Consider the following 83,520-nt stretch of genomic DNA (forward strand, 5'->3'; position numbering starts at 1 on the left):
CTCTCAAACTGCGGTATAAATCTCGCAGGTGTAACCACCTGTCCATCTCTCACCCAGCGGACAAGTGCCTCCGCACCATATATACTTTTATCCGCAATCCTCACCTTTGGCTGATAATATACTACAAATTCGCCCGCAGCAAGTGCCTGGGGAAAAGCAGCCAGAATCTCCTGATCATCCATAAGTTGCTTCTGAATCTCTTTTGTATATACCACTATAGAGCCCGCTCCGGTTTTTCTTGCTGCCTGATACGCAATGCTGGTTCTGGCCATAACTTCCCTCGGTTTATCAACGCCTTCCAGGCAGGCTATACCCGCTGTAACTCCCAGCTGTAATTCTCTTTTGACAGATCTGAACTCATGACTCATATGAACATCTTTAATCTTGCTTATAAAATCAGACGCATTCTCATTACGACAGATTACAACAAAATTATCTCCTCCAAGCCTTGCTATCTCCTCATCGCTGTCAAGATATGACTTCACCATATGCGCATAATTTCTAAGTATCACATCTCCCTGTGAATAATCAAAAACCTTATTCACATACTTGAAATTGTGGATATTAAAAAATATGCCTGTATAATCACCAATTCGTCCGTTTTTTATCAGATTCACCGCATAATACATCAGGGAATTCTGATTGGCAACACCCGTGTTGATATCTGTATTCATGATCTTTTCAAGCATGCACTGAGCCAATGTCCGGTTGTACTGAATAAATATCTCCCTAAATATAAACCTGTGTGTCTGTATCTCCTCTTCTGAATAACCCGGACCATATGGATAATCCTTGATAAACACAGTACCACCGGTTCTGATCTTCATCTCTATATCAACGGGGGTACCCAATTCAGCCCCTTCTTCCTCGTATAATACCGCGCTGCTTCTTTCTCCAAGCGGCATAAACCTGTTTTTCGGAATATCAACAGTAATCTCCGCCTTTCCCAGCCTGAGCCTGTCAGCAATAGCAGCAAGACCATTCCTTATACACTGGATTCTCTGTTGCTGTGTATCCGCGTCCCCGCTTATGCACTCGAAGAATTCTTTCATCTGACTGTCCATTTGTATGCTTTTATCAATTGTATTATCCATTCTCTCTCCTCCAGCCTTCGCCACATAGCCCGTATCGTCCGGTCTTAAATATCAAAATCGGCCCAAGCGCATCAAAAATTAATAAATATAAACTCTTCCTATATTATAGCAGTGGAAAAAAGAATGCACAATGTATTATCCTACCCCTGACGTCTTTTGCCCCAGAAAAACAAGGCAACTGTGCCAGGTCCTGTATGACTTCCTATGGTAGTTCCTATATAATCGATCTCCACCTTGCCGTCAAGTTTTGGAAATCTCTCCTCAACAAGCCTTGCCACAGCCTCGGCATCATCCATACATGCAGACTGCGATATATAGCACTTACCGGAATAATCAAGCCCATCCTGTGCATTCTCCTCCATGCGCTTTACTATCTCCTGAATAACCTTCTTTTTACCTCTTATCTTTGATCTCGGTATCAGCCTGCCCTCGTCATCCATGTTGAGAAGTGGACATATTCCAAGTATTGTGCCAACCGTTCCAGCAGTCTTGGATATTCTTCCGCCTCTGATATAAAACGTGAGATCCGTTGAGAAGAACCAGTGGTTCAGATCCAGCTTATGCTGTTCTATCCAGTCATGCAGCTCGTCTATGGACTTGCCTTCATCTCTCATTCCTGCCAGCGTGTCCATGATCAGCCCATAGCCCGAGGACGCCCCCAGGGAATCAACCACATAGAGTTTCCTGTCAGGGAATTCTTCCTCCAGATCCTCCCTGGCAATATTTGCAGAGTTTATAGACCCGCTTATTCCCGATGACAATGTCAAGTGAAGTATGTCATACCCCTGTTCAAGATAAGGTTTCCAGAAATCATAATATTCATCTGAATTCACCTGCGAGGTCTTCGTAGCCGCACCATCTGTCATCTTTCTGTAAAATTCCTCAAATGGCATGGTCTGTCCCAGGTCATCAGGATGCTCCACACCATCAAGCTCGTAGTGAAAGCATATATATTTTACGTCTATTTTGTCAAAATGCTCCTTTGAAAGATCTGCTGTTGAGCAGCAGCTCAAGATATACTTTGCCATGTTTGTCCACCTCTCCAATATATTTGTACGGTTCTGTCTTCACCTGTACGTTTTAATTTTGCATTTCATTTACTTTTTCAGCCTTTTCCTACTATATAATTGTTATATTATCTACTATTGTATCATCATTGGCTTTTTATTCATAGTCATAAATACGATAAAAAACAGACAAAAACATCCACAACACGTTGTTTTAAAAACCATGTCGTAGATGTTAATATATACGATCAATTGTCATTTAAAATACAGTGGTTATCGCAAGTCGTTCCTCAATCAGTTTTTTCGCAGTGTTGAATCGGTCAAGATAATCTCCCGATATCGTCTCACAGTGTACCCCATACTTGTCAAACCACGCCTTGAGCAAATCGCTGTAATGCCTTCTCTCCCGCATTATTTTCTCATTCCGGGTCCCATCCTGGACAAAATCCGTTCCATCAGGATCAAGGAACAACACAAGATCCCACTTATTTGTTGCATTTATCGCGCCCGCCATATCTGTAAGCCTGCGTTTTTGTTCATCATCATCCATGAGCAGATCACAATAAAATCCCGTAGTCAGTGCATCGGTATCCACAAACAACAGTCTGTTGCTATGCCTGGCTGCCCTGCGTACCTCGTCCTTCTGTCTGATGAAGTTCTCCACCAGATCATCTTCAACCATGAAATTCTCGCCACCCGCGTACTCACAGGTGTCACGTCCTATCTCCCGTACAAAATTTGTGTTATATGCCAGCGCAAGATTCTCAACCAGTGTGGATTTTCCTGTGGATTCACCGCCGACAACCAGAATCTTTCTGACGTAGTGATCCCTGCACACCTCTGGAATATACTCCCAATGCGCCGTCGCCCACTCACGGATCTCTGTCGAGGATACCGGAACCTCCGCCCTGTCAAAGTACACGACCTCACTCTCCGGACAGTACAGGCTCTCAAACCTGCCGGTTCCAAGATAATCCGAACCACAGAACACTGCATCTATAGGCTTTCCTATCGTGTCCTTGATATCCTGTGCTCCCTTTTCCCAATAATAATCCGTATTATATTCTTCTTTTGAGACCGCCTTATCCTCTATCATGATTATCTTCACATTTGGCAGATGTCTTGTACTGTTAAGTATCCAGCGATATCTCAGTTCCTTTGAGGCAGACTCTCTGCCCTCACACCAGCTTATCATCACATACAGTTCCTCACACATCGCCGCAGCACGTATGATGTCGTGGATGTGTCCTATGTGAAGCGGATCAAACGAACCCCCATACATTCCTACCTTATATCTATACATAACTTGTCAGCCTCCCTTACTCTGTTGCCGTGCCGTCTTCGAAAACGTGTACTTCGTCCAGGCGATTTCTTCTGACCTCACGTTCCCATCTGACGCACATAATAACGGCATTTCCAAGGTACACTATCCACATGAGCAGCGTTGCTATGTTGTCATTGCCACTCACAAAGTTTTGTGCCCACATATATATTGTAAACACATCTACCGCAATCCATATCCACCACTGCTCCGCGAACATTCTTACAGATACAACCATCGCCACAACCGATGAAACCGTTGTAAACGCATCCACAAATGGCATGGCATCCCCGAGTCTCTTTAACAGCAACCCATACAGAAATGTGCCAAGTGCCACCGCCAGCACCATGAATATCCTTCCCACCGCCTTCATGTGTTTCTTTCTGACCTCATGCGTCTCATCATTCATATGTCTTGACCACACATAGAATCCAACAAACTGCATAGGCACATAATATAGCGCATTGAGCATCGTCTCTCCGTACAGTGCAGCCTTATACGATATAACCGCGTAAAGCACAGTATTCACAAGACCGAATATGTACGCTGACAACTTTCCTTTTCCCGTGCACACTACACAGACCACGCCTGTGGTGGACGATATGATTCCCATAACCGTATCATCCCAATATATGGACAGCCCAACGATGACTGCACATGCGATAAGCAGCCAGGTGACCTCCAGCTTCTTCCAGCCCTCTATCTCATTTTTTATAAATTTCTTAAATGTCATCTATTCATTCCTCCCTTTTAAACATCAATCCACTACACTATAGTCTCTACTTCCTTGCATCATTCCTTCGTGTGAACAGTTTGGCAGGTCTGTATCTCTCACCGGACTGATATGCATCAGTCTCCTCAACATATTCCACAATCTTTCTTCTGAAGTTAGGTGTGGTAAGTTCCATGTCCCATATCTGTTCATATACATTCTGAAGCTCAGTGAGTGTAAATCTATCCGGCAGCAGGTCAAATGCCAGCTTCATATCTCTCCTGACATCCTCCCGCAGTCCTAGCACCGCCTCTGTTATGATTCTTGCGTGGTCAAATGCCAGTCCTTCACATTCCTCTATGTCGTAGCTGTCCGAGCTTCGTCCGCATGAGCTCATATCTGTTTTTCGCAGCACTGCCGTAAGTTTTATATCAGAGTCTGCATTCTTGAGAACCAGCCTGTATCTTTTCCCGTTTTGGACTTTATATGAAGCTTCAACTTCATTTTTCGCAATTTCTTCGCCTGTGCCTGACACCTCTGTCAGTTCAACCGTAAACCATCTTGCATCCTGTGCATCATCTCCTGCCTTAAGGCTACAGGCTCCGGCGTTCATAAGTGCCATATAAGTTGATGATATGACCCAGCCTCTCGGGTCTCTGCCCGGCTCGCCATACACTCCGACAAGCTTTACATATGCATCTCCTATACCGGTCTCTTCGCAAAGCTCTCTTCTGGCCGAATCTATGACATCCTCACCTTTTCTGCAGAACCCACCGGGCATAGCCCAGCTTCCTTTATATGGGAATCCACCTCTTCTTATCAGTAGTATCTTGAGCTTCTTCTCCTGAAGTCTTCTTACATCCTCGCACTCGTCATCCTTCATAACTGAAAATACAACCACATCCGCGGCAACAGATGGCCTGTCATATTTTGTCAGGTCATATCCGGCAAGGAATTCCTTCTCTTCGTCACTCATCTCATATGTCTTCATACGTATGCTTCATCCTCCTTTATATTTCCGCCGTTATCTGATTATGTCCACCTGACACATCGCCATGGTGGCGAGCGCAGCCTCATGGCTCTCCGGCGTCACTCCTGCACAGCACCTCGCATCAACCTTTACATTTATCTCAGGGTACAGAGCCTTGATGATCAGAGCATTCGACACGACACATATATCCGTACAGAGACCTACCATCTCAACATCCTGAAGATCGAAGTCTCCCCATCCTGTATATCCAAAGCTGGTCTTGTTGATGTATATAGCGCCCGGGACTTCAAGACCTGCTGCGATCTCCCAGCCCTCAGTCTCCTCTATACAGTGCGGAACCGGGAGATGCTTTCCCTCGTTCGTCTCCATGTAATCCTCATAATGCGTATCCCTTGTGAAGATGATCTCATCCCCGCGGTCAGCATACTCCTTTATCTTCTTTTTCACATTCTCCACGATGGCTGCAGCCTCCTTTGTTCCGAGAGCCCCATCAATGAAATCATTCTGCATGTCAACCACTATAAGCGTCTTTTTCCTGTTATCGTCCATAATTCTTCTCCTCCTGCATCTGCATGCGTTCCAACTTATTATCTTTTTGATAATATCTCCCGGTTATTTGTATGATATTATCATTTTGATAATATGTCAACCCATTATTTGAAACTTACTAAAAAACGGCAGTCCTGACATGCCATGTTCCAAGCCGAACCCGCATGCCAGCACTGCCGCGCTATTATATTTCAATTACATTTAATTATATGCAAATACTCTGTCAGTTCACACTCTGTCTCAATTTTCTTAGAAGTACAAATGCAAAGAACAGCACCGATATAACCGCGAACACCGCACCTACAAAACCGATATATGATATCGCGCCCTTGTCGCACACAATTCCGCCGATCCAGCTTCCACCTCCGATACCGAGGTTGAAAAGTCCTGAATATATGGCAGTCGCCACTGCGGAGCTCTTCTCATCAACACTTCTGATGACCTCCGACTGCGTGGTCACATTGAACGCCATGGCTGTTATTCCCCAGAATGCACATAGGAGTACCATGGTCGCCAACGTCTTTGACGCCGGAAGCAGAAGCAGCAGCCACACAAGAAGAGTTGCCATGACTGTACCGATGAATGCAAATCTGTGCTTGTCATAAAGCTTTGAGAACAGATAGCTTCCGAGAAGTCCCATCGCTCCAAATATCAGGAGCACTACAGTGATGACATTGTTCTGGAGCTTTGCAACCTGCTGCATGAACGGCTCTATATAACTGTACACCGTGTAGTATCCAAGCACGAACAGTATCGTCTGAATATACAGGCAGATGAGCACCGGATTCTTCAGAAGAGCAGGGAGATCCTTCACATGGAACTGCTCTCCGCTTGCGATCTTAGGGAATACAAATGCCATGTACACCAGAACCGCAAATGCTATGATTCCAACGATGAGGAATGTAACTCTCCATCCCATATACTGTCCAACAAGTCTTCCAAGCGGAAGTCCGGCTATAGTAGCTATGGATGTTCCAGTCACGACCATGCTCAGTGCAAATGATCTGTGTTCTTCATTTACAAGTCTTATGGCAACCGGTGAAGCTATCGACCAGAATATCGCATGGGTACACGCAACGCCTATACGCGATGCCATGAGCACTCCGTATGTCGGCGCGATCACGGACATGATCTGGCATATTCCAAACAGTGCGATCGTTCCCATGAACAGCTTCCTGAAATCTATCTTCGACACAAGAAGTATGAGCGGCAGGGACAACAGCATGACTATCCACGAATACACTGTGATAAGCATTCCCGCCTTCGACTCCGATATGCTGAACGACTTTGCAATGTCTGTCAGCAAGCCAATTGGCATAAATTCCGATGTGTTGAATATGAACGCCGAGACGGTCATTCCCACAAGCGGAAGCATTTCTTTTCTCGTCAATCTACTCTTCATATTTATTCCTCTTCCTAATAATATGTGGTATATATGATTTTTTTTGTTCACCAGCCACATATTATAGGAAATGGAATTATGAGTCAATGCACTTTTGAATGGTTATACTGTCCAAATGTTAGATTGTACAAAAAAGAAGGCCGGAAACTCTCCGGCCTTCAGGGTTAAGGGAAAATTTTATGTGAAAAATTGTAGTACACTTACTTTACTGCGAGTCTCTCAAATGTCTCGCTCTCTTCAGGAATCGATCTGAGTCCTCCGCGCTTCTCGACACACAGGCTCGCAACCGCATTTCCGTATCTTGCACACTCTGCAAGCTCATCTATACTGAACTCCTCCAGTCTCTTATCCGCTCTGACAAGCTGTGATACAAATGCTCCCCAGAATGAATCTCCAGCCCCCGTCGTATCTACCACATGGCTGACGAATCCGGGAACCTTCCGGCTTCCATCCCTGCTGCATATCAGCACACCCTCACTTCCCAGGGTGACCGCAACAAGTCTTACGCCGCTTCCCAGAAGATACTCTGCTGCCTCTTCCGGATCGGAAAATGGTGTGAGTAGCGCTGTTTCCTCGTCCGAAAGCTTCATTATATCTACAAATGGAAGAATACTCTTCATCCTCTCCATCGCATTTTCTCTGCTGTCCCACAGCGGTGCTCTGTAGTTCGGATCATACGATATCACCGCGCCGTATTTCTTTGCCTCCTTCACCGCCTGAAACGTGGTGGTTCTGGCCGGTTCATCCGTAAGAGACAGCGAACCTATATGGAACACCTTTGTGTCTCTTAACAGGTCGGCATCCACTTCCTTGTAACAGAGCATTGTGTCCGCTCCCGGCTTTCTGGCAAATGAGAATTCACGCTCTCCGTTCTCATCCAGAGTGACAAATGCCAAAGTGGTAAATACCGTATTGTCAACCACTATACCTCTGGTATCTATCCCTGCCTGCTTTGCCGTCTCAACAAGGAAATTGCCGTGCATGTCATCTCCAACCTTACCAATGAAGGCAGTTTTAAGCCCGGCTTTACCGACTGCCGTGAGCATGTTTACTGGAGCCCCTCCGGGATTCTGCTCGAAGAGCTTCATCCCGGAATCAGTGCTTCCGGCAGGTGTAAAGTCTATCAGGAACTCACCAAGAGCCACAACATCATATTTCTTTTCCATGTTGGATCCTCCTTGTGAATTTTACTTTCCTGTGATCTCTATGTCATAGAATTCTACTCTTGCATCCTGTGCCAGAAGTCCCGTCTCAAACTCAGGCTTCGCATATATTCTGTATGTAAACGCCACCTGTTCTCCGACAAATACCTCCACCATATCATGGTCAACGATGATCTTCACATCTATCTCGCTGCCCTCTGTTATGTCAAATGTCTTCTCGCACACTCTGACTCCATCAGGGCCCGGCTCCGTTGCAGGAGGCACAGCCTGACAGGACTGAACCCAGAACGGGTCAACTCCCATAGGAAGATTTACCAGTGACACTCTCTGCATGGCCACATCGAACTCAAGGAGAAGGCATCCGCTTGCTTCCTTGTCTGACTTGAGCAGTATACCGAAATGGTCATACACCTCTCTAGGCATGATCTTGCACTTCAGCATGTAGCTCTCCTCGTTGTGTCCAAGGAATCCGTATGTACATGTGCTTACTGAATCCATCTCAACCAGTCTGTCTCCGTGAAGCTCTGCATTTCCAAGTACAGGGATGTAATCCCATGCCACAGGCTTCTCAAATACATGCTCATATTCCTTTGGAAGCTTTACGTCAAGTCCTCCATCCGCTGTGGCAACTACCTCATGCGGCACGCAGAAGGTTCCGCCCCAGTACCATTCACCTCTGTCGCTTCTGTCTGCTCTGTCGTGAGCCCAACCGAAGTAGAAGCGTCTGCCGTCATCATCCTGCATGGACTTGGCTGCGTAGAATCTTCTTCCGCCTATGCCATCCTTCTTTGGCTTTCTCCATGGGCCAAATGGTGACTTTGCAACTCTGTATATTGTATTTACATATTCTGAGAATCTTGAGTATGAGAGATACCAATTGTCTCCCATCTTGTACATCTCAGGGCACTCAGGACAGTTGGTGTGTCCCGGTGAATATATCGGTCCGTAATATTCCCAGTTGACCAGATCCTTTGATCTGTAGAGAACTATACATCCTCTTCTGGTTATCGGCATATCCAACCTTCTCGCTGATATGAGGATCCAGTAACATTTGTCCTCCTCATTGTAGAATACATATGGATCTCTCCAGTCAAGCTTCTCGTAAAGCTCTATCATAGGTGTGATGACCGGATTGGCTGCATCCTTCACCCACGTGATTCCATCGTCGCTTGTAGCGTGGCATATGGTCTGCTGATACTCTGCGGTGAGGCAGTAGCCTGTATAGAATGCATGGTATTTGCCCTCGCCGTATATGACTGATCCAGTCCATACTCCTGATGCATCCGGCTCGTCGCCCTCGCCCGGATAGAGCGCTGTAGGAAGCTCCTCCCAGTGCACCAGATCATCTGATACACTGTGGCTCCATGTTGTTCTGAGTCTTGCCGGGTACACTGTTGTTCCCGGAGGGGAAGTCAGTGAGAATATATGATATTTGCCCTCGTGGTAGAAAGGTATTGCATCTCCCGTGGAATCCGCGAAGGACATCTTTCTAAAAATCTCCATATTATCAATCCTCTCTTTCTACTAGTTTGCTGCCAGTTTCTTCTTCTTGAGAAGCTCAAGCTTGCCCTTCTGTCCATCAAGGAGTACCGCACATGCGATGATAAGACCCTTGATGATGAGCTGCCAGTATGATGACACTCCGATAAGGTTAAGACCATTTGAGATGATTCCGATGACCATGGCACCAAATACGGTTCCACTGATCCTTCCTTTACCTCCTGTCATGGATGTTCCGCCAAGTACGCAGGCTGCGATGGCATCAAGTTCGTATCCGCTTCCTACTGAAGGCTGGCCTGAGTACATTCTTGAACAAAGTACAAGTCCTGCAAATGCTGAGAGAAGTCCAGATATTGTAAATACTACGATCTCTATCTTCTTGATAGGTACACCTGAGAGTCTTGCAGCCTCACGGTTACCACCTATCGCATATACATATGTTCCAAACTTTGTCTTGCTGAGGATGAAGCTGAACAGTATGATGAGCACTACCATGTACACTACAGGGAGTGGGATCACATTGAACAGGTATCCTGTTCCGATCTCGATGAAGATCTTGTTGGTGATACGTGTTGACTGTCCACCTGTGTAGACATAAGCTATACCACTTGCTATGTTCATCATGGCCATTGTGATGATGAATGCAGGCACCTTGAAGTTAGCAACTATAAAACCACTTATAAAGCCCGCTGCTGTACCAACCAGAAGTCCTGCTACTATGGCAACGCCGAGAGGGAGTCCCTGGTTAACTATGAATCCTACGGTCAGGGTTCCCGACATGGCTACTATCGATCCAACTGACAAGTCGATGTGTCCAAGTATAATTATCAGTGTCATTCCAAGTGCTATGTATGTGTTGATCGATATCTGTCTAAGCACTGATATGATGTTGTTGGTCGTGAGGAACTTGTCCGTGGCAAGTGCTACCGCCACACACATGATTATCAGAACCACTATGATTCCTATGTTGCCCTTGACTATGGATGTCAGGGGATTGTTCTTTAATATAGAAGTTGCTTTTGAATTCTTCTTTGTCTCGCCCATATTATTCGATACCTCCTGCAGCGTATTTCATTATCTCTTCCTGTGAGAGCTCGTCCTTTGACAGCTTCTTCACGAGTCTTCCGGCTCTGACCACACATACGTTGTCGCACATGTTGATGATCTCAGGAAGCTCACTGGATACCATGATTATCGCTATGCCTTCCTTTGCCAGTTCATTGATTACTGTGTATATCTCAAATTTTGCATTTACATCCACGCCTCTGGTCGGCTCATCCAGAATAAGTACATCCGGCTTGGTTGCAAGCCATTTGCCCAGAACCACCTTCTGCTGGTTTCCGCCTGACAGGCTGCCCGCCTCAATCTCAGGCGATGCCGCCTTTATCCTCAGTCTCTGTGAATAATGGTCAATTACCTCGCCTCGTTTTCTCTCACTTATAGCGATTCCATTCATATAGAATCTGAGGGATGAAAGTGTGAGGTTAAATGCCACGCTGTTGCCAAGTACAAGGCCCTGTTTCTTTCTGTCCTCCGGAACCAGTGCTATGCCTGCCTTGATAGCCTGCATTGGATTCTTGAAGTGAACCGGCTTTCCTCCGAGTATCACCTCTCCCGATGTGAGCCGTGTTGCGCCAAATATCGCCTCCATGATCTCACTTCGTCCGGCACCTACCAGACCTGAGAATCCCAGGATCTCGCCCTTATGTACTGAAAAACTTATATCTTCAAAGACACCTGTCTGAGAAAGATTCCTTACCTCCAGAGCAGTCTCCGCTTTGTCCATGTCACAGTAATCTCTGGCATAGAAGCTCTCCAGATCTCTTCCTACCATCATCGCAACCAGCTCATTCGGGCTTGTCTCTGATGTCTTTTTTGTTCCTACGTATGCACCATCCCTGATGACGGTAACTCTGTCAGATATTCTGAAGAGCTCCTCCATTCTGTGGGAGATGTAGATTATACTTACCTTTTTCTTTCTGAGATTTTCAATGATCTCAAATAACTGCTCAACCTCCTCATTTGAAAGTGATGAGGTTGGCTCATCCATAACTATTATCTTGCCGTTGAATGAGACCGCTTTAACGATCTCCACCATCTGCTGCTGTGCGATGGTCAAATTTTCTACTATCGTGTCTGCCTTTATATTCACACCGAGGGATGATATCATCTCCTCTGCTCTTCTGTTCATCTCTGCAAAGTCCAATGTTCCAAGCTTTGTCCTTATCTCTCTGCCGAGAAACAGGTTCTGTGCCACCGAAAGATATGGAACAAGTACGATTTCCTGATGTATTATTCCTATACCATTCTCTCTGGCAGCCGGAACTCCGTTGATCTTGACCTCCTTGCCATTTACCTTGATGATTCCGCTGTCGGGCTGGTAAATTCCGCCGAGGACCTTGATCAGTGTGGACTTTCCTGCACCATTCTCACCGAGCAGTGCGTGTACCTCTCCCAGCTCAAGGGAAAAGTCGATGCCGCTTAAAGCATATATTCCAGAGAAGCTTTTCTTTATCCCTATCATTTCCAGAACTGTCTGTCCCATATTAAACCTCCAAGTTTCTAAAATAGATCTTTTGTTATCCTGCTTTTTCGGGATCACGGCCGGAGATCTCAGATCCCCGGTCTATCCCGTGTTATATGCATCTACATTGTGTCATATCTGCCAAGTCCGGGTTCAGCTCCTCACTATTATTTTCGGAGCCGGTCCGGCTTTACTGCCAGTCGTTAACTGTCTTCTCTGCCTCATCCTTGAGTACAAGGTGTGAATCAAGATATACCTTCTTCTCGTCAATGGTCGTATCTCCGCCTACATACTTCTGTGCTGCGTTGAATGCATACTCTGCAATCTGTACAGGAACCTGACATGCAACTGCTGTGAACTCACCGTCAATGAGTGCCTGCTTGCCATCTGGTGAAGCATCGATACTGTACACGCCGATCTTGCCAGTCTTATTTGCTGCCTTAACTGCTGCTGCAGCACCGAGTGCTGATGGATCATTGATGCAGAAGAATGCCTGAAGATCTGTGTTTGCTGTGATGATATCCTCTGCAAGACTCATTGATGCATCAAGTGCAGCCTCGCCATCCTGCTGTGCCACAATATTGAACTTGTCCTTGTTGTCACCGAGACCATCGAGGAAACCATTTACACGTTCTACACAGCTCTCATTTGATGGGAAGTCAAGGATCGCAATGTCTGCTCCATCCGGATAATCCTTAACCATCTGCTCACCTACAAGCTGTCCTGCCATGTATGCATTTGTTCCAACGAACTGTGTTACAAAGTTCTCTATGTCATCCTCGATAACTGCTGTATCTACATTGAAGATTGGGATTCCTGCATCTTTGATCTCTGCAAGACCAGATGTGATACCTGCTGAATCAACTGGGATGATGAACACTGCGTCGTATCCACTGTTTGCCACGTCTGATAACTGGCTGAGCTGTGTGTTCAGATCGTAGTCAGGATCAAGACATGTATATGATATTCCGTTCGCATCACAGAGTTCCTTGAGCTTTGCATCTATTGAACTCTGGAATGTGTTGTTAAGTGTGTTTGTACAGAATGCAAATGACAGGTCGGATGACTTCGTGCTCTCCTGCTTTGTACCTGATTCAGATGAACCGCCGTCCGATGCGCCTCCTGCTCCTGATCCACAACCTGCCAGTAAACTGAGTGACATGCACAGGCATGCTCCAACTGCTAATAACTTCTTAATCTTTCTCATAATTTTTACCTCCAATATCATGTATTTCGTTTTTGCTAACTCGTTGTCGAAAAACTGTTTACAACCGGTTTAATTTACGTAAATTTTAAACTGTTTTTCGTCCTTTGCATGTTTTGATGATATAACCTTTGTCGGTTATTGTCAATATCAAGTGTTTTATTTATTGCTTATTCGTCATTATGTACAAATAACACTCGATTGCATTATAGGGTTCGCAGGTCTTTTATTATTTTTTACGTAAATATTTTACGATATGTCATACTTATGGGATTTGTAGTGTATGATTGACACCCGTTACTTGTCACCTTGTATCTTGTAATCTTGTCCTTTGTCTCCGGTACCACTTCCCCGGGAATTTTCTCTTTTGGGTGTGGTTACAGCAACTTGGACACAAAATTGTATCCTTGGGAACTTCTCAGGCGAAAAAGATACAATCTTCCAAGGTCTTGTGTGTAAACGCAAAAAATCCGCCAGAAAGATACAATTTTCTCTCTGACGGATGTCATATCACCCAAGTCTGTCCGGCATGGACTCATGGAAGATTTCCTTCCATGCAAGCCTGAGCTGTTTTGGCTCGACCTGATACGGCTGAACTCCCACATACTTTGGAAGCTGTTCTTCACTTACCAGGGACTTGGCAACAACTGCCGCAGCCGCTCTTCCCTGCTCGTATGGTCTCTGCGTGCTGAGTCCCTTGACTATTCCTTCTTCCATGCACCGGGCTATACCATGGTCAAGATCAGTTGTGAACACCGCCACATCCTCCCTGCCAAGCTCCTTGAGCGCCTTTATAGCCAGAAGCGCTGGGCGATCCCAGCTCACATACATTGCCTCAATTTCAGGATTGGCAGTTATCACATCCTTGGCTACCTGATATGCATTGGATATTTCTCCAAAGCTCCTGATCGTCACTATGTCAATATCCGGGTAACTGTCCTTGATTATTCTCTCAGCAGCATTATCCCTGACTCTTGTTCCATAGAATGCCGCGCCATGAATAATAAAACCTGCCTTTTTTTTCTTATTTTCCTTACAATATTCTCCCAACATTCTTCCCGTGTTCGTTCCATTCTCCGACTCATTTACTGATACACAGGACACATAGCTGTTCTTGGACATACCATCTGGAACATTGCTTATGAACACCAGCTTTGACACTTTTGAAAGCTCCTGAAACTTTTCTCTGGTACGGCTGTCATCCGCTGGAATAGCTATAACTGCATCCGGTTTCTGAAGTCTTATGCCATCAAGCTGTGCATTCTGCAGTTCCGAGTCAAAGTGCGCATCCATAACCGACACCACATCTATTCCAAACTGCTCAAGTTCCTCCCGAATTCCCTTCTCATGCAATTCTGCCCAAGACGTTCCGGTATAGTGGAAAGAGATCGCAACCCTGTAATGTCCTGCCTTTAGTCTGTGTTTCTCTTCTTTTGTCAGTACAACCGAATCCGGCGCTGCCGCTTTATCTCCAAATGGTCCATTGTCAAGCATCTTTGTGGATTTTCTGACTACAAGCTCTACATCTGCATAACAGTCATGCGATATGGCAACTCCCGTATTGATCTTCTCAAACAACATCCCAACAGCCTTGGCACTTAGTCCCTTCACATCTCTTCTCAGTATTGTAAGAGGTGGATAAGTAAGTTCAGACCAGCTCTCATCACCAAATCCAACCACAGATATCTCTCCCGGACAGTCGATTCCCATATCTCTCAGTGTCTTCATAAGATAAAGAGTTATTCTGTTGCCCCCCGCAAGTACAGCGGTCGGCCTGTATCTGCGCAGGGCTTTCTGAATAGCCAGCATGCAGTCATCCTCTCCTTTTTCCAACGTCACATCAACAATGTTTGCATCATTTGTATTTATATTGTATTTCTCCAGAGCATTCAGGAAACCTTTTGTTCTCTCATCCCTGGTGGTACTGTCCGTACTCTCTCTGAAAAACAAAACATTTTTGTGTCCACTCGCAAGCAGATAATCTGCGCCCTTAAATATAGCCTCTCGGTCGCGAAACTCAACCGAGTCTATCCCTGATCCAAGTATATTTCTCTCCACGCAGACAAATGGAACACCCGACTGTATGAGTTTTGTGTAGTTAGATGCCACATCACTCACCGGCGCATGTATGATCCCTGCAACCTTCTTATTCACCAGAAGTCCGGCAAGCACCTGCGCCTCCTCCTTGAGATCATTGTCTGTTATCGCCACAAGGAACTGATATCCCTGCACACTGACAAGCTGCTTCACATAAGCTACCATATCTCTGTATATAGTACTTTCAATGTTTGGAATGACTGCAACTATCGTGGACTCCCGTCCAACCAGCAGTTTTCTCTCCTTATCAGCTATCTTATTCTGGTATCCTGTCTCTACAATGATCTTCTCTATCTTATCCACAAGCTCAGGTCTGACGTACCTAGTCCTGTTGATGACGTGGGAAACTGTAGCTATGGACACCCCTGCCATATCCGCTATTTCTTTTATTGTAACCTTGCTTTTACTCATACAGCATCCTTTCTCCCTTGTAAGCCACATACATCAGTTCTGCCAATTGATATTCTCCCCCTGGATAAGAGGGTATCTGGCAAGCTCTGCGCCGTCCAGATTCTCCCTGTTCATATCCACTGCATTTATCTGATGACCCTCATAGGTATTGTAATAGTATATTCCCTTGTCAGCATTGCAGCAGGATGTGTATATGGTTATCTCATATTTATCAGGCGCAACCTCACAGCAGCCCCTCTGCTGATCCACAGAGCCAAGTATGTGAAAGAACTGGCTTACACTCTCAACCTCAGAATCCGCAGGCAGACTGTTCTGCTTCACAAATGCCACCCTGGCAAATCTCGACGTGGACGACAGATCCCCCGGAAGTCCTATGGCTCCCATGCCGCGGCTGTAAGTGCTCAATCCAACCTCAGGTGCAAATGTGTTCACAGGCTGCTTTGGTGACAGTCCCATATACTGATTGAGCAGGAACATCTGCTGCGGAAATGGCGGGTTGTTCGTGAGAACCCCAACAGGATTCTCATACACATGAAGTCCGTCAGCCATGCACTCCACTGTTATGGCGCCATTTCTGTCCGCGATGATCCAGTGGAGCTGCGCTGTAGGAAGCTGCTCGGAAAACGGTGTTCCTGTCAGGTTCATCCTATCCAGTGCCACCCTTGCCTCACCTACACTGGCACAGCTTCCGAGTATCCATGGAATAAACTCATACTGGGCTACATTGTCCCTGTCACCGCTCTCATCCACTTCCTGATACGCGGCATTTCCAACGAAATTCAGGCCTGCCATTCCAAGTCCCTTCTCATTTATAGCATCATAGTAGAGAGGATAGCCACCCGCCACATGTGCCATTCCTATCATGGCATAATGGCTGTCCTTCCTGCCCATATATCTGAATTCAAACGGGTAATTTCTCGGAGTCACGGTGATCTCATCGCCGTACGAGAATTCATAATCAAGTGTTCTTCCAAAATAGAAATTCTTTGTCTTATATGTCGCTGCTGTACACATATTTGTCTCCTTTCAAATCTCAACAGATAATTTATATCATCATCTCAAAGCCGTAGCAGCTCTTTTCAAAGCCATAGTGCTCGTAGAAGCCATGTGCCCCTGTCCTCGGAAGTCCGGAATCAAGGGTGATAGCCTTGCATCCCCTCTGCTTTGCAAGCTCCTTTGCATGATCCAGGAGTGCCACACCATATCCCTTGCCACGGTCCTCCTCTCTTGTTATGAGACTTGACACATAGCATGTGAGCCCCGACATCCAGAATGTATTGAAATAGTCTCCATGGCACATACCTCTGCAAATGCCTTCATCCCATAATAAAAACGCAAAGCTGCGTTCGTCATTTATGACGTCCATATATACTTTGCGTATTTCTTCCCTGTCATATGTATTATATGTCCATAATTTCTCTATAAAATCAAATACAATATCAAAATCCTCTGCTGTCGCTTTTCTGATCTCCATAATTATATTCTCCTTTCCCACTGAGTTTCAGTCCACGTAAACTGACTTTGCACCATCAACTAAATTACAACCAATGCTTACATTATAAAATATCAAAGTGATTATTAACAGACCGCCACTCATAAATTTATTATAAAATATCCCGGTAAAAAGTGAGGAGGCAGATACGCACAACGCTGTATCTGCCTCCTCACTTTTATATCTTTGTCTCCACATCCGGGAATTCAAGTACTATCTCAAATCCATTCTGCCACTTTGAATTTGCCGTCACTGTGATGCCTAGGTCATGCGCCATCTCACTGACAAGATACAGTCCCATGCCCGTTGCATGCTTCCTGTTCTCACCCGAATCACCCGTGACACCCTTCTCGAATGCTCATGTGCCATAAAGTAACATACAAGAATTGATAGACAGCAACCCACTATTCCGTTATTATCTTACGCACACACTTTGTAACTTTTTCGTTAAGCCTATTGACTCTGATACTTCGGAAGAGATATAATATAGTTGCTACTTAGCTAACCTAAATAGCGAAACTAAAGAGAGGCGACGATATGAATAACAAATATGTCCAGCAATTCAAAAAAGGCTCTCTGGAAATGATACTCTTATGCCTAATCGGACGCAAGGAAACTTATGGATATGAAATTATAACCGAATTGAACAATAGTGCGTCTGTTTTGGGATATGCGAAAGAGGGAACCATTTATCCCATTTTGTATCGTTTACAGGAAGCAGAACTAATCAAATGCCGGTTGGCTCCGGCTGCGGCAAATGGCGGCTCAAAAAAGTATTATTCTTTAACTGATAAAGGCAGGAATGTACTTGATGAACTAATCTTATTTTGGTCAAGCTATGAAAACTGCGTAAATGGCTTTATAGAAAGTTATCAACAAGCGAGGGTGTCCAAATGAAAGAACAATATATCAAACAGGTTGAAAAGGAACTATCTTTACCACGCAAAATGAAAAAAGAGGTTGTGCGTGACTTGAATGAAGTTTTTGCGTCTGCTATGGAGCATGGAGAAACAGAGCAGCAGATTATCCAGCGTTTGGGAACGCCAAAAGAATTTGCAGACAGCACCGCAGAACAGTTTGGTATTGATAACACCAAATCGAAAAAAAGGAACGGCATCATTTCTACTCTTGCTACGCTTGTTATCGCGGTTGCTGCCTTTTCGGTATATGCTGTTACGCAATCAGGAAAAGTGCCAGAAGGAGCAATCGGACAAGCCGACGCGACAACAAATATACAGATTGAGGGCGCGTTTGCCTTTGATATTTCGCAAATCCTTTTGGCTATTGGGTTTGCAGCAACAGCTATTGCTATTTTGTTAATTATCCGAACCATACACAAAAACAGGAGGTAACCAATGAAGAAGTATATTTCTGTATTCACAATCATGGTTATGATTTTTTTGGCTGCGTGTTCTAATCAAAATACATCATCTACACCGACAAGCAATGAGAACAATACGCAATCTAATAGTGTTACAAAATTGGACGAGGGTGTTTGGCCTGCGAATGAGTACACAGAGGGGCTTCCTGTTGCGCCTGGTACGGTTGCATGGGCTACACTTGATACAGAACATGAGAATTGCAATATCAACCTTACCGGCATTAGCGAAAACGACTATAACGAGTATATGGAGCTTTTGAACCAAGAAGGCTTTTCCGTAATTGAAAATGTATCAGAGGAAATCGAGGGAGAAAACTATGTTTCTATCGGGACGCTTTTATCAAACGACGAAAAGTGGTTAAGTATCAGCTACATACCCAATAGTCTAACTATCTACATTTCCTTTGACAATAACTGAAAGAGATAACGGAATAGCAAAGCCAGTCGAGCCAGTCAACGGTCAAGATGAACGGCGCATACGCGCCGCCGTTGACAGCCCCGCCCGCCTTTGCAGACAGGCAATCAAGGGGCGACAGCAAAAAGTGCTGCCGCCCCGCACTATTATCAGAGAGGGGGAATTTCCATGACCGAAGATGAAGCCTACAAAGTGCATATCCAGTACACCTTTAACGCCTTTTGCAAGGTTGTCATTCGTCACGCCGCCATAGATGAAATTTTGAAGATGCGCCGGAGGTGGGAACGGGAAGTTTCCCTTGACTATTTGATGAATGAGAAGTTTGTCCAGCTTGCCGAGCCGGAACAGCTTGAAGAATACCTTTTTACCGCCTGCGGCCAGACCGCCGTTCTGTACCATGCGGAACTTGCCGCTGCCCTTGCCCTTTTGCCGGAGCAGGCACAGGAAGAAATTTTCCGCTATTACTTCCTGCGCCAGCCGCAGAGAGTGATCGGCGTACATATCGGCCGGACACGCAGCACAGCGGGGCGGCATATCCAGCTTGCCTTGCAACGGCTTCGGAAGGAAATGGAGGTGAGCCGGTATGAATAAACTTCTCCCCTATGAAACAATCGTCAAGGCGCATGAGGGCGACCCGGACGCAATCGACACCATTCTTTCCCACTACGCCGGATATATCCGCTACTGTTCCAAAGTACACGGGAAAGTCAACGCCGAGGTTGAGGAATATGTGAAGCAGAAGTTAATTGCCGCACTGTTCAAGTTTCGCTTTGACCGATAGTAAACAGGAAATTAAGGAGGCAAGAGGTTTTATGAAAAATCAGCTTTCAACAGTGACGGAAGTTGTAGTTAGAAGCATCTTTTACATCATCACAAACTATGTATTTGTTAGCATGGGACTGTCGTTTCATACTCATTGGATTGCAATTCTATTTTTACTTTCAATGGTATGGGCTACTATTGACTACGGCAAGTCTGTAAACAAAATAACCGGGAAAAAGGTTATTGCTGAAATACTATGTATATGCTGCATTGCGATAAGTATAGCGATTGCATATTTTGTGGGATATATTCAAGGAGCAATCATTTCCTTTTGAAAACATAACGCAATAACTCTCCGTTTATCATACCAATATGAAATGAGTTTTCAAAACTGAATACCAGCCGCCACCGGCGCGGCCAGCGAAAGCAGTAAGTCTGAAAAAGATTTACTGCTTTTTTTGTTGCCCGGTTCCGCTTCCGGCCATTTCGCCCTGTTCAGATTGTAGTAGTAAGTGAGGGGGAAACTTTTCTGCCCCGGCGTTTGGCATTTTTGATTTTTGTCCGTAGTAAGAAGCAAAGAGAAAATAAGCCGTTCCGTTTGGCAAATTTCAAAGCGCGGTGGTGTAGGGAGTGAAAGGAAAAATTCTCTGCCCCGCCGGTTGCCAAAATCCTGCTACCCGGATTACAGAAGCGAAAGAAATTTTGAAAAATCCCCGTCCAGCGGGTAGCTGGCGGCCTTTGAAATGTATCTTTAGCGGAAAGGAAAAAAGACCGCCCATAGCGAGTCGGAAGCCCTGTCCTGTCCGTTCTATGTACGGAAAAAACCGACAGGGGCAGTCTGCGGCAGTTACAGAGCAAGATTCTACCGAGGTGCCAAAATTCGCTTATCGCTCATTTTGCCCCTGCGGGAATCTTGTTGGGGAGTGCCTTCCCCAAACCCTGCTTATGCGGCTTGCGCCGCTGAAAAACCCCTCAAAATATTTTTCGGATTTTTCAAAAACAGTTCCGCTTCACACCCTGTTTTTCTCCTATTAGTGAGAGGACACCACGCACAGAAAGGAGGTCAACCACCTATGAAACGATACAACACGCCGCACCGCAGCCGGGTAGTCAAAACACGCATGACCGAGGAAGAATACGCCGAGTTTGCCCAGCGGCTTTCTGCTTACCACATGAGCCAAGCCGAGTTTATCCGGCAAGCCATAACCGGGGCAGCCATACGCCCCATCATAACCGTTTCCCCCATCAATGACGAGCTGCTTGCCGCTGTCGGGAAGCTGACCGCCGAATACGGGAGGATCGGCGGCAACTTAAACCAGATAGCCCGGACGCTGAACGAGTGGCACAGTCCCTATCCGCAGCTTGCCGGGGAGGTACGGGCGGCGGTTTCCGACCTTGCTGCCCTAAAGTTTGAAGTCTTGCAGAAAGTGGGTGACGCTGTTGGCAACATTCAAACATATCAGCTCTAAAAACGCCGACTATGGCGCAGCGGAAGCCTATCTCACATTTGAGCATGACGAGTTTACCATGAAAGCCACCCTTGATGAAAACGGGCGGCTGATACCGAGGGAGGATTACCGCATTTCTTCCCTCAACTGCGGGGGCGAGGATTTCGCTGTTGCCTGTATGCGAGCCAATCTCCGCTATGAGAAAAACCAAAAACGGGAAGATGTGAAAAGCCACCACTATATCATCAGCTTTGACCCACGGGACGGGACAGACAACGGCTTGACCGTAGACCGGGCGCAGGAGCTGGGCGAGCAGTTCTGCAAGGAGCATTTCCCCGGACACCAAGCCCTAATCTGCACCCACCCGGACGGGCATAACCACAGCGGGAATATCCATGTGCATATCGTCATCAACTCCCTGCGGATTTACGAAGTCCCGCTTCTGCCCTACATGGACAGACCAGCCGACACGCTGGAGGGCTGCAAGCACCGCTGCACCAACGCCGCTATGGAATATTTCAAGAGCGAAGTCATGGAAATGTGCCACCGGGAGGGGCTTTACCAAATCGACCTCTTGAACGGCAGCAAGGAACGGATAACCGAACGGGAATACTGGGCGGCAAAGAAAGGGCAGCTTGCCCTTGACAAAGAGAACGCCGCCAGAGAAGCCGCCGGACAGCCGACCAAGCCCACCAAGTTTGAAACGGACAAGGCGAAGCTGCGCCGGACGATACGGCAGGCACTTTCCCAAGCTGGCAGCTTTGACGAGTTTTCTTCCCTTTTGCTGCGGGAGGGTGTGACCGTCAAGGAGAGCCGGGGGCGGCTTTCCTACCTCACGCCGGACAGGACAAAGCCTATCACAGCCCGAAAGCTGGGGGACGATTTTGACAAGGCTGCTGTCCTTGCCCTGCTCACGCAGAACGCCCACAGAGCTGCCGAACAGACCAAAGCCATACCCGAATACCCTGCCGCAGTTAAAAAGCCGTTACAAGGGGAAAAAGCTGCAAAAACCACCCCGGCAGACAACACCTTGCAGCGCATGGTTGACCGGGAAGCCAAGCGAGCCGAGGGCAAGGGCGTGGGCTATGACCGCTGGGCGGCAAAGCACAACCTAAAGCAAATGGCAGCTACCGTTACCGCCTATCAGCAGTACGGCTTTTCCTCCCCGGAGGAACTGGACGAAGCCTGTTCTGCCGCCTATGCCGCCATGCAGGAAAGCCTTGCGTGGTTGAAGCAGGTGGAAAAGACGCTGAACGGGAAAAAGGAGCTGCAACGGCAGGTGCTTGCCTATTCCAAGACCCGCCCTGTCCGGGACGGGCTGAAACAGCAGAAAAACGCCAAAGCAAAAGCAGCCTACCGTCAGAAGCATGAAAGTGACTTTATCATAGCAGACGCAGCCGCCCGCTATTTCAGGGAGAACGGCATTTCCAAGCTGCCGAGCTATAAATCCCTGCAAGCAGAGATTGAAAGCCTTATCAAAGAGAAAAACAGCGGCTACAACGATTACCGGGCAAAACGGGAGGAGTACCGCCGCTTGCAGACTGTCAAGGGCAATATCGACCAGATTTTACGCCGGAGCGAGCCGCAGCGCAGAAAGGAGCAGAGCCATGAACGGTAATATCCCCCGCATGGACTACCGCCAGTACCGGGCAGCCCGCCGCCTTGTGCATGAGTGCTGCAACTATGACAGCGGGAACTGCCTGCTGTTGGAGGACGGCGAGCCTTGCGTGTGTGTACAGAGTATCAGCTATTCGCTGCTCTGCCGCTGGTTTACCGCCGCTGTCCTGCCCCTTGATGAAGCACTGGAAGCCGCCCTCTTGCGCCGGGGAAGCCGGAAACGCTGCGCTGTCTGCGGGGCGTTCTTCTTCCCAAAATCCAACCGGGGGAAATACTGCCCGGACTGCGCCGGACGCATGAAGCGGATAAACGCCGCCAAACGGAAGCGGAAACAAAGGGAGAAATGTCACGCTTTAGGGCATTTCAAACCCGCATAAATCAAGGCTTTTTTGGAGGGTGTCAAAGGGTGCGTGATACATTTATCCTTTTCCCTTAAAAACGCCCCCTAAAAGCGTAACAGAACCCACAGACAGACACCACAAGGAGGTGAACCCTATCGCTGATTATATGACCGCAGGAACGGAGCTGCCCGCTTACCTGCCTTACCCCCGTTTCCTGCTGGAAACAGACCTATCCCACACCGCAAGAGAGTTATATGCGCTGCTGTTAGACCGTTCCACCCTTTCGCAGAAAAACGGCTGGCAGGACAGCGAGGGACGGACATACATTGTCTACCCCATAGCAGAGATAGCGGAAATGCTGGATAAAGGCTGCACCACCATAAAGGGCGCACTGAACGAACTGGACGCTGCCGGGCTGCTGGAACGCAGACGGACGGGCTTTTCTGCCGCCAACCGTCTGTATGTGAAAGTGCCGCCTATCCCAGTGGTACAGTTTTCCGACCAACTGACGGACGGAAAACCGCCCCTCATAAGGGCGGGAAACCGACCAACTGACAGCCGGAAAACTGACCTTATGACGGTCGGAAAACCGTCCCCTAACCAAACTAATATAAACAACCTAATAGAGAGCCAAACAAAAGGAGCGAGTGAGGGGCAGCCCCCCGCCGCTTATGGCAGATATAAAAATGTATTTCTTTCTGACACAGAACTTTTGGAGCTGGAACAGGACTTCCCCGGCAAGTGGGAGTATTACCTTGACCGCCTTTCCTGCCACATCGCTTCCACCGGGAAGCAGTACCAGAGCCATGCAGCCACCATTTACAAGTGGGCGCAGGAGGACGCTGCCAAAGAGAAGCCAAAGAAAGGCATACCGGACTATTCATTCAAGGAGGGAGAAAGCCTATGACCGATACAATCCACAACACCATACTGCCTATGACCGACACCACAGCCGAGCCGGAGGATTACACCGGGGAGGACGGGCTTTTATACTGCGGCAAATGCCGGAAACCCAAAGAAGCCTATTTCCCGGAGGGCAAGACCTTTTTCGGGCGTGACCGCCACCCGTCAGAGTGCGACTGCCAGCGGGCAGCCCGTAAGGAACGGGAAGCCGCCGAGAAGCGGCGCAGCCACCTTGAAACGGTGGAACGGCTGAAACGGCAGGGCTTTACAGACAAGACCATGCAGGACTGGACATTTGCCAACGATAACGGCAGCTGCCCGCAGATGAAGAACGCCGCCGGATATGTGGCACGCTGGGAACAGATAAAGGACGGGAACTACGGGCTGCTCTTGTGGGGCAGGGTAGGCACTGGGAAAAGCTATTTTGCCGGGTGTATTGCAAACGCCCTCATGGAGCAGGAAGTCCCGGTGTGCATGACAAACTTTGCAGCAATATTAAACGACCTTGCCGCCAGCTTTGCGGGCAGGAACGAATATATTTCCCGCCTTTGCAGCTTCCCCCTGCTCATCATTGACGATTTTGGAATGGAGCGTGGCACAGAATACGGTCTGGAACAGGTCTACAATGTGATTGACAGCCGCTACCGGAGCAGGAAGCCGCTGATTGTGACGACCAACCTCACGCTGGAGGAATTGCAGCACCCGGAGGACACCGCCCACGCCCGGATTTATGACCGCCTGCTTGAAATGTGTTCCCCTCTCTGCTTTACCGGGGAGAATTTGAGGAAAGCCGCCGCACAGGGAAAAATGGAACAGCTGAAACGGCTGCTTGCCGGAAAGGAGATTTGCCTATGACCGACACCCAGAGAAACAAACGCCCTGCCCGCCGCCCGGACTGCGTGACCGAAACGAGGATAGGCAACACAATCCTTGTGGTGTCTGGCTTTTTCAAGGAGGGGGCGACCGACACCGCCGCTGACAAGATGATGAAAGTGCTGGAAGCAGAAGCCGCCGCCGGATATTTGACCTGTGATAAGCCTGATTGAAAAACCGTCATTTTTACCGACCGTAAAGAAGCAGATTTGACGCTTTTGCCGCTATACAGACAGCCGCCCCATGTGGTACAATCAAGGTACGGAATAGTGGGGCTGGCTGTCGGAAACGGAGGAATTTATGTTAAGACAGACCACCCAGCAACTCATTACCGCCCTTTACCCAAGACTGTCCCATGAGGACGAGCTGCAAGGCGAGAGCAATTCCATTTCCAACCAAAAGAGGATTTTGGAAACCTATGCCAAACAGAATGGATTTTCTAATCTGCGCTGGTACACCGACGACGGTTATTCCGGTGCGAACTTTCAAAGACCCGGATTTCAAGCCATGCTTGCAGACATTGAAGCAGGGAAAGTCGGGACAGTTATCGTCAAGGATATGTCGAGGTTAGGGCGAAACTACTTACAGGTGGGAATGTACACAGAAATGATTTTCCCACAGAAAGGTGTCCGCTTCATCGCTATCAATGACGGAGTGGACAGCGCACAGGGGGAAAATGATTTTGCCCCGCTGCGGAACATTTTTAACGAATGGCTGGTGAGAGATACGAGCAAGAAAATCAAGGCAGTAAAACGCTCTAAGGGCATGAGCGGAAAGCCCATCACAAGCAAGCCCGTCTATGGCTACCTCATGGACGAGGACGAAAACTTTATCATTGACGAGGAAGCCGCCCCGGTGGTACGGCAGATTTACAGCCTTTGCCTTGCCGGGAACGGTCCGACCAAGATAGCCCGTATGCTGACCGAGCAGCAAATCCCCACGCCGGGGACGCTGGAATACCGCAGGACGGGCAGCACCCGCCGCTACCACCCCGGCTATGAGTGCAAGTGGGCGACCAATACCGTGGTTCATCTGCTGGAAAACCGGGAATATACGGGCTGTCTGGTAAACTTTAAGACCGAGAAGCCGTCCTACAAGCTGAAACACAGCATAGAAAATCCCCCGGAAAAGCAGGCGGTTTTTGAGAACCACCATGAGCCTATCATTGACCGGGAAACGTGGGAACGGGTGCAGGAGTTACGCAAGCAGCGCAAACGCCCCAACCGTTATGACGAAGTGGGCTTGTTCTCCGGCATACTCTTTTGTGCCGACTGCGGCAGCGTCATGTACCAGCAGCGATACCAGACGGACAAGCGCAAGCAGGACTGTTATATCTGCGGAAGCTACAAGAAACGCACCGCCGACTGCACAGCGCACTTTATCCGCACTGACCTCTTGACCGCTGGCGTACTCTCCAATCTGCGGAAAGTTACCAGCTATGCGGCAAAGCATGAAGCCCGGTTTATGAAGCTTTTAATCGAGCAGAATGAGGACGGGGACAGACGCAGGAACGCCGCCAAGAAAAAGGAGCTGGAAGCCGCCGAGAAACGCATAGCCGAGTTATCTGCTATCTTCAAGCGGCTGTATGAGGACAGCGTAACCGGGCGCATATCGGACGAGCGTTTCACAGAGCTGTCGGCAGACTATGAAGCCGAGCAGAAAGAACTGAAAGAACGTGCCGCCAGACTGCGGGAAGAACTTTCCAAAGCGCAGGAAGCCACCGCAAACGCTGAAAAGTTTATGAATGTGGTACGCAGGCACACTACCATTGAAGAACTTACCCCTACTCTGCTGCGGGAGTTTGTGGAGAAAATCGTTGTCCATGAAAGCGTTGCCCTTGACGGGAAACGCCGGGGCAAGTTACGCAGACAGGAAATCGAAATCTATTATTCTTTTGTCGGCAAGGTAGAACTGCCCGACACCTAACCGCCCGACCTATCCGACATACCTCATGTGCCGGATAGGAACGGCAAAATTTTTTACACTTCTATTACTTCTTTATCACACATAAGCAAATATGTATGGCATGTCACAGCTCTTTACACCTATGCCATTGTCACTCACGGACAGCAGCTTTTTGTCACCCGCCGTCCAGAAGTCAAATGATATCTCCGGCTGCTCATTTGTGTATTTCATGGAATTGCTCACAAGCTGACCGAGTATAAACTGCAATCCCCTGCGGTCACTGTACACCTCTCCATTCTCAAGACACTTTCTGACCCGTATGCCCTTCTCCTCAAGCAGGGATCTGTAGTCAGCTATCACCTCATCCACGCATTCTTCCACATCTATGCTCTCCATGAGATAATCCTTGGAATCGCTTTTCAGTCTGGCGTAGTAGAGCATCTGGTCCACATAGTTCTGCATCTGGCTGGTCACATTGTCCATCTTCATCACAACATTATGAGGCAGCTCATCTCTCCTGTTGTCCACCACAAATGTCAGCAGAGAGATGGGGGTCTTGATCTCATGTGCCCAGTTCTCCACATACTCCTGATAATCCCTGAGCTGTCTGCCACTCTGCATCACTGAATCTCTCAGATCGTGAAGCTCCTCCGACAGCACGCTCACATATTCCTGTTCAGAAGCCCCGCACAGGCTCCTCATTTCTATCTCGCTCTGTTCATCTGGGGCAGTGACAAATCTCCTGAACGCCTCAATCTTCTTCCTGTCCTTTATACACAGCACCGAGCACACCACCGCGAACAGTATCACAGTGAACATGCCAACCAGCACCCTTATTCTGACAAATGCCTCTGGTGCCACAAGCCACATGAAGAAGCAGAACGCCACGTCCGTCAGAAGCAGCAGACCAAGCCAGACAATATTCTGTTTTATAACAAGTCCAAATCTTTTCATATTTTCTCCACTCTGACTAGTGGGTCAGGCACCTCCGTCCCCAGGGAATATTTTGTATCCAACGCCTCTTACAGCTATGATCTTTGCCTTCATATCCAGTCCCGCCATTGTCTTTTTGAGTCTTGTAAGATTCACCTGCAGGGCATTTTCATCTATATACTCCGATGTGCCCCACACTGCCTCACAAAGTTTCTCCTTAGACACGACATCTCCTCCGCTTGTCATAAGTGTCTCAAATATACGTCCCTGATTCTGTGGAAGCACCGCAGATCTCCCATCTATATACAGAGTGTATGTCTGAGTGTCCAGAAGAAACCCTTCTCCTTCGATCAGGTTCTGTCTGCCCTCGTACCTCTTGAGCACATTTGCCACCCGGGCCAGAAGCCGCTCACGGCGGCATGGCTTCGTGAGGAATTCATCAGCGCCCAGCTCCAGCGCATGGAGCTCGTCCTTTAGCTGGTCCCTCGATGTGAGAACCAGCACCGGGACAGAGCTCCGCCTCTTGATCTCCCGGCATATGTCAAAGCCGCTCCTGCCAGGAAGATTGATATCCAGCAGAAGAATATCCGGAGCCATGTCCAGTATCTGTTCTATTATGTTGTCAAATCCATCTGGCTTAACTGCCCTATATCCTGCCTTTGTCAGCATATCCAGAAGTTCATCGCACATGAGGACATCGTCCTCAACCACCATCACACACTTCACCGTTTACTCAACCCTTTCCGGTGTCATCATCGCCATGAGATATCTGTTGCTTGAGCGTTTCACCGCTGTCATATAGATATATTCTACCACACACAACAGGATTATCATAACCGCAGCTATGATAAGTATCTGTTTCACACTGCCACGCATGGATTCTGACAGGATTCCCGTGAGCAGAGCACGCACACCGAATATACTGCTGACCGCCGCCACGGCAACCGGGATTCCGAAATACCAGCCCACCTGTCTGTTTGCTGAGCTGCAAAGCATTTCGTATGTCGCGCCAAGCTTCACAAGGGTTCTGTACCTTCTGCCGGACTTTCTCTGTCCCATCAGGAACTGAACACCGATTATGGTATTTGCGATTATGAGGAACACCACCGCCAAATAAAGCGTTATATATCCTGCAGCCACCGTGTAGAACATATTTCTTCCTATGTTCTGCAGATAACTCTCGCAATCAGCGTTTATACTCTCAAAATCTATGCCGTCAAGTTTCTCATTTTCGTCCATTATGGCTTTCATGAGGCCCTTATCGTCCACGATATCCTTTTTGAGAACGGCATTTACATATAACTCGTAATTGTCATTTGTCAGTCTGGCAAATGTATCATCGTCCACGATAAGTCCGAACGACAGGGTTATCGATGAATCTGTCACAATCTTCGTGGTCTGGACCTCTCCGGTCAGATGATACTCATCTCCTCTTACATCCACCTCCGGACGCTCTGCCAATACCTCATTCAGTAAACCTCCGCGGTAATCAGTAAAGAAATCCGTATAGAGTGCCAGTTCATTCTCTCCGAGCTCCAAAGGCTCCTTTCCCGCAGTCTCAAGCACCTTGTTGTACGCACTCTCCTGGATCAGGTAAGGGTATGTCATGTATGACATGTTATTTATAAGCACATCCCTATCCTCTGAAACCTTGAGTTTTTCAAGTGCGGATATGACATTCCCCACGTTCACAGCATCATCATGGGACTCATTTTCACCCATCTTTATATAACCAAGCTTCATATCGAATACGTCCGAGAAATCCTCCAACACGCCGGTTTCCTCCAGTTTCGCGCGGATATTCCTGCTGTCCGTCTCAGCGTCACCCCCATATGAGGCAAATGTATAATCGAGCACATGATCCATATTCTGTCTGGATATACATATGCCAACGCCCGCACCGCAGCAGCACAGAGCGCCGAGTATGAGTATCGAGCTTATTGCAAGCGTTCCAGATTTTGTTACTACATTTTCGTGTATCTGCCTGAAACCGAACACAGCAAGTGGTTTTGAGCCATTTGCACGTCTGGCCAGTGCATCAACAAAGAGCCTGAGACCGAAAAACAGCAGGAACATGCCAACAAATCCCAGTGTTATGGTGACCGCCATATATTTTACGCTGATCCACGAATAGCCGCCTATTCCCTGACAGTATGCAATGACCAGCGCAACAAGACCGAGGACTGCACTCACACCATACACAGGAGCCGGAAGCTGTTTCTTCTCTGTCTCCGGTGTATCTACAAGGAGATCGCCTATCTGCTTTCTTGCAAGCTTACCGCTCAGTATGAGAAATGCTGCAAGCTTTATCGCTACAAATCCAACAGTTGTCAGTATGACTGCCTGCAGTGAAAATGATACGTGATGACCTATAACGCCAAGACCTACCAGTCTGGCTGTGAGAAGGCTGACCACCTCAGACATCAGGATCGCTATAGGAAGTCCGATGAGCAGAGCCACTACGCTGCTGCCCAGATCCTCCGCAATCAGCAGGGCAAAAAGCTTTGATCTCCTCATCCCCATCATTATATACATTCCAAGTTCGTGCCTCCGTCGTTCGAGCTGGTATTTGCTTGCATAGTATATAAGAAAGAACAACATGACCAGTGAAAATACATAGAACACCGCCGCTATCTGAAGAAGACTGTTCACCGCATCGCTTTCAAGACTTCTCAGGAATATCATCACATCCTGATGGGACAGCGCCAATATGATATAAAATGCCACTATGGACACGACCAGCGAAGCGAAGAACAGACCATTCTCTTTCCTGCTTCTCCGGCTGTTCCTCATTGCGAGTTTAAAGAACATTTGCGCTGCCTCCTCCCATCTGCGCCATCAGCTTGAGTATCCTCTCATAAAACTCCTGCTGTGACTCTCTCTCCATATCTCTTCTGAGCTCATGGAATATCCTGCCATCCTGTATGAAGAGTATCCTCTTGCAGAAGCTGGCCGCATTTGAGTCGTGGGTCACCATAAGTATGGTAGTGTTGTCATCCCTGTTCAGTCCCAACAGTTTCTCCATGAGTGCCTTTGCATTTCTTGAGTCGAGTGCTCCGGTCGGCTCGTCCGCAAGAATGATCCCCGGATTAAGTATGAGTGCTCTGGCGGCCGCAACCCTCTGTCTCTGACCACCAGACATCTGCGATGGGAATTTGTCAAGCACGTTATCTATCTCCAGATATGATGAAAGCTTTTCCAGTCTGTTTCTGCTCTCATCCTCGGATACACCGTGTATTGACAACGGAACCATAATGTTCTCTCTGCCTGTTAGATTGTCCAGAAGTTCAAAATTCTGGAACAGATAACCTATCTCCCTGCCTCTGTACTGCGCAAGCTTCGCACCTTTAAGCGCCTGTATCTCTTTGCCCTGAAGCTCTATGGTTCCGCTGTCAGGCTTTATGACCGTTGCGATACAGTTCAGCAGTGTGGACTTTCCCGATCCACTGCTACCCATGATGCCAAGGAACTCCCCCGGCATGACCTGAAATGATATGCCGTCCAGAGCCTTAGTCTGGTTTGGCTTTTTGCCATAGTATTTCTTCAGTGATTCTATCTTTAATAAACTATCCATATTGTTCACCTTTCTTTATTTTTATTTGGGGACGGAGGTACCTAACCCCTTTTGACCTATTTTGAAAAAGCAAAAACAGCGCCGCTCTGATATCATAATATCAGAACGACGCTGTGATTAACACTTACACCTTATGAAAGGTTTTTATTCTACATCCTCAGTCTTTGGGGCCTCGTGGGCATCCATGTTCTTAGGAAGCACAAGATTCAGAATGATTGCAACTATGAATACAACAGCCACACAGTTCTCAGCAAATACCGTCTGCACGATCTTAGGGAAGAGTTACTGATATGATCGCGTTCCAGTTGAACTCCGGCTTAAATGGCATGATGTGAGGGAGTGCTATGACTGATGTTCCGCTGAGTGCTGAGAAATCCACCATACCCATGCACACTGCTACTATATATCCAACCACAAGTCCGAACAGAACTGAGAGCTGCTTCCAGTATGACTTTGCAAATATATGGAAGAGCAGACAGCACGCCAGCGTCACTACTCCAATGGAGCCTTTTTCCTGCATCTGTGGCTCTGTCGTGCAATACATACATGACTTTTTGTCGCATTTTTCTAATTTTTTTAGTATAATATAAACGTTGTGGGCAGCTTCTGATAACACTTGCAGCTCACAGCGTATATCAAATAATATCGGGTGCTTTGTATTTGACAGCACCTAAAATATGGAGGGATAACTATGGCATGGTATGATGAGGCAGTTTTTTATCACATTTATCCACTGGGACTTACGGGAGCCCCTAAACAGAACGACTACGGTGAGCCTGTTCACCGCTTAAACACCCTGCTTCCATGGGTGGATCATATAAAGGAGATTGGCGGTTCAGCACTGTACATCGGACCACTCTTTGAGTCAGTCGGACACGGCTACGAGACTACAGATTACAAGAAGCTCGACTCCCGTCTCGGAACAAATGAGGACCTGACAGCATTTGTGGCTTACTGCCATGAACAGGGAATAAAGGTCATCTTCGACGGAGTGTTCAACCACACAGGCCGTGACTTCTTCGCATTCAAGGACATCCAGGCAAATAGAGAGAATTCACAGTACAAGGACTGGTACTGCAACGTGAATTTCTGGGGCAACAACGAGTACAACGACGGTTTCTCTTACGACAACTGGGGAGGCTACAACCTTCTCGTCAAGCTGAATCAGAAGAATCCTGCTGTCGTTGACTATATATGCGATGTGATCCGTTTCTGGGTGAGTGAGTTCGATGTGGACGGAATCAGACTTGACGCTGCGGACGTCCTTGATTTTGATTTCATGAAGGCACTGCGCCGCACAGCAAATGAAGTGGAGCCGGATTTCTGGCTCATGGGTGAGGTCATCCACGGCGACTACAGCCGCTGGGTAAACGGCGAGACTCTTCACAGTGTCACCAACTACACACTTCACAAGGCTCTGTACAGCGGCCACAATGACCACAACTATTTTGAAATCGCGCACACTGTAAGACGTCTCCAGAACATGGGAACATTAAAGCTCTACAACTTCGTAGACAACCATGATGTGGAGCGTATCTATACAAAACTTACCAATAAGGCTCATTTTGCACCTGTACATGTATTGCTCTACACTCTTCCGGGTGTGCCTAGCATATACTACGGTTCAGAATTTGGTATTGAGGGACGCAAGGAATATGGCTCAGACGACAGCTTAAGACCAGCTCTCAATATAGAAGATTACAAGGATTCAGTAAAAACCAACCCTTGCACAGCACTCATCGCCGCACTCGGCAAGGTACGTCAGGCCGTTCCTGCACTGTCATATGGCAGCTACGATGAGCTGATGCTCACCAACAGACAGTTCGCATACGCGAGGGATCTTGACGGAACACGTGTCATCGTGTCAGTGAACAACGACGATGCCCCAGCCGGAATGCACCTTGCAGCAGGGAACTGCACAGCATACATCGGCGCCCTGTCAGGCGAAAAGGTATCTGTACAGGATGGTCATATCAACATAACCCAGCCTGCAAACAGTGGAGAGATCTGGGTGCCTGAGGGAACAGACCTGGATGTAAAGCCGGTTAAGGTTGTGACGAAGACTGAGAGCGAAGCTAAGACCAACACAGAAGATAAAGCAGCATCTGAAACAGCTACCGATGCAAAAGGCAATAAGGAAGCTGAACCAAAGATAGAATCCAAAGAATCCAAAGACATTGTGACTGCTACAGAATCTGCAGATGCTAAGAAAAACACAACCAATACTGAGAAGAATATTTCTGCCGCCAACGAGGTAAAAGATTCAGCCAAGGACGCTTCTGCCCAAGCTGCTGCCGACACCCCGGTTGATCCAGAAACCATCACAGTTGACTGGAGCAAGTCTCCGGAATCCATGACAGTTCCTGAACTTCAGGCTGCTATCCTGGCAAAGCTTGCAGGCAACGGACCTGTTGATGCGCAGATGAAGAAGACTGTCACAGACAACATCTGGCATGACTCTCTTGTGAACTGGCTGAAGAGTTTTAGATAAAATTACGTAGAAACAGCCAGGTGCATATTCTCCAAATTGGAGAACATACACCTGGCTATTTTTTCACCTAAAAATCAACAAATTGCAGCCTGCGGCCATCAAACCTGATATAATCATCAAAAAAACTGCTGACCATATCGCCTGACTGCTGAATATACCACTGTTTTCCAGATAAAATTCGTACGGATTTTCTGGGTTGATATAAAGATATACCACATCGCCTTTACTTATATTCAGTCCATATACATACGTCTGCTCATACACTTTATACTGCTTATCCCTGTATGTAAATTCAAATACTCCCGCCTCCGGATATCTTCTGCCGGCTCTCATATCCTGTCTCATATCTGCACGTACATCATGGCATACAGCTTTCACAGTAAATGAACATCTTCGCTCAAGCGCTTTTCTCTTACATATCACAGAGAGCAGTGTTATTGCACTGACCACAAAGAATGCACAGGCAAATATCTCTGCATAAAATGCTCCAACATTGCAATTTTCTCTCCCCAATATCCGTTCCGGGAGCAATACTATCTTATCCGCAAAAGAGCCATCTTTCACAGCACACGCCGCCCATATCAGCGCCGATGCAGCACCGGCAAACACAGATATGAACACTATACCGATGATGCTCCCCCGCTTTCGCTTCTTAATCATCGGAATAAGAGTCTTTAGAATTATGACAAGAACTATCCCGGCAAAAAACTGCCCCACAACAAGCATAACAGCATCCGTTCCGATCTCACTTGCAACAAATCCGGCTATAATACTGGCAACAAACCATATGCCAAATATTACGCCTCCAATTTTCTCAGGCATAGAAACATTTTTTTCTTCTAAATTGTTATTTCCCATATACCCCACCTCTCAGCAAATATCCCGCAGCGATCCTACTGCTCCCTGAACTTTATCTCGCCCGTAGCAGCGTCCATGCTGTCCACTATCGCAAGCGACTCAAGATGATATCCGAGATTCCTGATGACCTGACCACCTGTCTGGAAGCCCTTCTCAACCGCGATTCCGATTCCCTCTACGCTAGCGCCTGCTGACTTGACTATGGAGATGAGTCCCTGAAGCGCACATCCATTTGCAAGAAAATCATCTATGATAAGAATCTTGTCCTCCGGATTTATAAATTTTTTGGATACGATAACCTGATTCTTACACTTGTGTGTAAATGACTCTACCTCTGCCACATATACATCGCCCTCTATGTTGATGCTCTTTGACTTCTTCGCAAATACAACAGGCACGTCAAAATGTCTGGCAGCAACACAGGCAATGCCTATTCCGGATGCCTCTATAGTAAGGATCTTGTTGATCTCTGTTCCCTCAAATCTCTTCTTGAACTCCTCACCGATCTGATCAAACAGACGTATATCCATCTGGTGGTTCAGGAAACTATCCACCTTGAGAACATTGCCCTCCTTTACTATTCCATCCTTAGTTATTCTCTCTTCCAAAAAATTCACGTCGTAATTCCTCCTTGAATACCTGTCAAATACGAATCCGTCCGTACTCGCTCATTCTCTAAGTTCCAAACGCCATCTTCACCAACACTTTTATGCCATACGGAAATTATCCTCATCTCAATCTGACGTTACTGATTCGTATGTAATCATAATTATAGACATAATACAACAACAATCTAAGTTTTTCCACCCTAATTATATACATTCATATACAACTTTTACATGCGGTGTATTCAAGTAAATCACCACCGAACACAAATCTCACAATCACTAGATAAGTCCCCTGTTAGATGCCTCCCTGACCGCCCCGGCCTTATCAGTCACCCCGAGTTTCCTGTACACCTGGTTCAGATGATACTTTACATTCGCCTCCGACATGTTGAGTCTGTCCGCTATCTTCTGTCTGGACAAGCCCTCTGCCTGCAATTTAAGTATGGCTGTAGCCGTCTCACTGAGTTGAACATCGTCCACTCCCGCTTTCATATATCCGGGGTAGTATCTCGTCATACTCTCAGTCTCCTTCTGCAGTTGTCTGAAATATGCCCTTCTTTCGGCTATCTCCTTGTCGTCAGCACCATCTTTCTCGACTTTCCATCCACAGGTATTTATAAGAGTATTCACCGCCGCACCTTCTCTGGATATAATCCTTGTGAAGCTATATTCCATCGCAGTATCAATAGCATGGCACATCGCCTTTTTCCAGTCATCATTTTTTAATCGCTGCAAAGCTACAGCCATCAGCACACTACATTCTATCCCTATATACGTACGGGACATCATCTCAGCATAATATCTCAGCTTTGTCAGCAGCGAATATGCCTGTTCATTCCGTCCGCTTTGAAGGTATACTCTCACTTTGGTTAGATAGATAAACCTGTCATATATCCTGAATTCAACATTTTCATCCGGAGCATTTTCCATCCAACCTGTAACACAGGCTCTATCTCCTCTGTACAGGCTGCATCTGGTCTCAAATGCATATATATTGGGAAGGAGATTTTGTCCTTCCTCTTTTTCAGCCTTTCCCTCTATTCCATTCAAAACCTCAAGAGCCTCCTGTGGCTTTCCGTTCTGCAAATGCAGCCACGCCAATATACCATCAGCAACAAAGCACTGCTCGATTTTTCCTCCTGCTTCCGCCTGCATTCTGCCCTTTGCCGCAAGCGTTGCCACCTCGTAATTATCTCCGCTCTTTTCAAGAAAACTCTCCGCCAAAGCAAGATTTACAAGACCTTTTCCGTATTTTCCAAGCACAAACTCAACTATCCTGCCAACCTTCGAGGCCAGCTCTCTGTCTCTCTTGCTCCACTCACAGAAATCTTTTCCACCGTTCATCATTGAAGGCAGATTGGATGTAACCGACCATTCCTGTATTCTTACCTCCTTATTAAAGACCATTGTGTATGCTGACTTCAAAAGCTTTAATACATCAACACTTCCTCTGTGCGGCAGACCAATATCCAGATACAGCAAAAGCCCCTTTGCATTTTTCCTGGCACTTCCCTGGTTTTCATCTGCATATAATTTTAGTCTGTCGTACCATCTTTCACTCTCATCAGGATTTAGAAGGAGTGACTGCAGCATGCTCATACCACACATAAGCTCAGGACTTTTCTCGATGACATGATCCGGAAGTTCCAGGTAATATTTTTTCAGATCATAGTAATAACCACTGTTCGCCGCATGTCTGGCATTATCGACAAGTATTGAAACTATTCGCTCTGTAACTCCTGTATTTTCATACATCTCCAAAGCTTTCCTTATATCTCCGTTAAGTCTGTAAAACAGTCCGGCATTCTCATACAGGCCTCTTATACGCTCTTTCTCGTACTTCCGCTTAAGACGTCTGCGCATAGAGACCCTCATGTGAAACTGCAGTTGATATTGTGTATTGCCATCCTTATCCATCCGGCTGGTCATAAAGTTTCCAAGCCACTTTGCCCTCTCGATCAAAAGCTCACTGTCACTTCTTCCGGTTATCATCTCAGCCTGTTTTGTTGTAAACTCATCCACCACGGATATTTCCATGAGAAATTCCTGCATTTCCACATCCCAGTTATCATACACATGATACTCAAGGTAATTACACATCTCATCCTCAACGCGTCTCGAAAAATCATTATACATATCATCTGTTATCTCGCTTGTATATGCCATTTCCATGTATTTGATGTGGCACATCTCCACAGCCAGCGGAAGTCCTGTAGTCTCATAGTACATTCTCTGCACTTGTGCCTCATTGATACTAAATCCAGCGTATTCAGCATACTTCTTTATATCCTCCAGACTGAACATAAGCAGCTTGCTGTCCACCACATAAAATCCTTCTTGAAATCTTACAGCAGAAAGCCATGGGGGAACCGGACACCGGCCAACGAGTATAACCCATACGTCTTCTCTTCTAATGAGTTCTATGATCTGCTCCCTCACTGTGTCCACATCCCCCCATGAGAGCTCGTGCAGATTATCTATGACAATTATTTTTCTTGCGTTGCTGCTTTCTACCACAAGGTCATCCGGTCTGATACCGCCGGCATCCACCACCATGTACTTACGTGTTCCAAGATATCTGCTGACAAGAGTCGTCTTTCCCGAACCACTGACCCCGAATATATATGCAGTTACATTCCCTTCATCCGCTGTCTTCAGAAGCCTCCAGGCTTTTTTCGGTTTTATAAAACAGCCTTTATTACCCGAAGCCGTATTCCCCATATGTACAAATCTCCTTTTCTCACTTTTTAATCCCGGTATAGATAATCAACACCCTGTATATATCAGCAAAGGTGCCTGCATCCAGCCCCAACGGGCCGGATATCAAGCACCTCATGCAGCTACTATTTTTATTTTACTATAATCTGCACAGCCTGTGTAGTGCCATTTACAGCAATTACATAGACCGTACACTTTCCTGCGGCCTTTGTCTTTATTCTTCCTTTGGCATCAACTGTAGCAACATTTTTATTTGTACATGCATACAAATACCTTGCACCATGTGTGCCATCAAGCACCTTCTTGCTGGCATCTGCCTTGGTATATCCAGGTTTAAGCTTAATCGTCTGCTTAACTCCCAACACGTAGCTCTTCTGTGGAAGCAGAACCTTCTTGATGTTGGTATATTTGCTGCTATTGGTAACTATATGAAGCATGACACTATTGTCTATATACTTCTTCTTACCATTTACCAGCTTATATGCCTTTACTCTCAGCTTGATCGTATCTAACTTAGCAAGTGATTTGCCATTAATGCTGGATATTGTAACTCGGGTTGCCGATGCGCCCTTTACCGATTTAATAAGACTTTTCGAGTTAAAGTTTACATAGCACTCTTGTGCATATATATCATATCCGTCAGCCTTGTTAACCTTACCCCACACAACTGTCACTTTGTTTCCGGATACTACTGCATGGATATTCTTATTGATACCAGCTGTATTTTGTGCCGGTATTTTTGCTACAAACCTGGCATTGATTTTCATATTCTTATTTGCAGCAACCTTTACCGAAGTTTTTGTACTCTTGAAGCTTCCTGTCCAGCTTCCAAGTTTACAGTTGTTTGCCGCCTTTGCCGTGCAGATAAGAACCGTTCCCTCGATCACTGATGCACCATTCTTAACTGTTTTGCCTTCCGCAGTCTTGATTGTGATCGATCCGTTTTCAGTCTTTCCAATAGCTACCTTCACATACCTGAACTTGAATGCCGCTCTTATATTCATGTTCTTTGTCACCGTAAGTTTCACTGTAGTACCAGTCTTGCCTTTGGCATCTCCGCCCCAGGCTGACAGATCACAATGCTTTGCAGGAATTGCCTTGCAGATGATATCTGTGCCTTCCTGAACCAGCTGTCCGTTAGATATCTTCTTACCGTCAGCTGTTGTGACAGTTACCGTACCATTCTTCACTGTGGCAATACTTACCTTCGCATATCTTGCCTTGAAGGCTGCTCCCACTGTGATACTTCCGTCAAGGGCTTTTTCAAATGTGCTCTCAGCCTGATCTGCCGCATCCTCTGTCCATGCGTCAAAGTCATAGTACATATCCGGTGTTGCTGTGTATGTAAGAACAGTTTTCTCGTCAATCATTTCACCGTTCTCCACCTCTGTGCCATCTGGCTTTGTCACCTTTATGTTTCCATGCTCTGTATCTGCTATTGTTACAGAGTAAAGCTTAACTGCATCAACTTTAAACTCCATATTCTTTGTGACGTTTACATCACTTACAAGATATGCTCCTGTCTCAGTTCCATCCTCTGCAAGCACTGGCTGGACTGACATGATATTCTCTGACTCCTCTGAATTTTCAGCGTTCTCTGGTTCATCAATGATTATATCTCTGATTCTCCAGCCCTCAGCAGGTGTAATAACAACACTCGCATCTCCGTTCTCTCTTACCATATTATCAAGAACTACGCCATTGTCATTCTTGAATACCACATTGTCTGGTATCTTTGTAAGTTCTGTTATAGTGTAAGCTGTCTCCGGTGTGCTTTCACCACCTGCAGTCTCTATCAGATTATTATCTCTGTCATAATTTCCCCCTACAGGAATGGCATATCCAACTCTGTCAACAAGCTCTGCACTTACCTCTATGCTGTTTGTAACATCATTTAAAAGTATCTCGTTGGTAAATCCAAAGTCAGTGCCAGACTCTTCCTTGACAACCTTTCCGCCTCTGATGTACTTAACTGTCCATGCCTGGATCATATAATCATCAGAAGGTGTTATGGCAAATCTTACATCCTTGCCAGAACCTATTCTCACTAAGTTATTCTCAGCATTTATTGGCTTAAGTCCGCTTATATCTCCATCCTCGCCGACATAACCTGTACTGATGTCTATATTGTCATATTTCTTAACTTCATCCTCATTCTTGAATATTACATTTACAAGAAGTGATGGTGCGATATATGCATATATCTCTGCATCCTTTGTTATGTCTGTCAGCTTGTATGTGAGTTCATCTGAATCAACATCTGCTCCGTCAACTGTCCAGTGCTCAACTGTGTTGTATTCATCCTTCGGTGCAACTGTAATTGTAAGATCCTTATGTCTCTTGAGCTTAACCTCTCCTGATACGATCTCAAGTTCCTCACCGTCAGAAGATGCAGTGATCTTCGCCGATCCGGTTCCTGTTGTACCTACCTTAACTGTATACTCTGGAATCTCCACAAACTTAACATATACTGCCACATCTGTGTAGATAGTCTTCACCTCATAGGTAGTCTGCTCCAGTTCAGTTCCTTCTATAGCCTGTGTACACTCAGGATCAAGATACCAGCCCTCGATCATCTGGCCATCTGCAGGAGCTGCCGTAAATACTGCATCTCCGCCGGATACCTGGCTATCGCCACTTGTGATCTCAGCCTTCTCGTCCAGTCCATATACCGCTGTCACAGCTCCAAGAGCAGCATCATTTGCCTCAAAGGTTATAACTGACTTGAGTTCCTGCTTAGCAAAGTGAGCAACAACATCTATGTCAGATGCCACCTTGTCAACCACAAATACGTTGCTGCCAAGCTCCTCTGCTGTGTAATCCTTTGTTCCCTCTGCTGTCTTTACTGTAAATCCTGTACATTCCATGTACTGGTCGGCATCAGCTGTGAACTTAAGCTCTCTGTCTCCTCTGATCTGTGCAGAATTACCTTCAAGCACTTCATCTGCTGTCACGTTCTCTGCCTCTATCTGTCCGGCTCCGTCCGCTGACCATGTTATCTTATACACAGGTCTGTCAAACACAGCCCTCACATCAACTCTCGTATCCTTTGGCACTTTGTATGCAAATATCTTCTCTGCCACGCCCTGACTGATTCCATTTACAAGCCAGTCTGCAACTTCATATCCTTCTGCAGCCGCCGCTGTGAATTCCACATATGAAGCAGCACCTATCATATCTCCTGATTCGAGCACCAGCTTTGTAGATGTGATCATGGCGCTCACCTCACCTGTTCCCTCTGTCTCAGGACCAAATGTGAGTACATCACCAACCAGCTCAAGACCAGCCATAACTGTCACATCAGATGAATCTCCGTCAACCGTGATCTTAAGGGTATCATTTACTTTCTTGTCTGAATATAACTTTATATTCTCCGTCTCGCTTGTCAGCTTATGTCCATTTATGATCCATTCTTTTACATTGTATCCATCATCAGGCACAACCTTGAATGTGATGACAGAATCTCTGTATATGTCTGTGATCTGCGCAGATTTGCTCTCCGTCGCATCACTTATGGTATCTCCTATCTGTATGTATGAAGGGAGATTTTTTCTTGACACATCTGCACTTATAGAGCCGTGTGTCTTTCCTGACGCCTCTCCAGCAGAAGCCTTCTCTATCACCTTCAGAGAATACTCAGCCTTCACGGATGGTGCGATCTTTCTGTATGTGGCATTTACTGTCACATCCCCTGTAAATCCATCTGCCGGAGCACTCCACGTAAACGTGTATCTCTCTGTTCCGGACTCAGAATCCGCAGTCTCAGCCAGCTTTCCTTCTCCGCTGTTCTCCGCAAGACTGAATACATCCTCTCCTGCGTAATTTACCTTTATGTCAGCTATCTCATAATTTCTCTTCACCGCAAATGTGAATTTCAGATCATCCTTACTTGCATATGCGATACATCCGCCATTTGCCAGATCAGAATCTCCTGACCTTGCAGTCATCTCTGTGTCATTTCCTGATGTCCACGACACAACCGGCTGTTTGTAGAAGTATACGACAACCTTTGTATCCTTGCCGAGATATTCTAGTTCATACCTCTGGGCGCCAGCACCTTCTGCCTCAGCATCAACCTTCTCGCCATTTACCTCCCAGTATGCTATCTCGTAGCCTTCATTTGGAGTTGCTGTAAATACTATGTCACTACCCTGAAGCTGCTTGTCACCGGATACAAGTGCGTCTGTACCTCCTGCAACCACAGCATCTACTACACCGGCTGCATCATCATCCGCACCATATGTCACCTTGTATCTGTTCGGCGCAGTGTACTTAACTGTATAATCGAGGTCTGAAGCTATATCATACACTGTCATCGTCCTGAGATCCGCTGATATAGTTCCAAGTTCCTGTCCATCTGCTGCTGACCATCCGTCGAGAAGTAGTCCTGACGGAACGGTAACCTGGATGGTCACATTGTCGCCTCGGCTGACTTCATATATACCATCTTCACCGCTCTCTATAGTCACTGTGCCGTCAACTCGCTGAGCCTTGACTGTGACATCCACACCTGTTGTCACTGTAGTCTTTCCATCGCTTCCAACAGTTACAGGCGAGACTGATATTTTGAAATTCTGTGCCTCTGCAAAATATGCCGTGATAAGTGTATCCTCGCTGATCTCCTCTGCATCATATGTGAGAGATGTGTTATTTGTCACTCCATCTTCCGCGAGAACGGTCTCTGGAACTCCATCTTCTCCCGTAACAGTCCAATGATCCAGAACATATCCTGCTGCCGGAACCGCAGTGAGTCTTACCTTCTGTTCTATATGAATGTTTGCACCTGAACCAAACGATTTTCCAATTGTTCCATCCGTCACATAGTTTGCTTTGAGTGTTCCGTGAGCCTCATTGTCCGGCTTGTATGTCAGCTTGTGATATACAGGCTCAAAGTTTACTGCTACATTCATGTTTGCTTTCAGCTTAGCCATCTGGATCTGGTCATCGCTGCACGCCTTGCCACCGGATGTTCCACACTGTGGATCCGTAACTGTCTTTCCATTTAGTGACCAGCTCTTAACCTTATATCCCTTATGAGGAGTAGCAGCTAAAGTGATCGTTGAGTTCTCAGGGAGTCTTGTTCCACTGTCAACTGTGAGTCCGTCACTGTTTTCATTTCCAGGCTGCTGGTACTTGATTGAAACTGTACCATGTGTATTTGCCGGTCTGGCAGTAACGGTGTACACGTTTCCTGTCAGTGTGTATGATGCTTTAACCAGGTTTATTATATAGTTTTTCTCAAGTTCATTCATAACCTGTGAATGCTGATCGCCCACCTTGACGTATGCAACATCTATATCATATATACCCGGCAGCAGCCCACTTACTCCAACTGATCCGAGCTCGTAATCCCTGTCTCTCTGAGGCATTATGTCAGTATCCCATGCCTTGAGACCTGTTATCACCGCATCCTCGCACTCTCTTACAGAATCATTTACACTTTTCTCTGTATCCTGGGCAGCTATCTCAAGCTGTGCCATTCCAACATTTATATTCTTCTGGGTCTTGTCTCCGCCATTTGATGCCGTTATCTGGAACATTCCAATAGACTTCGGTATAAACACGCCGTTTGCAAGTTCGTATTTGTCTGTGTCCTCAAATTCTCCTGTCTTATTATTCTTTATTTTGACAGTGTATTCTGAATCGTCCGTGATATCCTGAAGCTTTCCTGTATTGTCGTATGACACTCTCTCCAGAGACATCTTCACTGAATCTCCATATCTTACATTATCCTGCATGGTCAGATTCATGTTCGTCTTTCCCTCAAATGAGGTATATATAGCCATCGAGTCAGATATACTGTCGTTGTACTGTTTGTTTCCTGCAAAGTATACATATACGTTGTATATTCCCTGTCCGGATGGCTCCCACTGTGCAGTATAGCAGCCATTTGCTCTGTCATACTTACCAGCTATGCGCTTGCTCTCAGGTCCTGTGATGACAAATTCCACATCTCCCTGTACATCCTCACCTGACAGTGATTTCGGCTGACAGCTGAGTGTGATCTTGTCTCCTGTATATGTGACCTCTGCCCCTGTGGTCTCAGATCTCACCGTCTTGGTCTGATATACCGATTTGAGATCAGTTTGGACCACCTTGACAGTATCTGACACATTAAGAGTCTTCTTTGAAGTCATAGTAAAACTTCCGCTTTCACTACCTGCCACATAATAGTACACCGTACTGTCTTCACTTCCCGATGTGTTTCCGAGAAGATAGAAGTTCTTGCTGCCATCCTCTGATACCCATTTTGCGAGTATCCTGTCATATGTAACATCATCAGATGCATATGACACCTTTTCACCTGCATAGTCAGCTGCATTTACGCTGATCAGCTTGTAAGTATTGCCATCAATATCTGCGATGAAATCTGATTCACTCACACCATATGCCGTGCCGCCCACATCAGATGCTTTAAATGTCTGTGATTCATCCACGTAACCATCGCTGTCCTTTTTGACGCTTACGCTGCATGGATAGTAATTCTCGTCACTATCTTTCCACATATAGTTTGTTCCGTCGCTGACAAGAATATATTCCCCGACTCCGGATGTGACTGTTATAAGATTTCTCTCCTTAGTCACGTTCTCCACCTTTGTAGTCTCTGAGCCCGATGCCCTGACTACGCTGCCATCCGACAAATCTTTATTCTCGGTATCGTTGTGCGCCAGAAGCATGACCTTGCTGTCCGCCTTATTTACAGTGAGTGTCGCAGTCTTGGTGTAGAGTGTGATGTCGTTGTAATAAACTCTGCATCGATATTCGTTTCCATCCATTTCATCACTTACATCAGTAAGTCTGAGCGTAGGATTGCTGCCTCCTGTCGATACGCTTCTCCATCCATTATCTGTATTAACCTGCCAGTTGTATCCAACGCTCTGGTTTACTCCATCCCCATCATAATAAACCGCATTTGCCGCAAATTCTGCATTTCCACCCGCAAACGTATTTGTATCATCAGGGTTCTTTGTTATATGGAAATTAGAACTGTCCTGAAGTGTCGTCGCGGTTGCCGGACGGCTGAACAGACTCTTTGAACCATTTGCCTGAAGAGCCCTCACTGCAAATGTGTAAGTCCTGTTGGAATATAGTCCCTTCACTTCATAGTCAGTAACTGTATATGGCACAACTGCCTTGCTGTTGTAATTACCTCCTGCATCAACGATACAGACCTCATAGTAATCTGCATCATTGGACGGTGACCACTCAAGACTGACACTGTTTCTCGTTGTGTCGACAACAGAAAGTCCCATCGGCATACGCGCCGGACGAACAACATTCTTAACATCATAGCCAATGACGAACACTGAATCACTGTCGCTGTTCAGCTTTGCAGTGTTCACTCGCAGCTGCCAGTCAAATGAGAAGCCTGTGCAGTCTGCCGGAACATTGTCCACCGTTCCACTGTATGTAACACCATTCGAGCTTACACGGGTGTGACCAAGACCCGCATGCTGGCTTGATGTTACACCGACGATAACCTTATTACCGAGTCCTCCGCCTCCAGCACCAAGCTTTTCGTTCGCCTCAAGGAACACTTCAGTTGAATACTCATTCTCATCAGTCACAGATATCGTCTGAGTCTGATCTGCACCAGAGCTGGCATTTACAGAAGAATAATTGTTATTTCCACCTGACTGATAGGCGTACTTTAATTTACCTCCAAGAGTCTGGTATGTAGCAGGGTCTCCCGCTGTGTTATTCAGAATATTATTATATATCTCGTTGAGCCCCTTGCTCCTTCTTGCAACCTTGTCGTAATCTGCCACATCTATGATTGAAGTTGAAGGTCCGAGACATACCGGCATAACCACCGGCTCCCATTTTCTCGCAATCGGATCATATATGGAGTATTCGTAATACATATATTTCAAACAGTACAGAACGACCTGATCAGAACCTCCACCTGCGGCATTATATGTTATCTCATATTCCGTTGTCTTTGTATTTGCATATTCAAAGCTTGCTCCATACGAAAGTTCAACCTCTACCTCACCTGCTCCGATGAGCTGGATCTCCGACGACACATACGCGCCAACTGATATTGACAAGTTAGCTGATACCGTGTTCGATGAACCTTTGCTTGTTGAATATGATGTTCCACCGTTATTTACATATTCATATACTTCCTGAACATCATCAAAATACGGACTTGCCTGAAGGATTGCATAGACCTCTGGATTTGTGTATACCGGATACTCTCCCTCGTACTTTAACCGCACACTGTCATTATCAATATCCGGAAGACACAGTGAAACAAATGTTCCATACATATCCTGTCTGCTGTTCGACTGGCATACTACACCCTCCTGACTGCTGTATGGGCTGCCGCCATCCATAGAAAATGTCGCTATGTCCAGCCAGTAATAATCATCTTTATCATTGAGTTTCTTCTCTCTGTGCACTCCCACAACGCACACAAAACTCTGTCTGTAATTGTTCCCCTTGGCATCCTTATCGACACAGCCAACCCTGACATCGCCGATCCACACCTGATCTTTTTTCTTCTTGTCGTTGCCCTGATTGCGCTGGTCGGTACATATACTCATGCTTCCTATCTCCGAACCTGTTATTCCGCCATCTTCCAGTGAGAAAGCATATACCTCTGCGCCAAAAAGCACACTGTCATTTTCATTATTGCCGTTCATGCCCTTAAGGTCTGCACACGCAAGCGCCATAGGTGCATTCACAGGTCTGTAATATTCGTTACTTTTAACCTCGTGATATTTCACGATTTCTTTACTCTTAGTCCCCAGGCTTCTCGTATGATAATCTGACAACACATAATTATCCGTCAGACTATCGTAGTATACGTATCTGTATGCAGCCTGCGTGGCTTCATATTCCCTCTGCACATATTGAGAATTGCTCGAATAATATCCACCAACTATAAGTCCTGTGACCATGGCTCCTGATCCAGGATACTTAAACCGGCCAAATGCACAATTTGCAGCATACATTCCATAGTTCTGTTTTCTGCCATCTGTGTCTCCAAGTGACACTTCATTCAGACCTTCTATAGGGACAAGTCCGCCGTCTTTATATGTATAGACGGTCATATGACCTGCCTTTGCCATGTTGTAATTCAGAACTGATCCAGATACGGCAACCGCGGCCTCATCCCGGCCATCCTGCTCCAGATCACCGCCGGCCAGAGTTACCACAGGAGCTCTTCCTATTCCATAATCACACCACGATCCATCCGTTCCACTTTCATAATTAGATGCAAGCCCGCCCGGTATGCTTATATTATTTCCCTTTGTGAACCTGCCGTTTCCCTTGCCATAATATACATCGACTATGGCATAGCGTATGTTCTGATCGTTTATATTTCTATCCTCGTAAGTTCCACAGTATACGAGAAGATCTTCAAAGCCATCTCCATTCAGATCGGCCTTTTCGATCTCAAACATCGCATCCAGCTCCTGCTGGTATCTTCTGATAAAATACAAAAGTCCATCGCCATATGTAGAATTCTTGTTTAAAGTAGGGGTAAGCGTAGCAATTGAAGATCTTGTACCATCAGCTGCTATCTTGAAAATACTCACATCTATCTTTCCGCGGTACTCCTTGCCGTCTATGACAGTTTTAATACTTTTCCATCCAGCTGGACTGAATACTTTATCTCCATGTACTCTTAGCTCCGCAACGTAGTTGGTTTTTCCGTCGCCTCCATCAAATGCAACGCTTGTCGCATACAGGCCGTTAAAACCATTACTGTCCTTTTTTAGAACATTTCCCATGTTGCTACTTATGTTACTGTCTCCCGATCCGCCGTGTTCCACTTTCACATTATCTTTGCCAAGATCATAGAAACCATACGCTCCGTACAGATTGCCGAGGCTGCTGTTTACCTTTGTAGTCCTGTCCTTGAAATCTCCAATCCTGTCAAATCCGTCTCGCACAGTGTACTTGTTTCTGTAATTGCCGTTTGCCGCAACGTATACCTCATTCACCTCTGCAAATGTAGATATATTATCCTTGTCATACGGCACCGCAGCTTTGCTTTTGTCTATATCGGTGCTGAGACCCAGAGCTTTGTATGTACTCTCGTCAATCTCCGTCTCGACCACCGTCTTGCCTGTTTTCTTCGAGCTGTCCGCCGCGTATGCTTTTTGTCCGGGAATAAATCCGGACAGCATAGATAGCACCATACTGGCCGTCAGCGCCCAGCTTATCGCCCTCTTTCTCATAATTTCTTCCTCCCTTTCACTTAAAAAACTAACCATGAGCACCAGCCGTTTTAAGCTGCCACATTCTGATATCAATAATATATTTACAATTATAATTGCTGTGTTTTTCCATGTACACTAACCAAAAGGCTAGTAATAGGAGGTGAAAACAACTTTTTAGCAAAAAAATCCACAGAACGTACAGTCTATACTGTACGCCCTGTGGATCGTAATAAACATCTAAACTATTTTGTTACATGCCATATATGAAAGGATCATTCCACCGACTTAAGCGATTCCGCCATATTTATCTTATCAAGCTTGACTGACATAACTCTGTTGACAAGGAAATTGAACACAAATGTCAGCACTATACTGTACACATAGCTCATCGGCGCTATATACGTATCAAATGCGACCATATCCACCTTGATCTGTCCTATGACAAATGCATGTAAAAACACTCCAAGCACAAGTCCCACAGCGATCCCGAATGTCGTCAGGACTCTGTTCTCCCTGAACACATAAGCTGAAGTCTCGTTTTTGAAAAATCCCAGAACCTTTATGGTTGCAATCTCCCTGAGGCGCTCTGTGATATTGATATTTGTCAGGTTGTAGAGAACGATAAATGCAAGTGCACCAGCCGAGAGTATGACTACAATTACTATATAATTCAGACTCTCCATCATCTTAGATATTCTGTTCTTCATATCCTTGTTGATAGTCACTGACGCTGTTGCTGCATCACCCATAAGATCGGCAGATATCTCATGCGAATCTGCGCCTTCCTCAAGATTGAAGTACACCGATTTGTACTGAGGTGCTTCCCCCATCTGATCCTCATATGTTTCAGGTGATATATACACATAGTTGTATACATGATTCCTGAATATGCCTGATATGGAGACTCTTATCTCTTTCATCTCGCTGTCTCTGACCGTTATTACATCGCCCGTTTCGAGGTCGTACTGTTCTGCCAGCGCAGTATTGATCACAGCTTCCCCTTTGCCCGGATATTCTATCTTCTCACCATCTTTGTCCGCAAACTTCATATACCTGTCAACATGCTCAGGTTCTTCCATGATGACCATGTTCACGGACTTTACACCACCTTCATGAACCAGATCCCAGGTAGATTCACTGACGAGATCATAGCAGAAGGTATCCTCCTCCAGCCGGTCTTTCAGACTACTGAAGCGCTCATCTTCTTCATCACCCGCAATCGCTGTATTCAGCGTTATCACTCCATCTCCTACCTGTATCTCCCCATACTGATTGTCCGCAAATCCGCTTATGGAATCATTTATTCCAAAGCCTGTGAGCAGCAGCGCAGTACAGCCGCTTATTCCTATTATCATCATAAAAAAACGCTTTTTATATCTGAATACATTTCTGACACTTACCTTTCTCAGAAATTTCAGTCTCTTCCATATAAATGGGATATGCTCAAGGAACACCCTCTTGCCCGGTTTCGGAGCCTTAGGCCTCATAAGACTTGCCGCAGTCTCTGAAAGCTCGTATCTGCATGAAAACCAGGTTGTACCAACAGTACACAAAAGGGATGCTGCCAGCACGCCAATAACAAGCGTCCAGTCTGTGGTTCTCTCAAGCGGAAGATGTATATACATCATATTATATGCATACCAGATAACCTCTGGAAATATGTAGGTGCCTATAAGATATCCTCCTGCACATCCTACCACTGCCGCAGTTCCCGAATAGATCATATATTTTCCCATGATCGCCGCCTTGCCATAGCCTAGAGCCTTCAGCATACCTATCATAGAGCGCTGCTCCTCAACCATCCTGTTCATGGTAGTCATACACACGAGCACGGCAACCAATATGAAGAATACCGGAAATACCTTTGCAACTCCATTCACTATGTCTGAATCGCTCTCAAAGCAGACATATCCGATATTCGTCTCCCTGCCGAGTATGTAATAGTTCACACCATCTGCATCATCCAGCGTTATGTCCTTCACCATATCCTCCGTCATACCCTTTGCCATGAGGATATCCTTATATCTGTCCAGTACACTGGTCTTACATATTGACTCCCATTCGTCCTTCCTGTCGTCTATATAGTCTTCATACTCATCGGCATACAGATCAAACTTTCTGTCAAATTTCACATATACATCGGTGTAGCATTCGCTGTCAAATGCTTCAGGGCTGACATATACAAAGCCCGCGATCTTACCATTTCCAAGGGTTGTGGTGCCTCTTTCAAAATTAATATAAAGAGGGGAGTTGACAGTTCCGACAACGGTGAATTTCTTCACCTTAAGGATATCCTGTGCACTGCTGTCCTCACCTTCTGCTGCATCGTCATCTGCCACCTCTATGACATCACCTATCTTTATACTGTCCATCTTGGCATCTACAACACATTCATCTTCCTTTTCCGGCATGCGTCCGTCCACAAGACTCAGTTTATTGATGTTTTCCGGAACTGACATAGTCTTCAACACCCTGTCATTTTCACCCTGGTTCTTGTATAGGACGTCCAGACTATAACCGCCCTCAGCGTACAGCACATCCTTCTCCCCGGCAAATGAATCCACGTCATCATCCGTATATCCAAGAGTTGACAGAAGATGCAGATCATAGAAATTTCCCTTGTCAAGGAAATTCGATATGGTATTCATCATGTCCGGCTTCGTCATCTTGAGACCCGAGAAGAATCCCACGCCCAGGGCTATGATCGCCATGATGGCTGCAAATCTTCCAAATGTATTTTTTATCTCACGAAATGTCGTGCGTCTCATCATTGATTTCATAGGCCACCTACCATTCCAGATCTTCAACGTTCCTGATGTTATCATTCATAACCACTTTCTCCACAGTTCCGCTCTTAACCGTGATGACTCTGTCCGCCATGGCTGTGAGTGCCTGGTTGTGCGTTATGACTATAACTGTCGTTCCCGTATTTCTGCATGTATCCTGAAGGAGCTTCAACACAGCCTTGCCTGTGTTGTAATCCAGAGCTCCGGTCGGCTCATCACAGAGCAGAAGCTTTGGATTCTTTGCAAGCGCCCTTGCTATGGCAACTCTCTGCTGCTCACCACCTGAGAGCTGTGCCGGGAAGTTCGCCATACGATCCTCAAGTCCCACCTGCTTCAGAACCGTTGCAGCATCCAGCGGTTCCTTACAGATCTGTGCCGCCAGCTCCACGTTCTCAAGTGCTGTAAGGTTCTGTACCAGATTGTAGAACTGGAACACGAATCCCACATCATACCTTCTGTATGCCGTGAGCTGTCTCTTATTCAGAGTTGATATCTCTCTGCCATCCAGCTTCACGCTGCCGCTTGTCAGAGTATCCATACCGCCAAGTATATTCAAGATAGTAGTCTTGCCCGCACCGGAGGCTCCGACTATGACGCAGAACTCTCCCTTTTCTATCTCAAAATCCACATCGCGCAGAGCATTGATCTCCACCTCTCCTGTCTTGTATACCTTCTTAACATCTTTAAATTCTACGTAGCTCATCCTGCACCATCCTTTCACTGTTCTTTCTTACAATCTCATCCAGACTCCACAGCCTTGCCTCGGTCACCCTGTCAAATTTGATCTCTATCCACTCTTCCGTTCCAGGCTTATATATTCCCGCAAAATCATCATTTTGTATTATCTCACAGTCCATCTCCAAAATAAACTTCTCTTCATCATCAGAGAGAACGACAACTGTAAAATCCAGATTTTCTTCCCCCGGCAAAATGTACCGATTTATCAAATGCCCCTCCAGAAGTCCGGGATCGTCAACAAACAAAACTATATGCCTATATCCGCCTACATTCTCGCTATTCACAAAATAATCCAGAGTACCATTTCTTTTCTGAAGCTCATTTGCCAGCATGTCTAACAAGCCCTTCACATCAGCTTCTCCTGCGGCAAAAGAGATTTCTCCATTCTTACGGTCCGCCAGATAAAGCTCATCATATCCTACCCATTCACCATCACCCGGATCACAGGCAAATGCTAGCTGAATCCTGTCATTTGTCTCATTTATCTCAAGCTGGCCTATGATATTTCTCGCTATATCAAATGCACTCTTTTTATTTCCATCACTTACTATTCCTATAACCCCGGTACGGCTGAGATCCAGCACCACCGGCAAGTCGTGGATAACTGCCGTTTTTATCTTCACCTCATTTGCAACGTCTGTGAGCTGTACCTCTCTCTCCCGCTTTCCGCCAGCCTCCTGAACCACCACATGATCAGATATATCCACACTGCCAAGCCCCAGTCTGACCATAAGATGATTGCAGGCCCTCGATCTATTCAGACATTCAGCCTGCGCCTCCGAAAAAAGGATTTGGACTACAGGATTGAATCTATCTCTCATATTATCCAAAATTTCCGTCTTATCGATCTCGATCAATCTGCACAAATGCTTTGCATAATTATTTCTCCTGATAGATTCAAGCTCCCCACGTTTCTCTTTCCCCGGTCTTGTCGAAAAATCCGCTATAGTACCCGGGATTACCCGCATCACTCCGAGGCCAATACACATAAGTATGAGCATAATGAAACCATACAGATCTATGCCGGCGAATCCTATTGGATGCCAGCGCCCTCTATAGTAATACCCTTTCATGTCAGGATTCCTGCCCTTACCATTTACTGCCATAACTATCACGATCACAGCGATCACTGCCACAATGAGAATTTCCACCAGAAGTATCTTCATATTAAGCTTGTTCTGATTTTGGGGCGTAGAGGCCTTAGGCAGTACAAGCTTGTCCGGCGGCAAAAGCTTCTCATCCAGCTTACCCGTTTTTCTGACCTTATCTGTTGTTTCCGTTCCTTCCGCATTCTCCATATTTTTCATATTCCCCATGTGTCCCAAATCTATTATCCCATCAACACTCAATATATTTTAGTTCGAAAATATATCAGTCTGTCAAGTCCGACAATGTATCCCATAAATATTTGTTATATATATTATACATCAGTAACCCCATATTCAGAAATTAAATTTATATATTGCTGTTCCCACGACAAAAAAGTCCCCCATACCTGCCTGATGCAGATACAGGGGACCTTTGTCTCATATACTATTTATGCTTTTTTGACTTTGGTGTAGCCGGTTCTTCAGCTGCTGCAGCGTTATGATTTGCTGTCGCATATACCTTCTGAACTACTTTCTTTTTCTTCAATGGATGCTTTGGGTTCTTATCCATTTTGAACACTTCCTTTCTGTTTTCCTAAAATGTTATATAACAGAAATCTGCAGTGCATATGCCGAACGGTCATCTGCACCACCGGTTGTGCTATCCTTTTCTTATCTTTGACTATGTTATAGTCCTCTATGCTAGCAATGTCAAGAGGTGAGTGCTAATTATTTTGTGAAGATTTTGTGAAGATTAGGTACTCGCATATTAACCGGGAAAGCGTACTGCCCCTCGGCAAAGATATGGTTCAGATACCCCCAATTCCCCCGCGGTTCATTGACACCATTTTCTCAATTGGATATATTGTGGGTGTTATTAGCAAAAAGGAGCTGACAGCCATGCCGAGTCATCCCTTGAAAGCGGGGACATAAAGACCCCCGATGCAAATCGGATCATAGAAGCAAATATAGTATACAATGTAAGGACCGGCGAACAGCTTACCAGGAGAAGACAAAATGCCAAAGGCTTCGAAGAGCTTCTTGACTGTGCCGGTGTCCTGTTCCTTGAAAATAACCAGACAGGAAATCTGATCATCAATCCCCCGCTTTCATCCATCGATGACCTGATGAAATATATGCAGATAGATTTTCTGCAGCCGATATACACACTCACATTCAGCAACGGACTCAGAGGCGGGCACCATACTTACATACCCTATCGCCAGGGCAATGGGCCTCGATGCCGGTTCTTCAGCCGCAGTCTCCATCATCGGCGGTGCGGACGGACCTATGGTTTTATTTGCATCACTCAAGCTGCTCATACCGAAGAGCATAAGAGGCAAAGCCATCGTCAGGGAACAGAGAAAAAGCAAGATCACATCCAAACAAAAGCTGGTTCCTGAATGAACAGGTGCTCAAGCTCCTGATCCTTGGAATGCTCGCGCTGCTCCTCTCAGGTATCGGCGGAATAGTCGGAGGCTACATCGTATACCTCTTCAAACGTGGAAACTTCAACCCTACTGTCGGTATTGCCGGAGTGTCATGCGTACCTTCTACCGCAAAGGTCGCCCAGAAGGCGGCATCCAAGGCTGACCCTTCAGCATTTATTCTCGACTACGCCCTGGGCGCAAATATCTACGGAGTTATAACGACTGCGATACTTACGGGAATTTATATAACGCTTTTGAGTTAAAATTACATGGTTTTATATACACAAAATGCCACAGCAGTTTTATGCTGCTGTAGCATTTGCTTTACCCTATTGCTTTGTGTATAGATTTAACTGATTGTCTGTGTCACGTCCTGCATACATTACTCTAAGAATGGTTACAACCTTTTTATCGCTATCAGGAATATAAAATACCACATAATTATCTACTAGTAATACACGAAGTCCACGGCTTTTCCACGGTTCTTTCTCGTATCTTCGATAACGCTCCGGCATCGTATCCAGACTTAATATCTACTCTTCCAGACGGTCAAGCTGTCCGCTTGCGTTTTGAGAAGATTGTAATTCAAAGGCAATATATTCAAAAATTCCTCTCAGATCATTGTCAGCCTGCTCGGATATCTCTAATTCATATATCATATTCCATAATCCTTACGAATGTCAGTAAAGACCTTTTTAGCATTTTTCATCCGTCCAGCCTGCATATCCGCATACCCCTTCTCCAATTCTTCGTTGAACTCTGTCTCTGATAATGTGCTGATGTCAACAGGTCTGTCATATGGTATTTTTACTTCAAATGGAAGTCCTCTCTGTAAGATAATCTGTTTATAAAACATATTTATAGCACTAGAAGCAGGGATACCCAGTGTAGCCAAAATACTTTCTGCTTTTTCTTTGACATCTGGTTCAATCCTTGCATATAAATTTGCAGATTTTGTAGCCATATAAAGCATCTCCTTTCATAAGTAGTGTTTCCATCTATCCTTAATTATAAGCATATGTCCGCACAACAGCAATACTTTTATCTCAAATAGAAATACACTATCATACACTTACTCATATAAGAAAAATATGTGGGAAGCGTATTGTATTGCTTCCCACTCTTTAATGTTAATTGCGCTACGGATTGTTCTATATCATTTTCCCCTCAAAATCCTGTAATTCGTGAAATATATCATCTACTATAATACGTTCTCCTTCTATTCGATATAACATAAAATATCTATGTCTTTCAAAATTAATTCTTCTATATCCCAGCTTTCTCAAGCACAGATTATCACATAGTTTCAAACTTGAAGCAATTTTTTCCAAACTTCTTTTCGTATTCTCAAAGTCCTGAAGAACATTTGCTGCAGCCTGTTTACTATGTTTTTCAAATAAGAGATATTGAATAAAATTATCCAAATCATTCTCTGCATCTTTTGTCAAAACCACCTCATAAGTCATACTTCTTCCTCATATCATCTATCACAACATCAGCATCACGACATTCACCTTTTTCAGCATGTTGTCTTGACTTCGCCAGTTTGTCTATCATCTGTTCCTCTGTCATTGCCACATATGGATCTGTAACAACCCTTTTTATCTCAAATGGAAATCCATTATTTGCAACTGCCTGGGTAAGAAAAATTCTTATAGCTGTCGTAGTATCTGTTCCAAGATCATGAAATAATTTATCTGATTTTGACTTAAGATCATTGTCTACCCTTACCTGTATTGTGCTTGCCATTCTCATGCACCTCCTAGTATTAATAATATGCAACTTCACCGCTTCTTTATAAATTATAATATTTAATTTATGCCAATTCAATACAAATGTATTGTTTTAGTAGTGATGTTTCATATGCAAACACTATGACATCGGCATCCTTCACATCTTCATATATTTCTATCATGTCATCCTGAATGAGATCATAGTTTCATTTTCACTCTATATATGATAATATGATTACGGTTAGATGTATCTAACCGTATGGGTGGAATTAGAAATTACAACACAATTATTGAACGGAGAAAATGCTATGAAGATAACAAAATGGGATGAACAGGCAGCCGAGGATATCGGCCATGCGTTTGGATATTACGACTACGGGCAAGAAACAGGTATGGGCGTGTTCTACAGCAGCAAAGAGGCAGTGGCAAATTACATAGCCGGCTACGTTCGTATGGCATTTGAGGGACAAATGCTCTACGCGACTAGCGAACGCGGCGAGGGGTATATCGCCTATACCCTGCCGGGACAAAAAATGAATCTCAAAGCTGGCATGGCTATCCTCAAAGCTCTGTTTCGCAATATGAGCCTTAAAGAAATGATCCGCATGGGAAAAGCTCTGTCCAAGGGAGGAAAATCCCTTCAGGATCGAATGAAGAAAGAGAAGAAAGATTTTATATTCGTCGGCATGGTCTGCGTCCGCGAACAATACCAGGGACAGGGATACATGAGGAAAGTTCTTGACATGGCCTTCTCTGAGGGAAACAGGTTGCACGTTCCAGTCATCCTTGAGACTGATGCCAAGTCGAAGTGCGACAAATACATGCATCTCGGCATGGAGCTTGAGGGCGTGCGCTATATGGGCGCTTATGGTAAGATGTACGATCTGATCAAATATCCTAATTAGGGAACAAGGAGCAGCACGCTTTAGCTCGTTGCTGACGCAAATTAAAAATGTCAGATAGATATAAGCTCCAAATCATTGCTCATATTTATCTGACATTTTTAAGTATTTAATGTTTACATTTGGATGGGCGGCGTATCCATCATATCAGGTTCCCGAGGGAGCGCAGGGTGCCTTTCCTGCTTGTCAAATGTATACAATGATGATACCATTGCTTACCGATAAAGTCAAGATATCTTATCTAACCAAATATATTACTACATATCGGCACCAATCTGCCTGACTTTACATATGAATCTATTTTTCCTTTTTTTACATCAAATACTGTAGCAATATAATATTTTGATTCCTTTTCATCTAATTTGATTGAAACAAAAATATTGTCATTATAACATTTAACCAACTCTATATTTCCATTATAACATCCTGCATAGTCTGGATGACTAATTATATCATCTAAACGATCAATGTATTTTGCAGCAACAAAATGCTTTCTTTTAATAAGATGTGTCAACAATCCCTTAGATCTATAAATTGTAAAAGCACTATAATCAAAACCTAATACTGAATTGAGTTTAGTGTTATAATGTGCTACTTTTATTAACTTGTCCTCATTTCGCATATTATATATCTCCCTCTATTCTATATTAAATGTTGAATAAGGCTATTATTTGTTGTATAGTAACCATTGGATATATCTATTTTATATTATCCAATGGTTACTGTCAATATTTAGTCTAGGAGGAATAATAATGTCTGCTAAATTAATTCCAGAACGATTAAAATTTGTGAGAGAAAATATGGGAATTACTATGGCTGAAGCATCCAGGAGACTCAATCTTTCCAAAATAGGATATTGCAGATATGAGTACGGAGAGAGAGTCCCATCTCAGCAAACGCTGGAAATTATTGCTCAATGTTTTAACACATCTGTTGAATATTTGACCGGTCTTTCGGATTCTCCGGCCGCGACACAAATCGTAATTGACAAAAACAAGAATCCTGAGCTCTTTGCCCTTGTTGATTTATGTCAGAACAAGGATACAGAACTCTTACAAAGAATGTTATCATATTGTAACCTGCTAATAAATTCATAGCAGATTTTGATTGATTTTTATATAAACGAAAGGATAGAACAAATGTACCAGATAATGACAGCCGACGAGGCAATGGATCTTATAAATGACGGAGATGTGATCGCACTCAACTCATTTCTCGGCATAGATATTCCAATCGAGCTTCACGAGGCATTATATAAAAGATACCAGAGGACAGGTTCGCCGAAGCACCTCACCGCTATATCAAGCGCGGGCTTTGGCGCGTGGGATGAGAACAAGGCGGCAGAGGGATACATAAGAGACGGCGCAGTTGACAAGATCATCTGTGGACATTTCGGAGCCATGTACAGCACCAAGAAGCTTGTCCTTGAGGACAGATTTGAGGCATACAATCTCCCACTCGGCTGTATCTCACACGCAATTCGTGCACAGGCCGGCGGACTTCCGGGAGCACTCTCCAAGGTCGGTCTCGATATATTTGTCGATCCTAGACTTGAGGGACCGGGAATCAACAACATATCAAAGGATGACTCACTTGTTAAATACGTCGAGCTGGATGGTGAGGAATTCCTCTACTACAAGCTGCCGCTTATCAACGTGGCTATCATCAAGGGAACTGCTGCCGACCGCAAGGGCAACATCTCATTTGAGGATCTGTTTACCGCAGGAGATGCGCTGTCCATCTGTCAGGCTGTAAAGGCAAATGGCGGAAAGGTCATCGTGCAGGTTGACAGACTTGTGGCAAGGCCATCAAGACCTCACAATACCATTATTCCGGGATGTCTGGTTGACGCTATCGTTGAGATACCGCCGGAGCCAAGACACGCATCATACGAATCCCTGACAGGAAGTTTTGAGATTCCATATTCACAGTGGCAGGACTGGGCTGAGATGCTTTCCGGTCGTACCAAGACAAAGAATGTCGTCAATACAAGCGCAGAGATCATTGGAAGAAGGGCCGCTCTGGAATTAAAACCGGACGATATAGTCAACATAGGTGTTGGAATTCCGGAGACTGTATCCAAGTATGCCAGAGAGAACGGTATTCTGGACAAGATAACCCTGACCGTAGAATCCGGAGGTGTAGGCGGATTTCCTGCATCGGGCAAGGTGTTCGGCGCTGTCATTGGCGCGGACTCCATCTATGACATGGCAAACCAGTTTGATCTCTACAACAATGGCGGTCTTGATATCTGTTTCATGGGCGGGATCGAGGTTGACAGGTTCGGGAATGTAAATGCCCACAAGGGTCCTGGCGCATTTGCCGGTGTAGGCGGATTTGCAAATATCACCGCCAAGACAGCAACCGTTGTGTTCTGTCTCACATTTGATACGAAGGGGCTTGCCGTGGAGGACAATGACGGCATCGTGACCATCAAAAACGAGGGAAGCATTCCTAAGTTCGTAAACGATGTCAGAAGCATCAGTTTCTCAGGAAAACGTGCGCTGGCAAACAGGCAGAGGGTTATATACGTCACAGAACGATGCGTATTTGAGCTTACTGAAAAGGGACTCAAACTCATAGAAGTGTACCCGGGAATTGATCTTGAACATGACATTCTGAACAAGCTTCCTTTCAAGGTTGAGGTGGATGAAAGGCTGCGATAGCTAGAAGGCTGAGAAAAGTAAATCCTAATATATTAAAAGATCGTGAGAAGATCCCTACTCAAAATCTTCCCACGATCTTTTATGTACATCATTTTCTTATCTACATTAACTTTCTCACAATAACTAATGCTTCCCCACCAGCTCCACGCACACGATCTCCGGATAGTTAAACAACCTCGCAGGTATCACGCTGTTGCCAAGGCCTCGGCTGACTATCATCTCTGTGCCGTCCATATAGTATTCACCTGCTGTATATTCTGGAAGAAATCCCTGATCCGGAGCCACTATCCCTCCGACAAACGGCAGTCTGAACTGTCCGCCATGGGCATGTCCGGAAAGCACGAGATCAACACCGGTGTCGGCATACCTGACAAGGTATTGTGGCTCATGTGCAAGAACGACCGTGAGCTCTTTTTCCCCAGAGTCTTCATTATCAGCGGTCTCTTCCTTCTGTTCAGCTTGATCATTCCTAATACTTTCGTCACTAAGCAACGCCTCCAGTGTTCCATCCGCAAGACTTTTATCGTCCAGCCCAACCAGCCTAAACTTTGCATCACCCATGGATATCTCCACAACCTGATCATCCAGAATAACCACCCCGGCACCTATAAGCCCATCCATAAGCTCGTCATATTCAGATTTCTCAAGCCAATATTCATGATTGCCTGTGACATAGTATACCGGACATATTTTCACGATCTCATCCACAAATTGGACTGCGCGGTCTACATTTGTGTGATTTGAGTCCACAAGATCTCCGGTCAGGACGATCATATCAGGTTCACATTCTCTTATCCTGCCCACCAGTTTCTGGTTATTCTTGCCAAACTTTGCATTGTGCAGATCCGATATCTGGACTATGCGATATCCCTCAAGATCTGCGTCAAGCTGCTCTGCCGCATATGTATAATGTGTGGTTTCAAGGTGTTTGTTCTGAAAATTGCAGAACAATATTATGACAATAACTATGCTCAGAGTAATTGCCAATTTTATATATTTCTGCTTTTTCGTATTTCTACTTTTTTGTTTTTTAGATTTTCCTTTCATTCGCAGCCCCACTTTTATAATGCCATGATCTTCTCATCTCTTATTCGACCTCCGCCAGATCTTTCTCTCCTGTGCCTCCTTTATCAGCATGTCCCGGAAATCAGGATGGGCTATGGATATCAGAGCCTCCGCTCTCTCCCATGTGGATCGTCCTTCAAGGTTTATCACACCGTACTCTGTCGCAAGAAAGTACACCTGACTTCTCGGCGAGGTGATGATATCTCCGTTGAACTGCGGTTTTACCCTGGAATGCTTCACCCCATTCCTGTCGGTGTGTGTGGAACTCATGCAAATAAACGCCTTGCCGCCACGGGAGCCCGAGGCTCCGATCAGGAAATCGAGCTGTCCGCCGGTTCCGCTGATCTGGCGTGAACCACTGCTCTCTGCCGCAACCTGTCCGTACAGATCCACAGCCACACAGCTGTTTATGGACACCATGTTGTCTATCTGCGATATGACATATGGCCTGTTCACATACTCAAGTGGATATGCGGCGATTCCCGGATTGTCGTCCAGCCACTCATACAGCTCATTTGAACCGATGGCACAGCCAAATACGCCTTTTCCTCGGTCTATGTTCTTGTATTTATTTGTCAGCTTGCCCGCCTTGTACAGGGCTAGATATGCATCCGAGCAGAGCTCCGTGTGCATGGCAAGATCCTTGAGATCCGACTGAGCCAGCATCTCACCCACCGCATTTGGCATTCCCCCGATACCGAGCTGCAGTGTTGAACCATCTACTATGTATGGAATGAGCAGCTCCGCTATCTTCCGGTCAACCTCCCGCGGTGCCTGTGTTTTCACATCAGCAAATGGCTCGTGCTCCCCCTCTACGATCATATCCACATCCGATATGTGAATACACTCGTCATATCCACCGCGTATCTTAGGCATGTGCTCATTCACCTCAACTATCACGATGTCCGCCTTCCTGGCAATAGGGGCAGCTACACCGGTATTCACCGAGAAGTTAAAATAGCCATGCTTGTCCATAGGTCCCACCGACACCATGACCACATTCACATGGAGGAAATACTCATAATAAGCCGCATTGTTGTGGAACACCATCGGTATATAATAGCATTTGCCCTCATCGCACAGCTTTCTCTCGTACTGCGAACAGTGCCAGCTATGATACACAAAATGCTCCTGACTGTCATCGCACTCTGCAACCTCTATAGGCCCAGCCATCAGATTGCCCCTGATCTTCACATCGTGCAGCTCATCTCTCCGCTTTGCCAGTGCTCTGTCAAGTAGCACAGGTTTTCCAAGGGACGATGTGTAATCGACCCAGTCTCCATCCTTGACACACTCCACCGCAGCCTCCGGTGTACGCAGCTTTTCTCTATACATTTGCTGAAAATCGAACATATAAATCCCCCTTTATTAAATAACGTTTCACCGCTTGTCCTCCCTCAACAGCCTCAATCACTATTATCAAATAAATCAAATGCCATTTCAACATTTTTAGAGATATTCTGTGTAAATATCAATGAAAAAGTTTACCAACATTTACAATATTCCAGCCAAAATAGTCATAATATTTTTCCACTTTCACTGGAACAATGCTCATTTACATCTAATTGCAAAACGCAAAAAAGCCCCCCGCATACCTGCACCTTGCAGATACACGGAGGGCTCTACGAATATTAGTCATCTGTTATTAAGTAATTACACATTTCTTACATTATTCGATTGCGATATAATTACTCTTCTCTACTTTCTTCTGCTCTTCCTTCTTAGGAATCGACAGTTTCAGTACGCCATGTTCATACTTTGCATGAATGTCTTCCTGGGTAACTCCCTCACCGACATAGAAGCTTCTGCTCATGCTGCCGGCATAACGCTCACGCCTGATATACTTGCCGCTCTTCTTGTCCTTTTCGTCCTTATCCAGACCCTTTGCAGCCTCAATTGTCAGGTAACCATCAGCAAGCTGAACCTTTACTTCATCTTTCTTGAATCCTGGGAGATCCATATCTACTTCGTATGAATCGTCTGTCTCACGGACATCGGTCTTCATCATGTTCTTTGCATGCTTGCCATACAGAGCACGCTCGGTAGGTGCTAACGCTTTACTGAACTCCTTGTCAAAATCCCTTCCAAATGGGAAATAGTCATTCATCCAATCATCAAATAAATCTTCTCCAAAAATACTAGGTAACATAAGTCATTTCTCCTTTCAATCTCAAACAAGTGTCGGAAATTGTGGTTTCTTATGAAACCCCAAGGCACTTAGACTTTTTGTTTACTGTTACTTTCAAAATAATTGTCAAGATAAACTTTCGGGATTCTTTCTCTTCTTTCTTATCCCTTTCCTTATCTTTGACTATGTTATACACCTAGTTGTTAGCATTGTCAATAGGTGAGTGCTAATTCTTTTGTGAAGATTTTGTGTCCTATTCCTGTAATAGCCAATCCGCTATTCTGGCACAGTTTCCAGACCTGTTTTGTTATCATAATAAGATTCAACCAGAGCGCAGTCCATGATCAAAACGTAGAATACATTTCCATAATAACGGTTTTCCACTATTCTTCCGTGATCAAGAACAGGAAGATATGTTCCATCTTTTTTTGCAAAATGGAACCTTACATAGTCATTATTTCCACTGGTCTTTGCATCAATCTGTTTCCAGATGCTGGTCTCAACAGAATCCCGTTCGTCTGGATGGACCAGGTTTCTGAATCTATGATCTGTGTAATCAAGAAAATCATCAAAATCCCTGCAGCCAGCAAATTCTATCAGTTCACGATTTGCAAATAAAATATTATCATTTTCAGGATCAGCTATATATATAAGGAAAGCTCCCGGAAGATTCTTTGATACATCCTGAAGTGCAAATCCAAGCTGGCTTCTGTGCTGCATCTTATAAGCTCCTCGATAAGGACTGCAATTATTCTTTCCATGAAGTTTTACCGCGTAAAGTGCCATATCCGCGCATCTGATAAGCTCCGAAACATCTTCACAATCTTTTGGATATTCTGCATACCCAAGAGAAATGTAAAATGGATGCTCCCCACCATTATATGTTATATGCCGTGGCTGAAGAGTAAATTGTTCTATTTTCTTTCTTGCCTCTTCCTCTGTTGTGTCAACCAGAATGGCGGAGAACTCATCACCGCCATTTCTGCAAATAATAGAATTATCATTGAAATAGCTCTGCATGTCCTGTGCAAGACTTTTCAGTGCGGCATCTCCAACTACATGACCATACATATCATTTATAAATTTAAAATCATCAATATCCATCTGTATACCCACGCAATGAATATGAAGATCGCCCTGCATAACCTTTTTGAGCTGTTCGTCAAACCCCTTACGATTCAAGAGTCCGGTCAGCGGATCTGTTATCGCCATTTTTTTTAATGTATCTCGATGTCTCTCAATCACAAGGATGACCACCGTTAATCCAGTTAAGAGCAAAATAACACATATTCCCAAAAACAGCTGCGGAAATACATTCCACCCATGACTCCAGCCATCAGCAGGCATTATCTCAAAATCAAATAGACTGCCGCAAAATTCAAACTCAAATGTAATCGGATTCTTCATAATATTGCCGGATGATGATACTATCTCTGTATCATCAGACAAAGGGGAAACTGTCTTTGTCAGGGAGTAATCATAACCGAATTTTGTGAGTGCCTGAATTGATTCTGTAAATATCTCCGGAACACGTATAATTACTATGGTAAATCCCCAAAATACTGGAGAGCCATCTGCCCCCTCCAGATATACAGGATTTCTAATCGCAATGCCCTGCCCCCCCTGTTTTAAATCAAAAGGACCCTGCATCGTGACTATATTTTTATCTCTTCCATAGCGGCATATCTCTCCACGACTTTCATCATGCATCAAATCTATCTTTCCAGCTTCATTCCCTGCCTCCGGATATATATCTGTGACAACACCGTCAGGCGCAATCTGTATGCTCTGAATAAAATCTGCCATCAGATCCCGAGCAACTTTTTGAAAATTGTCAATTTTCCCATTTTCGCTGATTGCTATCTCTTCAAGTGTATCTGTAATTGCAACTCCACGGTTCATGTCATTCTGTAGTCGTTCTGCATATGTTGTGGCATTAAGCGCTGTGACATTCCGTACCTGTTTATAATTTGATCTATATGAATGATATAAAACTACTGTCAAAACCAGACAGCCAACCAGAAAAATGAGAACCGGCAACATAAGCTTTTTGTTATGGTTTTTACGCGAATTCATAGTATGTCATCTCTCCTTATTTTGGATGCTATTTACAAGTTCTCTACAAATTGCACATATTTTATCGCATTCATTCATTTTTGACAAGTCAGCATTCAGGGATGTTTTTTTAGAGGAATAGTATTATAATACAGAAACGAAAAGAGGTAATCGCTATGCAGATAAGTATAATTTTGCTCGGAAAGCTTATTAACTTTTTTATTATGATCCTGCTTGGTTTTATTCTTGTCAACAAAAATATCTTAAAATCATCTGACAGCCGGATATTATCTATCATCGTGGTATACCTGGTGATGCCCTGCGCCATAATCGGTTCATTTGAGATCGATTTTACAAAAGAAAAACTGCAGGGACTGTTATTTTCCGCTGTCATTGCGGTCATTATACATGTTCTGCTGTTGATTTTTATAAATATCGGAAGGAAATTTTGGCACTGGACCCCAGTTGAATGTGCAACCGTCATGTATTCCAACTCGGGAAATATGATTATCCCACTTGTAAGTGCTATTCTGGGTTCCGACTATGTACTGTATTCATGCGCATTTATGTCTGTACAACTGATATTTCTCTGGACACACTGCAGCACAATGCTCTCCGAAAAGCCACACCTGGAATGGAAAAAGATAATATCCAATATAAATGTATTAGCCATAATAGCAGGTCTCCTGCTATTTTTCTGCAAGATAAAACTGCCAGCCGTCATCCTTGCACCGATAAATGACATCGGGAATATGCTTGCACCTCTAAGCATGATAGTAACTGGTATGCTGATGGCTGATTCGCCGATTCTGGCCAGCCTGAAGAATGCAAAACTATACCTTTTCTCTGCCATCAGACTCGTTATCTGGCCTACTATTTTGCTGCTTATAATGTGTGTAAGTCATGTATACGAATTTATTCCAGACGGAAGAACCTTACTACTCATAGTATACCTTGCCTCCATCACGCCATCAGCTTCAACAATCACCCAGATGGTTCAGGTATATAACAAAGATGCAACATACTCCAGTCTTTTAAATGTATTTACTACTTTGTTCTGTATCATAACCATGCCTTTGGCTGTCATATTATTTTCATGGCTGATACTTTAATGGGGACGTTTCTTTTGTCATGAGGATTGTCCCTGGAACAGACAAGCAAAAGAGCCCCCCGCATACCTGCACCTTGCAGATACACGGAGGGCTCTACGAATATTAGTCATCTGTTATTAAGTAATCTCGCATTTCTTACATTATTCGATTGCGATGTAATTACTCTTCTCTACTTTCTTCTGCTCTTCCTTCTTAGGAATCGACAGTTTCAGTACGCCATGTTCATACTTTGCATGAATGTCTTCCTGAGTAACTCCTTCACCGACATAGAAACTTCTGCTCATGCTGCCGGCATAACGCTCACGTCTGATATATTTGCCGCTCTTCTTGTCCTTCTCATCCTTATCCAGACCCTTTGCAGCCTCAATTGTCAGGTAACCATCAGCAAGCTGAACCTTTACTTCATCTTTCTTGAATCCTGGGAGATCCATATCTACTTCATATGAATCATCTGTCTCACGGACATCGGTCTTCATCATGTTCTTTGCATGCTTACCATACAGCGCACGCTCGGTAGGTGCTAACGCTTTACTAAACTCCTTGTCAAAATCCCTTCCAAATGGGAAATAGTCATTCATCCAATCATCAAATAAATCTTCTCCAAAAATACTAGGTAACATAAGTCATTTCTCCTTTCAATCTCAAACAAGTGTCGGAAATTGTGGTTTCTTATGAAACCCCAAGGCACTTAGACTTTTTGTTTACTGTTACTTTCAAAATAATTATCAAGATAAACTTTCGGGATTCTTTCTCTTCTTTCTAATCCCTTTCCTTATCTTTGACTATGTTATACACCCAGTTGTTAGCACTGTCAAGAGGTGAGTGCTAACTTTTTGTGAAAAATGTGTGAATACTTGACTTTTCAAGCACATAGAATATTGTTTTTGGCTTATTTACATACGATTTACATATTTTTAAACACTATTACATAATTCAAGGGAGAATGTATTTACCCATTCCCCCTCATTTTACTTTGTAGCAACTTCATATAACTATTATACTGCCATCATGCTCTCCAGCTTTTCAAGCTCATTCTGTATTCTGTCATCATTAACATGGTTATATACGTCCATTGTAATTGATATATCACTATGCCCCATAATTCTTTGTAATACCTTTATATCAATTCCAGCTTCTGCCATTCTTGTACAGCCTGTATGTCTGAATGTATGCGCTGATATATGTGGTAATAATACTGGCTGTCTATTGTCCGATTCAGCCATCATTGTCTCACGCTTATTATATGCTTCAACAACGTTTTTCATTGCATTGTTAAAACCGTTCGGAGCAATAGGCTTTCCGCTTTTTGTTGTAAATATAAATTTGCTATAACCATCAACTGTATAATCCCTTGGTGTTCCCATGAACATTTTATATTGTCTCTGATCTGCCAAAGCATTATATATATCATTTGTCATCGGAATTTCTCTATGTCCTGATTCTGATTTAGTATCTGTTATCATAAATTTAGTTTTACCATCTGGAGCTTTTTTGTAAATAAGCTGATGATCTATAAATATCTTTTTATTCTTCATATCAACATCATCCCATGTAATACCTATAACCTCACCAATTCGGCATGCTGTGCCTATCATATACTTTATCATAGGCACATACGAATTATAAATATTGCTATTCTCCATAAAGTCTAACAATATTCTCTGTTCCTCACGTGTCAATGCTTCCTTAACCTTTGCACCGCCTTTATATGGCTTTATACACTCTTTTTTCACTGGATTTTTACGAATCATATCGTCATCTAATGCTAAATTAAAGCAAGAAACAAGGATCGTATGAAAAAACTTTATTGTACTGTTTGATAACCCCTTGTCTTTCAACTCTTTGTAAAATTTCATAATGTGTGAGGTCTTTATATTTTTTATCTCAGCATTTCCCAGCTCAGAATCACGCAAGTTACAATTCCACATACCTATATAATTGTTCTTTGATGTTTTCTTTAAACTTCCGCTATCCTTTAGGCTTATATACAGATCAAATAACTGGTTTAATGTCATCTTTGAGGCTGTTCCATTTATACCATCTTCCAAATCTCTTATTATCTGCTTTTCCTTTTTTCTCAGTTCTGATAAATCCCAGTCATATACAACTTTTGCATGTCCTAAAGTGTCCTTGTACTGAAAATAATAACGTCCATTTGATCTCTGTCCCTCACCTTTTAACAGATTCCTGCCCTTGCTGTCTTTTCTCTTTTCTGCCATAATATTGCCATCCTTTCTAATTGCTAGAATGCCGATACTATGATAGAATATTTCACAGTACGGACATTCGTACTATATGTATTTGGGTTAGTCATCGCTTTGGTCGGGGGTGGCTAACCTTTTTATTTACCTAAAAGCAAATTCAACGCTTTTCTAATCGCCTCACCTTTACTGATTCCATTATCTTCACAATACCGTTCCAATTGTTTTGATAATTCATCATCAAGACGAATACTAAAGCGTATATCTTTTGGTCGGTCTGCTTTAGGTCTACCAACTTTTCTATTTTGTGACACCTCAACTTCACTTCCTTTCTATTTATGTCACACTTTAATTATAATATATGTGTGACATAAATACAATAAAAATGTTTATTATAATTGATAGTAAGTGCTAATATTTTCAGATTTTCCTTATAAATCAACGATTTTCAGCACATTACATGCCGACTTATATCACAATTACATATTTTTTACATGTTTCTACTCAAATTTGCTTTGATAATATCCCCTATGTACTTTTTGTCCTATCCTATATTTACTATCTTTGATTTTTTAACGCTATTTTGCAAATTATAAGCAAGACATACAAATATATGCACAACACCTATAAAATGCAAAACAGCGTTAAATTTCATTGTTAGTTGTGAGAAAATCAACTATATAAGTGATGGCGTAGCTGTGCTCATTTCTTCAAGCCTTTTCGCTCTCTCTGAATGATACTCAGCAAGCAGATCACTTTCTGCGCCACTCTTGCTTGATATATTATCAAGGTTATAGAATAACATTGTGTCGCTAACTGAACCGCTTTCAACCTCATTTGCCAGCGTCTCAAAATATCCTACAGGTGGCACAAAGTGAGCGTTTCCGTTTATGTCAACTTCGCTTCCACTAAAAAGCATTGAATCAATCGGTGTGGACTTTACTCCAGCTTCGTTTAACTTCTGTCTAAGATATAACAGGCTGGTTTCTGAACCCCTGTATTTTTCAGCAACGTTGGAAATCATGTTATTGCTCAGCATTCCACCTCTTGCCATAGTTGATAAAAAATCAATCTGCTGTGCAAGCTCTGAACTTGGTTCAAAAGCACTGCATACAGTACCAGCTATATCTCGGATAGAATCTGCCATCTCTCTGCGGAGAGTTGCTTCTTTTGCTTCACACTCTGCAACTAGATTATCAAGTTCTTCCTGTCGTGCTTCACGAGTATAGGTTCTCACGCTATAATCGGAATTGACTTCCTTTTTCTTGTCCTCTATCTGTTGGTGTAGTTTCTGAATATCTTTGTGTCTCTTTATAATTCCATTGATACTGTTTGATATGTTCTTCTGATTTTCCATAATTTTCATCCTTTCTTTGATTAAAATAAAATAACTACAAGTTCTAAAACTGAAATTGTTAAAGTAATGATCGTTGCAACTCGCCAAACTCTACAACTTCTTTTTGCTTGGCGCAAAACGTCTACGGCTGATCTTTCCATGTGCATACTCCTTTCTTCAAAATTAAAATAAAAGCATAAAGTTTACTTTACTATTCTTGACTTTTCAGCATTTCTTCAAGGTTCTGTATTCGGCTTATAATGTCCGCCTGCTCTCGATTTTTCAGTGATAAATCAAGCAGGGTTTGACTTGCTCGAACCCTAATTCCTGCACTAACTTCTTTATCATCAAGAATATTGATAAGTGTATCAAGTGCCTTAAAATTAGCGTCCTCTAGTTTATTTGAAATAACTTGAAACTGGTTATCTCTTGCAACTTGTAACTTTTCTCTAAAATCTGGCTTTCGCAGTCTGCTATAAACCGATTGTTCACTCAATCCAACTTCAGCACTTGCCTGCTTGATTGTTGCAGAAAATAAAAGCGCTGAAATTAGTTGATTATCCGTTACTCTCAATCTATATCACTTCCTTTCAATGATTCAGGCGGGGCAGATGAAACTGCTAAATCTTCATCACAAGGAATATCATCAATTATTAAAATTCCACTCTGAATATTTTCAATATCAACCTCAATATCTGTGTTTGATTTGTAATACTTCCCATTTCTAAAATCTAAAATTTGAAGTTGTGGAACTCTTTTTGACACCTCATTTTGAAGATACCTTAATCGGTTATGGTAATTCTTCAATTTAATCAACTCCTTATCTGTGCTATATAATCACTAGATATTAGTTATATAATTATTACATATAGTCTCTGAACACTTTTTATCATCATCAAACCATTGAATTTACTAGACTTTTTGTATTTTTTTGTTATAACTTTTCTAAGTAAAATTCAATCATTTTCAAAGGGACTTATATCACCATATTCATAATAAAAATTTGGTTCGCTTTGGCTTCTGACATACGCAACAGGCATACAACAAAAATTATGATTTTCCTTATTACTATTTCTCCAATATCTCCCTTGCTTTAGTCCCTTTTTTTGCTGACGTATATTTTCCTTATCAACTATTTTTTTTACAAGACTATATAGTCCTTGCGCTTCCACATTCAATGAAATATATCCATGAATATGTTTTTTTGTACTTTTTCCAATTACTCGTTGTCTTGGTCGACCCCTTGAGCCGTTTTTTTGCTGAACCTTGCAACAATTCTTTCCATCGTGACAACTTAATCCCAGCACAAATGCAACCCCTTTGTATTTCTCATTTTTCTGAACACTATAAATCATACGAGCATATAAATTTCTAAATTGCTTACTTGCCTGTTCCATATCGTCCATGCAATCAAATACAAAGCCATATACATTGTAATTCTCAACCAATTTATAAGTGTTTTCATATTTGTCCACATCTTTCCAATTGATTTTCATTTACTCACCTTATTACAAGTTCTGCTTTCCCATTAGTCGCATCCGATATTTCATTAAAAAACTCTCTAGCCTCTTTTCTTGTAAAATTGATTAGTTCAAAGCTTGGCTTTCCATCTTTTTCCTCTGGAACTATAATTGCATGCCCGGCAAGCGCATACTTGATTGCCTGGCTAATGCTACAATCAACAGTTGCTATGAAGATCTTTTTCAATTTTTACACTTCCTTTCTACTCCGTTGAAATGCCATCAAGGTACCTTTGAATCTTTGAAACATTCCACAAAACACGCCGTCCTACTTCTATTCGTGCTTTTGCACTCACGCCAATTTCTATTGCTGTAGGTCGACCACAATCCAAAACACCTTGTAAGCGTTCAGTCGTTATTGCAAGTCTATCCTTACATTCTATAAACTGATCTTGTTTTGTTGACCTCATCACATCACCCCTGTATTGAATATCCTTTTCTTTCACACCATTTTAGAAAATCTGCCTTTGACATTACATAACTTTTCAACCCTTTCTTTTTTAAGGTTGGAAAATCATCACTGTGCAAATAGTTATAAATTGTTGCTGAACAACACCCTAACAATTCTTGAGCTTGTTTAACAGTTATATATTCATCCATAAGGCTCCCTCCTTTCTAAAATTTGTACAAAAAAAGCGAGTATAACATAATAGACTGATAGAATAACTTTGGTTACATCCAAAAATTTTCCATCAAAATCCATTATGTTATACTCGCTCAGCTCACTTTATATTGTGTCTCAAATTTTTTCCCTAGAGGTTTATGTCAGATGATATGCATTAAATCTTCTATGCATACCCGTTGTTTTAAGTGCCTCAACTTCACTTTCTAGGTTGCCTGCGTGCTTTTCATTGTACAAACTTTATAATTTATTAGTATTATACATATTATTATTAAATTGTCAACAACACATATAACTTTTTTACAACATCCTTTTACTATCTCTTTTGAATACATATTTTTTACATATTTTTTTATGCATTAGACAACATCAGACAAAATATACTATCCATAATATTTCTGCCGTCACCCTTGATTTTACTAGCTTTTTAGCACTTTTACACATCAGACAAAACCAGACAAAATCTGAATAGTTCTTACAAGAGGTGAGTGCTAATTATTTTGTGAAGATTTTGTGTCCACTCCCAGCCTCAAAGTGGTATTTGGCAATTCCAAGATCTATCTTCGTGCAGATTCCTCTCGGAGCTTTCGCTGTCACCATCTCATCTTTCAGCTCAAACATGAACTTCTGCTGGTTCACCGCTGTCGGTGCCAGACACACCGCCTCCATCCCCTTCGTGAACCAGTCTGTCTCCACATCTGCACTGCTGATTTCTGATATATCTTTGCTCTTGTGTGCAACACCCTGATTCTCACCATACCCAAGGGCAATCACTATCAGCAGTTTCTGTCCTTTGCCTATGACTGCCCTGGTCTTACCATGTGACATTGCAACCCAGCATGTGTTAAGTCCAAGTTCCTGACATCCAAGCACCAGCTTTTCACCGTAGTAGCCGGCCTTTTCCTGGTCGTTCTTCGCGCCAACTATCGCTATATAATTAGAAACATTTGTGAATTTGCCGTAATGCGCCATAAACGAATCAAAACAGTTCGGCTCATCGTAGACCGCCTGCATACTCAGTCCGCTCTCAGAATTTATCTCAGAGATAAGCCTGTCTATCTCCGCACGTTTCTCCTGCTCGATTGGCTTATCCTTATATTGCCGCACACTGTGCCTCTCCTTCATCAACTGTAACATATCCATGCATTTTCCCTCGCTCTCATTCTGATATCTACGCCGAGTATAGTCCATCAAACTTAAATTGAGATTTCATGTATTCCAAGGGATTTAATAATTGTTATATTTTATTATCAAATATCTCTGAATCCCTTGAAAACACTAAGTTTGTCGCAGGTGATCTTTCCCTTAGACTTTCCCTTATGTTATATCTTCCCATATGGATTTATGAACCCTGATAAGGGAAAATACAAGGAAAAGAAAATCCTCTAAAACAGTATAACACAAAATAAAAACGACATGGTGAACTGATTGAAATGCTTCTGATTTTTGTAACAAATGATTGATTGAATGATAAGGAGATTTGATACGATGAGAACAATATTTGCAGAATACAATCCACAACGCAACAGCATTGATGTTTATACTTCTGCTGGCTATATGCTCCGCATTGACTGCTGGGAAGCAGAAAAGAATTTAAAAACAACACCCAGATTAGATTGTGCATTAAATGCACTTGCTATTGATGAACCACTTGAATATGCAAGACTATACCTTGATGGAACTATGCAGATGTGGGTTGATGCCGAAGATTCATTTTATTTATGATGATTATACTGTCACTCCTAGTGTCTCCAGAGAGTGACAGTTTCATTGTCATTTTGAGCTCGTCTTTTTTAAGACAAGCCTCGTATATTTATTTGTAAGCTGCGTTCGCTTCTTCTTGAGTGATTTTCCCAGTTTTAACAGCATCAGAAATTGCTTCGTCTAATTTAGTATAAACAGTAGTTGTCACAACTCCGAAGCCGCTGACGAACAGCAGAGCGATCCACAGCCACTCATACTGTTGTCGCCGGTCTGCGGATTCTGAACATCATCCGAAGGCTTGGTGGTATCGTCAGACTTGGTAGGAGCGGCAGGTTTGGTTGCCTTCTGACCTTCTTCGATAGTCTGAGTCGTTACTGCAGAGCCACCGGCAGAATCAAAGGTTACGGTATAGTTTTTATTTCTTTGTTGTAACAGTCTTAGCTTTTGACCAGCCTGAATAAATCCTTATGGATTTGCCGTTAATCTTAACTGTCTTATAGGTGCGAACTCTTACATAATACTTTTTCTTGCCCGAAAGCTTTGAAATTTTCTTTGATACTGTTGTATTCTTGCCTACTGTTACGGTCTTAGCCTTGCTGAATTTACTTGAGGCACTGTACTGTACCTGATAGCCTGTTGTCTGTGTAGCCTGCTTCTTCCACTTTACTGTAAACTTCTTTGAACCTGCTTTAAGTGAGGAAATACTTGTTGCCTTTGGCTTGATTGTGAAATAAAGCGTCTTTGTTCCGCTGTATTTACCCTTAAAGGTAATCTTTACTGCGTACTTGCCAACATACTTTCTGCCTTTTGCATAAGACACAGTATAGTCAGTATTCTTAACAAGTGTCTTTCCTGTTCTGTCCTTAACAATAACCTTAGGTGTTATAACCTTTCCGTTATATGTTAATGATGTTGCTTTAAGCTTTATGCTTGATGCCTTTGGAATTACTGTCGTTGAAAGAGTTTTCTTACATACCGAACAGTAATTTACTATCTTGCCGTTTGCTGTTGGGGTTGCCTTTGTTACGGTTTGCTTTGTGGTGTGGGCAATCTTAGCAATATTGCCCCAAGATGCAAGGTCGGTTATTTCCTTTGTACCGAGTACATCTTCATAGAACTTGCCACAACCTTCGCACTTGTAGTATGCTTCCTTACCGCCATCTGTGCAGGTGGCAGCTTTCGCAGCAACCAAAGTCAGATTGTGAGTGTGTTCTTCGTTTTTATTTTTGTAATAATATGTAACAACCGTTCCGTCCGAAACAATAGGCTTATTCAAGCCGTCAACCTTTATAAATTCATAATCATAAAGTGTTTTTGCCGGTGTTAAATCAAGCTTTGTGCCGTATGGCACGGTAAATGTTCCGCCGGCAGTGTTTGGAATTTCAGAGCCGTCCTCAAATTTATACTGAATTGAAACGGTTGTGTAGCGCTGTGTTTCCGTATTGTCGTCTGCAAGCACATTTCCGTTTTCATCGAGCACCTGAAATGCCACGGTATCGCCGCTCTTAAGCTGTGCATCAGACGGAATTTGATAAATAAGCGAGCAACTCTTTAAGCCTGAATTAAAGTCGCTTTTGATGTGATCCAAAGCACCGAGCGGCCAGAAATTTGCCTTATCATTCCAAACAGGAATGTCAAAGGTTTGTACTGTTTGAAGCGGATTCCCCGATGAATCGGTCGCAACGCTTCCGTCGGAGTGCTTAATCCACATTTTGAATTTTAATTGTCGTGCATTTTTATCTGAAATGTTTTGAATAACAGTTCTAAGCTCGATTTTTTTACCGTTCATATTAGTATTAAATCTGCTTTTGCTGTTGCCGCTCAAAAGTCGGTCATTGCGATTATATGTGTAATTATAATATGAACTTGTTTCAAGGTCGGTAAAATCAGACGGCTTTGAATAAGCGCCCGTATATTCCTTAACCTCGGGAGTTGCAACATAAAGGTCTACATCCTTAACAAGCTGAGACATTCGCTTGAAGCCCTGCAAACGGCAAACCTCACAGAATTGATAGTTTGTGTCTCTCATTATGCACTCATAACTTGAAACAAGCATTTTTGAGCCGTAAGCATTGCGGCAGGTATATGTGTTTCTAAAACCTAAAAGCTGTCGCCATTTTATCTTTTCCGGGTCTTCAACCGAGGAAAGATTGAGTGATTTAAGTTCCTTATCGTCAAGCAAATATCCGTTACTGTATTCATCACCGAGACCGAGCAAACCGTGTCCAAACTCGTGTGCAAAAGTTTTTGACGCACGATAACTGTCTGATGGCGAAATGAAATAATGGAAGCCGTATTCACGGTTATTATAAGCACCGCCGAAATCTGATTTTGTGTTTACAACCATAGCGAACTGAGCAATATAATCGTGAACATAATAATAAGGCTCATATTCCGAACCGGACGGAATTGTGTTTGGATCACACTTTTTTTTGATATGAGCATCGTGAATTTTCTCGATAAATTCAGGACCGATACATCTCTCAAAAATATGATTTTTCCACTGACTTCCGTGGAGATTATTAGAAATAACAGGCGAATTATATTTGTCGACTATAACATCAAAGAAGGTGCTTCCACCATTGTCAAAAGTCGATTCGGAAGCTGTGCAAAGAGCGTAAACATTGAATCTGTCGGCATAACTGCGATACGGTTCATATTTCATAGCGTCCTGCCAAAGTCGTTTGACATCATTGATGAATTTGCCCTGCTGACTTTTTGTGTATCCCTCGCCGCAAACGACAACAACCATATTTTCCGTGTCGCTGCGTGTTTTTTGGATGGTATAAACAGGGATGGTAGGATTAGAATATTTTCCGTCATTTGAATACCACGGGCCGAGGGTGAGCTGAATGCTTTGCTCGGTGCTGACATTCCAATCGGGATTTGCGTCCTCGGCAGGTTCCGAAATTGTATAATCATCCTCTTGCTTATTTGGAGCAGAGCCGATATAAGGACTGCTTTGTGAGCCGCTGCCGGAAGTTGTAACAAAATATTCGGAATCGAGATAAAATGCAGGTCTTACGCCCAAATCGGAATACCACGGAGCATAACGACCGACCTGACCCGATGAACTGATATAACGCATATCGTGATTGCAATCGGTAACAGGAGTGCGAAGCCAATAAGGCCAAGCCATACCGTCATTATTATACGCAACATAATAACCTTTGAGATTTTTCCACACGGCATTAGCCTGCTTTACATCAAGAAGAAAAACCTTTTCGGTTGTAGTTTCAAAATATGAACTGTCGTAGTTTGCCACCGCTTCCGAAATATCGGTGTAGTATAACAAATCCGAATTTGCGTCTCCATCAACTATGCCCTTGTTGTATTCGGGATGAGAAACGAGAGAACGCTGGGTAACGGTTTTCATTGCCGCAATTTCAGATTTTGAAAAAGCGTTGAGAAAACCCGCTTTTTCGTTGTACGCTCCCACACCGCTTACATATCCGTCTTTCGGAGGGTTGCCGCAAAGCCAATCGACTTTGCCTTCAGCTGCGGTCGAATTTAACCAAGAACGCATATTGCTGTCTTTCCAATAGTTAGAACCGTAATCATCACGCTTATAGCTTCTGCTGTGTGATTTTGAATTGCTGTTGTCATTTGTTTTGGCATCATATGCAAGGGTGTCAACAATTTTGTCTGCAAGCATAAGCGGTCCGTTATTGTCAATGCTTACACATCGCCAAAGAATTGAGGCATTGTTATACGCGCCCATTTTAACATAGTCGCCAACTTTAATATCGGGCTTTGATGCCGCCTGAATGGTCATCGGCCAAACGGAGATTGCCATGCACAATGCCAAGAATATTGCGGTTATTTTTTTCGTCATTAAGGAACCTCCTTTATAAGCTATATATTTGCTTTTATTGTATTGTAAGGTGTTATATGTGTCAATGAAAATCCACCTTATTCCGTGAAACTTACCATAGTGTTACATCCCTTTTTTTCAGCAATAATACCTGCTGGAAACTGATTTTCGCAATACATTTTATTTCACCCACTAGGTTAAACAAAATTTTGTTTTTTTACTGTATCATCATGCATTATCCTGTATAATGAAAGTATCAAAAGATAGGCGGAGGCAGTGCAATGAAGAAAATACACATTGAATTCAGCGATGAGCGGCTCATTACTCCCAGTGGTCTGGTATTCGTAGGGCAAATACTTGGAAAAAGCAGTTTTGTTAAAAAAATCAACCGTGCTCCAATTTCAAAAGATTATCTGCAGAAACAGATAAAAAATGAAGACGTGCTCCTCACCTATATTGGTATGCTCTGTCAGGGAAAACCCCAGTATGAGGCTGTCCGTGAAATGATGGATGACCCTGACTACTACAAATACGCATTAGGCATCTCCTATGCGATTCCTTCCGCCGAAACACTCCGTCAGCGTTTTGACATGATCGGGGATTCCCTGCGCAAAGACATCCAGCAGGCAAATGTCGACATGCTGCGTGAAATGCACATAGAGCCGACAGCCCTGGATAACGGCTTTGTTCCTGTCGATATTGATGTAACCCCCTTTGACAATTCGAAATCCAATAAGGAAGGCGTATCCCGTACCTACAAGGGTTTTGACGGATATGCACCAATTATGGCATATATCGGCACAGAAGGATACCTCGTCAATCTTGAACTGCGGATTGGGAAACAGCACTGCCAGAAAGAAACTCCTGATTTCCTGAGAGAGACCATTGAACTGTGCAGACAGCTGACGGAAAAACCACTGCTCATCCGGCTGGATTCCGGCAACGATGCATCTGAAAACATAGGCATCTTTATGGAAGAAAGCTATAAATACAACAATGTGTCTTTCATCATAAAACGGAATCCCAGACAGGAAAGTAAAGAAGAATGGCTGGAATCCGTCAGGGAATGCTGCCAGAATATCCAGCATCCACGTGATGGGAAAACTGTTTATATCGGACAGACCTTCCGGAATGTGACATATTCCCTTTCTGATAACGAGGAGAAAACTGTCGGAATACGCACAATTTATGAGATCACGGAAAGAACCATTGACCGATATGGGCAGTATTTTATCGTACCCGATATAGAACTGGGCACATACTGGACAAACTCTTCCCTGCCAGACGATACAGTCATTGATCTTTACCATGCCCACGGAGAAAGTGAGCAGTATCACAGTGAAATCAAGACGGACATGGATGTTGGAAGACTCCCGTCGGGAAAGTTTGAGAACAACAAACTGGTGCTGGAGCTGACAATGATCGCATATAATATCCTTCGAATCATAGGGCAGGAATCGCTGAAAAAGAAGGATGCTCCCAGCCGGAAGAAAATACATCGCCGAAGAATACGTACGGTGATCAGTAATCTTATGCAGTTTGCGGGACATCTGACAGAACATGCCGGCCGTCTGGTGCTGTCCATTGGAAGGAGTAATCGCTGGAGATTTACTTTCAAGCGTCTTTATGACAGCTTTGCATTAATCACCTGACAACAGGTAGCTGAATATGGCAATGGCAGCTGCACACAAATGGTGCAGTCTTTTTTTGAACGCAAAATTATGCAGCATTTTCAAAATTTAGTATACAATAACAAATATGGCAAACATTTCCTGTGTGCCTTTTCATTTTGAAACAAGGTTCACGGATTCAGGTATTATTGAATTTTTCATGCCCATCTAATATATATGCAAACTCCTTATTATTTACAGATATCTCAATATCACTATACAGTTTCTTAAGATCCGTTCTCGTAGCTTCGACAACTCTTGCATCCGCAATATCATTGATTCGCATTTCTTCCATGTGTTTTCTCAGCAAAACATCTCTGACTATCGCATAATTAATCATGTCATAGCTATAATGTTTAAATATCTTTGTATAAATGTTTTTCCCCTTTTCTACTATTCTTACGACATATCCATTTTCATCCACTTCGACAAAAACCTTACCATCCTCAGGATTTTCAACATTAATGTATTCTGCTTCTATTTTATCTGCATTTGTATAATCGTGATAAAGCTTATTGACCTGTATAGGCACCCTTTCTTTTATACTATCTATTGCATCAAATCTATAGATAGTCTTTGCTTTTTCAAATAAATCTGACAGATCGGGATATTCCTTTGACAAAACATCCATATTTCTCGCAAGTGGCAATGCGCTGTTAGATTTAATACTGATTGCATAATCAACAAGCTCATTGAACAGCTTAATCGTTTCTTCCCTTCTATGCATGCTTTGCGAAATCAATGCAATCGAGTAATAATAGCCCATGATATCCGGTATAAAATCTGTGTTTTTAAAAGGATATTTCATATCCTGTAATGTATCCAGAACTACATCGACAATTGCATCATCCTCAGCGAACACCGCCATTTTCTTAAAATCTGACATAGCGCCCGGTACACGAGCATAAGACGCTAACTTTTTAACAAGCTTCCATACAGGTTCCTTCATTTCTTCAGAAGCATGTTCCATCAATGGCAATGTCATCTTCTTATGGCTATAATTCTTTATTTCATCATCGCTTGGAGTATTTTTCTTCATTTCTTTCCCTCACAAATTCCGATTTCTCAGTTTCAAAAACAGGAATTTGACTTAATATCCATGGTCAACATGCTGCCACTTTCCGCCATCTGTTCTAACTAAAATCCACTTCCAATCACTGTATGTACTATTTGGATTCAAAGACCCGTTTCCACCAGATGAATCAACATCGAATGAAGATAATAAAACAATGACTTCATCTGCATTGTTTCTGTCTGCCCAATCTTTATAATCTTTCGTGCAGTCATCTCCGGCATAGTAAATTTCTGTGAGAGTGCATCCTTTCCAGTCACTCTTAAACTCCTTTTTTATTGTGTCAATAGCGGCTTTAATATCCTCTTCTGAATAGCTCTCAGATTCAACATTATGAGTTTTTACTTCACTGACATCTCCACCACAAGCACTCAAACCAAATAAAAGCATAATACATAGCATTGTACATACGATTTTCTTCATACAAGACCTCCTTAAATCCCGATTTCTCAGTTTCAAAAACTGAAGTTTATTTACTTTTCTTCACAACCGGATTCTTAGAAAACATATCTTTTATTCATAATCCAATTATAAACACTCCGAAAAGTGACCATATAATAAACCCTGTCATATTGTTTCTCCTTACAAATCGAATTAAAAGCCACCATAATGAGACAATGTCTCTGTTGCAAATTCTGTACCAACTCTCATAGCCTCGTAAATATCACCAATTAACATATGAGAACACACAAAGCCTGCATGGTAGCTATCTCCGCAACCAGTAGTATCAACTATTTCTAAAGCTTCATCAGCCGGGACAAAATACTTTTCACCATTATAATATGTAACACTTCCTTTATCAGCTAAAGATGCATTAAATAGTCCTTTATACTTCTTGGAAAATGCTTCAAATATCGGAAGAATTGATTCCTCTCCACTAATCAGGAAATAATCTATATATGGTGCATATTTTTCCATCTCCTTAAAATTACGATATTCTACAAAATCCACAGCCAATCTGAAGTTATTATTCTTTTTTAAATCTATAATTTGTTCAAAACAGCCTGCCCAGAAATGTATAAATACAACCTCTGATTTTTTTATAAAGTCCAATTCGTCTTGATTCAATATCATTTTATCAACAATATCACCCGTCCATGAATCATCTTTGTAATATCTGTCACCGTCAGCCGTAAGATATGTACGATTATTTGCAGTTACTTTATCCTCTTCAACTCTTACATGGCTTACATCTATTCTCTTATCAGAAACAGAATCCATAATAAATTTTGCGTAGGAATCCTGTCCAACCGCACCCAATATTGAAACATTAAACTCCTCAAATTTTGATGCATGAACTGCAAAATTAAGGGCTTCACCACCTGCACGCAATTCATCTGTTCCATCAAAAACATCTACACAGAGGCACGGAAGTGCCACTAATTTTATCATTCTTGTACCTCCCTAAATTCCGATTTCTCAGTTTCAAAAACTGGAATTGTTCGAGTTTTTCAAATACTAACGTCCTTAATTTTGTTCAATAATTGATTTATAGTAGTTACCAAAGTCAGCAAGTGAATTAACAATTGGAAGCATTTTTGTTCCGAGTTCCGTTAAGCCGTATTCAACTCTCGGTGGCTGCTCATGGTAATCGTGGCGATATGCCAGCCCATCACTCATCATTTGTCTTAAACTATCTGTCAAAACCTTTTGTGAAATACCATCTATACTTCGTAGTAGCTCATTGAATCTCCATGGACGCTCTTTCAAGTTACGCAAAATCAGCAATTTCCATTTTCCTCCGATGAGAGATACTGCTGTTGCAACTGGGCATTCCGGTAATTCTTCTTTTGCTCGCATAATTCTCACATCCGAGTCTATTGTAACACATTCATTTTTGAGTGCACAGTTACAAAAAGGTGCGTACCATGACATTTTCTCCCAAAAGATATTTCGGTTAATATATACCAAAATATCTTCTAGAATCTTTCCACATTCATATATAATATAAACACAAAAAACGGCAGACCGTCGGTTATATGACCATCTGCCTGTTACCTGCTATAATACTATTTTCCGTGTATCACCAGTCCAGCAAACTGGAATTTAGCGATTTCTTTTTCCGGTATTCTCTGTCCCACGGATTTCCTCATGATAGAAATAATCTACGATCACCGGATGTCCCTGCGGGACTCTGCCATAAGGCATTTCATTATCCACAAAGGCACAATCATACTTCTTAGCCATTTTCTCAGCTTTTACTTCAAGTGCTTCAAAGTAGCTGCGGTTATGCTTGTTATAGATCTCGTCGTAAAGTGGTACAAGATCAGGATATTTTCCGGCGATATAATCCATAATTGTCTTTTTGAAACCGCCTCGAAGATTGAGATTTTCGAGCCAGAACAGATCGCACTGATCCTTTACCCGCTCAAAGATTGCTTCAAAATCCGTGATACCAGGGAATACCGGGGATACGAAACAGACTGTACGTATACCTGCTTCATATACCTGCTTCATAGCAGCGATACGGCGCTCAATGCTCGAAGCAAAGTCCATATCGTTCTTGAAATTTTCATCCAGTGTGTTGATCGACCATGAAACGGTTACACGTCCAAGCTTCTTCAGCAGATCAATATCCCGTACCACAAGATCCGACTTTGTGCAGATCAGAATATCTGCGTCACTGCCGATCAGCTGCTCCAGAAGTTTTCTGGTATTCCCGAATTGCTCCTCCTGTGGATTGTAGCCATCTGTCACAGAACCGATGACCACCCGCTGTCCGGCATATTTCTTCGGATTTTTAATTTCCGGCCAATGCTTCACATCAAGGAAAGTGCCCCATTCCTCCTTGTGCCCGGTAAAGCGCTTCATAAAAGAAGCATAGCAATACTTGCAGGCATGTGTACAGCCCACATATGGATTGACCGAGTAACCGCCTACCGGCAGACTAGACTTAGTCATGATGTTCTTTGTTTCCACCTCACGAATGAGGATTCCATTTATTACTTCTTCCATGATTTCTGTACCTCTAACACTTTATTAAATTCTTCCGGCATTTCCTGAATCATATTTTCATCCCCTATGATAGGGACAAGGTCTTCCTTCATAAACACCGGAATGCCGAGCTTATGTGCCTGGTCCGCCAGAGACCATGCCCATTCCGGCTCCGTATGAATCTTCCTGCTCTGAGCTCCGGTCATGGTGCCAACAACGATCCAATTGATTCCGGAAAGGTCAACTGTGCCGGGATCGTCGAATAACGGCTCAAAGGTAACATGGTAATGTTTTGCTCTGACATTTTTCCGAAGGGCGTCGATACGCCACAGTTCTGCTTTCCTCGTCACCGTAACGCCAAACCATGCGTTTTCCAGATCGGTATCAAAATCCAGCAAATCAGGTCGCTTGGTAAGGAACAGGAACTGATGCTGTGGATTTTCACGGATCTTTGCAAATACCTCGTCTCTCCATT

77 protein-coding genes and 1 pseudogene are annotated in these 83,520 nt (G+C 44.0%); 22 read left to right on the forward strand and 56 right to left on the reverse strand.

Annotated features, from left to right (window positions below; translation table 11 throughout):
- The 16 genes from AB5150_RS13930 to AB5150_RS14005 form a co-directional block, all read right to left on the reverse strand.
- Window positions 1-1,094 (reverse strand): diguanylate cyclase (locus AB5150_RS13930; RefSeq protein ID WP_368292078.1); only part of this gene is annotated, 1,094 nt, incomplete at its 3' end.
- 140 nt (window positions 1,095-1,234) lie between these two features.
- Entirely contained in the window at window positions 1,235-2,122 is an 888-nt protein-coding gene (locus AB5150_RS13935; RefSeq protein WP_368292079.1) for a DegV family protein, read from the reverse strand.
- Window positions 2,123-2,360: 238 nt separating this feature from the next.
- Window positions 2,361-3,404: an AAA family ATPase gene (locus AB5150_RS13940; RefSeq protein WP_022215839.1), complete on the reverse strand. Its 1,044-nt coding sequence runs from the start codon at window positions 3,402-3,404 to the stop codon at window positions 2,361-2,363.
- A gap of 16 nt (window positions 3,405-3,420) precedes the next feature.
- Window positions 3,421-4,155, reverse strand: a complete 735-nt coding sequence (pnuC, locus tag AB5150_RS13945) for a nicotinamide riboside transporter PnuC (RefSeq protein WP_015534054.1) — start codon at window positions 4,153-4,155, stop codon at window positions 3,421-3,423.
- 46 nt (window positions 4,156-4,201) lie between these two features.
- Entirely contained in the window at window positions 4,202-5,125 is a 924-nt protein-coding gene (locus AB5150_RS13950) for an NUDIX domain-containing protein (protein WP_055145723.1), read from the reverse strand.
- Window positions 5,126-5,158: 33 nt separating this feature from the next.
- Window positions 5,159-5,674, reverse strand: coding sequence for a cysteine hydrolase family protein (locus tag AB5150_RS13955; RefSeq protein WP_055272487.1), 516 nt, complete (start codon window positions 5,672-5,674; stop codon window positions 5,159-5,161).
- A gap of 223 nt (window positions 5,675-5,897) precedes the next feature.
- Window positions 5,898-7,076, reverse strand: coding sequence for a sugar transporter (locus tag AB5150_RS13960; RefSeq protein ID WP_055272485.1), 1,179 nt, complete (start codon window positions 7,074-7,076; stop codon window positions 5,898-5,900).
- Window positions 7,077-7,276: 200 nt separating this feature from the next.
- Window positions 7,277-8,242: a carbohydrate kinase gene (locus AB5150_RS13965; protein WP_055223625.1), complete on the reverse strand. Its 966-nt coding sequence runs from the start codon at window positions 8,240-8,242 to the stop codon at window positions 7,277-7,279.
- Between the two features lie 21 nt (window positions 8,243-8,263).
- Window positions 8,264-9,742 carry a glycoside hydrolase family 32 protein gene (locus tag AB5150_RS13970; protein WP_008402272.1) on the reverse strand — a complete coding sequence of 493 codons (1,479 nt, stop codon included), beginning with the start codon at window positions 9,740-9,742 and terminating at the stop codon, window positions 8,264-8,266.
- Window positions 9,743-9,763: 21 nt separating this feature from the next.
- Complete coding sequence (locus AB5150_RS13975) at window positions 9,764-10,783, reverse strand: ABC transporter permease (protein WP_022215843.1); 1,020 nt, start codon at window positions 10,781-10,783, stop codon at window positions 9,764-9,766.
- A gap of 1 nt (window position 10,784) precedes the next feature.
- Entirely contained in the window at window positions 10,785-12,284 is a 1,500-nt protein-coding gene (locus AB5150_RS13980) for a sugar ABC transporter ATP-binding protein (protein ID WP_022215844.1), read from the reverse strand.
- Between the two features lie 169 nt (window positions 12,285-12,453).
- A complete protein-coding gene (locus AB5150_RS13985) occupies window positions 12,454-13,470 on the reverse strand; it encodes a sugar ABC transporter substrate-binding protein (RefSeq protein WP_368292080.1) in 1,017 nt (338 codons plus the stop codon).
- A gap of 507 nt (window positions 13,471-13,977) precedes the next feature.
- Window positions 13,978-15,975: a LacI family DNA-binding transcriptional regulator gene (locus AB5150_RS13990; RefSeq protein WP_368292082.1), complete on the reverse strand. Its 1,998-nt coding sequence runs from the start codon at window positions 15,973-15,975 to the stop codon at window positions 13,978-13,980.
- A gap of 33 nt (window positions 15,976-16,008) precedes the next feature.
- A complete protein-coding gene (bsh, locus tag AB5150_RS13995; protein ID WP_015534064.1) occupies window positions 16,009-16,989 on the reverse strand; it encodes a choloylglycine hydrolase in 981 nt (326 codons plus the stop codon).
- A gap of 31 nt (window positions 16,990-17,020) precedes the next feature.
- Window positions 17,021-17,449: an N-acetyltransferase family protein gene (locus AB5150_RS14000; RefSeq protein ID WP_368292083.1), complete on the reverse strand. Its 429-nt coding sequence runs from the start codon at window positions 17,447-17,449 to the stop codon at window positions 17,021-17,023.
- Between the two features lie 196 nt (window positions 17,450-17,645).
- A complete protein-coding gene (locus tag AB5150_RS14005; RefSeq protein WP_368292084.1) occupies window positions 17,646-17,768 on the reverse strand; it encodes a hypothetical protein in 123 nt (40 codons plus the stop codon).
- Window positions 17,769-18,004: 236 nt separating this feature from the next.
- On the opposite strand from AB5150_RS14005, the gene AB5150_RS14010 reads away from it, so the two are divergent.
- From AB5150_RS14010 to AB5150_RS14070, 13 genes are all read left to right on the forward strand, one after another.
- On the forward strand, window positions 18,005-18,364 hold the full coding sequence (locus AB5150_RS14010; RefSeq protein ID WP_015534245.1) for a PadR family transcriptional regulator: 360 nt from the start codon (window positions 18,005-18,007) through the stop codon (window positions 18,362-18,364).
- On the forward strand, window positions 18,361-18,819 hold the full coding sequence (locus AB5150_RS14015) for a DUF1700 domain-containing protein (RefSeq protein WP_117530251.1): 459 nt from the start codon (window positions 18,361-18,363) through the stop codon (window positions 18,817-18,819). Before AB5150_RS14010 ends, AB5150_RS14015 begins: the two co-directional genes overlap by 4 nt.
- Before the next feature lie 3 nt (window positions 18,820-18,822).
- Window positions 18,823-19,266: a hypothetical protein gene (locus tag AB5150_RS14020; protein ID WP_117499030.1), complete on the forward strand. Its 444-nt coding sequence runs from the start codon at window positions 18,823-18,825 to the stop codon at window positions 19,264-19,266.
- A 165-nt stretch (window positions 19,267-19,431) separates the two neighbouring features.
- Window positions 19,432-19,854 (forward strand): sigma-70 family RNA polymerase sigma factor, encoded by a 423-nt coding sequence (locus AB5150_RS14025; RefSeq protein ID WP_195380277.1) that lies wholly within the window; start codon window positions 19,432-19,434, stop codon window positions 19,852-19,854.
- Complete coding sequence (locus tag AB5150_RS14030) at window positions 19,847-20,044, forward strand: helix-turn-helix domain-containing protein (protein WP_195380276.1); 198 nt, start codon at window positions 19,847-19,849, stop codon at window positions 20,042-20,044. The genes AB5150_RS14025 and AB5150_RS14030 overlap by 8 nt, the downstream gene beginning before the upstream one ends.
- Before the next feature lie 31 nt (window positions 20,045-20,075).
- Window positions 20,076-20,360 carry a hypothetical protein gene (locus tag AB5150_RS14035; RefSeq protein WP_227135515.1) on the forward strand — a complete coding sequence of 95 codons (285 nt, stop codon included), beginning with the start codon at window positions 20,076-20,078 and terminating at the stop codon, window positions 20,358-20,360.
- Window positions 20,361-21,098: 738 nt separating this feature from the next.
- Window positions 21,099-21,494, forward strand: a complete 396-nt coding sequence (locus tag AB5150_RS14040) for a plasmid mobilization relaxosome protein MobC (RefSeq protein WP_002594236.1) — start codon at window positions 21,099-21,101, stop codon at window positions 21,492-21,494.
- On the forward strand, window positions 21,466-23,091 hold the full coding sequence (locus AB5150_RS14045) for a relaxase/mobilization nuclease domain-containing protein (RefSeq protein ID WP_002594235.1): 1,626 nt from the start codon (window positions 21,466-21,468) through the stop codon (window positions 23,089-23,091). Before AB5150_RS14040 ends, AB5150_RS14045 begins: the two co-directional genes overlap by 29 nt.
- A complete protein-coding gene (locus AB5150_RS14050; RefSeq protein WP_002594234.1) occupies window positions 23,081-23,467 on the forward strand; it encodes a cysteine-rich VLP domain-containing protein in 387 nt (128 codons plus the stop codon). The genes AB5150_RS14045 and AB5150_RS14050 overlap by 11 nt, the downstream gene beginning before the upstream one ends.
- A 130-nt stretch (window positions 23,468-23,597) precedes the next feature.
- Window positions 23,598-24,338: a replication initiator protein A gene (locus AB5150_RS14055; RefSeq protein ID WP_002594233.1), complete on the forward strand. Its 741-nt coding sequence runs from the start codon at window positions 23,598-23,600 to the stop codon at window positions 24,336-24,338.
- Window positions 24,335-25,189 carry an ATP-binding protein gene (locus AB5150_RS14060; RefSeq protein WP_002594232.1) on the forward strand — a complete coding sequence of 285 codons (855 nt, stop codon included), beginning with the start codon at window positions 24,335-24,337 and terminating at the stop codon, window positions 25,187-25,189. Before AB5150_RS14055 ends, AB5150_RS14060 begins: the two co-directional genes overlap by 4 nt.
- Complete coding sequence (locus tag AB5150_RS14065) at window positions 25,186-25,380, forward strand: transposon-encoded TnpW family protein (protein WP_002594231.1); 195 nt, start codon at window positions 25,186-25,188, stop codon at window positions 25,378-25,380. Before AB5150_RS14060 ends, AB5150_RS14065 begins: the two co-directional genes overlap by 4 nt.
- Before the next feature lie 127 nt (window positions 25,381-25,507).
- Window positions 25,508-27,133 carry a recombinase family protein gene (locus AB5150_RS14070; RefSeq protein WP_002594230.1) on the forward strand — a complete coding sequence of 542 codons (1,626 nt, stop codon included), beginning with the start codon at window positions 25,508-25,510 and terminating at the stop codon, window positions 27,131-27,133.
- 75 nt (window positions 27,134-27,208) lie between these two features.
- Here the strand turns inward: AB5150_RS14070 and AB5150_RS14075 are convergent, their stop codons facing one another.
- The 5 genes from AB5150_RS14075 to AB5150_RS14095 form a co-directional block, all read right to left on the reverse strand.
- Window positions 27,209-28,066, reverse strand: coding sequence for a sensor histidine kinase (locus tag AB5150_RS14075; protein ID WP_368292087.1), 858 nt, complete (start codon window positions 28,064-28,066; stop codon window positions 27,209-27,211).
- A 24-nt stretch (window positions 28,067-28,090) separates the two neighbouring features.
- Window positions 28,091-28,759, reverse strand: coding sequence for a response regulator transcription factor (locus AB5150_RS14080; RefSeq protein WP_368292088.1), 669 nt, complete (start codon window positions 28,757-28,759; stop codon window positions 28,091-28,093).
- A gap of 15 nt (window positions 28,760-28,774) precedes the next feature.
- Window positions 28,775-30,856 carry an FtsX-like permease family protein gene (locus AB5150_RS14085; RefSeq protein ID WP_349818904.1) on the reverse strand — a complete coding sequence of 694 codons (2,082 nt, stop codon included), beginning with the start codon at window positions 30,854-30,856 and terminating at the stop codon, window positions 28,775-28,777.
- The gene (locus tag AB5150_RS14090) at window positions 30,846-31,619 is read right to left on the reverse strand and encodes an ABC transporter ATP-binding protein (RefSeq protein ID WP_004849881.1); all 774 of its coding nucleotides are present in this window, start codon (window positions 31,617-31,619) and stop codon (window positions 30,846-30,848) included. The genes AB5150_RS14085 and AB5150_RS14090 overlap by 11 nt, the downstream gene beginning before the upstream one ends.
- Window positions 31,620-31,890: 271 nt before the next feature.
- Complete coding sequence (locus AB5150_RS14095; protein ID WP_349818906.1) at window positions 31,891-32,163, reverse strand: solute carrier family 23 protein; 273 nt, start codon at window positions 32,161-32,163, stop codon at window positions 31,891-31,893.
- 147 nt (window positions 32,164-32,310) lie between these two features.
- Between AB5150_RS14095 and AB5150_RS14100 the strand changes: the two genes are divergently transcribed.
- The gene (locus AB5150_RS14100) at window positions 32,311-34,110 is read left to right on the forward strand and encodes an alpha-amylase family glycosyl hydrolase (protein WP_368292089.1); all 1,800 of its coding nucleotides are present in this window, start codon (window positions 32,311-32,313) and stop codon (window positions 34,108-34,110) included.
- 63 nt (window positions 34,111-34,173) lie between these two features.
- Here AB5150_RS14100 and AB5150_RS14105 read toward each other — a convergent pair whose 3' ends face one another.
- The 8 genes from AB5150_RS14105 to AB5150_RS14140 form a co-directional block, all read right to left on the reverse strand.
- The gene (locus AB5150_RS14105; RefSeq protein WP_368292090.1) at window positions 34,174-34,968 is read right to left on the reverse strand and encodes a hypothetical protein; all 795 of its coding nucleotides are present in this window, start codon (window positions 34,966-34,968) and stop codon (window positions 34,174-34,176) included.
- A gap of 35 nt (window positions 34,969-35,003) precedes the next feature.
- A complete protein-coding gene (locus AB5150_RS14110) occupies window positions 35,004-35,585 on the reverse strand; it encodes a xanthine phosphoribosyltransferase (protein ID WP_117551093.1) in 582 nt (193 codons plus the stop codon).
- A 270-nt stretch (window positions 35,586-35,855) separates the two neighbouring features.
- The gene (locus tag AB5150_RS14115; RefSeq protein WP_368292091.1) at window positions 35,856-38,297 is read right to left on the reverse strand and encodes a LuxR C-terminal-related transcriptional regulator; all 2,442 of its coding nucleotides are present in this window, start codon (window positions 38,295-38,297) and stop codon (window positions 35,856-35,858) included.
- A 128-nt stretch (window positions 38,298-38,425) separates the two neighbouring features.
- Window positions 38,426-48,487, reverse strand: coding sequence for a fibronectin type III domain-containing protein (locus AB5150_RS14120; protein WP_368292092.1), 10,062 nt, complete (start codon window positions 48,485-48,487; stop codon window positions 38,426-38,428).
- A 254-nt stretch (window positions 48,488-48,741) separates the two neighbouring features.
- On the reverse strand, window positions 48,742-51,249 hold the full coding sequence (locus AB5150_RS14125; RefSeq protein WP_368292093.1) for an ABC transporter permease: 2,508 nt from the start codon (window positions 51,247-51,249) through the stop codon (window positions 48,742-48,744).
- Between the two features lie 7 nt (window positions 51,250-51,256).
- The gene (locus tag AB5150_RS14130) at window positions 51,257-51,958 is read right to left on the reverse strand and encodes an ABC transporter ATP-binding protein (protein WP_015534070.1); all 702 of its coding nucleotides are present in this window, start codon (window positions 51,956-51,958) and stop codon (window positions 51,257-51,259) included.
- The gene (locus AB5150_RS14135) at window positions 51,939-53,291 is read right to left on the reverse strand and encodes a hypothetical protein (RefSeq protein ID WP_119998769.1); all 1,353 of its coding nucleotides are present in this window, start codon (window positions 53,289-53,291) and stop codon (window positions 51,939-51,941) included. Before AB5150_RS14135 ends, AB5150_RS14130 begins: the two co-directional genes overlap by 20 nt.
- A gap of 235 nt (window positions 53,292-53,526) precedes the next feature.
- Window positions 53,527-53,652: a hypothetical protein gene (locus AB5150_RS14140; RefSeq protein ID WP_015534073.1), complete on the reverse strand. Its 126-nt coding sequence runs from the start codon at window positions 53,650-53,652 to the stop codon at window positions 53,527-53,529.
- A 659-nt stretch (window positions 53,653-54,311) separates the two neighbouring features.
- Here AB5150_RS14140 and AB5150_RS14145 point away from each other — a divergent pair.
- The gene (locus tag AB5150_RS14145) at window positions 54,312-54,488 is read left to right on the forward strand and encodes a sodium ion-translocating decarboxylase subunit beta (RefSeq protein WP_238050747.1); all 177 of its coding nucleotides are present in this window, start codon (window positions 54,312-54,314) and stop codon (window positions 54,486-54,488) included.
- Window positions 54,489-54,492: 4 nt separating this feature from the next.
- Complete coding sequence (locus AB5150_RS14150; protein ID WP_055145690.1) at window positions 54,493-54,774, forward strand: sodium ion-translocating decarboxylase subunit beta; 282 nt, start codon at window positions 54,493-54,495, stop codon at window positions 54,772-54,774.
- A 66-nt stretch (window positions 54,775-54,840) separates the two neighbouring features.
- On the opposite strand, the pseudogene AB5150_RS14155 reads toward AB5150_RS14150, so the two are convergent.
- The 4 genes and pseudogenes from AB5150_RS14155 to AB5150_RS14170 all read right to left on the reverse strand — a co-directional run bounded on the left by AB5150_RS14155 (window position 54,841) and on the right by AB5150_RS14170 (window position 56,260).
- Window positions 54,841-55,170, reverse strand: a pseudogene (locus AB5150_RS14155) (type II toxin-antitoxin system RelE/ParE family toxin).
- Window positions 55,167-55,475 (reverse strand): type II toxin-antitoxin system RelB/DinJ family antitoxin, encoded by a 309-nt coding sequence (locus tag AB5150_RS14160; RefSeq protein WP_161172198.1) that lies wholly within the window; start codon window positions 55,473-55,475, stop codon window positions 55,167-55,169. The pseudogene AB5150_RS14155 and the gene AB5150_RS14160 overlap by 4 nt, the downstream one beginning before the upstream one ends.
- 187 nt (window positions 55,476-55,662) lie before the next feature.
- The gene (locus AB5150_RS14165; RefSeq protein WP_161172197.1) at window positions 55,663-55,977 is read right to left on the reverse strand and encodes a type II toxin-antitoxin system RelE/ParE family toxin; all 315 of its coding nucleotides are present in this window, start codon (window positions 55,975-55,977) and stop codon (window positions 55,663-55,665) included.
- A complete protein-coding gene (locus AB5150_RS14170; RefSeq protein WP_015534078.1) occupies window positions 55,967-56,260 on the reverse strand; it encodes a type II toxin-antitoxin system RelB/DinJ family antitoxin in 294 nt (97 codons plus the stop codon). Before AB5150_RS14170 ends, AB5150_RS14165 begins: the two co-directional genes overlap by 11 nt.
- Window positions 56,261-56,552: 292 nt before the next feature.
- Here AB5150_RS14170 and AB5150_RS14175 point away from each other — a divergent pair, with 292 nt between their 5' ends.
- The gene (locus AB5150_RS14175; protein ID WP_368292095.1) at window positions 56,553-57,149 is read left to right on the forward strand and encodes an N-acetyltransferase; all 597 of its coding nucleotides are present in this window, start codon (window positions 56,553-56,555) and stop codon (window positions 57,147-57,149) included.
- A gap of 238 nt (window positions 57,150-57,387) precedes the next feature.
- On the opposite strand, the gene AB5150_RS14180 is transcribed toward AB5150_RS14175, so the two are convergent.
- Window positions 57,388-57,768: a hypothetical protein gene (locus AB5150_RS14180; RefSeq protein ID WP_022216065.1), complete on the reverse strand. Its 381-nt coding sequence runs from the start codon at window positions 57,766-57,768 to the stop codon at window positions 57,388-57,390.
- A 130-nt stretch (window positions 57,769-57,898) separates the two neighbouring features.
- Between AB5150_RS14180 and AB5150_RS14185 the strand changes: the two genes are divergently transcribed.
- Window positions 57,899-58,243 carry a helix-turn-helix domain-containing protein gene (locus AB5150_RS14185; protein ID WP_022216066.1) on the forward strand — a complete coding sequence of 115 codons (345 nt, stop codon included), beginning with the start codon at window positions 57,899-57,901 and terminating at the stop codon, window positions 58,241-58,243.
- A 42-nt stretch (window positions 58,244-58,285) separates the two neighbouring features.
- Window positions 58,286-59,812 (forward strand): CoA-transferase, encoded by a 1,527-nt coding sequence (locus AB5150_RS14190; RefSeq protein ID WP_015534080.1) that lies wholly within the window; start codon window positions 58,286-58,288, stop codon window positions 59,810-59,812.
- Between the two features lie 123 nt (window positions 59,813-59,935).
- Here the strand turns inward: AB5150_RS14190 and AB5150_RS14195 are convergent, their stop codons facing one another.
- The 4 genes from AB5150_RS14195 to AB5150_RS14210 form a co-directional block, all read right to left on the reverse strand.
- The gene (locus AB5150_RS14195; protein ID WP_349818910.1) at window positions 59,936-60,799 is read right to left on the reverse strand and encodes a metallophosphoesterase; all 864 of its coding nucleotides are present in this window, start codon (window positions 60,797-60,799) and stop codon (window positions 59,936-59,938) included.
- A gap of 93 nt (window positions 60,800-60,892) precedes the next feature.
- Window positions 60,893-62,230, reverse strand: a complete 1,338-nt coding sequence (locus AB5150_RS14200; protein WP_117874900.1) for an acetyl-CoA hydrolase/transferase family protein — start codon at window positions 62,228-62,230, stop codon at window positions 60,893-60,895.
- Between the two features lie 316 nt (window positions 62,231-62,546).
- On the reverse strand, window positions 62,547-63,026 hold the full coding sequence (locus AB5150_RS14205; RefSeq protein ID WP_022216070.1) for an Hsp20/alpha crystallin family protein: 480 nt from the start codon (window positions 63,024-63,026) through the stop codon (window positions 62,547-62,549).
- Between the two features lie 255 nt (window positions 63,027-63,281).
- On the reverse strand, window positions 63,282-65,081 hold the full coding sequence (locus AB5150_RS14210) for a diguanylate cyclase (protein WP_055223577.1): 1,800 nt from the start codon (window positions 65,079-65,081) through the stop codon (window positions 63,282-63,284).
- Window positions 65,082-65,236: 155 nt separating this feature from the next.
- On the opposite strand from AB5150_RS14210, the gene AB5150_RS14215 reads away from it, so the two are divergent.
- Entirely contained in the window at window positions 65,237-66,172 is a 936-nt protein-coding gene (locus AB5150_RS14215; protein ID WP_004849828.1) for an AEC family transporter, read from the forward strand.
- Window positions 66,173-66,312: 140 nt separating this feature from the next.
- Here the strand turns inward: AB5150_RS14215 and AB5150_RS14220 are convergent, their stop codons facing one another.
- The 10 genes from AB5150_RS14220 to AB5150_RS14265 form a co-directional block, all read right to left on the reverse strand.
- Window positions 66,313-66,792 carry an Hsp20/alpha crystallin family protein gene (locus AB5150_RS14220; protein WP_022216070.1) on the reverse strand — a complete coding sequence of 160 codons (480 nt, stop codon included), beginning with the start codon at window positions 66,790-66,792 and terminating at the stop codon, window positions 66,313-66,315.
- A 375-nt stretch (window positions 66,793-67,167) separates the two neighbouring features.
- Entirely contained in the window at window positions 67,168-68,391 is a 1,224-nt protein-coding gene (locus AB5150_RS14225; protein ID WP_349818911.1) for a site-specific integrase, read from the reverse strand.
- 122 nt (window positions 68,392-68,513) lie between these two features.
- Window positions 68,514-68,687 (reverse strand): ribbon-helix-helix domain-containing protein, encoded by a 174-nt coding sequence (locus tag AB5150_RS14230; protein ID WP_349818912.1) that lies wholly within the window; start codon window positions 68,685-68,687, stop codon window positions 68,514-68,516.
- A gap of 362 nt (window positions 68,688-69,049) precedes the next feature.
- Entirely contained in the window at window positions 69,050-69,730 is a 681-nt protein-coding gene (locus tag AB5150_RS14235; protein WP_349818913.1) for a hypothetical protein, read from the reverse strand.
- Between the two features lie 190 nt (window positions 69,731-69,920).
- Window positions 69,921-70,283 (reverse strand): hypothetical protein, encoded by a 363-nt coding sequence (locus tag AB5150_RS14240; protein ID WP_349818914.1) that lies wholly within the window; start codon window positions 70,281-70,283, stop codon window positions 69,921-69,923.
- Window positions 70,280-70,516: a hypothetical protein gene (locus AB5150_RS14245; protein WP_349818915.1), complete on the reverse strand. Its 237-nt coding sequence runs from the start codon at window positions 70,514-70,516 to the stop codon at window positions 70,280-70,282. The genes AB5150_RS14240 and AB5150_RS14245 overlap by 4 nt, the downstream gene beginning before the upstream one ends.
- A gap of 149 nt (window positions 70,517-70,665) precedes the next feature.
- Window positions 70,666-71,205, reverse strand: a complete 540-nt coding sequence (locus AB5150_RS14250; protein WP_349818916.1) for a hypothetical protein — start codon at window positions 71,203-71,205, stop codon at window positions 70,666-70,668.
- Window positions 71,206-71,209: 4 nt separating this feature from the next.
- Window positions 71,210-71,416, reverse strand: coding sequence for a hypothetical protein (locus tag AB5150_RS14255; protein ID WP_349818917.1), 207 nt, complete (start codon window positions 71,414-71,416; stop codon window positions 71,210-71,212).
- Between the two features lie 227 nt (window positions 71,417-71,643).
- Window positions 71,644-71,829, reverse strand: a complete 186-nt coding sequence (locus AB5150_RS14260; protein ID WP_349818918.1) for a helix-turn-helix domain-containing protein — start codon at window positions 71,827-71,829, stop codon at window positions 71,644-71,646.
- 517 nt (window positions 71,830-72,346) lie between these two features.
- On the reverse strand, window positions 72,347-73,042 hold the full coding sequence (locus AB5150_RS14265) for a nitroreductase family protein (protein ID WP_330423968.1): 696 nt from the start codon (window positions 73,040-73,042) through the stop codon (window positions 72,347-72,349).
- 297 nt (window positions 73,043-73,339) lie between these two features.
- Between AB5150_RS14265 and AB5150_RS14270 the strand changes: the two genes are divergently transcribed.
- A complete protein-coding gene (locus tag AB5150_RS14270) occupies window positions 73,340-73,576 on the forward strand; it encodes a DUF6061 family protein (protein ID WP_044945660.1) in 237 nt (78 codons plus the stop codon).
- 183 nt (window positions 73,577-73,759) lie between these two features.
- On the opposite strand, the gene AB5150_RS14275 is transcribed toward AB5150_RS14270, so the two are convergent.
- Both AB5150_RS14275 and AB5150_RS14280 read right to left on the reverse strand, forming a co-directional pair.
- Complete coding sequence (locus AB5150_RS14275) at window positions 73,760-74,014, reverse strand: InlB B-repeat-containing protein (protein ID WP_082241386.1); 255 nt, start codon at window positions 74,012-74,014, stop codon at window positions 73,760-73,762.
- Complete coding sequence (locus AB5150_RS14280; protein ID WP_349818919.1) at window positions 73,971-77,390, reverse strand: M64 family metallopeptidase; 3,420 nt, start codon at window positions 77,388-77,390, stop codon at window positions 73,971-73,973. The genes AB5150_RS14275 and AB5150_RS14280 overlap by 44 nt, the downstream gene beginning before the upstream one ends.
- Before the next feature lie 260 nt (window positions 77,391-77,650).
- On the opposite strand from AB5150_RS14280, the gene AB5150_RS14285 reads away from it, so the two are divergent.
- The gene (locus AB5150_RS14285; protein ID WP_368292098.1) at window positions 77,651-79,021 is read left to right on the forward strand and encodes an IS1380-like element ISClsp2 family transposase; all 1,371 of its coding nucleotides are present in this window, start codon (window positions 77,651-77,653) and stop codon (window positions 79,019-79,021) included.
- A gap of 157 nt (window positions 79,022-79,178) precedes the next feature.
- Here AB5150_RS14285 and AB5150_RS14290 read toward each other — a convergent pair whose 3' ends face one another.
- The 6 genes from AB5150_RS14290 to AB5150_RS14315 form a co-directional block, all read right to left on the reverse strand.
- Window positions 79,179-80,078, reverse strand: coding sequence for a hypothetical protein (locus AB5150_RS14290; protein ID WP_055145662.1), 900 nt, complete (start codon window positions 80,076-80,078; stop codon window positions 79,179-79,181).
- A 51-nt stretch (window positions 80,079-80,129) separates the two neighbouring features.
- Window positions 80,130-80,534, reverse strand: coding sequence for a lipoprotein (locus AB5150_RS14295; protein ID WP_118694343.1), 405 nt, complete (start codon window positions 80,532-80,534; stop codon window positions 80,130-80,132).
- 171 nt (window positions 80,535-80,705) lie between these two features.
- On the reverse strand, window positions 80,706-81,503 hold the full coding sequence (locus tag AB5150_RS14300; protein WP_368292099.1) for a PfkB family carbohydrate kinase: 798 nt from the start codon (window positions 81,501-81,503) through the stop codon (window positions 80,706-80,708).
- Between the two features lie 75 nt (window positions 81,504-81,578).
- Window positions 81,579-81,911 carry a helix-turn-helix domain-containing protein gene (locus AB5150_RS14305; protein WP_015534088.1) on the reverse strand — a complete coding sequence of 111 codons (333 nt, stop codon included), beginning with the start codon at window positions 81,909-81,911 and terminating at the stop codon, window positions 81,579-81,581.
- 246 nt (window positions 81,912-82,157) lie between these two features.
- Window positions 82,158-83,066: a radical SAM mobile pair protein B gene (locus AB5150_RS14310; protein WP_015534092.1), complete on the reverse strand. Its 909-nt coding sequence runs from the start codon at window positions 83,064-83,066 to the stop codon at window positions 82,158-82,160.
- Window positions 83,054-83,520 (reverse strand): DUF5131 family protein (locus AB5150_RS14315; protein ID WP_368292101.1); only part of this gene is annotated, 467 nt, incomplete at its 5' end. The genes AB5150_RS14310 and AB5150_RS14315, both read right to left, overlap by 13 nt.

The sequence above is a fragment of the Coprococcus sp. RTP21281st1_F1_RTP21281_210402 genome, from assembly GCF_040915325.1.
In the GTDB taxonomy this organism is placed as follows: Bacteria; Bacillota; Clostridia; order Lachnospirales; family Lachnospiraceae; genus Coprococcus; species Coprococcus aceti.

Coding starts and splice junctions, on each gene's coding strand:
- AB5150_RS14290 (WP_055145662.1), bottom strand. CDS start 80,078: ATGAAGAAAAATACTCCAAGCGATGATGAAATAAAGAATTATAGCCAT.
- AB5150_RS14205 (WP_022216070.1), bottom strand. CDS start 63,026: ATGTTACCTAGTATTTTTGGAGAAGATTTATTTGATGATTGGATGAAT.
- AB5150_RS13980 (WP_022215844.1), bottom strand. CDS start 12,284: ATGGGACAGACAGTTCTGGAAATGATAGGGATAAAGAAAAGCTTCTCT.
- AB5150_RS14070 (WP_002594230.1), top strand. CDS start 25,508: ATGTTAAGACAGACCACCCAGCAACTCATTACCGCCCTTTACCCAAGA.
- AB5150_RS14105 (WP_368292090.1), bottom strand. CDS start 34,968: ATGGGAAATAACAATTTAGAAGAAAAAAATGTTTCTATGCCTGAGAAA.
- AB5150_RS14270 (WP_044945660.1), top strand. CDS start 73,340: ATGAGAACAATATTTGCAGAATACAATCCACAACGCAACAGCATTGAT.
- AB5150_RS14285 (WP_368292098.1), top strand. CDS start 77,651: ATGAAGAAAATACACATTGAATTCAGCGATGAGCGGCTCATTACTCCC.
- AB5150_RS14000 (WP_368292083.1), bottom strand. CDS start 17,449: ATGGAGATCAGAAAAGCGACAGCAGAGGATTTTGATATTGTATTTGAT.
- AB5150_RS14305 (WP_015534088.1), bottom strand. CDS start 81,911: ATGCGAGCAAAAGAAGAATTACCGGAATGCCCAGTTGCAACAGCAGTA.
- AB5150_RS14055 (WP_002594233.1), top strand. CDS start 23,598: ATGACCGCAGGAACGGAGCTGCCCGCTTACCTGCCTTACCCCCGTTTC.
- AB5150_RS14130 (WP_015534070.1), bottom strand. CDS start 51,958: ATGAGCTACGTAGAATTTAAAGATGTTAAGAAGGTATACAAGACAGGA.
- AB5150_RS14015 (WP_117530251.1), top strand. CDS start 18,361: ATGAAAGAACAATATATCAAACAGGTTGAAAAGGAACTATCTTTACCA.
- AB5150_RS13960 (WP_055272485.1), bottom strand. CDS start 7,076: ATGAAGAGTAGATTGACGAGAAAAGAAATGCTTCCGCTTGTGGGAATG.
- AB5150_RS14030 (WP_195380276.1), top strand. CDS start 19,847: ATGAATAAACTTCTCCCCTATGAAACAATCGTCAAGGCGCATGAGGGC.
- AB5150_RS14145 (WP_238050747.1), top strand. CDS start 54,312: ATGGGCCTCGATGCCGGTTCTTCAGCCGCAGTCTCCATCATCGGCGGT.
- AB5150_RS14210 (WP_055223577.1), bottom strand. CDS start 65,081: ATGAATTCGCGTAAAAACCATAACAAAAAGCTTATGTTGCCGGTTCTC.
- AB5150_RS13970 (WP_008402272.1), bottom strand. CDS start 9,742: ATGGAGATTTTTAGAAAGATGTCCTTCGCGGATTCCACGGGAGATGCA.
- AB5150_RS14175 (WP_368292095.1), top strand. CDS start 56,553: ATGAAGATAACAAAATGGGATGAACAGGCAGCCGAGGATATCGGCCAT.
- AB5150_RS14125 (WP_368292093.1), bottom strand. CDS start 51,249: ATGAAATCAATGATGAGACGCACGACATTTCGTGAGATAAAAAATACA.
- AB5150_RS14135 (WP_119998769.1), bottom strand. CDS start 53,291: ATGGAGAATGCGGAAGGAACGGAAACAACAGATAAGGTCAGAAAAACG.
- AB5150_RS14165 (WP_161172197.1), bottom strand. CDS start 55,977: ATGACTTATGAGGTGGTTTTGACAAAAGATGCAGAGAATGATTTGGAT.
- AB5150_RS14065 (WP_002594231.1), top strand. CDS start 25,186: ATGACCGACACCCAGAGAAACAAACGCCCTGCCCGCCGCCCGGACTGC.
- AB5150_RS14250 (WP_349818916.1), bottom strand. CDS start 71,205: ATGAAAATCAATTGGAAAGATGTGGACAAATATGAAAACACTTATAAA.
- AB5150_RS14040 (WP_002594236.1), top strand. CDS start 21,099: ATGAAACGATACAACACGCCGCACCGCAGCCGGGTAGTCAAAACACGC.
- AB5150_RS14010 (WP_015534245.1), top strand. CDS start 18,005: ATGAATAACAAATATGTCCAGCAATTCAAAAAAGGCTCTCTGGAAATG.
- AB5150_RS14020 (WP_117499030.1), top strand. CDS start 18,823: ATGAAGAAGTATATTTCTGTATTCACAATCATGGTTATGATTTTTTTG.
- AB5150_RS14100 (WP_368292089.1), top strand. CDS start 32,311: ATGGCATGGTATGATGAGGCAGTTTTTTATCACATTTATCCACTGGGA.
- AB5150_RS14310 (WP_015534092.1), bottom strand. CDS start 83,066: ATGGAAGAAGTAATAAATGGAATCCTCATTCGTGAGGTGGAAACAAAG.
- AB5150_RS13935 (WP_368292079.1), bottom strand. CDS start 2,122: ATGGCAAAGTATATCTTGAGCTGCTGCTCAACAGCAGATCTTTCAAAG.
- AB5150_RS14235 (WP_349818913.1), bottom strand. CDS start 69,730: ATGGAAAATCAGAAGAACATATCAAACAGTATCAATGGAATTATAAAG.
- AB5150_RS14095 (WP_349818906.1), bottom strand. CDS start 32,163: ATGTATTGCACGACAGAGCCACAGATGCAGGAAAAAGGCTCCATTGGA.
- pnuC (WP_015534054.1), bottom strand. CDS start 4,155: ATGACATTTAAGAAATTTATAAAAAATGAGATAGAGGGCTGGAAGAAG.
- AB5150_RS14180 (WP_022216065.1), bottom strand. CDS start 57,768: ATGCGAAATGAGGACAAGTTAATAAAAGTAGCACATTATAACACTAAA.
- AB5150_RS14075 (WP_368292087.1), bottom strand. CDS start 28,066: ATGAAAAGATTTGGACTTGTTATAAAACAGAATATTGTCTGGCTTGGT.
- AB5150_RS14085 (WP_349818904.1), bottom strand. CDS start 30,856: ATGTTCTTTAAACTCGCAATGAGGAACAGCCGGAGAAGCAGGAAAGAG.
- AB5150_RS13985 (WP_368292080.1), bottom strand. CDS start 13,470: ATGAGAAAGATTAAGAAGTTATTAGCAGTTGGAGCATGCCTGTGCATG.
- bsh (WP_015534064.1), bottom strand. CDS start 16,989: ATGTGTACAGCAGCGACATATAAGACAAAGAATTTCTATTTTGGAAGA.
- AB5150_RS14170 (WP_015534078.1), bottom strand. CDS start 56,260: ATGGCAAGCACAATACAGGTAAGGGTAGACAATGATCTTAAGTCAAAA.
- AB5150_RS14090 (WP_004849881.1), bottom strand. CDS start 31,619: ATGGATAGTTTATTAAAGATAGAATCACTGAAGAAATACTATGGCAAA.
- AB5150_RS14025 (WP_195380277.1), top strand. CDS start 19,432: ATGACCGAAGATGAAGCCTACAAAGTGCATATCCAGTACACCTTTAAC.
- AB5150_RS14295 (WP_118694343.1), bottom strand. CDS start 80,534: ATGAAGAAAATCGTATGTACAATGCTATGTATTATGCTTTTATTTGGT.
- AB5150_RS14260 (WP_349818918.1), bottom strand. CDS start 71,829: ATGGATGAATATATAACTGTTAAACAAGCTCAAGAATTGTTAGGGTGT.
- AB5150_RS14190 (WP_015534080.1), top strand. CDS start 58,286: ATGTACCAGATAATGACAGCCGACGAGGCAATGGATCTTATAAATGAC.
- AB5150_RS13965 (WP_055223625.1), bottom strand. CDS start 8,242: ATGGAAAAGAAATATGATGTTGTGGCTCTTGGTGAGTTCCTGATAGAC.
- AB5150_RS14140 (WP_015534073.1), bottom strand. CDS start 53,652: ATGGATAAGAACCCAAAGCATCCATTGAAGAAAAAGAAAGTAGTTCAG.
- AB5150_RS14160 (WP_161172198.1), bottom strand. CDS start 55,475: ATGGCTACAAAATCTGCAAATTTATATGCAAGGATTGAACCAGATGTC.
- AB5150_RS13950 (WP_055145723.1), bottom strand. CDS start 5,125: ATGAAGACATATGAGATGAGTGACGAAGAGAAGGAATTCCTTGCCGGA.
- AB5150_RS13990 (WP_368292082.1), bottom strand. CDS start 15,975: ATGAGTAAAAGCAAGGTTACAATAAAAGAAATAGCGGATATGGCAGGG.
- AB5150_RS14035 (WP_227135515.1), top strand. CDS start 20,076: ATGAAAAATCAGCTTTCAACAGTGACGGAAGTTGTAGTTAGAAGCATC.
- AB5150_RS13975 (WP_022215843.1), bottom strand. CDS start 10,783: ATGGGCGAGACAAAGAAGAATTCAAAAGCAACTTCTATATTAAAGAAC.
- AB5150_RS14200 (WP_117874900.1), bottom strand. CDS start 62,230: ATGTTCGATTTTCAGCAAATGTATAGAGAAAAGCTGCGTACACCGGAG.
- AB5150_RS14120 (WP_368292092.1), bottom strand. CDS start 48,487: ATGAGAAAGAGGGCGATAAGCTGGGCGCTGACGGCCAGTATGGTGCTA.
- AB5150_RS14060 (WP_002594232.1), top strand. CDS start 24,335: ATGACCGATACAATCCACAACACCATACTGCCTATGACCGACACCACA.
- AB5150_RS14280 (WP_349818919.1), bottom strand. CDS start 77,390: ATGACGAAAAAAATAACCGCAATATTCTTGGCATTGTGCATGGCAATC.
- AB5150_RS14185 (WP_022216066.1), top strand. CDS start 57,899: ATGTCTGCTAAATTAATTCCAGAACGATTAAAATTTGTGAGAGAAAAT.
- AB5150_RS14115 (WP_368292091.1), bottom strand. CDS start 38,297: ATGGGGAATACGGCTTCGGGTAATAAAGGCTGTTTTATAAAACCGAAA.
- AB5150_RS14050 (WP_002594234.1), top strand. CDS start 23,081: ATGAACGGTAATATCCCCCGCATGGACTACCGCCAGTACCGGGCAGCC.
- AB5150_RS14220 (WP_022216070.1), bottom strand. CDS start 66,792: ATGTTACCTAGTATTTTTGGAGAAGATTTATTTGATGATTGGATGAAT.
- AB5150_RS14215 (WP_004849828.1), top strand. CDS start 65,237: ATGCAGATAAGTATAATTTTGCTCGGAAAGCTTATTAACTTTTTTATT.
- AB5150_RS13955 (WP_055272487.1), bottom strand. CDS start 5,674: ATGGACGATAACAGGAAAAAGACGCTTATAGTGGTTGACATGCAGAAT.
- AB5150_RS14225 (WP_349818911.1), bottom strand. CDS start 68,391: ATGGCAGAAAAGAGAAAAGACAGCAAGGGCAGGAATCTGTTAAAAGGT.
- AB5150_RS14080 (WP_368292088.1), bottom strand. CDS start 28,759: ATGGTGGTTGAGGACGATGTCCTCATGTGCGATGAACTTCTGGATATG.
- AB5150_RS14265 (WP_330423968.1), bottom strand. CDS start 73,042: ATGGACTATACTCGGCGTAGATATCAGAATGAGAGCGAGGGAAAATGC.
- AB5150_RS14005 (WP_368292084.1), bottom strand. CDS start 17,768: ATGGGACTGTATCTTGTCAGTGAGATGGCGCATGACCTAGGCATCACA.
- AB5150_RS14300 (WP_368292099.1), bottom strand. CDS start 81,503: ATGATAAAATTAGTGGCACTTCCGTGCCTCTGTGTAGATGTTTTTGAT.
- AB5150_RS13940 (WP_022215839.1), bottom strand. CDS start 3,404: ATGTATAGATATAAGGTAGGAATGTATGGGGGTTCGTTTGATCCGCTT.